This is a genomic window from Staphylococcus sp. HMSC62B09, from assembly GCF_001839115.1.
GTDB lineage: Bacteria > Bacillota > Bacilli > Staphylococcales > Staphylococcaceae > Staphylococcus > Staphylococcus haemolyticus.
Genome location: NZ_KV840085.1, coordinates 1 through 100,626, shown reverse-complemented (window position 1 = coordinate 100,626; position 100,626 = coordinate 1). Strand labels below are relative to the sequence as shown.

The window sequence follows — 100,626 nt, the reverse complement described above, 5'->3', positions numbered from 1 at the left end:
ATTTTTGTATTCAAACATAAAAATTGGACTGATGGTTTTTAGTCATCAGTCCAATTTATTATAGACCCTAAAAAGTATAGTCATTTAACAAACAATGAATGATGATGCTAAAGAAAATTTTGAGAAGTATATTAAGAATGTATTTTAAAGTGTACTTGACCAAAATTTGACCAATTTTAATTTCTTCACAAAAATGGTCAAGTAAATTTAACTTTTCAAACATAAAAAAGAAGCTAAGGCAAGTGCCTTAACTCCTTGTATCCCTAAGTCTTTCCCCTTTTTGCTTAGCGATTAGTATTGTTTCATGTATTGATCGCGTTCCCATTCAGAAACTTGAGTTCTATAATAATCCCATTCAATTGATTTAGAGTTAATAAATTGGTTGTAAATGTGATTACCTAACGCTTTTTTAACTGTGTCATTTTCGCGCATAGCTTTTAATGCAGTGTAAAGTGTTGAAGGTAAATCTTGGATACCTACAGCTTCACGTTCTTCACGGTTCATTTCATAAATATTTTGGTTGACTGGTTCTGGGACTTTAGTTTTGTTCTTAATACCATCCAAACCAGCTTGTAGGATTGTTGCTAATGCCATGTAAGGGTTAGCAGCTGGGTCAACTGAACGTACTTCAATACGAGTTGATAAACCTCTTGAAGTAGGTACACGTACTAATGGAGAACGGTTTTTACCACTCCAAGCAATGTAACATGGCGCTTCGTAACCAGGTACTAAACGCTTATATGAATTAACTAATGGGTTACATACTGCTGTAAATCCACGTGCATTATTTAAGATGCCCGCAGTAAAGTGATAAGCATCTTCAGTTAATTGGTCTTTACCGTTTGGATCAAAGAATGCATTTTCTTTCCCTTTGAATAAAGATACGTTGAAGTGCATACCACTTCCATTTACACCAAATAATGGTTTTGGCATAAATGTCGCATGTAAATTATGTTTACGTGCAATTGTTTTAACAACTAATTTAAATGTTTGAATGTTGTCACATGCTGAAATTGCATCTGCATATTTGAAGTCAATTTCGTGTTGACCTGGTGCTACTTCATGGTGACTTGCTTCGATATCAAAGCCCATATCTTCTAATTCAAGGACGATGTCACGACGACAATTTTCACCTAAGTCAGTTGGTGCTAAGTCGAAGTAACCACCATTATCATTTAATTCTAATGTTGGTTCACCTTTTTCATCTAATTTGAATAAGAAGAATTCTGGTTCAGGCCCTAAGTTGAAATCTGTATAGCCCATATCTTCCATTTCTTTCAACACACGTTTTAGGTTGTTACGTGGATCACCAGCAAATGGTTCACCGTCAGTAGTATAAACATCACAAATTAAACGAGCTACTTTACCTTGACCGGCAGTCCATGGGAAGATAACCCAAGTATCTAAATCTGGGCATAAATACATGTCAGATTCTTCGATACGTACGAAACCTTCGATTGAAGATCCATCAAACATCATTTCATTATCTAACACTTTTTCTAATTGGCTTACTGGAACTTCAACATTTTTAATTGTGCCTAAGATATCAGTGAATTGTAATCTTAGATATCTTACGTTTTCTTCTTTTGCAAATTTACGAATGTCATCTTTACTAAATGTACGTTTAGGCATGGTAGAAATCCTCCAAAAATTTATTTAATAAACCGTGATAAATCGCCACGATTTATTGGCAAAGCTTCACCAGGTGGTTTCTGCGTTGCGTCTACAATCATTCTTTTTCTAATCTCTTGCTCATCTGATGTTAAATGCCCTTGATTATTAGTTATGATTTGTTTAATTCCTTTAAGGTTAAATCCCTTCTCAATCAAAGATTTAATTTCGAGGAGACGTTCTAAATCATTTAACGAGAATAATCGCTTATTTCCTTCTGTACGCTCGGGCATGACAAGTTCATGTGTTTCATAGTAGCGGATTTGTCTTGCAGTAAGTTCTGTTAATTTACAAACAACACTCATAGAGAACACGGCCATATTACGTCTGATTTTATCGTTAGACATTAATAACCTCACCTCTACTTTTGAACTTGATACTAATTTAGCATAGTTTAAAGCGTATTACAAAAATATGTCAGGTTTTCTTACATGTGATTTCAAAAGCTATATTTAATTGTAATTACAAGGTCTTTTATACCAGGTAATTTATATTGAATTATAAATTTTTCAAAAAATCCCTACTCAATTCAAGTAGGGATACATTTTTCTATATCAAGTTTTGTTCTTTTAAATAAGTAACTGCACGTGTAACAGCTAATTTAACATGTTCATATGTTAATCCGCCTTGTACATAAGCTTCATACGGTGGTCTAATAGGTCCATCTGCAGACAATTCAATTGAAGACCCTTGAACAAAAGTACCGGCTGCCATAATGACATCATCTTCATAACCAGGCATATAGCTTGGTTCTGGACTAAAATGAGCATTAATTGGTGAAGCATGTTGAATACTTTGGCAAAATGCTATCATTTGTTCTTTAGTATCAAATTGGACAGTTTGTATTAAATCAGTACGTTTAACATTATATTTAGGAACTGTTTTCATTTTCATTTTTTCAAGGAGTAAGCTTGTAAATAATGCACCTTTCAAACTTTGACTAACTACGTGTGGTGCTAGGAAGAATCCTTGATACATTTCTTGTAATGAATATAAAGAAGCGCCGGCCTCTTTACCGATACCAGGAGCTGTTAATCGATAACCACAACGTTCGATTAAATCTTTACGTCCGGCTATATAACCACCAATCTTAGCTAGACCACCGCCTGGGTTCTTGATTAGTGAACCTGCTATCAGATCTGCACCAACTTCAATAGGTTCACGTTCCTCGACAAATTCTCCATAACAGTTATCTACAAAAACAGTGACGTTCGGATATTGTTTTTTAATTGCATGAATAGCTGATTTAATTTCGTCAATAGTGATTGAAGGTCTTTGGTCGTATCCTTTGGAACGTTGAATTGCCACTACTTTTGTTTTGTTTGAAATGGTTTCAATTGTAGTATTTATATCTATTTGTCCATCTTTTAAAGGGACTTCTTTAAATTCGACACCGTGTTCTTTCAAGCTTTCAATGCCATTTCCATTTACCCCTATAACTTCAAGCAACGTATCATATGGACTTCCAGTAATATATAATAATTCATCTCCGTATTTAAGTGTACTTTGAAGTGCTAGAGTAATCGCATGTGTACCAGAAATGATTTGCGGGCGCACAATAGCATCTTCAGCTTTAAAAGTATGTGCATAGATTTCTTCCAAATGGTCCCGACCAAAATCATCATACCCATATCCTGTACTTCCAACTAAATCACTCTCGGTAGCTTTAACGTAATGAAAAGCATTCAGAACTTTTTCCTGATTACTATATGCAATTTCTTCTATTTCTTTAAAATATGGTACCAACGTCTTCTCTACGTCTTTAACCATTGATGTAATATCTGACATTTTCATATACTTCCTTTTATCATTTTTTATATCCAGTAATGACGTAAGTTTCATTTTCAGCATCAAAATTCATTTCTTCTATGAGTGTATGCTGCTTTAAGAAATAAAGTCTATCTGCGTTTGTACTAGGGACAATCTCTTCATAGAAACTCAGTGTTGATTTAACTTGATTTATTAAAAATGCCTTTACTTTTAATTTATCTTCTTCATCACGGCTAGAGACAAAGATGGATGTAGACGCAGGTAATGGTTTATCATCACTATCACCACATTGATCCTTCTTATTAAATATAACCGCTTGTGGTATTTGATTCATATCTAAATCATTAATCAATTGATTTACTGTATCATATTGAGAACGGTATTCTGGATGGCTTGCGTCAACAACATGTAATAATAAATCTGCACCTTTTGCTTCTTCTAAAGTTGATTTGAAGGCGGCAATCAAGGTCGTTGGTAACTTTTGAATGAAACCTACAGTATCTGAAATAATTAAATTAAATCCTTCATTTATTTGAATTTGACGTGTTTTAGGATCTAATGTTGCAAAGAGTAAATCTTTTTCAAAGGTTCCTTCGCCAGATAATACATTAAACCATGACGATTTCCCCGCATTCGTATAACCAACGAGTGCAATCTGAAAGACTTGATTTTGTTCACGTTTGCTACGATAACGTTCCCTGTGTTCCACTACAGTTTTTAATTGATGTTTAATTTCATTCATACGTGTTCGAATATGACGTCTGTCCATTTCTAACTTCGTTTCACCAGGACCACGTGTACCTATGCCACCACCTAGTCTTGATAAACTCTTACCATGTCCTTGAAGTCTTGGCAATAAATAATCTAATTGCGCTAATTCGACTTGTAATTTACCTTCGCGACTGCTAGCTCTTAAGGCAAATATTTCTAAAATCAATTGTGTTCTATCGATAATTTTAATGCCCAAATTATCATTTAATGTTTTTGATTGAGCGGTAGTTAACTCATCATTCGTTACTACGACGTCTATATCATGGAATTCAATAAAAGCTTTAAGTTCATCAATCTTACCTTTACCAACGTAATATTTATGATCGACTTGTTCTCTATTTTGAGTAACTTGTCCTTTAACATCTAGCTGACAAGTCAAAGATAGAGCTTCTAATTCTTCCATCGTTGAATCAAAATTAAATTCGTTATCATTTTGAGCATGTACACCGACTAATACAGCAGTTTCCAATTTTTTCTTTGTTTCATGAGTAATTTGCTGAGTCATGTTATACATCTCCTTCTTATATGTTTCTCAAATATTCTATCATAGTGTCTATGCAAAGACTATCCACTAAAATTATGTTACATTAAACTTATATCGAAAGGGTGATACTATGGAAAATATATATGATTTTGTTGTACAAAAGTCCAATGGTGAAGATTATAAATTAGAAGAATACAAAGGCAAAGTAATGTTAATCGTTAATACTGCTAGTGAATGTGGTTTCACGCCACAATTTGAAGGCTTACAAGCATTGTATGAAAAATACAAAGACCAAGGTTTTGTGATATTAGGTTTTCCATGTAATCAATTTGGTGGCCAAGAACCTGGTTCAGGTGCAGAAGCTAATCAAAACTGTAAAATTAATTACGGTGTGACTTTCCCTATCCATGAAAAAGTAGATGTCAAAGGTGAAAATCAACATCCTTTATTCCGCTACTTAACTGATGCAGCTAAAGGAATGTTAAGTGAAAAAATCAAATGGAACTTCACTAAATTCTTAGTTGATAGTGATGGTAACGTTGTAAGCCGTTTCTCACCTCAAAAGAAACCAGCACAAATCGAAAAAGATATTGAAAAATTATTATAGATATTGTTTTAATACAATAAAAAGCTTCATTATAGAGTGAAATAGCAACTCTATAATGAAGCTTTTTATATTACAAACATTCCTCTATTTGTCAAAAGTGCTAAAATTTGATGAGTTTATTACAAGTTACACTTTCATTAAGACCGTTGTCTACGCTCTTAAGAACTTGCAACGTTGCACTTTAATTACAACTTATTCTTCACTATTTACTGATTCTTCAGAATCTGAAATTTCAGTCTCTACAGTAAATGTGCTGATCGCATGTTTGTATATCAAATGTTGTTTACCTTGAGAAACTAAACTTACAACATATTTGTCAAAGTCTTCAATAACACCTTTCATTTGAAAGCCGTTTAAAAAGAAAACTGTAACTTCTGTTTGTTGTGATTTAAAGTTATCTAGTGCTTGATCTTGGATGTTGTGGTTTGCAATCATGTTTAGAACTCCTTTTATTTATTTGGGTTGTAATCTCATCTAACATCATTTGAAGTGGCATTGTCTCTCTATTAAACCATTGAACAGTCAATTTATTCTTGAACCATGTCAATTGTCGCTTAGCATATTGTCTAGAATGTTGTTTTAACGTTTCAACTGCTTGGTCTATTGATGACTCACCATTCACAACAGGTACCAGCTCTTTATAACCAATTGCTTGCATACTTTGAGTAGATTCATAACCCTGTTCTACTAGATTCTTCACTTCATTAAATAATCCGTGGCCCAACATAATATCTACACGTTTATTTATTCTTGAATATAATGTTTTGCGCGACATTTCAATCCCTATTAATAATGTATCATAATTTTCTGTAAATTGTTGTACTTTCTTGCGAGAACTTATAAGTTTTTTTGTATTTAAGTAATATTCAATCGCTCTAAGCACTCTTTTTCTATTATTTGGATGTATGTCTTTAGCAGATTGTGGATCAAATGTAGCTAAATAATCATGCACTTCTTGATTAGTTAATTGTTCTAATTTTTGTAATTGTAACTGTGTTTTCTGTTCAACTTCTTTTGAAACTGTCTCATCATCAAAAGGATAATCATATATTAACGATTGTATATATAACCCTGTTCCTCCTGCTATGATCGGTATCTTTCCTCTTGAAGTTATATCTTCTATTAGTGCTTGAGCTCGTAATTTGAAATCGTACACAGAAAATGAGTCATCTGGATTTAAAATATCAATCATATAATGAGGAATTCCATCCATCTCTTCATTAGTAACTTTAGCTGTACCAATGTCCATTTGTTTATAAACTTGCATGGAATCCCCACTAATGATTTCACCGTTAATTTGTTTAGCAAGTTCAATACTTAACTCTGTTTTACCTGATGCAGTTGGACCTACTATAACTACTAAAAACGGTTTATTGACGTTACTCAATAGTTATCCCTCACTTTATTTTTTTCTTTAACACTTGTTTTTGGATCCATTCAAACATATGACTCCAAATCATTTCTTTTTCATCTTCAAATAAAATTTCATGTCTTCTATTAGCATATAGTTGGACTGTTATATGATTTATTCCAGCACGTTTGAATTTCTTTCCTAATTTACGTATACCTTTCCCATAATCTCCAAATGGATCATCCTTACCAGAAATTAGAAGTATTGGTAATAGTTCATTCATTTTTTTAAGTTGATTATTATTAGCTGTACGTATCATATTCTTAACGGTTTGGTAAATTAATTGGTTTGACACTAAGAAACCAGTGTAATCATCCTTAACAAATTTTTTAATTTCATCGCGTTTAGATGATAGCCAATCACTACTTGTTTCAGGTTGGTCTATCTTTTTATTAAACGATTTATAAACAAATTGATTTACCCATTCTAGGCAACTGCGCTTCCCAAAAATTAAAGTTATTAATTTTAAAACGATGGTGGCTGGAATCCCTTTATATTTTGGATATTGACCAGTACCAGTGAGAATTAAACCTTGCGCAATATCTGGATATTTCTCTACAAATAAACGCGCAATAATTGAGCCCATTGAATGTCCCAAAACGATATATGGAATATTGTTATCTGAACCGTGAAGTGTTTGAGCTATTTCATATGCATCTTGTGCAATGATATTCATTTCATCGTAATGACCTCTTTCGTTTTCATCAATATCAATACCATGCCCTCGATGATTATGTCGAATAACATCATATCCTTGATGTGTTAAAGCTTGCACAAGTGCTTCATATCGATCCATATGCTCAGCCATACCGTGAAAAATATGGACGACACCAAATGTTGCAATCTTAGCCTTATCTACTTTTACTTCAATCATAGTGCCGTCTTCAACGGTAATTTTGAATGATTGTTGACTCACGCATATGCCTCCTTGTGAAATTATAACTTAATCCTTAAAGCTTATATTCTTTTTAATATACCTTTCATTCTTAATGTTATCAAATTGTTAGACTCATTTTAACAACTAAAGCTTTATAACATAAAATTACTTTATTTTATAAAAAATGAACTGAGATGAGCTTCATATTTAAGCTCCCTCAGTTCAGATATTAACTGCGAATTTGAAGTTTAAAATTAATTTACTAGTTAGTTAGCAGTATCATATTTGAATTTAATCAAAAATGTTAAATTTCAAAACATAAATACTAAATTTATTTTAATACTGCAAGTTGTTCATTTCCACGAGTTGCTTCTTCAATTGCAACATTAATTTCTTTAGTAAATTCGTTTTGTTGACTTTGTGTATAATTTAGTAATTTAGCAAGTTCTTCAACGACTGCATCTTTATATTGTTTAACTTCATTGATATTGAAATAAAGTTTACCAGATCTGCGAATTAAGAAATCAGTTGGTTTAAACACCATTTCATTTTGTACACTATATACTAACTCAACGTACAATTCTAATGGTAAATTTAAATCTTTGTCTTGTGCAATTTGTGCGATGTTAAATAGTTTATCTACGTTAGAACCATATTTAGAAGCTAAACGTTTGGCAACTTCGGCTTGAAGTCCAATCGCTTTACCTTCTTCAACTTTGCGTTCCACGAAACTTTCAAAGTTAGCGCTACCACCTACATCACCACCAGAAATTGGTGTATGTTTTGTTTTACATTCAGCAAATGTCAATTTATATTCTTGTTTCAAGCGCTTAGCTAATAAATCTACGATTTCAAGCGCCATATGACGATAACCTGTTAATTTACCACCAGCGATTGTTAATAAGCCTGATTTACCTTCCCAAATTTCATCTTTACGTGAAATTTCAGAAGGGTCTTTTCCATCTTCTAAAATTAAAGGTCTAACTCCTGCCCAAGTTGATTCGATATCTTCATCTTTCACATTAACATCTGGGAACATATAGTTAATCGCATCAATTAGATAATCTCTATCTTCCTGTGTTGTTAAAGGTTTTGTTTTGTCATTATCATAGAAAGTATCTGTAGTTCCAACGTATGCTTTACCTTCACGTGGAATTGCAAAGATCATTCGACCATCTTTTTCAGTGTCAAAATAAACAGCTTGTCTTAATGGAAACTTAGATTGATCAATGACTACATGGACACCTTTAGTTAAACGTAATTGTTTATTGTTACGTGTATAATCTTTTTTACGAACTTCATCTACCCAAGGGCCTGCTGCATTAATAACTTTTTTAGCGTTAATTTCATACATTTCACCAGTAAGTTGATCTTGAACTTCAATACCTCTTACTTTTGATTTAGAATCGTAAATGAAATCTGTAGATTTCGTGTGATTTAAAATCTCTGCACCATTTTCTTCAGCACGTTTCATAACTTCAATTGTTAAACGTGCATCATCAGTACGGTATTCAACGTAATAACCGCCACCTTTAAGTCCATCTTTTTTTACCAATGGCTCTTTATTTAATGTTTGTTTTTTGCTTAACATTTTCTTGCGTTCATATTTTTTTACGCCTGCTAAACGATCATAAGCAGTTAAACCTAAATTAGTTGTGAATTTACCAAACGTTCCGCCTTTGTGCATTGGTAATAACATCCATTCAGGAGTAGTTACATGAGGGCCATTTTCATAAACAATCGCACGTTCTTTACCCGTTTCAGCTACAACTTTGATTTGAGCTTGTTTTAAATATCTTAAACCACCGTGAACAAGTTTAGTAGAACGAGAACTTGTACCTTGAGCAAAATCTTGCATTTCTACTAAAGCTACTTTCATTCCTCGTTGAGACGCATCTAATGCAATACCTGCACCTGTAATACCGCCACCGATAATAACGACATCGTATTCTTCATTTTGTAAATTTTTCTTAATTACTTCTCTATTTAATGTTGATAAAGCCATAAATATACCCCTCCGATATTTTATTTATGCGAAAAAAGAGAGACCTATCCATACAGAATCAAACTGTATGTAACAGGTCTCTCAAATCTCGACTGATGTATTAACTTAATTTAATCATATCACACTTCAATAAACTAAGCCATGTTTAGAGATTAATCTTCCAATTTAAAGACCTGAGTAGCTTCAACTGCTTTTTTCCAACCTTTATATAACTTAGTTCTGTCTTCTTCAGACATCTGTGGTGTAAATTCTGTTTCTAATTGCCATCTATTTGCTATTTCATCTTTACTATCCCAGAAACCAACAGCTAAACCTGCTAAATAAGCTGCACCTAATGCTGTCGTTTCTTGTATTTCAGGGCGTTCTACAGCAGTATTTACAATATCAGCTTGGAATTGCATGATAAAGTTATTTTTAACTGCGCCACCGTCAACACGTAAATTGTTCACTTCAATCTTAGAGTCTTTAGACATAGCTTCCATAACATCACGAGTTTGATAGCATAAAGATTCTAAAGTCGCACGAATAAAGTGTTCTTTTTCAGTACCGCGACTTAAACCAAATATAGCACCTCTAGCTTCTGAATCCCAATAAGGTGTACCTAATCCTACAAATGCTGGTACGAAGTAAACATTATCTGTAGAATCAACACGTGTAGCATAATTCTCTGATTGAGGTGCAGAATTTATAATTCTTAATCCATCACGTAACCATTGAATTGCTGAACCTGAAACAAAGATAGAACCCTCAAGTGCATAATTGACTTTACCGTCTAAGCCGTATGCAATAGTAGTTAACAACCCACTTTCAGATTTAACTGGGGCTTCACCAGTATTCATTAACATAAAGCCGCCTGTACCATAAGTATTTTTAACATCTCCACGTTCGAAACAAGCTTGTCCAAATAGTGCTGCTTGTTGGTCACCAGCAATACCTGAAATCGGTACCTCTTGACCGAAGAAATGATAATCTTTAGTGTGAGCGTAAATTTCACTAGATTCTTTAACTTCCGGTAATAATTGTTTAGGTACATTTAATAAATCAAGTAGCTCATCATCCCATTTTAAATCGTAAATATTATACATTAAAGTACGACTAGCATTTGAATAATCTGTAATATGTGCTTCTCCACCAGATAACTTCCAAACTAGCCATGTATCAATTGTACCGAATAATAAATCACCATTTTCAGCTTTTTCTCTAGCTCCATCAACATTATCAAGAATCCATTTAACTTTTGTACCAGCGAAGTAAGGATCTAACAATAATCCAGTTTTATTGCGGAATGTTTCTTCATGACCTTGTTCCTTTAATTCATGACAAATTGATTGTGTTTGACGGGATTGCCAAACAATTGCATGGTATATTGGACGTCCAGTATTTTTATCCCAAATAACTGTAGTTTCACGTTGGTTGGTAATTCCAATACCCTCAATTTGGTCAGCGTTAATTTCATTTTCATTTAATACTTCAGTCATAACTGCTAATACCGAAGTCCAAATTTCATTAGCATCGTGCTCTACCCAACCTGATTTAGGGAAGTATTGCTTAAATTCTCTTTGTGCAACACCTTTAATATCGCCTTCTTTATCAAATAGAATGGCTCTTGAACTTGTTGTTCCTTGGTCAATCGACATGATGTATTTTTCCATAAATTTTCTCCCTTTCTGCTATGTGAATAAAAACATTTATTTTTTAATTTTGAATAATAAGGAAGTGTACTATATGTATAGCACTTTTCCAAAAAAATTAACCACTAATTTAAGATATTTATTAAATTAATAAATAGACTCAATATCATTTGATTTATTAGATTTGTTTAAAACTAAACCTAATACTAATGTTGCTATTACTAGTAAAATACCTACCGCACAAATTAAATCAAATTGACCTTTATAAAATACTTTATAAATAACTGCTCCAAGCATACCTCCAGCTATAGGTCCTAATACAGGTACTATCGCGTATCCCCAATTAGAACCACCTTTACCTGCAATTGGTAATATAGCATGAGCGATTCTTGGTCCTAAATCACGTGCTGGATTAATTGCATATCCAGTCGGACCACCTAAGCTTAAGCCAATAGCCACGATTAAGCCACCAACAATAAGTGGATTCATTCCATCTGCAATTTTATTTACACCGATAAATAAGATACCTAAACATAAGATTGCTGTACCAATAATCTCACTTAAAAAGTTTGCAAAATAATTTTTAATAGCAGGTGCTGTAGAGAATACGCCTAACTTTGCACCCTGATCTTCAGTTGCCTTCCAATGTGGTAAATACATTAACCAAACTAATACACCGCCAAAGATACCTCCAAGCATTTGACAGATAATATAGCCAGGTACTTGAGCCCAACTAAAACTTCCATCCATCGCTAAAGCAATTGAAACCGCTGGATTTAAATGTGCACCTGAAAACTTACCAACTGCGTATGCGCCCATTGACACGGCTAATCCCCAACCTGCTGCAATTACTATCCAATCAGAATCCTGTCCAGCACTTCGCTTTAAATTGACGTTGGCACAAACGCCACCACCGAAAAGGATAAGAATAGCAGTACCAATAAATTCTGCTAAATATACATTCATGACGAATCCTCCTATAAGACAAAAAGATTCCTACAAAAGCGCTAATAAAGGCATTGCAGAAATCTCTTCGTCTCTTAATCTAATATTAACTTGTTTAAATCATACAAAAAGTTTGTAAGCGTTGTCAATACTTTTGTTAAAAATTTGTCACATTTAAATTGTTTGAAAAATTGTTATGATCGTTTTTTTAAGATTTTAAATTACAGCAAAATTATTAACGATGATGTTTACCATAATAAACGATTGCTTGTTGTAACGTAACTTGCCCCGCTATCAAGTGCTTGAGCAATTTCACTTTCTTCATTAATTAAACCACCTGCTATAACTTTTGAAGGGGTTTCTTCATCAATAATTTTAACTACTTTATGTGCAATCCCAGGTAATACTTCAATGAAATCTGGTTCAACCTTCTTAATTAAGTTGATACTTCTACTTAATGCTTGGCTGTCTATAATAAACACCCTAAAAATCGTTAACTTATTTAACGATTTAGCCTTCTGAATTACTTTAGATTTGGTAGAAACGATCCCTTTAGGATTATAAGTTTGAATTATATACTCACAAGCAAATTCATCGACAGCCATTCCTTTAATTAAATCAATATGAATATAAGTTTCAATTTGATTCGCTTTAAGCAATGCCATAACACTTTTCAAATGACCGATATGCATATCTAATAATACGCATATCTTATAATCTGTTTTTATTAATTTCTCTAAATCTTTCATGTTGCGTATCGCTGGTAAAACATATTCCTTCATGCGGCATTTTCCTCTCTACATTACACGTTTAAATAGTTTTTCAAGTTCATAATTTGAGAAATTGATAATTATAGGTCTGCCATGAGGACAAGTGAATGGATCTTCTGCTTCACGTAACTGATCTATCAAATCCGCCATTTCATTATTTTTTAAATAATGATTTGCTTTTATTGATTTTTTGCAACTCATCATGATGGCAGCATCTTCACGCATTTTTTTAACATTTACTTTTTTATCGTTTAATACTAACTCAACCATATCTTGAATAATTTCTTCAGCTTCAGCTTTTGGGAACCAAACTGGGTAACTATTAACGATATAATCATGACCGCCAAAGTGCTCCAAATGAACACCCACTTTGTCTAATTCATCTTGATATTGATCAATAATCATTTGTTCATCTTTTGAAAAGTGGAATGTTAGGGGTATTAATAAATCTTGAACTTCATTAGTCACTTCGCCAATTTTTTCTCTAAAATATTCATATTTGATACGTTCTTGTGCAGCATGCTGATCTATCATAAACATGCCATTCTCATTTTGAGCAATGATATAAGTGCCATGCACTTGTCCTACGACTTCCATATATGGAACGCGTCGAGATGGTGTGTTACTCACTTTACCTTTAATATCATTATTATCTTGCTGACTGTATAATGTTTGATAAGATTTCGATGACGCTTCATCACTATTGTTTTGTTCAGTTACAACTTCTTCTGAATCGTTTGTAGATTCGTCATTTAATGATGATGCATCACCTTTGTCTAAATCATTCAAAATTTCTTTTTGAATTTGGAAGTAATCTTTGTCATCTGAACGTTTATTATTATGTACGAAGCTTTCCGTACTTTCATTAATTAACTCATTATTATCTAAATTTGGATTTTGTACTTCAGATTCACTCATATCATAATATTGAGAATTTGTTTTGTCTTGATTAGAGTTACGATGCCTTCTTTCAAAGTCTAATTTTTGTTGTTCAAATTGATTTAAGACTTTATTTTTTTTAGGCGTTCTATCCAAATCGTTCTGTGGAATTAAAATTCTATCCTTGAATGCATAACGTATTTTCTCAACTATTAATTGATACAATTGCTCTTCCTTTGATAATCTGACTTCTAATTTAGTTGGATGGACGTTCACATCTACTAATATAGGATCCATTTCTATGTTTAAATAACATATCGGGTAGCGTCCTATTGTCAGTAATGTATGATAACCTTCAATAATAGCTTTATTTAGTACAAAATTTTTAATATATCTTCCATTTATAAAAATTGATATATAATGTTTGTTACTTCTTGAGTGTTCTGGCTTAGCCACAAAGCCTTCAAGGTGATAATCGCTTGTATCACCTTGAATGTGCACTAAATCTTTAGCTACTTTAATACCATAAATCTCTGCCATAACCTCATTTGTTTTACCTGAACCATTCGTTTTTAATAACGTTTTTCCATCAGATATTAATGAAATTCGTATATCAGGATGACTCATTGCCATCCGATTCACAATATCTGTAATTTTACCTAACTCTGTGTATAAGCTTTTAATATATTTTAAGCGAGCTGGTGTATTGTAGAAAAGTGATGAAACAGTAATATCTGTACCTTTTTTAGCTTTAGCAGGTTTACGACTTAAAATCTCTCCGTTTTCTGCATAGATTTCATATCCATTTTCTCTATCAGTGCAAGTTTTAAGTGTGACTTTAGCAACTGAAGATATACTTGCTAATGCCTCTCCACGAAATCCTAACGTTCTGATATGAAATAAATCGTCATCGTCATCTAATTTACTCGTGGCATGTCTATGAAACACTAAATCTAAATCATCTTGTTCTATTCCAGTACCATTATCTACTACTCTAATTGAGGATATACCTGATTGTTCTACCGCAATATTAATTTCTGTCGATTTAGCATCGATTGCATTTTCTAGCAATTCTTTCACAACTGAGCTTGGACGCTCTACTACTTCGCCTGCTGCTATTTTATTAGCTAAAGAGGTTTGTAGTTCTTTAATTTTGCCCATTTTCAAACACCTCTATCTCAATTGGTTTTGTAATTCACTTAGTTTTAGTAATGCTTCAATAGGAGTCATGTTTGATATATTAAGATTTTTAATCTGTTCCTCAATTTTACTAGTCATTGTTTCTGAATCAAATAAATCGAAAGACGCTTGCTCAAATTCATTCTCATTTGCATACTTTGTTGTTTGAGACTTTTTATCATTGTTATTTGCATTTTGTGCGTCATCATCTGCAAACCCTTCCACTGAGGCTGAATCTTTAAGAACAGTAATGTTAGAATACTCTTCATTATCAGAAGCCTTTTGACTTTGTTCAAAAGCATCTAATATAACTTGTGCACGGTTAATAACTTCATCTGGCAAGTTAGCTAGTTTCGCTACTTGAATACCATAACTATCATCTACAGCACCATCTTTTACTTTATGTAAGAAGATTAATTCACCTTGATATTCATCTGCAGCCACATGAACATTTTTAAGATTTGGTAGTTCTTGATCTAAAGTCGTAAGTTCATGATAGTGTGTTGAGAATAAAGTTTTCGCATGAGATGTTTGAGCAACATACTCAATCATTGCTTGAGCTAACGCTAGCCCATCATATGTTGAAGTTCCTCTACCAATTTCATCGAAGATTATTAAACTATCTTCTGTTGCATAAGTTAATGCTTTTTGTGCTTCTAACATCTCTACCATAAATGTACTTTTTCCTGATACTAAATCATCTGCAGCACCTATACGAGTGAATATTTGATCAAATATTGGTAATTCTGCTTTATCACAAGGAACATAAGCTCCCATTTGAGCCATGATGCTTATGATTGCTACTTGTCTCATGTAAGTTGACTTACCAGACATGTTAGGGCCAGTTATTAGATATATAAAGTTATCTTTATCTAATTTACAGTCATTAGGTACATAGTCATTGTAGTCCATCACACGTTCAACAACAGGATGGCGAGAGTTCTCTAAGCTTAGCGTTTTATTATCACTAAATTCAGGTTTAACATAGTTGTATTTTTGTGCAATTTCAGCAAAACTTTGTAGGCAGTCAAGTTCAGAAATGATTTTAGCCTGTTTTTGTAGTCTTTCAGTGTACGTTTTAATGTGTTCTCTTAGGCGAACAAATAGTTGATATTCAAGATCTACCGCTTTATCTTCTGCACCTAAAATAATATCTTCTTTTTCTTTCAATTCATCTGTAATGAAGCGTTCAGCATTGGACAATGTTTGTTTACGATGATAGCCAAATTTACTAGGTTCAAATCCTTGTAAATTTGCTCGTGTAATTTCTATAAAATAACCAAACACTTTGTTAAAACTAATTTTAAGAGATTTAATACCTGTACGCTCTCTTTCTTTAGCTTGTAATTGTGCTAACCAATCTTTTCCATTTTTAGAAGCTTCTAAGTATTCATCTAATTGTTTACTAAAGCCTTGTTTAAATAGACCACCATCCTTAATGGAAATAGGCGGTTCTTCGATTAAACTATCTTCTAACACTTGTAATAAGTCTTCTAATGGTTCAAGGGAACTAAATTGATATGATGCTACGTCATTCATACTTTCAAGTAAAGATTTAATATTAGGTATCTCTGAAATTGAATGTTTAAGTTGAATTAAATCACGCGCATTGACATTGCCATAACTGACACGGCCAACAAGTCTTTCTATATCATATACTTGATTTAAATATCCTCGTAATGTGTCTCTCTCAATAAAGTGATTCATGAATGATTCTACTACACTTAGTCTTTCTTCAATTCTTTCTTTATTGATTAATGGTCTGTCTATCCATTGCTTAAGGCGACGTGCTCCCATCGGCGTTTTAGTTTCATCCATTAACCATAAAAGTGTTCCTTTTTTAGATTTTAATCTAATACTTTCGGTTAATTCTAAATTTCTTTTGGCATAGTAGTCCATCTTCATAAAATCCACTGCAGCATACGTTATTGCAGTTTCTATGTGAGACAAATCTCGTTTTTGAGTATGATAAACATAATCGAGTAATAGTTGTGTTGCTAGATACATATGATTATTAGTTAATTGATTCACTTCATAGCTTGCATCGGAAATAGATTCTCTAATTGTTATAGTTTCTGTAGTTAAATAGATTTGCTTTTTAAAATTTTCATCAATTTCTTGGTTAACAACGATTTCATTAGGATTAATAGTTACAATTTCATTAATCAATGTATCTTGATCTTCAATTTGAGTGGCTTTTAACTCTCCTGTAGAAATATCACAATAGCTAAGGGCGTAGTTACTATCTTGTTTAATGAAACTTAAAATGTAGTTATTTTGATTTTCATCCATACCACCTTGTTCCATGACTGTTCCAGGTGTTACAACTCTAACTACTTCACGTTTTACCATACCTTTAGTTTGTTTAGGATCTTCCATTTGTTCACAAATTGCTACTTTATAACCATTATTTATCAATGTTTCAATATAGCTATTAGCGGAATGATACGGAACGCCACACATAGGTATTGGATTCTCTTTTTTAGCATCTCTTTTAGTTAATGTAATTTCTAATACCCTTGACGCTTCTTTAGCATCTTCAAAAAACATTTCATAAAAATCGCCTAATCTGAAGAATAATAAGCAATCTTGATATTGCGATTTAATTTTTAAATATTGTTGCATCATCGGTGTCGTGTTAGACATATTTTCACAACCTTACTAATTTTTTCCGATTTATTACATGCTTTTAACTCATATATTTTAACATATGAAATGTTACAACGCTCGTGAGTTCATGTTATTGATGTTATTTATTTTTTAGAGTTTAGTTAAAAAATGATTCATCTTAATTTACAAATAAAAAGATTATCACAACAAAATATAGAACACATACGTTTCATAAACGACTGTACTTTATTTTGGAATGATAATCTCAAATCAACTAAATCAATCTCTTATTTCCAAATTATTATTTTTTAAATCTATCTAGTAAACCTCTTTTTTTCAACATTATAAGTAAGAAATAACTAATAGCAGCTCCGATAAAACTTGAAATAATAAATGCTATCATTAAGGGTTTGACGAAGAAATCTTGCATACCTAAAACCCACGCCATTGGTATGCATAAAAGACTTCCTATAATGCCTGTACCAATTACTTCACCAACAGCAGCCATAAAGATATGTTTTCTATACATATAGAATACACTAGCCAATAGCACGCCAATCATACTTCCAGGAAATGCAAAAAAACTACCAGTACCAAATAAATTTCTTATGATTGATGAAATTAATGCTTGGGCTAAACCGTACCATGGCCCTACAAATACTGCACATAACACATTGATGAAATGTTGAACAGGTGCTGCTTTGACAGGACCTAAGGGTATGATAATAATACTGCTTAATACAACATTAGTGGCAATTAACAGTGCAGTAAGTGTCAATTTTCTATTGTTCATAGTGCTTATCCCTTTCTTCCATTAATCCTTATGTTCATCTTCATTATGTTCATTCAAACGATCTTCCATTGTGCTTATCATTAGTTGTAATAAATCATTTGCTTCATACTGAGCAGAACGAAATTCTTCCACTATTGGTAATTCATTAATTTCATGTTCTAGCGCTTCAATTTCATTTTCTGATTGTTGATAAGCATGTTGTTTCCCATAATTTTGAAAATTAACAGATTGCTTTTGTTGTTTTTTTAAGCGATTCATTTTACTTTCAATATTATGATTTTCATGAATTTGTTTCTCTATATTTTGATAAGATTTTATAAGATCTAAATTTTGAATTTTACTCGTGAGTTGATCGGCTTGTTTTAAAATATCATCTTTACTATACATTTAATTTGTCACCAATGGTGCATCGTTAAATTCTTTGAATGTACCATTTAATGAATATTGTTTTGTTTCATCAATTTCAACATTTACTAACTTACCGATTGCCTCACGTGGACCTTTAAAGTTAACTAACTTGTTCTTTTCGGTATAACCTGCTAAAACTGTATCATCTTTTTTACTTGAACCTTCACATAGAACAGTTACAGTTTTGCCTTCATATTGATTCATGGCTTTTTCTGAATAATGTCCTACTTTTTTATTTAAACGTTGTAATCGTTCTTTTTTAACGTCTTCAGGTACATTATCTTTCATTTTTGCGGCAGGTGTACCATCCCTTTGAGAGTATAAATACGTATAAGCGTGCTCAAATTGAACTTCGTCATATAGTGATAGTGTCTCTTCAAATTGTTCTTCAGTTTCGTTTGGATATCCAACAATGATATCAGTAGTTAAAGCTACATTAGGTATTGATTTTTTTATTCTATTAACTAGATTTAAATAACTTTCTCTTGTATATTTACGTCCCATAATTTTCAATACAGCATTATTTCCTGATTGCACGGGTAGATGGATATGAGGTACAATATTGCCACCTTTAGCTATTACTTCAATCATTCTATCTGTAAAATCCCATGGGTGACTAGTAGTAAAACGTACTCTTGGAATATCAATTTTGGAAATATCTTCTAATAAATCTCCTAATCCATACTCTAAATCCTTAATATCTTTACCATATGAGTTTACATTTTGACCAAGCAAAGTTATTTCTTTATAACCATCTCTCGCTAAACCGCGAACTTCTTCAATAATATCTTCTGGTCTACGACTGCGTTCTTTACCTCTAGTAAAGGGTACAATGCAATATGTACAGAATTTATCACAGCCATACATAATATTAACCCATGCTTTTGTACTACCTTCACGTACTTTAGGAAGGTTTTCAATAATGTCGCCTTCTTTAGACCAAACTTCGACAACCATTGCTTTAGATAAGTATGCTTCTTCTAAAATTTCAGGTAATTTGTGAATATTATGAGTTCCAAAAATCATATCCACATTTTGGTATGATTTAAGTATTTTATTTACTACTGACTCTTCTTGTGACATACATCCACATACACCAATTAATGCTTCTGGTCTATTCTTTTTTAAATGTTTTAAGTTACCAATTTCACTAAACACTTTATTTTCAGCGTTTTCACGAATCGCACATGTATTTATTAAAATAACGTCCGCTTCGTTGATATCTTCTGTGGCAGTATATCCTAAGGCTTGTAATATTCCTGCCATTACCTCAGTATCATGTGCATTCATTTGGCAGCCATATGTTTTTATTAAGAATGTGCGACCTTTGCCCATCCCTTCAAACTTGTCTTCTATATGAAAGTCACGATTATAATTTATATCTTGTTTTCCACGTTTACGTGCTTCTTTTAAACTAGGTGGTTGATAAATTTTTTCGAAATATTTACTATAATCTTTTTCAACTTTTCTATCGCGTTCATCAAGGATATTTATCGTACCAGCTTTTCTTTGTTCTTCGTTCACTTTAAAAAATTCCTTTCTATATGCCCTTATATCATTAGTTCATTATATTAAAATTAATAATAAAGTGCAAAAAGAGTTGAAATAGTTAATAAATTTGTCATTTAAAAAGTGGAATGGGGTGGGATAGAAATAATATTTTTACAATATTTATTTGGATGTAATCTTAGCAAAGCAAGATTGACTAGCATTAAAAAAGCTTGTTATAGGTGTTTTTAGATCAGTCAACTACTGCCATTATAAAAAATATAGCCTAAGACACAGATTTATGTCTTAGGCTTATTTCATTTAACCTTTACTTACTCGTTATCATATTTTCCTGTTAACGTTTCAATTGTGATGCCAGCTGGTACATGGTAGAACTTAACTTGACTTATAATACTCGGACATTCTAATTCAACCATTCGTTCATGCAATTTTTGGATTAAAATTAAGCACTCGCTCATATCACCTTGAACTGTGGTCTCAAGCGGGCCAACTCTAAAATGCAATCCAGAATCATCAATAATTTTTATTGCCTCATCTACATAAGGTATAACGTCTTCATTGTTTGGCGTTTTCGGAACGATTTGAATACTCATTAATGTGTCTTGCATCAACAATCACCTCATTCAATATTATTACCTTAATTTTACCACGCCTTTATTTAACTTTCCTTAATTAATTGCCGAGTTAATTGCTTGGCCAAAATCATACATTTTATCATCCCAATTTGATTCATCCATTCTACTTTTACGATTAAACTTATTATTTTTAAATAAAGACTTTCTTAAACTAGATGTTAATTCTATTTGTACCCCAACTTCATTTTTGGTGCAATTAACTATATTATCATCTTGAACACCAGACATGTGACTCGGTGCTTCTTTAACTTCTACACCTATTTGATTTAATTCATTAGCAATACGCTCTTTTAATTGAATATCTTTACCACCGATATAAGCAACGTCTTCTTCACCAAGACATCCATGAATTGTCACAGCACGTTCACTAGATTTTACAAAGTTCATTGCGATATCATTATCATAGTTTATAGATGTCACATGCAATTCATTGTTTCCTTTTGTTCGAATACCGTTAAATGCGAAATAATTAAATTGCCCTTCATTAGCAATGACCCTAGCAATTTCAGAAGTGGCTGGTTCAATTCCACCACCATGTATTGCCAAAATCGTTACGTCACTATCTCTATCTTCAGTAATTATCTCCCAATCCTCATTCTCAATTGTCTCATTTTGTAATTCTTTCATAGAATGATATTTATCCATTGTAAAAACCTCTCTTAAGTATAATGTTATTATTATTCTTTCCCATTTTATAAATTCTAATAAGTATTTAAATGATTTTTAACAATGATTACTTAAACTAAAATATTTTAATATTTTCTATACATCATTAAGCTATGGTGTTATTATTTTCCATAAAAAAATCTAAAGTTATAAAAAAACTCACTTCAAAACTTAAGGCGTTTTAAAGTGAGCTCATACAATTTCTATACAAATTGAGCAGTTAAGTTATTAAAATCTTCTTCTGTTATATGAATATCGCGTTTAGATAATGCACTTTCATTTAATTCTTCAATTTGAGACTCATATGATGGTGTTTCAGTATCTTGATATACAATACCTTTAACTAGTGATTCATGATCTAGAACAGTCTTCATTGCTAATTGTTTATCTGAAGTATCATAGCCTTCGATATCTTCTAAACTAGTTAAATGTTCTTTAAACCAATCATATGTATTTACTTTGTTGTATGTTACACATGGTGAAAAGACATTTACAAAAGAAAAACCATCATGGTTAATCGCATCCTCAATTAGTTTAGTTAATGCTTTAATATCACTAGAAAAGCCTTGTGCTACAAATGTAGCGCCTGATGATAAAGCTAATTCGAGTGGTGCAACATTCTTCTCGATATTACCTTTAGGGGTAGATTTAGTAACAAAACCTACTGCAGATGAAGGCGACGTTTGACCTTTAGTTAAGCCATAAATTTGATTATCCATAACAATATAAGTCATATTCATATTTCGTCTTAATGCGTGTATGGTATGACCCATACCAATAGCGTATCCATCGCCATCACCACCAGAAGCAATAACTGTTAAATCCTTGTTAGCCATTTTAACACCTTGCGCTAATGGTAAAGCACGTCCATGTATGCCATGTACACCGTATGAATTAATGTAACCAGATAGTCGTCCTGAACAACCTATACCAGTAATAATTGCTACTTCCTCTGGCTCTAACCCTACATTAGCTGCCGCCTTTTGAATAGCTGCTTGAACTGAGAAATCACCACAACCGGGGCACCAATTTGGCTTCACATTATTTCGAAAATCTTTAAATGTAGCCAATTATACCAACTCCTTACTTTCGCTTACTACTTTTTGTCCTTTAGATTCAATTTCATGAGGTAAGAAAGGTGTTCCATCATACTTAGTTTGATTTATTAATTTATTTTGAATAGTTGTATTCATTTTAAGGATATTTGAAAGTTGACCTTGATAATTATGTTCAACAACAATAACTCTAGATGCTTTATCGATAGCTGCTTGAATGACATCTTTCGGCATAGGATGTAGTTGTCGAATCTGCATTGTATTTACTTTTATACCTTGAGCATTTAGTCTTTCTGCGCCTTCTTGAATTGCACCTTTACTAGATATGAATCCTATAAATAGAATATCCGCTTCTTCATGATGCTCATCTAACTCAACAGGCTTTTCAATTAGTATATTTGATGTTTTACGCATTCTTTTTTCCATTTGTTGACGTCTATTTTCAGCCACTTCACTCGGTTTACCTTCTTCATTATGTTCAACGCCAGTTACATGGTGTATGCCACCTTTAACGCCTGGAATTGGTCTAGGTGATATTCCATTTCCTGTTAATGCATATCTTCTAAAGTATTGTTTATCGCCTTCTTCACGTTCAATATCAGATTGTAATAACTCGCCACGATGTATTTGAATTTTATTATAATCTAAGCGTTCGACTGTTTGTTTACCTAACGATAATTGTAAGTCACTCAATATAATTACTGGGCATTGATATTCTTCGGCTAAATTAAAAGCCTCAACAGTTAAATAGAATGCATCTTCAGCATCTGTAGGAGCAACTACTATTTTAGGTATATCTCCATGCGTACCATAAATCATTTGCATTAAATCTGATTGTTCTTGCTTGGTTGGTAAACCTGTAGATGGTCCACCACGTTGAGTATTAATAATGACTAAAGGTGTTTCAGTCATACCTGATAGGCCTATGGCTTCCATCATAAGTGATAAACCTGGACCAGCACTAGCAGTAAATGCTCTGACACCTGCATAATTAGCACCAATTGCCATATTGGCTGCAGCAATTTCATCTTCAGTTTGTACTACGGTACCGCCTACTTTTGGGACGTTTGCAATCATATATTCCATAATTTCAGATGCCGGTGTAATTGGATAAGCAGCCATGAAACGAGAACCAGCTGAAATCGCACCTAATCCAATAGCATCATTACCAATCATATATAAGTGTGGATTCTCTTCAGTCGTTTGTAGTTTGAAGTCTCCTTGTAAATCATTTAATTGTTCTTTCATCAATGTATAACCTTGATTTAGAGCTTCAATGTTCATTTCTACAACTTTTTCACCTTTTTTAGTAAACATATTAGTTATAAGGGTTTCAAATGTTGCAGTATCTAAATCCATGATTGCACATGTTGCTCCTATAGCAACCATGTTTTTCATTAATGCAGTACCTAATTCTTTAGCTGTGCTAGTAAAAGGTAATTCAATAAGTTGAGCACGACATTGTTCAGGTTTTGTCGGTTTAACTTTTGCATCAGCAATAATAATGCTATCTTCACGCATTTCATGATGATTCAATTCAATCGTTTCTTGATCAAAAGCCACTAGAATGTCTAAATCATCACTGATTGCATGTACAGGTGCAGTAGATACTCTAATTTTGTTATTAGTATGTCCACCTTTTATACGACTTGAGAAATGTCTATATCCATATAAATAATAACCTTTACGGTTCATTGCTGTGGCAAAGATTTCTCCAGTCGATTCGATACCTTCACCTTGTTGTCCGCCCACTTTCCATGATATTTGTGATTTCATATCATATGCCTCCTGTGGAATTAATTCATAATAAATCATAACAAAAATAACCACCGTCTTACTATGACAACAGTGGCAATTATTTAAATTCATACTAATGGACTATATTCATTCATCTATAAATTTCTTTTAAATTATTTATTAAATGGATGATCATCATTAATTAAAATTCTTTCAATTTGCTTTGTTTTTCCATCTTTATCTAAATCTATAATAACACCAGATAGAACACTTCTTCCATCATCCGGCACAACATGACGCTGTGGTAAGCTTGTGATAAATCTCTCTATTACTTCATCACGATTAATACCTAATATACCATCGTAATATCCTGTCATACCAACATCAGTAATATACCCTGTGCCATTCGGTAGTACACGTTCATCTGAAGTCTGAATGTGTGTATGCGTACCAACTACCGCACTTACTCTACCATCTAAATACCATCCCATTGCATTTTTTTCTGATGTCGTTTCTGCATGAAAATCAACAAATATAAAATTAGTCTCTTTTTTAGCCTCTTCAATAAGTTGATCAGCTTTTTTAAAAGGGTCGTCGATATCTTGCATAAATGAACGGCCTTGCAAATTAATAATTGCTAATTTAATATCATTAATTTGAATAAATCTCATGCCTACACCAGGTGCTTCACTTGGAAAATTAGCGGGTCTTACCATTCTGTTTGCATCATCAATAAAGTCATAAATTTCACGTTGGCCGTATGTATGATTACCCATCGTCATGAAATCTACGCCATCTCTTAATAATTGTTTATATAACTTTTCAGTTAGACCCTTACCGTGCGCTGCATTTTCAGCATTAACGATACTTACAGTAGGTCTATATGATTTTTTTATTTTAGGTAAATATTCAGCAATCGCATTTCTTCCAACTTTACCTACGATATCTCCAATAAATAATATCCTCATTGAATGTTCATCCTCTCATAAAAATAGTTTAATTCATATAGGTCTATAATAAAAGAGGATATTCATACTCTTTTTAAATTTGATATCTATTTTCTTTAGCATGTATACAACATATGTTAAGATAGGTTTATCAAAAGTAATAGGAGTTGTAAAATTTACATGTCAATTAATATTGATCCAGAGAAGTTTGCAGAATTAGTGGTAAAATCTAATCCATCTAAATCTGAAGATGCAGAAGATATCGCTAAAGAAAGTCTTGAATTATACATCAACGCTTATCGTTTAGCTGAAAGATATTCAAATATTGCTACTAATTGCTATGATACAGCAGAAATAATTTCTGAATTAAGAAAAACAGATTTACAACTTAAATAATTTATAAGACTATCAATTAAGGATAAGCATGAACATCAAATAGTTTAAGTTTACAATGAAAATTTATATTAAATGATTGAACTTTGAGTATGTCCTCAATCAGTTTGTACTTTTTGGTTCTAGTCATTTATTTGGAGTGAGACTATGAATTCGTAATGAATTCAATCTCACTCTTTTTTAATGACAACATTTCACCTACTTTATTAAATTCAATTAATAATTGAATTTTAACTGAAAAGAAAAAACAGACCCAAAATTTGGATCTGTTAAAAACTATTTCGCATACTCTACTGCTCTTGTCTCTCTTACAACTGTCACTTTGATGTGACCAGGATATTGTAATTCATCTTCTATTTGCGTTTTAATGTCTTTAGCCAGTCTGTATGACTTCAAGTCATCTATTTCATCAGGGGAAACAATAACTCTAATTTCTCGACCTGCTTGAATAGCGAATGCTTTTTCTACACCATCATAACCTTCAGAAAGTGTTTCTAAGCGTTCTAATCTACGTATATAGTTTTCAAGCGTTTCTTTACGAGCACCTGGTCTAGCCGCAGATAATGCGTCAGCAGCTGCTACCAGAATTGAAATAATAGAAGTTGGTTCAACATCACCATGATGAGAGTGAATAGCATTAATTACAGTTTCATTTTCTGCATATTTTTTAGCTAATTCAACACCTATTTCTACGTGGCTACCTTCAACCTCATGATCTATCGCTTTACCAACATCGTGAAGTAATCCAGCACGTTTGGCCAAGCTAACATCTTCTCCTAGTTCAGCAGCTAGCATTCCAGATAAATGCGCCACTTCAATAGAATGTTTCAAGACGTTTTGACCATAACTAGTTCTATAATTTAGACGACCTAAGACTTTAACTAAGTCTGGGTGCATATTATGAACATTGATTTCGAATGTTGCTTGTTCACCAGCATCTCTAATAATGTCATCTACTTCTTTTCTAGCTTTATCTACCATTTCTTCAATTCTGCCTGGATGGATGCGTCCATCTGAGACTAAATTAACTAATGCTGTACGCGCGATTTCACGTCTAATTGGATCAAAACCAGATAAAATAACCGCTTCTGGTGTATCATCAATGATTAAATCAATACCTGTTAATGTTTCTAAAGTTCTAATATTTCTACCTTCTCTACCAATGATACGACCTTTCATCTCATCATTTGGTAAATTAACTACTGAAACTGTTGATTCAGTTGTATGGTCAGCAGCTAATCTTTGAACGGTAGTAGCTAATAATTCATTTGCTTTTTTATCAACTTTTTCTTTAGCTTCTTTCTCTTTTTCTTTAACAAGTACTGCAATATCTTGTGACAGTTCTTCTTCAACCCTTTGAAGTTGTTCATTTACAGCTTCTTTTTGAGTGAGACCGGAGATGCGTTCTAGTTCTTGTTCATGCTTCATTATTAATGTCTGAACACTACTCTCTTTTGCATCTACTTGTTGTTGTCTTTCTTCAAGTTTAGATTCTTTTTGTTCTAAAATCTCATCTTTTTTATCGAGAAGATCAGATTTTCGATCTAAATTTTCCTCTTTTTGAAGAAGTCGGGCTTCTTGTCTTTGAAGCTCACCACGTCTTTCACGTAGTTCTGATTCAGTTTGTTCTCTTATGATTTGGTTTTCTTCTTTTGCCTCTAATAATTTTTCCTTTTTGATATTATCAGCTTCTTTTTGACCTTGCTTGATAATATCATCAGCAGTTTGTCTAGCTTGTAATTGCTTTTGATGCAATAAATTTCGGGCTACAAAATACCCCACAACAACCCCTAGAATAATCCCCAGCAAAATGAGTAGGAGGTTTAATAAATTCACATAAACACCTCCTTTTTCTAGGTATTTGCTTTGTATATCAAAATCTCTTTATGATTTTTATAAATGTATAATAATTATACATATTAATTGTACGTTTATTAACTTGTTAGTGTCAAGATATGAAATTGCACTGTATTTCGAATTTACATATATTACTTACTATATGTAAGTTTATATAAAAACAAAAATCCTACTACAATGTTAAGTGATAAAAAATGCCTCCTAGTATTTCATTTATTCAATGCTTAATACTAGGGTATCTTATCAAATGTAGCAGGCTTATTTCATATAATAAAAGTGAATTTTAGTGAACTGACGTATTTTACTAAAACTTTATTGCTATATAGTTAGCGAAATATTCACTTCAATAATTAAAATTGTAAATATTATTCTTCATCGAATAAGGTTTGCGGTGCATCTTCTTTTTCATCAACATCTCCATCGAAAATACCAAGTTTTTCTCGTAACTTACGATCGATTTCTTCTTTAACTTGAGGATTTTCTTTAAGGTATATTTTTACATTTTCTTTACCTTGACCCATTCGATCACCATTATATGAGTACCATGCACCTGATTTATCTACGATGTCATTTTCAACACCAAGATCAATCAATTCACCTTCTTTAGAGATACCTTGACCATACATAATATCTACTTCAGCGACTCTAAAAGGTGGTGCAACTTTGTTTTTGACAACTTTAATTTTAGTTCTGTTACCAACAATTTCTTGGCCTTGTTTTAACTGCTCAGCACGACGAACTTCTAAACGAACAGAACTATAGAATTTTAATGCACGTCCACCAGGTGTAGTTTCTGGGTTACCAAACATTACACCAACTTTTTCACGAATTTGATTAATGAAAATGGCTGTTGTATTTGATTTTGAAATTGCACCAGATAATTTACGTAACGCCTGTGACATTAAACGAGCTTGAAGTCCTACATGCGTATCGCCCATTTCACCTTCAATTTCTGCTTTAGGTGTTAATGCGGCAACAGAGTCAACTACTACAATATCAACCGCACCACTTCGAACGAAAGCTTCAGCAATCTCTAAACCTTGTTCACCATGGTCTGGTTGTGATAGATATAAATTATCAATATCTACACCTAATGCTTCTGCATATACCGGATCAAGTGCGTGTTCGGCATCGATAAATGCAGCAACGCCACCGTTCTTTTGTACCTCCGCAATAGCATGTAAAGCTACTGTTGTTTTACCAGAACTTTCTGGTCCATAAATCTCTATAATTCTACCTTTAGGATATCCACCTACACCTAGTGCGTTATCTAATGTAACTGAACCACTTGAAACACTTGAAACACGGCGTCCTTTATTATCGCCTAGTTTCATAACGGCACCTTTACCGAATGATTTTTCCATATTTTTTATAACTGTATCTAAAGCTTTTTGACGATCATTATCCAAAGCGAAACCTCCTATTAATGAGTTAATCATCGTATTAATATCTTAATTAATACTATACATTCAATTGAATCTAATTACAAGCATTTTGCGAATATTTGTTCGCTTTTAACAATACGAGACAAGACAAAATCGAACAAACGTACTAAAAAATACTCTAGTTTTCAAAAATAATAACTATTTAAACCAATTTATTAACTTTATCATGGCATAATTTTGACTTCTGCTTTTTAAAATATTTCGTTTTAGAGGCATTTTAAATGTCTCATATTTAAACACACTGTCATCATAGTATCCAAGATAAACTTGTTCTTGATCGTGTAATAACGCTATACCCCAATCAGTTTTATATAAATCTTTTACATATTGAGATACATATTTTAATTTATCTTGAATATCATCAAAATCAGAAACAAAGACTGATGAATCAGGTAGTTGTCCTTTCAATAAATGATTTAAATCTTGGTTTTTCAAACGTGTATATAGTGCACCATTTGTCACGCCATCATATATGCTGAAACTTTTATTTATAATATTCATTAATGCCTGTTCAATAACGATATCATCCGAACCGTAATAATAGTCACCTATTCTTGCAAGAATCTTCTCTTTAGTAGGTGCAATTAACTTTTTGCATTCATTTTCAGTATTTGCATTAGCAGTTAATCTAATATAAACTTCATGCGTACCAGCTAATGGAGCAATGGTTGGATTATCTTGACTATCAATTAAATCCATTAACTCTGTTTCAACTTTAGATTCTCCAATTCCAGCGAATCTTAATTGTTCTGAGTGTATAACTCTATCTTCATCCATTAAATAAGGTAATAACTCATTCTTTGCCATTGGTTGCATTTCACTTGGTGGGCCAGGTAATAAAATGACTTTCTTATCTTCATATTCCACAAACATACCAGGTGCCATCCCATAATTGTTTTGTAATACTTTTGCACCTTCAATAACCAAAGCTTGTTGCTTATTATTGGGTGTCATTTCTTGTCCTTGTTCTTTAAAATAATTCTCAATATATTCTAATGCATTTGTATCTGTCACAAGATTTTTACCAAGCACTTTCGCAACAGTATGCTTTGTTAAGTCATCTTTTGTAGGTCCTAATCCCCCAGTAAATACAAGTGTATCAAAACGTTTTAACCCCTCTTTGATAACATACTCTAATCTTTGAGGATTATCGCCAATCACAGTATGTTCGACAACACTTTTACCAATACTATTAAATAATCTTGATAAATATTGTCCATTCGTATTAGCAATTTGTCCTAATAATAACTCAGATCCAACAGCTATTATTGAAATATTCATGTCCATTTATCCCCCTAACGATAATTCTTGCACAACATCTATCATTATAATGCAAAGTATGACATTTATTCTAAAAATTGAACTAAAAAACCAAGAATAAATAGGAATAGAATTATCTTTCTATCACTATCATTCTTGGTTATATTTCACTAATTTAATGTTTGAAAACATCTCTACCTTTATAAAAGTATTCAATACCAGATAAAATCGTGAATAAAACACCTATATAAAGTAATACTTGTCCAATTTGGATGCCTATCCATGTTGCTAATAAATCACCTAATAAAATCCAAATAATCGCAACCATAGTCACAGCAGTTTTAATTTTACCTAATTGACCAGCAGCACTAACAAACCCTTGTTCAATCTGTAATAGACGTAATCCTGTAACAGCAAATTCACGTGCAATTATAATGATTGCTACTACTGAATTTGTAAGTCCTAATTGAACCATAACAATTAATGCACTGGAAACTAGCAATTTGTCAGCTAGTGGATCTAAGAATTTACCCATATTAGTTACAAGTTGCCATTTTCTAGCTAAGTACCCATCTAGGAAATCACTTAAAGAAGCTACAATGAAAATGATAGCAGCAATAAGTTGTTCAATACGGATTTCAAATCCACCTAAAATAGATACATTGCCAAATCCAAAGTTTACTAGAGCAAATAATATGAAAACCGGAATTAATATTACTCTGAAAACCGTAATTTGATTTGGAATATTCATGTTAAAGCCTCATTTCTAAATTTATCTCTCATTTTATAATAGTAACACAGCTAAGACCCATAAGATAAAAGTTATTACAATAATGCCACCAATAATTATCATTAATTGTAAAGGTTCTTTACTCTTATTACGATATGTAGGCGCGTCATCATTATGATATCTATATAAAAGCTCATTCAATTGATGTTGACTATCTGGTATTTCCTCTTGATGCGCTTGAATCAGTTGTTGTGAATCAATATTTACCACACTCGCATAACGTCGAATAAAACCCTCTGCGTAATCAACTTTAGCTAATTTATCAAACTGATTTTGTTCGATTAATTTCAACGTATCACGTTTAATTTGAGTGCGCTCTTCTAATTCTGCTAACGTCATTCCTAGCCTTTCACGTCTACCTTTTAATGTTTCACCAATTGTCTTCACTTCTAAAAGCCTCCACAACCACTATTCAAAAAATCCAAATCCTCCGCCAAACATGTCTTCTCCAAAGTCTAGCGTGTTTTTACTTTTAACTGTTTGTTGTTTCATTTGATCATATTCAATTTCTTGATTTTCATTTTCTCTTAATTCAATAATATAATCAAAATCATCCATGCTATAATTACCCGATTCCACAAATAAATCTGGATGTTCAACCACTTTGATTGATGGTAAGGTCATTACTTCACGCACTAATTCTTGATGCTTAGGGTTTGATTCTCTAGCAGTGACAGCGCCATCAATAATATAAACATGGTTAGAATCATATTCTCCTTTTATAAGAGAGCTTCGTACAGTTTGCTTAATCAATGTAGAACTAATAAATAGCCATCGCTTGTGCGCACATACACTTCCTGCTACGATTGATTCTGTTTTTCCGACACGCGGCATACCTCTGATACCAATTAATTTATGACCTTCCTCTTTAAATAGTTCAGCCAAAAAATCTACCAATAAACCTAAATCTTCACGTTCAAAACGAAAAGTTTTTTTATCATCGGCGTCTTGTTCAATATAACGTCCATGTCTAACAGCCAATCTATCACGCAATTCAGGTACTCTTAATTTAGTAATTTCTATCTCACTAAGCTCATTGATTATATGTTCAAAGCGATTAACTTTCTCAAGACTGTCCGTTTTAATTAATAAACCCCGTCGACCTTGATCAACCCCGTTAATCGTAATGATACTTATACCTAACATACCAAGTAAACTCGAAATATCACCCAGTAAACCTGCTCGGTTAACTGTGATTTCATATTCAAGATACCATTCTTTCTTTTCGGCTACTGTCATCAATATCCGCCCCTTGTTTTAAATGGTAACCTACCATCGGAATATTAAAATTAGTAATCATATTATAGCATTTAGAACTTAGTTCAAAAATCTTTTTTTACTGTGTAAGGGAAATTTACTATAGCTAATAGAATAGTGACGATAAATGCTATCACATCCTCAATTGTCACATCCTCAATTGTCACAACTTAAATATACCAAGCACCGTTTACTTTTTGAACAGTTCCAGTAATACTTTTCGCTAGAGGATTCCATAAATAAGCACACGTATGCGCAATTTCACAAGGATTAATCATTCTTTGCTGAGGCAATTCTGCTAATATAGCTTTCAATTCATCTGAATTAAAAACTTGTGACATATTTCCACTTACAAAACCAGGCGTGATAGCATTAACAGTGACATTAGTCATCGCTAATTCTTGACTTAGCGCTTTGACGAAACCGATTTGTGCACTTTTCATTGCCGAGTAAATTGTTTCCATACTCGCACCTGTTTCACCCCAAATGGATGAAATAACAATAATTCGACCAAACTCACTTTGACGTATTAAGTCTATAAAATAACGACAACATCTAATTAACTGCTTAACATGAATGTTATAACTAAAATCAATATCATTATCTGACATATCTTGCAATAAGCCATACAAAGCTGTACCACTACTGTATATCAAACAATCTAAATGTTTGATGTGAGCAAACGTAGTTTCCAAATCAATATTTTGCGTCAAATCAGCTTGTATAAATTCGACTGCTTCGCCTTTGTACTTATCTTGTAATGCTTTTAAATCTGATTGAAAATATTGAATAATTACTTCATTACCTTCTTCTAATAAACGCTCTACAATTGCTGTTCCAATAGTGCCTGACCCACCAAGTACTAACGCTCTCATTAAGCTTTAGGCTCCAATCGACTATCAACCATATTATTGATATTTAAATATTTAGATGATGTTTCGTTAATACTATCTAATGTTATATTATCTATAATATCTAACATATCGAATACACTGACGCCCTCAAAGTATAATTTAGAATATTGATTTGCAATATATTCAGGAGAATTTAAACTTGAAATAAATTCCCCAATAAATTGTTTTTTCAACAATTCAAATGCTTCTTGATCATCAAGATTACCACAATACTTGTTTAGCTCTCTTAACAACACTTCTTTTAACTTATCTGGATATTGCGTTGCACTCGTGATAATTGAAAAACAATATGTAGGTTCGAGTACAAATTGATATCCAAATGATTCGTCTATTAAAACTTCATTTAATAAAGTCTGATAAAATTCAGTTTCTTCACCAAATATTAATTCGAAAAATAGTGTCATTTCTAAATCATATTGTACGTATTCATGTGGTGACGCTTCAGTTGGTTCATTTTTAAAACCTAACATTAATCTAGGAGATTGTAATTTCATTTCTTCTGAAACAAAAGGTGTTATAACATTTGTTGGTTCATCAACAGTTGCTCGTTCAATGCTAGACTGATTCGTTTTATCCCTTTTATTTTCATGAGTTTCAACTATGTCACGTATGTTTTCAGGATTGACATCTCCAACGACAAATAACACCATATTTGATGGATGATAAAATGTTTCATAACATAAATATAAATCATCTTTAGTAATGTTATAAATGCTTTCAACGCTTCCTGCTATATCAACTTTAATAGGGTGATTTTGATACATAGCACGTAAAGTATTAAACATAATTTTATAACCAGGTTGCTCCTGATACATCTTTATTTCTTCAGCAATAATACCTTTTTCTTTATCTACCGTTTCCTTAGAAAAGAAAGGCGTTTCAACCATTTCTAATAATCTTAAAATATTCCTTTCAACATTATCTGTTGCACTGAACAGATAGCTAGTGCGATCAAAACTAGTAAATGCGTTTACTTGAGCATTATCATTGGCAAATGCAGTGAATAAATCTTCAGTATCATCTTTCTCAAATAACTTATGCTCTAAAAAGTGAGCGACACCATCTGGCACGGTCACAAAATCATTTTGATTATGAGGTTTGAAAGTATTATCAAGAGAGCCAAATTGAGTAGTATACGTTACAAACGTCTTTTGGAATCCTTTTTTTGGGATAACAAATAAACGTAAACCATTAGTTAATTCATGTTCAAAAACACGTTCATCAATCAATTCATAGTATGTTTCCCTCATTAAGAATGATCCCCCTTTGTAAGTACATATATCGTATCTAGTTCTGCTTTATTAGCCATTGATATCACATCATCCTTTGTTACTTTTTGAATGTGATCTATGTAGTTTTCGTCTGTTTGTTTATAATCTAACAGTAGTTGATTTTGCATGACCTCAATGATACTTTTAGGTCGATCGGTTATTTCGTGCCTATGAGAAATGATAATTTTTTTAGCAAGTTCTAATTTATCTATATCAAATTCACCGCGTTTAAACTTATCAAACTCCTCTAAAATTGTATCTTTAGCAAGTTCATATTTATCTGCTGAAACACCGCTTAATACAAAAAGATAACCGTTTTTACCATCTAATTGAGAGTGTATTGAATATGCTAGACTTTGTTTTTCACGCACTTCATTAAATAATACAGATGATGGATCGCCACCGAACATCGTGTTTAATACAACCAATGCATAATAATCATTTGCCCCGAATCGTGTTGGAAAACGATAACCCATATTTAATTTAGCTTGATCAACTTCATCTTCTTCAACTATATATTGTGTTTCTGAACTTGAATCTTTTAAATTAAGTTGATTAGTTTTCGCTATTGTAAATGGATTAATCGTAAATTTAGATTGAATTAATTGTTTAACTTCTTGTTTATTTACGTTACCTACTACATAAATGGAACATAGGTCATTACTAATCATGTTTTGATATGTATTATATAAATTTTCAGGTGTGATTGTACTAATTTTTTCAATCTGACCTGTCGCTAAATGACGATAAGGTTCATCTTTAAACATATATTTTAATAAATTCAAGAAAGAATATTGTGCTTTATTATCAATTACAGCTTCAATTTTCTTTGATAATAATGATTTTTCTTGATTTACAAACGTTGTGTTAAAGGCATTATTCTCTATAAGTGGATTCATTATCACTTCATATAGTACATTTAATCCTTTTTCAAATAAGGGGGGTGAATCTTTTAAATAGCGTTCGTTAACTATTTCTAACGAGATAGTGATAACGTGTTTATCTTTAAATTTTGAGACAAAACTATGTATGTATGCACCATATAGTTCAGATAGATGTTTACTAAATGCTTTATCCGTGGACCATTTTTTTGTAGCACGTATTAACAACTTGCTTAACAATGATCGTGCTGTAATAGTTTCATATTCTAAAGGTGCCATAAATTTAAAGGTAATCAAAGTTGTCTTAAATTTATCTGTAGGTAACACATCAATATGTATTTGATGCTCATTATTAGTTTGTTGTTCTAACATTCATCCACACTCCTTAATATTGTTTCTATATTTTTGTACGCGTCAATTTAAATTTAACTAGACTGCTTTTCACATAATTTAATGAGTATAAAATAGGTTTACCCATTTCGTCATAATGTACAACCTTTAATAGCATTAAACCTTCATGTGGAGATGCGTTTAGAATATCAGAAATATGTGGTTCATAACTAATGGCTTCAACCTCTGTTTCAGCTGAAGCGACTTTATGTCCCGTATTAGTCTCTATTGCATTTAACATAGAACCATCGCTCACTTGATAGTCTGCACATGTTAGATAATCTTCTGCGATTTTATCTAAACAATAAATTACTGGTTGGTGGTTGGCAGTACGCAGTCGTTCAATGATTGTAATAGGTTGTTTATCATTGATACCTAACATTTGTGCATCCAGTACGGAGGCAGGTTGTTGCTCTAAACTTAAATATTCCGTGCCTGAGTGGTAGCCAGCTTCTTTAATCATATCGTTGATGCTAAATAATTTATTCAATGGATAGAAGAAGGGGTGCAATGTTTTTACGCTTGGTCCTTCTTCAAAGTTATCTGTCAAGACTTGTTCAGTTATGAGTTCACCAATCGCTTCATAGACATCATCAGTTTTTACATTTAATTCTCTAGCAATAGATAAATTGCTAGGTAGTTTATCACCAGGTTTTAAAGATTGTTCTTTAATCTGCTTAAGAATATATTCTTTCACTTTAAAAGCTGAGTTTAACTCTGTCATCATTTACACCTCTTCATCATCTAAATTTACTAATACTTGTCTAGGTTTACTACCCTTTTGTGGTCCGATAACTTGGTTACGTTCCAAATCGTCCATTAATCTAGAAGCACGATTATAGCCAATCCTAAATTGTCGTTGCAATAGTGAAGTACTAGCTTTCTGTTGTTCAATTACAAATATATATGCATCTTCATATAAAGCGTCTTCACTCTTCATTTCTGATTTATCTACTGGCGCATCTGGTTCCATTTCTTTCACATAATTTGCTTTTTGTTGTTCAACAACATAGTTAACTACATCTTGCACTTCTTGATCACTTAAGAAAGCACCTTGTACACGCGTTTGAGCTGATTCACCATTTCCTACATATAACATATCACCTTTACCAAGTAATTTTTCAGCTCCACCAGAGCCTATAATTGTTCTAGAGTCAGTTTGAGAACTTACTGCGAACGCAATACGTGATGGTATATTATTTTTGATTATACCAGTGATTACATCTACAGATGGTCTTTGAGTAGCAACAATTAAATGAATGCCTGCTGCTCTAGCCATTTGAGTGATACGTTGAATTGCGTTCTCTACTTCTTTGCCTGCAACCATCATTAAATCAGCTAACTCATCTACAATGACTACTATATAAGGTAATTCTGCTTGTTTTTCATCAAGTTCTTCATTCTGACGGCGTATAAATTTATTATACCCTTCAATATTACGTGTAGATGAATGCTGGAATAAATCATATCGTCGTTCCATTTCAGCAACTACCTTCTCTAATGCTTGAGAAGCTTTGTGTGGATTTGTAACTACCGGTATTAATAAATGTGGCACCCCATTATAAACATTTAATTCCACCATTTTAGGATCAATTAACATAAGTTTAACTTCATGAGGTTTTGCATTTAAAAGAATACTAGTAATAATGCCATTGATACATACTGACTTACCACTACCAGTTGATCCTGCAACTAATAGGTGGGGCATTTCATTTAATTGAATTGTCATTGGTTCACCAGAAATATCTCTACCAAGTCCAACTTCCAGCTTATTACTCGCTGGGAATTTAGATTCAAGAACTTCTTTAAGCGTAACTAAAGAAATCTTATCATTTGGTACCTCTATACCAACAGCTGATCGACCTGGAATTGGTGCTTCAATTCGTACATCTTTCGCTGCCAAAGCGAGTGCAATATCATTATGCAAATTAACAATTTTACTAACCTTAACTCCTTGGGCTGGTTGGATTTCATATTGTGTAACAGCTGGACCAATTTTAATTTGCTTAACTTTTGCATTTACACCAAAATTTTTCATTGTTGATTCGAGTATCTGGCCTTTACGTTGAACTTCAGACTTAGATGTAGATTGTTGCTTAGCTGGCTGATTAAGTAATGATAATGGAGGAATGTGATATGCCATATTTGACTCTTCACCAGCTTCGGAAATTGTTCCTTTCATTTGATGATTATCATTTGAATTCGACTCTGGTAAATTTTCATCCTCTAGATTTGTTTCATCGTTACTACTATTCTCTTTATCAATATCTTCACTATTTAAACCAAAACGTCTTTTCTTACGTTTATTAGTAGTTGTTTGTTTACTTTCTTGCGATTCACTATGTCCATATATAGGAATATCTTCTGGTTCAGTACTAACTTCAGGGAAATCACTAACATCTTTGATTTGTTCTGACTTAAGTTGTTCTTGTTCTAATTTGTGTTGTCGTAGACGTTCACGCTCTTCTTCTTTTTCACGTTGACGTTCTTCTTTTTTAAGTTTGTTTTGTTCTCTTTTTACTTTGAAATTAGATGATGCACTTTGACTTGAGTTTCTCATTTTATCAATTGATGCTTTAACAACATCTCTATGTCTAAGTTTAAGCAATAAAATAATACTAGAACTTAATAAAATTAATGTAAGAATGATGACACCGGCAATTGAAATGAGTGGAATAAATATTTTAAGTAAATAAAATCCTATTAATCCCCCACCAAAATTCGGAAAATGACTATGTTCATAAGCCTTATAGACATAGGATAAAACAGGTTCTCTTTCAGATACTGCACCTTTTTGAAAATGATAAATAATTTGTGTTGTAATTAATAAGACAAATTGTAATGATATTAACCCAAAAGTCCGTCTTGTTTTAGGAAATTTCTTCTGCATTGCAATATAGACTGTAATCAAACTTAGTAATATATATGTTAAATAGCGACTCATTCCAAACAAATAATTGAAAAAGCTATCAATCATTCGACCAACAATTCCTAATTGGAACATTCCCAGAACCGACAAAATGACTATAATGATTGCAACGATATAGCGAATTGAGCTATCTTTTTTCTGTTGCTTTTTCTTAGTCGATTTACGAGCTGTTGCACCCTTTTTACGAGTTGTTGTTTTTTTCTTAGTTTGTGGCAAAATAGTACACCTTCTTTATTTCTCACTTAGTATTTCTTTTTATACAAATATTTATAGTATTCCGATATGTATTAATAGTATTTTTAAAAGTATGAAAGAGGTTGGAACAATACCAACCACATTTAGACTTATCGTCATAAACTAAAGTGAATAATTTAAGTAATGAGTTTACATAACCTTTTAAATTATTACACAACTGTGATGTTGTCCCGACCTCTTTTGGATTGTATATATCTTAAATTTCTGAAATAACTGGAATAATCATTGGACGACGTTTTGTACTTTCAAATAGTAATTTACTGATTTGATTTCGCATATTCTGTTTGATGTCAGACCACTCAATACGTTTCTCTTGAAGACCTGCTTCAACAATTTCACGAACCTTATCTTCTGCTTCCTTCATTAGTTCTTCACTTTCACGGACGTATACAAAGCCACGTGATTGAATTTCAGGACCAGCAGCAATTCGTCTATTTTTCGGATCCAATGTAACAACTGCAATAAAAATACCATCTTCTGCAAGTAAATGACGATCTCTCAATACGATATTACCGACATCTCCTACACCAATACCATCGATAAGAATATTGCCAGAATTAACTTTCTCGTTTAATACCATATCTTTACCGTCGTAATGAATAACGTCTCCCTTTTCGACTAAGAAAATTTTCTCCGGCGCCACACCAGATTCGTTAGCCAACTTAGCATGCGCAATTTGCATTTTAAATTCACCTTGAACAGGGATAAAGTATTCAGGTTTCATAATATTAATCATCATTTTTAATTCTTCCATGCAACCATGACTAGATGCATGAATCTTTTTATTGTTAGGAATAATATATGCACCTGCGCGCACTAATTCATTCAGTGTATCAGCAATGATAACTTCCATATTAGCTGATGCTGTAATTGCTAAATATACTGAATCGCCTTCTTCAATATTCATTATTTTGTGTTTCTGTTGGGCCATTTGGCTCAATGCTTCGATAGGTTCGCCTTCCATACCAGTGGCAATAATTACGACTTCATTTTTAGGATAATTTCCAACTTCGTTAATAGGGATTAACAAGTCTTTAGGAATGTCAAAATATCCCATTTTACGTGCAATATTAAACGAACTTTCAAGTGAACGACCTAAAAATGAAACTTTACGATTTAATTTGCTTGCAGTGTTCAATACTTGTTGAATTCTAATAAAGTTTGAAGCATAGCATGACACAATTAAGCGTCCTTGTACTTTCGCAAAAGCATCATAAATGTGCGATTCTATAACATTCTCAGGTGTATTATATCCAGGTTTCTCAGCTTCTGTTGAGTCACTGATTAATGCGAAGACACCATCTTCAGCTATTTCAGCCATACGTTTGATATCTGGTGTGTAATGTCCTTGTAAACTTTGATCAAATTTAAATTCACCTGTATAAACGATTGAACCGTATGAAGTATGAATGCAAATTCCTAAACTATCAGGAATGCTGTGTGTAGTGTTAAAGAACGTAATATTAACATTTTTAAATCTCATTACTGAATCATGATTTACAGTATAATAACGTACTTTCTTTTTAACATTACGTGACTTCATATTTTCTTTAACAAGTGCTAACGTTAATTTAGAGCCATATACTGGTGCATCAATTTGTTCTAAAATGTAGCTAACTGCACCAATAGCGTGTTCATGACCATGGCTTAGAAAGATACCTTTTAGTTTTTCTTTATTTTCAATGACATATTGAATATCAGGAATTACAATATCTACACCTAACATTTCATCTTCTGGGAACATTAACCCCGCATCTAACATAAACATTTCATCGTCTACTTCAACGATATACATATTTTTTGCGATTTCGCCGACACCACCAAGTGGAATGATGCGAATATCGTCATTCTTTTTTTTCACTAAACTCAAAATGTTACCTCCTATTATAAAATCCCCGTCCATATAAACTCATAATTTATTATAGTTTAATTTATGTTGGATGTACACTATTAAAGTATTTCTTGAGGCATTATAGTAACAATCGAATTTAGTATTAGATATTATATAATTCTTAATTTTAATGATTCCTATAAACTAATAAAAGACTAGGAAGATAATCTCCTAGTCTTAAAATATTATTTATTTTCATCTAATGCTTTATGAGAAGCATTTACGCGACCTTGTTTGTCAATTTCAGTTATTTTCACTTCAATTGAATCGCCTATACTTAATACATCCTCTACTTTATTAATACGTTCTTTTGAAATTTGAGAGATGTGTAATAAAGCATCTTTACCGGCAAACAATTCTACAAAAGCACCATATTTTTCAATACGTTTAACTTTTGCATTGTAAACTTGGCCTACTTCCGCTTCACGTGTGATATCTTCAATAATTTCACGAGCACGGTTAATCATGTCTTGATCAATTGCACCTATGAAGATTGTACCATCTTGTTCAATATCTAATTTAACACCAGTTTCATCTATGATTTCATTAATTTTCTTACCACCTGGTCCAATTACGTCTCTAATTTTATCAGGTTTAATATGCATTATTTCCACTTTAGGAGCATAAGCACTTAATTCTTTACGTGGTTGATCAATTGTTTGTAACATGTGATCCATTATCGCTAATCGACCTTGTCGTGCTTGTTCTAGAGCTTCTTCAATGACTTCACGTGTTAAACCATCAATTTTAATGTCCATTTGTATCGCAGTGATACCTTCTTTTGTACCTGCAACTTTAAAATCCATATCCCCTAAAGCATCTTCCATACCTTGGATATCCGTAAGAATCGTATAACTATCTTCACGTGTAACTAGCCCCATTGCTATACCTGCAACAGGCGCTTTAATTGGCACACCAGCATCCATTAAAGCTAAAGTTGAACCACAAATTGATGCTTGTGAAGATGAACCGTTAGATTCTAATACTTCACTTACAATACGTACAGTGTAAGGGAATTCAGTTGTATCTGGAATAATGTATTTTAATGCTCTCTCGCCTAATGCACCATGTCCAATCTCACGACGACCAGGTGCTCTAACTGGTCCTGTCTCTCCAACAGAGAAATTAGGGAAGTTGTAATGATGCATGAATCGTTTTTCTTGTTCAGGACCTAGTCCATCAATAAGTTGATAATCACCTAATGCTCCTAATGTTAGTACAGATAAAGCTTGTGTTTGTCCACGTGTAAATAAACCTGAACCATGTGCTCGTGGTAATAAACCAACTTCAGATTCTAGTGGTCTAATTTCATCTGGTTTACGTCCATCAGGTCTAATTTTTTCATCAGCGATAAGACGACGTACTTCTTCTTTAACTAAGTCATTTAAAATTGCATAAACTTCATCAATTAACAATTCATTTTCAGGATCTGCTTCGTCAACAAATTCAGTTGCAATTTCAGCTTTTAACGAATCCAAGTTTTCGTCACGCTGTTGTTTATCAAATGTTAAAACTGTTTCTTTTAAGCCTTTTTCTTCAGTAAGTGTTTTAACTCTTGAAACCAGTGTTTCATCACGTTCTACAGGTACAAATTCTTTTTTAACAGGTTGAATGTGAGCTACCACTTCTTCTTGGAATGCTACTAAACGTTTGATTTCATCATGTCCGAAGAAAATAGCTTCTAACATTTCTTTCTCAGTTATTTCACTTGCACCAGCTTCTACCATGTTTACAGCGTCTTTATGACCGGCAACTTCTAAATCTAGACGTGAAACTTCTTTTTCCTCAACGGTAGGGTTAATTACATATTTACCATCAACATAACCTACATTAACACCAGCAATTGGTCCTTGGAAAGGAATATCTGAAACACTTAATGCCATTGAAGAACCTATCATTGCAGCCATTTCAGGGGAACAATCTGGATCAGCGCTTAGTACTGTGTTCATAATTTGAACGTCATGTCGATATCCTTTAGGGAAAAGTGGTCGAATTGGTCTATCAATTAAACGTGCAGTTAATGTTGCTTCATCTCCTGGACGACCTTCACGTTTTTTAAATCCTCCTGGAATTTTACCAGCAGCATACATTTTTTCTTCATAATTAACTGTTAATGGGAAAAAGTCACCATCACGCGGTTCTTTAGATGCTACAGCCGTAGATAATACAACCGTATCTCCATAACGCACTAAAACTGCACCATTAGCTTGTTTTGCTAATTGTCCTGTCTCAATCGTTAACGATCTTCCAGCCCACTCAGTTTTAAACACTTTCTTTTCTTGAGACATTATGAATCTCCTCTCTGAAATCTATTAACTACATCATATCATTTATTTTTCAAATTTTATATTAGTGATTTATATTAAACGATAAAAAAAGGAAAGTACCAAACTAAATGGTGCTTTCCTCTTAATATATAAAAATTAACGACGGATACCTAATGATTTAATTAATTCACGGTAACGTTGAATATCTTTACTACGTAAGTAGTTTAACAAATGACGACGACGACCTACCATTTTTAATAATCCTCGACGTGAATGGTGGTCTTTTTTGTGTTCACGTAAGTGTTCGTTTAACGCAGCGATTTCTGCAGTTAAAACAGCGATTTGTACTTCTGGTGAACCAGTGTCAGTTTCGTGCACGCGATATTCTTTGATAATTTCATTTTTACGTTCTTGAGTGATTGCCATAATTAAATTCCTCCTAAAATTTGTATACACCTTAATCTGAGCTAGGCGTCGGAGTCTCAACCAGCCAAGATAAAGGAATAATATTTAAAGTTGAATTCGATTTTCTAGAACTCAACTTTAAATATTATACGATACATCATCACCGAAATCAACTGAAAGTAAGTATTTCGCTTTTTCTTTATCATTATTCATTTGTTCAACTAATGGATCAATACCATCAAATTTAACTTCTGGTCTTAAATAATGATGCCAATAAACAATGACGCGTTCACCATATATGTTGTCATTAAAATCAAAGATATTAACTTCAATCACTACTTCAGCTTTAGAAGGATCGTGAAAAGTAGGTTTAACACCAACATTAGCTACACCACGATAGATTTTATTTTCAGCACCTATCGCCATACTAACAGCATAAACCCCTTTTTTAGGTAAAACATAATCATCACTTGGTTGAACATTTGCCGTAGGAAAGCCAATTGTACGTCCACGTTTCTCTCCTTGAACTACAGTGCCTTTAATTCGATAGAGATAACCTAACTGCTCATTGGCCTTTTTTAAATTTCCTTCTTTCAAAGCTTCCCTAATTGCAGTAGTAGAGATTTTTTCAGTATCCATTTCTTGTTTACCAACTATTGTAGTGCTAAATTCATCCATTTCATTTAATACGGACATGTTACCTTTTCCGAATTTACCGTAAGTAAAGTCAAAACCAGCAATCACTTCTTTAACGCGATTATTAATAATATAGTCTTGAACAAACTCTTCTGCTGTTACACTCGCAAATCGTGAAGAAAAATTAATAACAATACAATAATCCACGTCGTGTTGTTCAATCATTTCAAGTTTATCTGAAAGTGGTGTTAAATAATCTGTGCGTTTACGTTCAGGATTTAACACAACAGAAGGATGAGGATCGAATGTTGTTACTGCCTTTTTTAGATTTTGCGCTGCAGCACGTTCATCCAATGCTTCAAACACTTTATGATGACCACGATGCATGCCATCAAAAAAGCCAAATGCCATCGCAACGTCTTCTTTTATCAACTGATTTTCTTGAATTGGATGGGTTACTTCTATCACTTTCATAACTTTAGACTCCTTTAATTAAATACTTTTTTAGGTTTTATTTCATGATTTTTATCCGGATGTTGAATATAAATTGCCATTACTTCCTCCGTCTCAGAATCAATAAAGACGAGTTGTTGTTCAATCGTTTGATTAAATTGTTTTTTATTAAACTTTTGTCCATTTAATATTCTAGTTTTTATATTTTCATCAGATACATAAATTTTCGGCAAACTTTTCAAACCATATTTTAAAGGAAATAAGTTTGATTGTAATGTGTCTTGCTCATGTAATTGTGAGATTTGATCTAATGTTATACTATCTTTAATGTCAAACCCACCTGAATTTATTCGTGTCAATAGCGACATGTGAGCTGGATACCCTAATTGTTTACCAATATCCGTTGCTAATGTGCGAATATATGTACCTTTACCACATTTAACTTCAATATTAAAATGACATTTCCCGTCTTCGAATTGAAGTTCAGATGTGCGTGCTATCGAATCTATATTTACTTTACGAACTGGTCGTTCAACAGTTTCACCTTTTCGTGCATACTCATATAACTTTTTACCATTTACTTTAACAGATGAATACATAGGTGGAACTTGTTCTATAATTCCTTCAAATTGTTTTAAAACAGCGTCTACTTTATTAATATTTATTGCATTTTCTTGTACATCTATTTTATCAATAACTTCTCCTGTTTGATCTTCCGTAGTCGTACTTTCCCCTAGAGTTATGGTAGCGTTATAAGATTTTCCCATATCCATCACATAATCACTTACACGAGTGGCAGTACCAATACATACTGGCAATACCCCAGAAACTTCAGGATCTAATGTCCCAGTATGACCTATTTTCTTAGTTTTTAAGATTTTTCTTAGCTTAAAGACGACATCATGACTCGTCAATCCACGCTCTTTATATACAGGTAAAATACCATTATACATTTTTTCACATCCTTCAGTTTTAAGTACACTTATGTATCATAACTTATCTGACTTAACTTGTGTTATTTAATATAAAAGTAATAACACTAATTCGTATATCATATAGCTAAATTGGTAAATTTTTAATTACTTTAATTTAAAAAAGAGTAGAACTGAAATTATACTAATTTCAATGTCCTACCCCTTAACTATTTAGTAAATTTGCTGTAATTAAGATAATAAATAATTATCTATCTTGCTTATGCAAATCTTGAATCATTTTCTCGATTTTATTACCATACTCAATTGATTCATCATATTCAAAGAATAATTCTGGAACGATACGCAATCTCATTCTTGAACCTAATTCAGATTTAATAAATCCTTTCGCTTTGTCTAAAGCTTTAAACGTATCATTAACTTCTTTCTCGCTACCTAAGACTGTAAGGTAAACTTTTGCTTGAGATAAGTCATTTGTTAAGTCAACGTCAGTAATTGTGATAAACCCTACTCTAGGATCTTTAACTTTATTATTAACGATATCCATTATTTCTTTCTTCATTTGTTCGCCTACGCGTTCTGCTCTCATGTTACTCATTTATGTCACCTCAATATTTGATGTTACTCTTCTTTGTTATTTTATTCACTATTTAAGTTAGATTTAAACGCATTATCTTAAAGAAACAATATATTGTAATGTTCATCATTTAAAAAGGTGGACGGTTTCTCCACGTCCACCTAAACATATATTGTTAAGTCTTATCTTTCGATTTCAACCATTTCAAATGCTTCGATAATGTCGCCTTCTTTAATATCATTGAATTTTTCAATTGTAATACCACATTCATAACCTTGAGCAACTTCTTTGGCATCGTCTTTGAAACGTTTCAATGTATCTAATTCACCTTCGAATAGAACAATTCCGTCTCTAATAATACGAACACCTGCCTTACGAGTAATCTTACCTTCAGTAACATAACTACCAGCAATTGTGCCAACTTTAGACACTTTGAATGTTTGACGTACTTCAGCTTGTCCGATAACTTGTTCTTCGAATTCAGGATCAAGTAAACCTTTCATAGCTGATTCAATTTCTTCAATAACATTATAAATAACGCGATGAAGTCTCATATCAACGTTTTCAGCTTCTGCAGCACGTTTAGCACCTGCGTCTGGACGCACATTGAAACCAATAATAATACCATTTGACGCATTAGCTAATGTAACATCTGATTCATTAATAGCACCAACAGCAGTGTGAATAATACGTACATTAACGCCTTCTACATCAATTTTCATAAGAGAAGCTGCAAGTGCTTCAACAGAACCTTGAACGTCACCTTTGATAATCACGTTAAGATCTTTCATTTCACCTTGCTTCATTTGTTCAAATAAGTTGTCTAATGAGACATTTTTACTTTCTTGACGTTGTTGGATAACGCTTGCTTCATGACGCGCTTCACCAATGCGACGTGCTTGTTTTTCGTCTTTAAAGATAACAAAGCGATCACCTGCTAATGGCACATCATTGATACCTGTAATTTCTACAGGTGTAGAAGGACCTGCTGATTTAATTCTTTGACCTAAATCATTAACCATCGCTCTAATTCGTCCATATGTGTTACCTACAACTATTGAGTCACCGACATTTAATGTTCCGTTTTGAACTAATAGTGAAGCAGCTGGACCACGTGATTTATCTAACTCCGCTTCAATCACAGTACCTACAGCTTGTTTATCAGGATTAGCTTTTAATTCTTGGACTTCAGCTACTAAGCCAATCATTTCTAATAAATCATCAATACCTTCACCACTTAATGCTGAAAGTGGAACGAAAATTGTTTCACCGCCCCAGTCTTCAGGGATCAAACCGTACTCTGTTAATTCTTGCATAACACGGTCTGGGTTTGCAGTAGGTTTATCAATTTTATTTACAGCTACTATCGTAGGAACGTTAGCCTCTTTAGCATGGTTAATTGCCTCAATTGTTTGTGGCATAACACCATCATCAGCTGCAACAACTAAAATTGTGATGTCCGTTACTTGAGCACCACGTGCACGCATTGTAGTAAATGCTGCGTGTCCAGGTGTATCAAGGAATGTAATTTTTTTACCAGCATTTTCAATTTGATAAGCACCAATATGTTGCGTGATACCGCCTGCTTCTCCAGCTGTAACTTTAGTATGACGAATTGAATCAAGTAATGTTGTTTTACCATGGTCAACATGTCCCATAATTGTAACTACGGCTGGTCGTTCAATTGCATATGGATCAACTTCTTCTTCATCAAAGTAAATTGATAAATCTTCTTCATTTACAACGACTTCTTTTTCAATTTCAACACCATAATCATCCGCAATCAATTCTAGTGTTTCTTCATCAAGTGCTTGGTTAATATTAGCAACGATGCCTAATAAGAATAATTTTTTAATAATTTCTGATGATTCAATATTTAATTTATCCGCTAACTCGCCAACTGTAATGCCTTCTTCATATGTGATTTTAGATGGCATTTCTTTTGGTTCTGCTGCTGGTTTATTATTTTTGTTACCTTTATTGTTTTTATTACTTTTATTGTTCTTATTATTTTTGTTACCTTTGTTGTTTTTGGCATTATTTTTGTTGTTACTATTGCCTTTTTGATTCGCGTTACCTTTGTTGTTCTGTTTGTTATTATTTTTAGTATTGTTTTCTTGTTTTTGGTGATTATTTTGAGTGTTTTGTTTTGTATTCTTGTTACTTTCTTGTGGTCTAAACTTTTTATCAAGCGTTTTAATTTGATCGTCCTCTAACGCTTGCATATGGTTTGATACTTCTACATTCATATTTTTTAACTCATCTATAATCTCTTTACTTTTAACATTTAATTCTTTCGCATATTCGTAAATTCTTTTTTTACTCATATAATCACTCCTTACAATATTCATCTATCATCGACGTAAGCTTAGTCGCAAACCCAGAGTCTATTACTCCAATGTTCACACGTTCCGACTTGCCTAAAGATTGTCCTAATTCTGCTCTTGTACTAAAGATTCTAAATGGAACATGATATGTTTCACATTTATTTTTTATATTCTTTAAAGTGTTTTCTGAGGCATCAGATGCCATGATAACAAGCTTTATATTATTTTTCTTGATTTCAGTAAGCAATACAGACTCGCCAGACTTTACTTTACGGGCTCTCATTGCTAAACCTAAAAAGTTTAAAATTTGTTCTTTGCTCATTTAGGAATCTCTTCTCTATAAATCAAACGTATAATTTCTTTATAAACAGGGTCTAGCTTCTCAGAATCTGCATTAAAATATCTTTCAAGTACGCCTTTTTCTTGGGCTGCTTCTACACTTTCAACATCTTTTGAAACATAAGCGCCTCTACCTTGTTGTTTGCCAGTACCATCAGCAAAAATGTCGCCTTCTTTGTTAATAACAACGCGAATCATATCTTTTTTGGGACGCATTTCATTTGTAATAATACATTTACGCATTGGAATCTTTTTCTTCTTCACTTAATTACTCACCCCAATTATCTGCTTATACGTCTTTTTCTTCACTGTCTGCTTCTTCGATATTTTCAGAAGGTTCATCGATATCTGCCGCTAATTCTGCAGTAGTTAAATTTGATTCCTCTAGATTAACATCTTCAATTTCGATATCTTCATCATCTGATTCTGATAAAACGATGTCTTCAGCTAATTCTTCAGATTCAATCACAGGATAAATTCCCGCTTCACGAGCATCAGTTTCTGATTTAATATCAATTTTCCATCCAGTCAATTTTGCAGCTAATCGTGCATTTTGACCTCTCTTACCAATAGCTAGTGACAATTGATAGTCAGGAACTACAACAACAGTAGATTGATTGTCTTCGTCAACGATAACTTCCAATACTTGTGATGGACTTAAAGCATTACGTACAAATACTTTAGGATCTTCATTCCATTGAACAATGTCGATTTTTTCTCCACCAAGTTCTTCAACTACAGCTTCAACTCGAGCACCTTTTGCACCAACACATGCGCCTACCGCATCGATGTCTGGATTATCAGAATAAACACTAATCTTAGAACGATCACCAGCTTCACGTGCTACTGATTTCACAATAACAGTTCCATCATAAATTTCAGGAACTTCTTGCTCAAATAAACGTTTTAACAAGCCTGGATGACTTCTAGAAACGTAAATTTGTGGTCCCTTAGTTGTCTGTTCCACTTTATTAACATAGACTTTAATACGTTCGTTAGGAATATATTTTTCGTTAGGACTTCTTTCAGCTTCAGATAAGACCGCTTCAATTCTACCTAAGTTAACATAAACGTAACGATGGTCAACTCTATCGATAACACCTGTTAAAATATCATCTTCTTTATCAATAAATTCAGTATACAGAATTTCTCTTTCAGCATCTCTTAGTCTTTGCATTACTGCTTGTTTAGCAGCTTGTGCACCAACACGACCAAAATCTTTTGGTGTAACATCTTCTTCGTAAATATCACCAACTTCATATGCTGGATTTTTAACTAATGCTGTACTTAAATCTACTTCGTCTCTGTCATCAAATACTTCTTCTACAACTTCTTTACGTGCTATAACTTTAAAAGTACCTTCATCCATATTTAATTCTACACGTACGTTTCTAGCACTATCATAGTTCTTTTTATATGCAGTTATTAAAGCTGCTTCAATTGCATCAATTAATACTTCTCTAGGGATTTTCTTTTCTTTTTCTAAATATTCAGTTGCTAATAAAAGTTCATTACTTGCCACAATTATTCCTCCTCATCACGTTAAATCATTACAGCGTGACGTGCTTTTGCAATTTTATTTCTTGGTATTTCAATTTGTTTTGTTTTAGCTTTTTCTTTAACTTCCATCGTGATTGTGTCTTCATCAACAGCTTTTAAAATTCCAAGCCACTCTTTATCGCCTTCAATTGGCACATATAATGATACAAATACTGGTTTATCAATTGCATTGTGATAATCTTTTTCTTTTTTAATTGGACGTTCCGCACCTGGTGATGCTACGTCTAAGTAGTACATATCTGGAATTGGATCATTCTCATCCATTGCCTCGCTGATTTTTTCAGATGCAAGTGTGCAATCATTTAAATCGACACCGCCCTCTTTATCAATAGAGATTCTTAAGAAATGATCTTTCCCCTCTTTAGTGTATTCAACTTCAACTAATTCAAAATTCAATTCGTCTAAAATAGGAGTTATGATTGTTTCTACTTCTTCAGTGATTTTACTCATACAGGCCTCCTTTTTCGGCAAATAGAAAAGAGCGGGTATATGCCCACTCTTTCTGCCTGAGTCTAATTTTTTACGCACATTAAGTATATCACACTTTAATTCCTTAAACAAATGTCTATCTCTTGCATCACAGAGACTAATAAAATACTTTTGAGCTTGGAATATAAAATTACATATCAAAAATAGACAATTGTGCCTTATCTGGAAGATTAGGTAAAGAACCTAAATCATCAAGATACTCAATTATTTTTTGAGATAATCCAGCCTTTTTATTTAAATCTTCTTTAGATAGGAATGGTCCATCTTCTCGCGCTTCAACAATACGTTTAGCAACATTCTCTCCAAGTCCAGGTACAGAAATAAATGGAGGAATTAAGGTATCTCCTTCAATAATAAAGTCAAATGCCTGACTTTTCTCTAGACTAATTGGTTGCATACGGAATCCGCGATGAGCCATTTCATTCATAATTTCTAAGACAGTAAGAACGTCTTTTTCTTTTTTACCGAGGTCCATGTATCTTGAATACATATCTTTGACTGTATTCTTTATGCTTTCTTTGTCTTTAATCATAGTAATCAAATCAAAGTCTGATGCACGAATTGTGAAATAAGATGCATAATAATAAAGCGGATGATGTACTTTGAAATATGCAATTCTCACTGCCATTAATACATATGCAGCCGCGTGGGCTTTAGGGAACATGTACTTAATTTTCAGACAAGAATCTAAATACCAATCTGGTACATCATTCTCTTTCATAGCATCTATCATTTCTTCAGTTAAACCTTTACCTTTACGCACTGACTCCATTGTTTTGAAGGCCATTGAGGGTTCTAATCCTGCATACATTAAATAAACCATGATATCATCACGACAACCTATAACGCTTGATAAATCACAAATACCTGAACGAATTAATTCTTGTGCATTACCTAACCAAACATCAGTACCATGAGATAATCCTGATATTTGTACAAGTTCTGAAAAAGTTGTTGGTTTCGTATCTTCTAACATTTGTCGAACAAATCCTGTACCAAATTCAGGTACACCGAACGTTCCAGTCTTACAAAGTATCTCCTCTTCAGTTACACCTAATGACTCAGGACTACTAAAGATTTGCATTGTCTCTTTATCATCTACTGGAATGGTCTTAGGATCTATACCAGATAAATCTTGTAACATACGAATCATTGTAGGATCATCATGTCCTAATATATCAAGTTTTAAAACATTATCATGGATGGAGTGGAAGTCGAAATGCGTTGTCATCCAAGAAGCGCTTTGATCATCTGCAGGAAATTGTATCGGGGTGAAATCATAAATATCCATGTAATCAGGAACTACTATAATCCCACCTGGATGTTGTCCTGTTGTACGTTTTACACCTGTACATCCTTTAACCAGACGATCGATTTCCGCACCACGTTTATGAATACCTTGGTCATTTAAGTAGCCTTTGACATATCCAAACGCCGTTTTTTCGGCAACTGTACCTATTGTTCCTGCACGGAACACCTTGTCTTCCCCGAAAAGCACTTTAGTATAGTTATGAGCGTTTGGTTGGTACTCACCACTAAAGTTCAAGTCAATATCAGGAACTTTATCTCCTTTAAATCCTAAGAATGTTTCAAATGGTATGTCTTGCCCTTCTTTAATAAGTTCAGCACCACAAGTGCTACATTGTTTATCAGGTAAGTCAAACCCAGAACCTACAGACCCATCATCAAAGAATTCACTCGTTTTACAGTTAGGACAAATGTAATGAGGTGGCAAGGGATTAACTTCAGTTATTTCAGTCATTGTTGCCACAAAACTAGATCCAACCGAACCACGCGAACCTACTAAATATCCATCATCTAGAGATTTTTTAACAAGACGTTGTGAAATTAAATAGATAACCGAGAATCCATTTCCGATGATACTTGCTAGTTCTTTTTCAAGACGATCGATTACGATTTGTGGTAAATCTTCACCGTATAATTTTTTGGCATTTGTGTAGCTTAGTTCACGAATTTCTTCATTTGCTCCATCCATACGTGGCGTAAACAATTGATCTTTAATTGGAATAACTTTTTCAATTCGGTCTGCTAATTCATTTGTGTTTTTAACAACTATTTCATGTGCCTTTTCTTCACCTAAAAAGTGAAACTCATCTAACATCTCATCTGTCGTTCTAAAATGCGCTTCTGGTAGAGTTGAGCGATTCAAAGGATTACCAGGTTGAGATGCGATTAAGATTTTACGAGCAATCGCGTCATGTTCATACAAATAATGCGCATTTCCTGTCGCTATTACTGGAATACCTGTACTTTCTCCTGCTTTTAATATACGTTCATAAATTTCATAAAGTGTTTCAGTATCTCTTATGAGTTCTCTATCAATAAGATCTTGATACAGTTTAGGTGGTTGTACTTCAATAAAATCATAATATTTAGCGATTTTTTCAACTTCCGATTGGTCTCTCTGCATTACAGCAGTGAATAATTCACCTTCATCACAAGCTGTTCCAACTAGTATGCCTTCACGATATTCATTTAATAATGAACGTGGAATTCTAGGAGTTCGATAATAATATTTAACTAATGAGGCACTTACAATTTTAAATAAGTTCTTTAAGCCTTCTTGTGTTTGAACAATTAATGTCACATGTGTCGGACGTGCACGTTTATATGCATCCTCATTAGACAGTTTTTGATTAATGTCTTTATGATTTGTAACTCCTAACTCTTTCATTTGCTGAACCATCTTAATGAAGATATACGCTGTAGCCTCAGTATCATAAATGGCTCTATGGTGTTGAGTTAATTCTACACCATACTTTTTCGCTAAAAAGTTTAATCCGTGTTTACCATATTCAGTATTAATCGTACGTGATAGTTCTAAAGTATCTATGACACCATTCGTTGATGGCCCAAAGCCAAGCCTTTCATATCCAGTGTCAATAAACCCCATATCAAATGATGCATTATGTGCTACAAATATAGCATCTCCTACCCATTCTTTAAATTCAGTCAATACTTCCTCAATCTCAGGTGCATCAGTCAACATATCATCAGTAATGTGAGTTAAATTAATGATTGTTTCTGATAATTTTTCGTGTGGATTACTGAATCGTTCAAATTTATCAATAATTTCCCCGTCTTTAACTTTAACGGCGGCCAATTCTATAATTTGATCGTATTGGTTTGAAAGTCCAGTTGTTTCAACGTCAAATACAACATAAGTTGCTTCTTTAAGATCTCGATCTGTTGGTTTGTAAGCAATAGGTACTCCGTCATCTACGAGCATACCTTCCATACCATAAATCATTTTAATACCATTTTTTTCAGCGGCACCATGAGCATCAGGAAAGGCTTGAACGACATTATGATCTGTAACTGCTATCGCTTTATGTCCCCATTTTGCAGCTTGATTAATATATGCACTTATATTAGGAATACCATCCATTTGACTCATTGATGTATGTAAATGAAACTCTACACGCTTTTCTTCTGCTTTATCTTGCTTAGGTGTCTTTTTGATTTCTTCTATATCAGTCATCATCATTACTAAATCTCTTACAAACGTGTCTTCTTCAATACGTCCTTGAGCGCGTACCCATTTACCTACACTTAGTGCCTTAAAGTGATCTAAATCATCTTTATTTTTTCTTGTAAACATCTTAAGTACAAGAGAATCTGTGTAGTCTGTGACTTTTAACTCAACAATATGACGACCACTCTTTAATTCTTTTAGGTTAATATCAAATATAACCCCTTCAATCGCTACTTTGAACTCTTCTTCAACGATTGATTCAATTGGTTTTATATTATCAATTTGTATCGGTTTACCAATTTGACACTTATCAACATTACTTTCATTGTTATCTTGTTGTTTCGCTTTTTCTGCTTTGATTTTTTCAATTTTTTCAGTAGCTTCACGAGCACTTTTTTCATCTTCTTCTTGAATATGTGCTTCTAATGAAGCTAAATCATCATAAGAACTTGAGTCGTCCGTTTCAAAAACAACTTTATCAATATCAAAACCACATTTACGAAAAGCCTTTACTAAGCTACCATTACATACTTTGTCAAAGTGATTTCTTTCGATGTCATTAGAGGTCATTACTTTCAACACATTACCAGACATAATTAAACGCTTCTGTTTAAGTTGACCTTTTACTTTAGGTGAAAGTGCAGTATGTTCTATACAATGACCAAAATATTTGATAGCATGCTCATCTTGATTACTTGTATCTTGAATTGTAAAATGCCAATCAACTTTGGCAATTTCTTTAAATTCTTCAGTAATCGCATTAGTGAATATTAAATAATCTTCATGTGATAGAAAATATGGCAATGTAATTTGAAATTCCCACGTTCTATTTTTATTTGACACATCTACTCGCGTTAATTCACCTTTTTCAATGATTTTTTGATCTAGTTGATTGGAAACTTTAATCTGGTCAGCGAGTACTTTGAATTTTTCTTGATTCGTCATTGCCATGACAGATAACCACCCTTATATCTAACTAATTTCTCAATTATATGTATACGTAACGTGTTATGATCTAACTGCAAACTTGATATCCATTATACTACTTTGCCATGTGCTTTTCATATGTTTCGTTTTAAAATTTTTAGTAAAAAAAGAGGTTTAGACAAATATGAAATTGTCTTAACCTCATTTAGCATTATGCATTGAATATCCTTGTTGAACAAATGAAATCAAGTACATTCATCAAATTCAACTTAGTCTAAGCAAATTATAAATTACTATAAAGTGTAGCGATATAAGTGTTTAAATCGTTAATATGAACATCTTCGCTTTCACCAGTTTGACGTACTTTAACTTCAACGATACCCTCACTAGCATTTTTACCAACTACAATTCTTATTGGAAGACCGATTAAATCTGCATCATTAAATTTAACGCCAGCTCGATCTTTACGATCATCATAAAGTACATCATATTGTTGTTGTAATTCTTTATACAATTGATCACCTAATTCTAGTTGTTCATCCTTTTTAGGATTAATAGTAATTAGATGTAAATCAAATGGTGTAACTGATTTAGGCCAAATAATACCATTTGCATCATTATTTTGTTCAACAATGGCACTTAGCGTTCTTGAAACGCCTATTCCATAGCACCCCATGATTAATGGCTTAGCTTTACCTTGGTTATCTAAGAATGTTGCGTTCATTGCTTCTGAGTATTTAGTTCCTAACTTAAATACTTGACCTACTTCAATGCCTTCAGCAAATTTCGCTTCGCCAGAGCCATCGCTTAATGGTTCTCCTTCTAAGATAAAACGGAAATCTCCAAACTCATCAACCTTGAAATCTCGGTCTAAATTAGCGTTAATATAGTGGAATCCATTCTCATTAGCACCAACGACTAAATTATTTAAATCTTTGACATAATTATCTGCAAAAATTCTAATATCTTTATCATGAACTGGTCCCAGTGAACCAGGATTAGCACCTAATAAATTAACAATCTCATCTTGAGTGGCCATTTCAACGTTATCTGTTTCAAAGAATGCTTTTACTTTGACATCATTTAATTCATGATGACCACGTATTAAGAACATAATGAATTCTCCATCAATTTTAAATATCATTGATTTAACAATTTCATCAACCGGACGGTTTAAAAAATCAGCTAATTCTTGAGCAGTTTTAACATTAGGTGTTTCAATCTTCTCTAGTTCTGCTACTTCTGAATGCTTTTCATTTGGATGATAAACGACTTCCGCTTTTTCAATATTAGCTGCATAATCACTTTGCTTACTATAAACGATAGTATCTTCACCAATTTCACTTAAGGCCATGAATTCGTGTGTGTGGTTACCGCCAATTGCACCTGAGTCTGCAACCACTGGTCGAGCATTGATGCCAACACGTTTGAATATACGATCGTAAGCATTGTACATATCTTGATATGTTTCATCTAACGATGCTTCATCAGCATGGAATGAATACGCATCTTTCATAATAAACTCTCTACCTCTTAACAAACCAAAGCGTGGACGTTTCTCATCTCGAAATTTAGATTGTATTTGGAATAACGTTAAAGGTAATTGTTTATATGATTTAAGTTCATCTCTAACGATAGAAGTCACTACTTCCTCATGTGTAGGACCTAAAGCAAATTCACGTCCATTACGATCTTTTAAGCGCATTAACTCTGGACCGTATGCCCCCCAACGACCTGATTCTTCCCAAAGTTCTGCTTGTTGAAGTGCAGGCATTAAAATTTCAACGGCATCAATGCTTTCCATTTCTTCACGTATGATTTTAGAAATATTATTTAACACACGAGAGGCTAATGGTAAATAGCTATAAATACCACTTGTACTTTGTTTGATTAATCCTGCTTTTAATAATAATTGGTGACTCAATGCTTCTGCTTCAGCAGGGACATCTCTCCTAGTTGGTATGAAAACTTTCGATTGTTTCATCACTTAATCCTCCTTATTCTACAAGAAATAACGTTGTATATCGTTCCAAGTTACTAGAACCATTATAATTAAGACAAAAATAGCACCAGCAGCTATTATAATTGTCTCTGCTTTTTTATTAACTGGTCTTCTGAAAATTGCTTCATAGATAACAAATAAAATTCGACCACCATCAAGTGCTGGAATTGGTAATAGGTTCATTATACCTAAGTTAACACTTAATAGTGCAGTGTAGTATGTTAATGCAATGATACCCTGTTTAACTACAGAGTCAACATTATGATAAATACCCACTGGACCATTTAACATATCAAATGAGAATTGACCTGTGAATATACTTGCAATCATTGTTCCTACAGCTTTAAAGATTAATGTACTGGCACTAACAAACTGATCAAACCCTAGCGCAATTGGTTTTATTAAAGTATGTTCTTTCTGAGGTTGGAAACCTAAAATGTACGTCGTCTCAGAATTTAATTTAGTTTGCTTAATAACTTGCTTTTTAGGAGTTATATCCACTGTCTTTGTTTGATTATCTCTTTCAAATTTTATCATTGTTTTATTATCTTTAATTTTATTTGCTGCAGACTGAATGTCATCAAAACTCTTAGTTTTATATTGACCTACTTGAACGATTTTATCTCCAGATTTTAATCCTGCTTGTTGAGCTGGATAGTTATCAGCTAATTGTCCCACTGAGGTAGTAGGTGTTCCTTGGAAATAAGCTAATGCGATAAATAATATTAAGGCTAATATAAAGTTAAATAATGGTCCTGCAAATAACGTTAAAAATTTGGGTAAAGGTTTCTTATGTGCAAATTGTCGATGTCGTGGAGCGATTTGAATTAAACTACCATTCTCAACAAAATATGCTTTTTCAGCAATATTAAAATGATGTCGCTCATTATCATATGAAGTAATACCTTCAATGTACAAATCATCCTTGAAGTCACATTGTTTAACTTCAATTGCTTCTATCTTTTGAAATTTATGCTGATCATCTAAAATTATATGCGTAATCTCATCTTTATCATTAAGTTTTACTTTAACATTCATACCTGGTTCAACTGGTGGTTCTTCTAAACCGTCTCCAGCCATTCTTACATAACCACCTACAGGTAATAAACGGATGGTATACAAAGTTTCGTTCTTACGGAAACTAAATATTTTTGGTCCCATACCTATCGCGAATTCAGGACACATTATTCCAGCACGCTTCGCAAAGAACATGTGACCATATTCATGTACCGTAACAAGTACACCGAACACGATCATAAATGAGACAATAGTGATTAAATAGCTCACATGATACACCTCAATTAAATTAAATTTCTACTTTTTTCATTAGAACGATGTAGATTATCTATGATTTGGTTAAATTATTCAAGAATTTTACTTTTAATAAAAGGAGTTAAGAATTACATCATCTACTATGTCTAGTCAAATGTGCACTCAATAACTCCTCAATTATAGCACTATACATTTTTCATATATAAATAAAACATTAAAATCGCACTACATTTGTATTAATAAAATGTTGAGTAATGGTAAAACAAACATGAAACTATCAAATCGGTCTAATATACCACCGTGACCCGGTAAAATTCTACCAGAATCTTTAACACCAAAATGACGTTTAAATCCTGATTCAACTAAATCACCAAGTTGACCAAAGATACTCAAGATGATTGTTACTAATAATAGTAACCAAATATTTAAGTTGAAATCAACAAAGAACAACATAACAATTGGCACAATTAAACTACAAATTAATCCGCCAATAAAACCTTCAATAGTTTTGTTCGGACTAATTACTGGCCATAATTTATGTTTACCCATTAGTCGACCGAAAATATAAGCACCTGTATCTGTTAACCACACCACTAAGAATGCATAAAGTATGTAATGTAATCCATCTGAACGTGTTGCATAGAAATACATAAATCCAATACCGACATATGCAACTGACATAAGACAGAAAGCAGCATCCATAAAACTAAATCTGTTTTTTGACAGTACAGTGTAACTTAGTAAAATAAAACTCATTGCGATTAAACTTTTTAACTGAATGTCACTAACCCAGTCACCTGCTGATTGAGGTAACATAATAATAATTAATGCTAAAGCACTAAAAATACCAGGGACTGAAATTAATTTAATCATATTCATATTTAAAAGTTCTTTTAATGCAATTAAAGCTAGTAAGAACGCAAACAACATTAAGGTTGTACCACCCATTAATAGAATGGGTAGAAAAATTAACAATGCTATAATTGCGGTTAAAGTTCTAACTTTCATACGCTACTCCTTACTTAACCCTCCAAAGCGTCTTTGGCGAGATTGATATATTTTTAAGCAATTTTTAAATTCTTCACCGTCAAAGTCTGGCCACAATTTCTCATTGAATATAAATTCACTATAAGAAGACTGCCAAATAAGGAAATTACTAATACGTTGTTCACCAGAAGTGCGAATTAATAACTCAGGATCTGGGTATGAATGCGTCATTAAATGATTGTTAATCATTGATTCATCAATATCTTTACTGTCTTGACCATTGCGTTGAAGTTCATCATAAATTGATTTCATACTTTGAACAATTTCAGCTCGTCCACCATAATTGATGGCAAATATTAATTTCAGACCTGTATTATTTTTTGTTTTTTCTTTTGCATGTTGTATTGCTTCAATCGTCGATTTAGGAACTGCATCTAAAAATCCAATCGTTTCTATTTGAACATTTTTTTCAATGAGTTCGGGTAAAAATGTTTTTAAAAAATTAACAGGCAAATTCATGATATAATTAACTTCATTTTCAGGTCTAGACCAATTTTCAGTTGAAAAAGCGTATAGTGTTAAGTATTTAATACCCAAATCACTTGCTTCTCGCGTTACAGTTTTGATGGTTTGCATACCTTCGTAATGTCCTTTAATTCTAGGCATTTTACGCTTTTTGGCCCAACGTCCATTTCCGTCCATGATTATCGCTACATGTTCAGGTAAATTATGTAAATCTAAATCATCGTTATGACTGATTTTAGTCTTATTTCTTTTTATTAGCTTTTTAAACATGGTCTTTCCTCCGAGCCTGATCATCTCTATTATATTAGTTATTTAAGAAATCATCTATCATTTTATCATACTCGATAATGGCATTGAATAAGCAAATGAAAAAACTGTACCAAAGTCTGAATTGGCACAGTTTAGACTAAAATAATTTATAGTAATGTAGAAAGTATATTTATAATAATACTTAAACATTATTAAATGAATTAATTTATTGTCGAACTAATTAAACAGACATAATGTCTTTTTCTTTGTCCTCTACTAATTGATCAATTTCTTTAATAGAATTATCTGTAGCTTTTTGAACATCTTCTGTTTGACTTCTTAAATCATCTTCAGTAATGTCCCCATTTTTTTCATCTTTTTTCAATTGATCATTAATATCACGACGGATGTTTCGGATAGATACTTTCGCATCTTCACCAATTTTCTTAACGTTTTTCACTAATTCTTTACGACGTTCTTCTGTTAAAGCTGGGACAGTGATACGAATAACTTCACCATCACTTGTAGGATTTACACCTAAATTTGCTGCATAAATTGCTTTTTCAATATCAGCTACTGAAGATTTATCATAAGGAGAAATAACTAATAAACGTGCTTCAGGCACATTGATGCTCGCTAATTGTTGAACTGGTGTTGGTGCACCATAATAGTCAACAGTTACGCCACTTAATAAATTTGAATTGGCTCTTCCAGCACTGATATTTGCTAATTCTCTTGATAAATTATCGATAGATTTGCTCATTCTAACTTTAGTGTCTTGAATTATGTCACTCATATTGTTTACACCTCTAATTATTTAGTTATTAACGTACCTATTTTTTCACCCATAACTGCACGTTTAATATTGCCTTCTTCCATGATTGAAAATACATTTAAAGGAATATTATTATCCATACAGAATGATGATGCAGTTGAGTCCATTACTTGTAACCCTTCTTGTAACATTTGAATGTGCGTCAAGTGTTCATATTTAACTGCATTCTTATCTACTTTAGGGTCTGCTGAATATACTCCATCAACATTATTTTTACCCATTAAAATAACATCGGCTTCGACTTCTGCTGCACGTAACGCTGCAGTTGTATCTGTAGAGAAGTATGGATTACCGATTCCTGCTGCAAAAATAACAACACGTTTCTTCTCTAAATGTCTAATAGCTCTTCGACGGATGTATGGTTCAGCAACTTGTTTCATTTCAATTGATGTCAACACACGTGTGTCACATTCTAATTGTTCTAAGCTATCTTGGAGTGCAAGAGCATTCATAACTGTAGCAAGCATACCCATGTAGTCCGCTGTACCACGGTCCATACCTAAATCACTACCTGTTTTACCTCTCCAAATATTGCCACCACCAACGATAACTGCAATTTCGCAATCCATCTTAGCAACTTCAGCTACTTGCTGTGCCACGCTTTTAATAATGATTGGATTAATACCAAAACCTTTGTCTCCTGCGAGTGCTTCACCACTAAGTTTTAATACTACACGTTTATATTTAGAAGTTTGCGCCATTGTTTTTTCCTCTCTATTGTAAAAATATGTAATATATACAAGTAAAGAAGACACTGACGCGCCTTCTAACATAAAGTATCACTTTATAATAGAAAACCTCAAAGGTGTCTTCTTTCTTGTAAATCTTGTCGACAGATTATTTCATTTGACCTTTAACTTCATCTGCGAAGTTTTCTTCACGTTTTTCCATACCTTCGCCTACTTCATAGCGAACGAAGTCAACAAGTTTACCACCTTTAGATTTTAAGAAAGCTTCAACTGTTTGATCTGGATCTTTAACGAAGTTTTGATCAACTGCACAAATTTCTTGAAGATATTTACGTAAACGACCTTCAACCATTTTTTCAACGATGTTTTCAGGTTTACCTTCATTTAATGCTTGTTGTTTTAATACTTCTCTTTCGTGATTGATTTCTTCTTCTTTAACTTGTTCTGAAGAAACATATTTTGGATTGATAGCTGCGATGTGCATAGCAACATCTTTAGCAGCTTCTTCATCAGTAGAACCTTCAACTACAGTTAACACACCGATACGTCCACCCATGTGTAAGTATGCACCAAATGCATCGTTATCAGATTTTGTTCTCATTTCGAAACGACGGATACTTAATTTTTCACCGATTGTTGAGATTGCTTCTTTCATTCTTTCATCAACTGTTTTACCACTTGATAATTTAGTTTCTAATAAAGCATCTACTGTTTCAGCTTTGCTATCAAGAACTTGATTAGCAATTTCTTTAACTAATTCTTGGAAGCCTTCATTACGAGCTACAAAGTCAGTTTCAGAGTTGATTTCAACGATAGCAGCTTCATTTCCTTTAACTTCAACATGTACTAAACCTTCAGCTGCGATACGGTCTGCTTTTTTAGCTGCTTTAGCGATACCTTTTTCACGTAAGTAATCAATCGCTTTATCGATGTCACCATCAGTTTCTGTTAGCGCTTTTTTACAATCCATCATACCAGCGCCAGTTCTTTCACGTAATTCTTTAACAAGTTTTGCTGAAATTGCCATTAATTATTCCTCCAATATTTCTAATTGTAATAATAGATGATACCTAAATATTACCATTAAAGTCACTATAATTTCCAATACTCTAGTAAACTTTAATTATTATTTTTTATTATTTGAAAAAAGGGCGATAAGCATTACATCTTATCACCCATTTAAACTATATCTTAGTTTGATTCAACAGTAGTATTTTCTTCAGTTGATTCTGCTTCTTGAGATTCTTCTTTTTCATCTAAATTGATGTTTTGCTCTGCAGCTACTTCATCGTTAGAAACACCTTGTTGACCTTCTAAGACAGCGTCAGCCATTTTACCAGTTAATAATTTAACGGCACGAATAGCATCGTCGTTCGCTGGGATAACGTAATCAATTTCATCTGGATCACAGTTAGTGTCAACAATACCAACGATTGGAATATTTAATTTACGTGCTTCAGCAATCGCGTTACGCTCTTTACGAGGGTCAACTACGAATAATGCTTGAGGCATAGATTTCATATCACGAATACCGCCTAAGAATTTGATTAAACGGTCGTATTCTTTTTTAAGTTCAACAACTTCTTTTTTAGGTAAAACGTCAAATAAACCGTCTTCTTCCATTTTTTCAATTTCAGAAATACGTTTAATACGTTTAGAAATTGTTTTGTAGTTAGTTAAAATTCCGCCTAACCATCTTTGGTTAACGTAGAATTGTCCAGCACGTTCTGCTTCAGCTTTAACTGACTCTTGTGCTTGTTTTTTTGTACCTACGAATAAGACTCTACCGCCATCTTCAGATACTTGTTTGATGAAGTTATAAGCTTCTTCAACTTTTTTCACTGTTTTTTGTAGGTCAATGATATAGATACCATTTCTCTCAGTGAAGATATATTTTTTCATTTTTGGGTTCCAACGGCGTGTTTGGTGACCGAAGTGAACACCGGCTTCTAGTAATTGTTTCATTGAAATTACTGCCATTTTAAATTCCTCCTAGTGGTTATTTACCTCCATAATAAACTCATATAAAGACAATTAATTTAATTGCACCCTTTAAATGTACGTTTATCATGTGTGTATTGGCTTTTATAGCCGAAAACAATAATATCATATTTCTATATAATGCGCAATGTTAATTTCATTAAAGAAATAATGCAATACACATTTTTCATAATAAAAACTGTTACAAATAATATTACATACTTGCAACAGTTGAATGTTGGTTATTGCATTATCGATTTAAATCAAAATTATTTATTTCGTTCTAATTCATCAAGGAATTTTTCTTTTTTAACTTTTATAAAGGTACCCTTCATCCCTAAGGATCGTGATTCGATTACACCAGCACTTTCAAGTTTACGTAACGCGTTCACGATTACTGAGCGAGTGATACCTACTCTATCTGCTACTTTTGAAGCTATCAATAGGCCTTCATTACCACCTAATTCTTCAAAAATATGCTCAATTGCTTCTTTTTCAGAATAAGATAATGAATTAATTGCCATAGTGATTGCCGCTTTATCACGCGCCTCTTTCTCTACTTCATTATGTTTCTCACGAAGTATTTCCATTCCAATAACAGTTGCAGCATATTCGCCTAATACTAAATCATTTTCGTTAAAGTCATCTTTAACACGACCAAGTACTAATGTTCCTAATCTTTCGCCACCACCAAGTATTGGAAATACAGTTGTACGACTGCTACTAAATACTTCTTTATCTTCAGGTGGGAATACAGTTAATTCATTATCAATATCAATATTAGATTCAGTTTGTTTAACGTCCATTAATAGTTTTGTATATTCACTAGGAATGTGTTTACCTTCTAACATTTCGTTAATTCTTTGACTTTTTAAAAGTTCATTTAAACTTGAACCTAGAATCTTACCTCTACGTGAAACAATAAATACGTTCGTTACTGTAACGCTACTAATTGTTTGAGCAACGTCTTTAAAGTCGACTGCAATACCTTTATGTTTTTGTAATAGTGTATTTAATTCTCTAGTTTTAGATAATAAGCTCATAAAATTTCTCCTTTATTTATATTATAAAATAAATGCACTTAAATCTTTATTTGTTGAAATAGATTTCAACTTATCATCAACATATTGTGGTGTTATATCAACTACAGCATTTGGCATGCTAGGGGCTTCGAAAGATAAATCCTCAAGCATTTTCTCTAAGATTGTGTGTAAACGACGTGCACCAATATTATCAGTGTCTTGGTTAACTTGATATGCCATTTCAGCTAATCTTGTAATCGCTTCCTTAGTAAAGTTCACAGTGACCTCTTCTGTTTGAAGCAATGCCTCATATTGTTTGATGAGTGATAGCTTAGGTTCAGTCAATATTCTGTAAAAATCGTCAACAGTTAAACTTTCTAATTCTACTCTAATTGGGAAGCGTCCTTGTAATTCAGGTATTAAATCACTTGGTTTCGATACGTGAAACGCGCCAGCACCGATAAATAGCATATGTTCAGTATTTACAGTACCATACTTAGTTTGAATCATGCTACCTTCTAAAATTGGTAAGATATCTCGTTGTACACCTTGTCTTGAAACATCTTGACCACTATTAGCGTTATTCGTTGCTACTTTATCAATCTCATCGATGAAGATAATACCCATTTGTTCTGCTAACTCAAGCGCTTCTTGATTTGCAGTTTCTTGATCAATTAATTCATCGGCAAAATCATCGGCCAAAATCTTACGAGCTGTTTTAACTGGCACCTCACGTTCAACCTTACGTTTAGGCATGAGTTGATTCATCATGTCTTGCATTTGTTGGTTTTGATTTGTACCGAGCATGCCTAGCGCACCTGGATCTTGTTCTACCTTAATTCTAACTTTCTCTTCTTCAAGTTTACCATCTAATAATTGTTTTTTGATTTCTGAACGTTTAGTTTTAATTTCTTCTGTAGGTGTTTCCTCTTCATCATCATCATTATTACCAAAGTTTGGAATTGCACCACCAAGTAATGACTCTAAAGGATTACTATTATTTGACGCTTTTTTCTTCATACTAGGTACAAGTAATTTAACTAACTTTTCATTAGCTTTATTAACTGCTTCGTCTTTAACCAAATCTTTCTTTTGATCTTTAACAAGTCTTACAGCTACATCGACTAGATCACGAACCATACTCTCAACATCGCGTCCAACGTATCCTACTTCAGTAAACTTAGTAGCTTCCACCTTAATAAATGGCGCTCCTACAACTTTAGCCATACGTCTTGCTATTTCAGTTTTACCAACACCAGTTGGACCGATCATCAAAATATTCTTAGGTGCGATTTCTTGTTTGGTTTCTTCATCAAGCAAACTTCTTCTATAGCGATTTCTTAGAGCAATGGCAACTTTTCGTTTAGCATCATCTTGCCCAACTATATATTCATCTAATTTAGATACGATATCTTTAGGTGTTAATTTTATACCGTTTGCATCCATATATTTTACCTCCAACCTAATTAACATCCATTTATATTCATTTCCATATTTTTAAAAGTTAAAGTGTTTCCACTATAATATTATCATTTGTGAACACACAAATGTCAGATGCAACCTTTAAACTTTCGTAAGCCATTTTTTTAGCAGATAATTGGCTTGCATGACGCTTCAATGCTCTTCCAGCACTTAAAGCATAGTTGCCTCCTGAGCCAATCGCAATTAAATCATCATCAGGTGCAATGACTTCTCCAGTTCCGCTAACCACTAATATTGCATCTTTATCCATTACAATTAACATAGCTTCCAATTGACGTAATTGTTTATCACCACGCCACTCTTGAGCTAGTTCAACAGCTGCACGTTCTAAATTACCACTAAATTGTTGTAATTTTGTTTCAAACTTCTCAAACAAAGTGAAGGCATCAGCTACACTACCAGCAAATCCAGCTAACACTTTACCTTCATATAATCTGCGGACCTTGCGCGCTGTTTGCTTCATAATAACTTGCTCACCTAGTGTAACTTGTCCATCACCAGCCATCGCTGCTTCACCGTTATGTCTAACGGCATAAATAGTTGTTGCATGTAATGATGTTTTACTCATTTATTTACTCTCCTTTTTCGCTCGAGGATGTGCATTTAAATACACTTTACGTAATTGTTGGTTAGAAACATGTGTATATCTTCCAGTTGTCGAAAGATTAACATGTCCTAACAAAGATTGTACCGTTCTTAAATCTGCACCTTGATTAAGTAAATGTGTTGCAAACGTATGTCTTAATTTGTGGGGGTGAATTTCCGTAATCCCTGCTGTACGTTTAACAACATCATTTAAAACATACCTAACACCTCTCTCTGTTATAGGGGCGCCATTCATGTTAACTAATAAAAATGAATGTTTGGTATGTTGTATAGGCTTAAATTCGCTTAAGTATTGTTCAATGCTTTGACGACAAAATTCTCCAAACGGAACAAACCGTTCCTTATTTCCCTTTCCTAGTACTTTCACACCAGGTAAAGACATATCAATATCTTTAAGTTGGATATTTACTAACTCAGAAACACGTATACCCGTTGCATATAATAATTCTAGAATAACGCGATCCCGTAATCCTTTTTTTGTATCTTTTGCTACAGTTTCGAATAATGCTTCCATCTCTTCTTCATAAAAAAACTGTGGCAAGTAGTTCTCCTTCTTAGGATGAACGAGTTGTACAAAAGGATTTATAATTGTCTCATCTTGTGTCATCCAAAACTCATAGAAAGTTCTTAAAGTTGAAATCTTCCTTGATACAGTAGTACGTTTCAAATTCTGTGAATATAAATAGCTTAAATAATTTCTAGCATCTTTATATTCAAATGTTCTTAGATTTAGTAATTCTTGTTCTAAAAAATGATTAAATTGTACTAAATCATCATGATATGATTTTAATGTATGGGCGGAGAAATTTCTCTCAACTTTGAGCATATTTAAGAATGTAACTTGGATTTCTTCCACTTAAAAATCCCCTCCATCATATGCATTGTAGCATATAACATGAAAGGGACTAAAATAATTAGCTATAGAATTCAAAATCTTTTGAGAATTACTTAAAAGATTGAAATAACTTGAACGTGCGACTAAAACAATGAATTCGAAATAAATTCTATTCTAGTTCAATCACTATAATTATAGTGTTTTCTTATAATTCTCTAAATATTCGAGCGCTCTGTTAGCTTGTGCTTCGTAACGCTCTTTTTTATCTTTAATCCGTTTTTCAAGTGAAGGTAATAAACCAAAGTTAGCGTTCATAGGTTGGAAGTTCTTTTCATTTTTAGCATGGGAGATGTAATAAGCCATACTTCCTATCATTGTCTCTCTAGGGAAAATAACTTCACCTTTATCAAGTAATTTGTGAGCTAGGTTAATCCCAGCAACAAGTCCACTTGCTGCGCTTTCAACATATCCTTCAACACCAGTCATTTGACCTGCGAATTGAATTCTATCTTCTTTAATCAACTCATATTTCTCATTTAATACATCTGGAGAATTTATAAATGTATTTCTATGCATCACACCATACCGTACGATATCAACATTTTCTAAACCAGGGATAAGTTGAATTACTTCTTTTTGTGCGCCCCATTTTAAATGAGTTTGGAAACCTACAATATTATATAGCGTTCCAGCTGCATCATCTTGTCGTAATTGAACGACAGCGAATGGACGTTTACCTGTTTTTGGATCTTCAAGACCAACAGGTTTCATAGGACCAAATAATAGTGTTTTGCGTCCACGTTCAGCCATTACTTCAAAAGGCATGCATCCTTCGAAATATTTTTCTTTTTCAAATTCATTTGTTGGTGCAACTTCTGCTTCAAGTACTGCATCATAAAAGCGATTAAATTCTTCTTCTGTCATAGGACAATTAAGATAGGCTGCTTCACCTTTATCATAACGTGATTTTAGATACACTTTATCCATATCAATCGATTCTTTTTCAATGATTGGAGCAGCTGCATCATAAAAATAAAGTTGATCCTTACCTGTAATATCTACGATTTCTTTAGCTAAATTTTCTGTAGTTAATGGACCAGTAGCAATAATTGTATATCCTTCAGGGATACTATTAATTTCTTCATTAATAACAGTAACATTAGGATGATTTCTTAAAGTTTCAGTAATATAACCAGAAAAATCATGTCGATCAACTGCTAATGCACCACCAGCAGGAACTCTTGCTTTGTCAGCAGCAGAGATAATTAATGAGTCTAATCTTCTCATTTCTTCTTTTAATACACCCACACCATTAGTTAATGCATTGCCTCGTAGTGAGTTAGAACATACTAATTCTGCAAATTTATCAGTATGGTGTGCTGGCGTTTGCTTAACTGGGCGCATTTCAATCAAATTCACTTTGATACCTCGTTGAGCTAATTGATAAGCGGCTTCTGAACCAGCTAGTCCAGCGCCAACTATATTTACAGTTTGACTCATGGTTTTCCTCCTTAATTTATTATCTATTTTTGAACTTCTTCTTTATAGTCACAGTTTGAGCAAATAACTTGTGAACTGCGTCCTTTCTTATGTTCCATTAAATAATGATTACATTTAGGACAATCACGACCAACAGGTTTGTCCCAAGAAATAAAGTCACATTCAGGATAGTTTGAACAACCATAGAAAAGTCTATTTTTCTTAGATTTTCTTTCAACGACATCTCCATCTTTGCATTTAGGGCAAGTTACGCCAATAGTTTTCACGATTGCTTTCGTATTTCTACAGTCTGGGAAATTTGAGCACGCCATAAACTTACCATATCGTCCCATTTTAATAACCATAGGAGAGCCACAAACTTCACAATCTTCGCCAGCAGGTTCATCTTTAATTTCAACTTTTTCCATTTCTTCCTCAGCACGTTCAACGTCTAATTTGAAACTTCCGTAAAAGTTATCAATTACTTTTCTCCAGCCGATATCTCCTTCAGCAATTTTATCCAATAGCGTTTCCATATTAACAGTAAACTCTACATCAATTATTTCAGGGAAATAGTCTTTTACTTGTTCATATACAATTTCACCTAATTCAGTAGGTACAAATCGTTTACTTTCAAGTTTTACATAATTACGTTTTTGTATTGTGTCAATCGTAGGTGCATAGGTAGAAGGTCTACCAATTTTTAATTCCTCTAACGTTTTAACCAAACGTGCTTCTGTATAACGTGGAGGTGGCTGAGTGAAGTGTTGCGCTGGTTCAATTTGAGTTGCAGTCACTTCATTACCTTTACTCAAGTTAGGTAATTTATTTTCTTTTTCATTATCTTTATCATCTTTGGCTTCTACATAAAGCGTCATGAAACCTTTGAATTTGATTGTTTGACCATTAGCTCGGAATTTAATGTTGTTTTGGGTAACATCTAAAGCAACAGTGTCTAAAATTGCTGGTGCCATTTGACTTGCTACAAATCTTTCCCATATTAATTTATACAAACGATGCTGATCTCTAGTTAAGTATGCTTTCATTTCATCAGGTGTACGTAAAGTACTTGTTGGTCGAATTGCTTCATGGGCATCTTGGTCACCCTGTTTACCCTTAGCAGTTCTATTTGAAAGATAATCTTTACCATACTTATCTTCAATATATTGTTTCGCTTCGTCTTTAGCGGTTTGTGATATACGTGTAGAGTCAGTTCTCATGTATGTGATTAATCCAACTGTACCTTGTCGTTTTAGATCAATACCTTCATATAATTGTTGCGCGAGCATCATAGTTTTACGCGCTTTGAAATTTAATTTACGAGCTGCCTCTTGTTGTAATGTTGAAGTGGTAAATGGATTAGCAGGATTTCTAGTTTTTTCTTTTTTATTAACATTTGTAATTTCAAATTTGTCTCCATCTAATTCAGCTGTAACTTTTTCAACATCTTTTTTTGTTTTTAATTTAAATGGTTTATTTTTATAATGAAGAAACTTAGCAGTAAATTTAGATTTCTTATATCTAAACTCACCTTCTATAGACCAATACTCTTCAGGCTTAAAGTTACGAATCTCATTCTCTCTATCTATTACTAATCTTAAAGCTACAGATTGAACTCGCCCTGCAGACAGCCCCTTTTTCACTTTCTTCCATAATACTGGTGAAATATTATATCCAACTAATCTATCTAATATACGGCGTGCTTGTTGTGCATCGACTAAATCCATTTCAATGCCACGTGGATGTTTAAAACTTTCTTTTACCGCATCTTTTGTAATTTCATTAAATACTACTCTGTTTTCTTTTGAATCATCAAGTTCTAAAATTTTTGATAAATGCCAAGCAATCGCTTCACCTTCACGGTCAGGGTCACTCGCAAGAAAGACATTTTTTGCTTTCTTAGCATATTTCTTTAAGTCTTTAACAACTGGACCTTTACCGCGTATCGTAATATATTTCGGTTCATAATTATCTTCTACATCGACACCCATTTGACTTCTTGGTAAATCTCTAACATGTCCCATAGAAGCTATAACTTTATATTTTTTACCTAAATATTTTTCAATGGTTTTCGCTTTTGCAGGCGACTCAACTATGACTAAATTATCTGCCAAAGTGAATTCCCCCTTGCTATTTCAATTACTAAAGATAAATGATAAACGGTCAATTTTGTTTTTGTCAATGTTTAAATTCTATTAACGTGCATTTTAAACACTTTTTAATATTATTTTTAGCTATCAATTAGAATTAAATATAGATTTTTAATACTCTAGAATGAATCATTAATGATATCTATTTATAATCACATAGGATATCATCAGCAGAGGTTACAATCATCGCACCTTCTTGAGCTCGTTTCAAATTACCTTTTGTTAGTGGATTAAATATTGAACCTGGTAATACATATATATTTCTATTTTGCTCTAATGCACAATCAATTGTAATTTGACTACCGCTTCTAACACTTGCTTCAGTTATTAAAACCCCTTTTGAAAGACCGCTTATCAAACGATTGCGTTGCGGAAAGTGATATCGCCTAACACTAGTAAGTGGCGGATATTCACTAATAACTAAACCTTTTTCTTCAATTATGTTGCGTAATTTTTGCGTTTCTCTAGGGTAATGTATCATATGACCAAAACCTAAAACAGCTATTGTAGGTAATTGATACTCTATAGCAAAATGATGTGCTATGCTATCAGCACCTTTTGCTAAACCAGAAATAATAGTTAGTGGAATTTGTTTAAATTTAGGAAATAAGTATTGCATGGCTTTAGCTGAGTATTCTGTTGCATTTCTTGAGCCCACCACACCTAATGTATTGGAGAATGTTAATAAAAGGGGGTCACCTTGGTAAAATAGGACAAACGGATAATCATAAATTTCTTTTAACAGTCGAGGATAATTAGTGTTAAACGGTGTTGTAAAACTTACTTTGTGATTCTGCAAAAATGACAAAATATCTTTTTCATTTAAATTATTAAATTTATCAATAAAATCGTCATTATGAAACATTCTGTCCCAATTTCTTATTGTATCTATTTGATCAGTATAAGAGAATTTAAAAAAGTCAGGATTTAATTTTAATAAATGATGAATATGTTGGGTCGTATAACCTAGCCAAATTAATTTCAAAAGTAATATGTTGTTGTTAGTCATGAAGTCGTCTCCTTTAAAAACATTATAAGACAACTATGTCGTATATCACATTTCAATTAAAAGACATTTGATGGATAAAATTTAATAACTTTTAATGAGTAATTTTAATATTGAATTATGTAAACTGTCTTCATGCTCATTTTATACATAAATCTGAAACCTAAAATCCTCAGATTACTTTAAATTTTGTTAACTTAGCACTAAATAAATCGATTCACTTACTTTTGATATAATTTATAAAGCAATTTATTTACTGACTTAATAAAATTACCAACATATTCTTCTATAAACGCATTGAATCCTTTTTTAAATTGTTGGACACCATAATCTTCTGCATTCTCACCAAAGTCGCCAGTTATGCCGTAGAAATTATAACGCTCTAAGCCTTTCTCTTTTGCGTAGCGTATCATATCCCATTGCAGACAATAGGCACCCATAAATTCATTGTATTTAGGATTAGAACCACTTGATAAATAGCACATTTCGTGATTGTTATAAATAAACAATGCAGCAGCTAAATCAAGTAATGTACCATCCGTAATGATTACTTGTTCAGTTTTTGCTATTTTATTATAAAAGCTCTCTAGTTGTTGATTGAATTGGTGATATTTTATTTTTGCCTTTTTTGAATTAGCATTCACTTTAAATGATTGTTTAATTTCAGTCACTTTCTCTTCTAATTCTATCGCTCGTTGCTTTAATAAATTTATATACTTATTTAAATCAATAAAAGCTAGCTTCATACATGCTTTACCACCATAAATATCAAGCATTTGTTTGAAATAAGGTTCTTCTTGAAAATGAAAACCATATTTTTCTTCAGCCATGTGAAACAGTCGATAAAATCTATTCGTTTCTTTAATTGATAAAGTTTTTATTTGCACACCCATTTCAATTGTCTTCATAATGTTACGTCTAGTTTGATATGACATATCTTTTAATAATTGTTGTTCACTTTTATCTTTTAAATCTAATATAGAATGCCATCTTATTTGACTCATAGCTGAATAGCCAGTTGTAAAACCTTGATGTTGGTATCCTAACTTATTCATCACCTTGAATCACTGTTTATTGTTAAAGTGTTCTATAATCTCACCATCAGCACTTCTTATATTCTCCAAGACATAAGGGTCAACTAGTATAAAAACATCTCTTCGCATATTTACATAATGCGTAAATTTTTTAAAGAAAAATTCAACTAACTCTAAATTAGTAAAATCCATCACCGGTCCTCGATGGGTATATAAGTATTTAAACACCTTAAATATACGAGCATCAGTTAATATACAGGCAGCAACTACGTTACCGTTTTCTTTGACACCGACAATATGAACCCCTAAATTTCGAGCTTTCCTATATTTATATAACTCTACAATCTGAGTATAATGCGAAAAATTATTTTCTCATAAAAAATTCAAATTCATTTAATTCTAAAGTTGTAAAATTCAAATCATTAATACTCTTTTTCCTCAAATTCATTTATGCCTCTTTATTAGATCTTATAAAAATCATATCGTAGTTATAATTATGTATCACTCGATGTGCTACTACTTTTTTTATAACCACCTAAATTCCAATTTTGATCTAAACTTTGAAACTACATGAGTTTACCATCATAATTACCATCCAACACTATTGCTGTATGTTCAAATCCACCATCATACCTTCCACTAAAAACTACAACATCTCCAGGTTTAGCTTCTAAAGTAGAAGTGTTTTTATATTCAATTTTCACATTTCCATATTGTTTTTTAGAACTTGTTTCATTTGTCACAACTATATTTTTATTAAAATCATCCTGTGAAGTTATTACTACTTTATCGTTAGATTTTATCTCACTTGCATATGCACTATAATTTTGATTAATAAAAAATAAAGAACCTACTACAAAAGACACTACACCGATAGTTATTTTCCGAATAGAAAAATTTGATGATATGATATTTTATTCATGATGCTCCTCCTTTTATCAATACACCGCTATTATATATCATTTATAATAAATTAAATTTTTTATAAATTATTTATGTAACTAGTCTTATATATATATTAACTTCGACTTTGACTTTAATAATTATTAATTACTTATAATAAATTAAACAAAAGACCTGATTTCCAATATTAGAAATCAGGTCTTAGACAATAAAATCAATTCAAATTTTAATGATGATTATTTAATTGTTAATAATTCTTCATAAATACCAGCTTCTTTAGCTGCTTCGATTAATGTAGTACCGATTTCTGAAGGTGTATCCGCAGTTTTAACACCACATTCATTTAATGTTTTAATTTTTTCATCTGCAGTACCTTTACCACCAGAAATAATCGCACCAGCGTGACCCATACGTTTACCTGGAGGTGCTGTTTGACCACCAATGAAACCAATAACTGGTTTGTTCATATTCGCTTTAATCCATTCAGCTGCTTCTTCTTCAGCAGTACCACCAATTTCACCAATCATTACAACAGCTTTAGTATCTTCATCTTCATTAAACGCTTTAAGTACATCGATAAAGTTAGTACCGTTGACAGGGTCGCCTCCAATACCTACAGCTGTAGTTTGACCAATGCCTTCTTCAGTTAATTGATGAACCGCTTCGTAAGTTAACGTACCAGAACGTGATACAACACCTACATGACCTTTTTTATGAATATATCCTGGCATGATACCAATTTTACATTCATCAGCAGTAATAACACCTGGGCAGTTTGGTCCAACTAAGCGTGTTTTTCTTCCTTCTAAGTAACGCTTAACTTTAACCATGTCAACAACAGGAATATGTTCAGTAATACAAATAACCATATCTAAATCTGCATCTGCTGCTTCCAAAATAGAATCTGCTGCAAATGGCGCTGGAACATAAACTACAGATACGTTAGCACCTGTTTCTTCTTTAGCTTCTGCAACAGTATTATATACAGGTACGCCTTCAACAACTTGTCCACCTTTACCTGGTGTTACCCCTGCAACAATTTGTGTACCATAATCAAGCATTTGTTTTGTATGGAAAAGGGCAGTAGACCCTGTAATACCTTGTACCATTACTTTAGTATTTTTATCTATAAATACACTCATCTTAGTGTTCCCATCCTTTCCTTACGCTTCTTTAACAAGCTTAACAATTTTTTGAGCGCCTTCAGCCATTGTAGCTGCTGGTTCAATTGCTAAACCTGATTCGTTTAAGATTTCTTTACCGCGTTCTACATTTGTACCTTCTAAACGAACTACTAATGGTAAAGTTAATTCAACTTCTTTAACTGCTGCTACGATACCTTCAGCAATAACATCACATTTCATGATTCCACCGAAGATGTTTACAGAGATACCTTTAACATTGTCATCACCTAAGATGATTTTGAATGCTTCAGTAACTTTTTCTTTTGTAGCGCCGCCCCCTACGTCTAGGAAGTTAGCTGGATTTCCACCAAAATGATTAATAGTATCCATTGTAGCCATCGCTAAACCAGCACCATTAACCATACAACCAATATCTCCATCTAATGCAATGTAAGATAAGTCATATTTAGATGCTTCAATCTCTTTAGGATCTTCTTCTTCTAAATCACGTAATTCTTGGATATCTTTATGTCTGAATAATGCATTGTCATCGAAGTTGATTTTAGCATCTAAAGCTAAAACTTCACCTTCACCAGTAGTAACTAATGGGTTAATTTCAACGATAGAACAATCTTTTTCGATAAATACATTGTATAAAGAAATTAAGAATTTCGCTGCTTTATTAATAGATTCTTTTGGAATGTTAATGTTGAAAGCAATACGACGCGCTTGATAAGGTGATAAACCTACAACTGGGTCGATTGTTTCTTTAAAGATTTTTTCTGGTGTTTTAGCAGCTACTTCTTCAATTTCAGTACCGCCTTCTTCTGAAGCCATTAAAGTAATACGATCAGTTGCACGGTCAATTACAAAACCTACATAATATTCTTTTTGAATATCGCAACCTTGTTCAATATACAAACGTTTAACTTCTTTACCTTCAGGTCCAGTTTGATGTGTAACTAATTGTTTACCTAATAATTCATTGGCATATGTTTCAACCTCAGATAATGATTTAGCAATCTTAACTCCACCTGCTTTACCTCTACCCCCAGCGTGGATTTGTGCTTTAACCACATAAACCTCTGTGTCTAATTCTTTAGCCTTTTCCACTGCTTCTTCAGCAGTAAATGCAACTCGTCCTTCTGGAACGGCTACGCCCATAGAACGAAATATTTCTTTACCTTGATACTCGTGGATATTCATCTTCCATCCTCCTACTTCTTAGGTTAAGTTCAGTTATAATTATAGAAAATGAAAGCGCTATTGTAAACTGAAAGTGTTCCACTTTTTGCAATTAATTAAAAATTCAAATAATTACATCATAGATTTGATTGGTTCAAAGCTTTTACGATGATACGGTGTAATACCGAGTTTATTTAGGCTTTCTAAATGTGCTTTAGTTCCGTAACCCACATTTTTCTCAAATTCATATCCTGGATATTCATCTGCAATCTCTTTCATTAAATCATCTCTGTATTCTTTTGCCATTATACTTGCTGCAGCAATAGACACACTCTTTGCGTCGCCTTTAATAATAGATGTTTGAGGAATTGTTGTATCTAAAGACATTGCATCTATTAATAAATGATCTGGACGATTTACTAATTGACTCAAAGCTCGATTCATTGCTACTTTAGTTGCGTTATATATATTCAGTTCATCGATCTCTTCTGGTCTAGCTAAACCATAGGCATACTCCAACACCCCGTCTTTAAGCTTTTTATTAAGTATTTGTCTTTTTCTCGCTGTTACTTTTTTAGAATCATCAAGTCCTAAATAGCGATGCCCTTCATTTAAAATCACTGCACATGCAACAACAGGACCTGCTAGCGGACCACGTCCAACCTCGTCAATACCACAGATTAATGCTTGAGGATTGTTATTCAGCAACTCATTTTCAAATTGATTCATTGTATTGTAATGGTCTAAAATTTCTTGTTCTTTTAAAAGTTGTTTACGACGTCTTGTAATAGCTTGTTGTACCCCTTTACGAGCGTCTTGATTTAATTCATGTTGTTCTAAAACTTCAATTGAGTTAATTTCAGATAATATGTGCTTTGCTTCATTAATTGTTTGTGTCATTATCTAATTCACTCTTCATTTCTGAATATAAGTCAAAACAGTATGTTCCAATTTTGGCATTTCTAACGTCATTAATTATCAGTTCAATAACCGCTTCGTAATCTACTTCATTGCCTCTTTGTAAAAGTCCACGTCGACGTCCAATTGCATCAAACCATTCTAATATTTCAGCATCTGCAGGTAAATCAATCTTATAATGTTGCTTAAAACCTTCTAAATCATGGTTAATTAAAAACTGTAAACCATAGATAGCAACTTCATCTAAATGTACAATACTGTCTTTTATTGCGCCTGTTAAACTTAATTTTTTACCAACAATTTCATCTTCAAATTTAGGCCATAAAATTCCAGGTGTATCTAATAATTGTAAAGATTGCCCAACTTTAATCCACTGTTGTTGTTTGGTTACACCTGGTTTATTACCAGTTTGTGCAATATTTTTTCGTGCTAATTTATTAATCAATGTTGATTTACCAACGTTAGGTATGCCAACAATCATTGCTCTAATTGCTCTAGGTTTAAGTCCTTTAGCTTTCTCACGTTCAAATTTTTCTTTTGTTGCTGCTATGGCTGCAGTTTCTACACCTTTTAAATTTTTGCCATGCTTAGCATCTACTGACACAGGATAATATCCTTTATCTATAAAGAAGCGTTCCCATTTTTGCATTTCATTTAAATTGGACATATCTTTTTTATTAAGAATAACTACGCGCGGTTTTTGTTTAATTACTTCATCAATCATTGGGTTACGAGAACTATATGGAATACGTGCATCAACTAATTCAAATACAACATCTACTTTTTTTAATTGTTCTGTTACCTCTCGTTTAGCTTTTGCCATATGTCCTGGATACCATTGAATTGCCATTAATTGTCACCTTACTTTCGATATATTTTAATTCAACTTGTTGATTATAATTGAATTTTTATTTGAGAGCCACTTTTTTTCTAAGTTCATCATTTATTTTATCATTCATTAATTAAAACGATAAAGTACAATAAGTTTATAATGTCAGAAAAGCATAATTACTTTTAATCGCACAATCTATCCCCTACAATTTAATTATACTGTTACAATTATAATCCTATCGCTTAGAGGTAAATTATGAAGAAAATATTAATATATATAGGTATATTCTTAACTCTGTCTTTCATAGGACATAGCTATATAATTTTTCGCTTTATTCACGACGGCGTTTTATTTACAGGACCCAACGATGGTATCGAACAGATGATACCTATTCAAATGTTTCTATTTGATAAATGGAGCGTTGGCAATCTTTTTTATGCTACTGATTTTGGTCTAGGTGGAGATTTTTTTACGGATTTAAGCTATTATTTCTCAACAAACATACTATTTATTATTAATGTACTATGTATCATTCTATTAAAAACAATTATTCATATAAATACTCAGGGATTACTATTTTGGATGGTAAATGCGCTAGTTATTTCCATTATTAAAGCTGCATTAGCGATGTATTGTACCTATCTCTATAGTAAATTTATTTCACGTAATACTTGGATTAGTATTATTATGGCATTTCTATTTGTTATGTCGCCGCTTTATTATCGCTTTACTGTTTATTGGCCATTCTTTAGTGATGTATTTATTTGGATGCCATTGTTACTATTTTCTATAGAACGCACACTTCAAAAACAAAAGTTTGGTCTATTTATTGTCACAATTACACTAATAATGATAAATAATTTCTACTTTGCATATTATCTTTGTCTTATAGGTGCAAGTTACATACTTCTTCGTATAATTTTTAGACACTCTAAAGATATTATTCCACGTGGCAAAGCTTTACTATTATTTGCTATCAGTGCCATTTTAGGATTAGGTAATAGTTTATTTATGTTCTTCCACGGTGTTCAAAGTTTTTTAAATAATCGTCGTGTCCCTTTTTCAGGAACAGTAAATACCTTCGAAAAGCTAGATATTAACACAAATATCTTCTTTGATAATTATTTAATCGTATTGTTATTTCTAACTATTCAAGCATTATTATTTATTAAACTTTATAAACACTTTTATTATCGCTTATTCGCAATTTTAACTTTCGCATTTATTCTATTAAGCTTTGTACCATTTATCGATCAATTGTTTAATGGATTTTCTGCACCACAAAAACGTTGGCATTTTATATTGTCTTTTAATTCAGCCATATTAATTGGTCTATTTCTAAAATATTTTAGAACACTAAAAATCAAATCATATTTAATTAGTAATATTATTGCTGAAATTATCATTTTCGCTAGTGCTATTACCTATCATAAATTTGTAGCTTGGCTTGTACTTGTACCAATCGTTTCTTTAATAGGGTTACTTATTTTAATTTTAAAAGATAGACGTTATCGCATTAATCTAAGCTATATATTCGGCATTTCTATAATCTTACTCAATTTAATGGTTTCTTTCGTCTTTATTAAAAATCAAATTTATTTTAAAGATCATCAAGAACGAGCTAATACATTTTATATTAACTCAAGTTTATATAGTTCAGACTTACAACGTTCATTAGTTAATACAATGGAGAATAGTAAGCGAGAAGATGAACGTATCGATTGGCGAGTGAATGAGCAAGATAACACACCTATGTACCAACACTTTAAAGGACTAAGTTTATATTCAAGTATCTTCCATCATAATATTCTCGATTACTATTATGATGCACTAAAAATTAATCTTGCCGAGGAGTCACTAAGTCGCTATCAATCAATAAATGGTCGACAAAATATAGCAAGTCTTTTCTCAGTACGTTATATGATGCTAAAAGATTATCAGGGAAATTTACCCGCCTATTTTAAAAAGGTTAAAACAAGTGGACAATATTCTATCTATGAAAATACACTTAATTTGCCGAGTGTTAAAGTTACGAAAAATGTTTATAATAGTAAATCTTTAAAAACATCTATAGATCGTGAGCATGCGATGTTAAATGGTGTGATCATGGATAATGCAGGAAAATCTTTCAAACAACCAGCATCTAATTTACTATCAAAAGTTGATATGCAACAACAAAATATTAAGCAAATTGGAAAAAATCGCTATAAGGTTATTGGTGGCAAAGGTGGTACTATAAAATTACATCTTCCAAAACAAATACGTGATAAATATGATGATTTTTATTTAACGATGAAGATTAAGAGAGGTAATCCAGATAGTAATTACACAGTCGCTATCAATAATTACGCTAATCATCGATTGTTTAATAATTCTACCTATCGAACAGGTGTAGACACTCAACTTTATCGCACTCATCCAGATAAAAATGGTGATATCACTATTACCCTTTCGCCTGATGGTGAATTTTATGTCGATTTACAACAATTAAATGGCGAAAATTATGATACGCTTAAAAAGGTGCATGATAATGCTAATTTTGATACAAGTTATCATGATATTAAAAATGGTATACAAGTCCAACTCAGTCACCATGAGAGTGGTATAGCCTCAATAAACATTCCTTATCGAAAAGGAATGCGTGCATATGTTGATGGACAACCTGCAAAAATCCAAAAAGTAAATTATATGATGACCGGTGTTCCAGTCGAAAAAAATGCAAAACAAATTGTCATTAAATATCAACCTCCTTACTGGAATACTATGATATTCATTTCATTAATGAGTATGATTCTTAGTGCTGTTTTTGTAAAAATTATTAATTCAAAAAAACGAAAGATGAGGAAGTAATTTGATTAAAAAAATATGGTCAAAACCCTTTTGGACGTTTGGTCTCATTTTCATCATAGCTAATATCGTAACACTAACCATTTATTATCCATTTATCCGAGATTACATAAAAGATGGCGTGGTATTTAGTGGCTCTGGTGATGGTTTTAGACAAATGATGCCGTTCCAATTATATTTATATGAACACTTCACACAATTAAAAGGATTTTACGATCATTCATTTGGACTAGGCGGTGATTATGTTAAAGGGTTAGCCTATTATTATTCCCTTACACCAATTATGTGGGTCAATTTTATTATTGTATGGATTGGTGAACATTTATTCCATTGGCAACCGCAAAACATTCGCTTTTGGCCAACGAATCAATTAATTGTTGCTTATGTACGAACAATAATTACTTTTATTTGTGCATTTTATTATTTTAGATATTTAAAGTTAAGTTCTACACCTCTGTTGATAGCAACAATTTTATATGGGGCATCAACAGTAGTGTTATATTACAATTTTACTTGGTCATTTTATGGAGATTTGTTAATTATATTGCCATTATCATTATGGGGAATGGAACGTTTCTTTCAACGTAGAAAGATAGGTTTGTTCATCTTTGCAGTGGCAATCACACTATTTTCAAATTTTTACTTTACTTATTATCAAGCCATTGTGTTAGGTATTTATTTTATATTACGTGTCGTATTCCAGTATCGCTATGACATCGTATCTCGTTGGCAAAAATGTTATTTACTAATTATAGGGGCTATGTTTGCGCTCCTATCAAGCATATTAGGTTTTTACACTGGTGTATCATCTTTCCTAAATAATGATCGCCAACAAAATTCTGATTTCAACCTCTCTCTATTTACTGATCTAACTAAAAATAATTATTATATATTTTCAAATGGCTTTTATGTAACAATATCACTTATTGCATTGGTAGCATTATTAACGCCAAAGTTATATAAACACTATTACTATAAAATTTTTGCTATTATAACGTGGTTCTTACTTATTGGTTCATTATCACAGTACTTTGACAGTGCTTTTAATGGATTCTCATTACCACAACGACGGTGGGTTTATTTCTTAGTGTTATCTACAAGTGGACTGATTGCTTTATATATTTATCACTTATCAGAGTTGACTATGAAACAGTTTCTATTTGCAGCTGTGCCCGTATTTATTGGTGGTTTGTGTAGATATATCATAGCTGACAACTTTGTAGATTGGATGGTAATTGCTTTAATTATCATCGTTGTGCTAGGAATATTTATCTATCACAAATCTTTACTGAAACAACCAATTATTATGTTATCGTTGATTGTGCTATTTTTCGGTCAACAAATTATAATGACACATGATTCAAGACAAAGAACGATAGACCCATATTCAACGACAATCAATACATTGAGCGATCCTTCATACTATAATGATACTATTGCTAAAAAAATTGATTCTATCAAAGAACATCATGATGATCCATTTCATCGTATTGATTATATGTCGGCATATGCATTAAATTCTCCTTTTCTTTATCACTACAATGGTATTTCGTTATACTCAAGCATTTTTGATGGAGGAATTTTGAAATATTATGATAAATTAATGCAAATTAATATGCCTGTTGATAAAAATAGTACGTATCGCTTTTTAGGAAATCGTGCAAACTTAACTGCTTTATGGAATGTTCAAGATCGACTACGTCATCCTGAAGATCAAAATATGACTTACGGTTTTGAAAAGAAAGATATGATATTGAATGGTAAAAATACGCTTATCCATTCTAAAAACATGATTGACTATCCATCAGCTCATGTAACTAATCATATATATAATAGTGATGATTTAAAGTCACCTTTAGATCGTGAACAAGCTATGTTAAAAGGGATCGTATTAAACGACAATTCAGAAAAAGCAAATACTTCATTTAAAGCTAATAAAAACCTTTTAAACAAGTCAAAAATGTCTACAAAAAATGCGACTTGGAAAAATCAAAATCATCTTAAAGTACACAAAGATAATGGTGGGGTTACATTAAAATTACCTGAATCTGTCGCTAATCAGTATAAAGATATGTACGTAGAAATGGATGTTGAACTACTTTCGCCTGACAAAGCGCATTCAGTAGGTGTTAATGAATATTCGCAAAATCGAAATGAACTGAGCTACAAATATCGTCGCTTAGTTACACCAGTTACAATGCGTGTTAAAGCGTCTGATAAGCTAAATATTCATCTATCTAAAGGGAATTATCGTTTATCTGTAAAAGGTATTTATGGTGAGGACTACAGCACACTTAAAAAAGCTTCAAAAGAATTAACACCTGTGAAAGTTAAAGACATGAGAAATGGTTATGTCGTCAAGAAACCAAAGAACGCAACAGGCTATGTCATTTTACCAACAGTATATGCAAATGGTATGCATGCGAAAGTCGATGGGAAAGAAATACCTGTTCACCAAGCTAATGGTATCATGACAGCAATATCAGTTAATAAAGGAGATAAAGTGATTAAACTCACATACACCCCTCCTCAATTCTATCTACTTGCTATTATGAGTTTCATTGGTGTTATCGGTAGTATATTATTTAGTTTATGGGTTAAGAAAAAACGATAAATTAAGATAGTTAATAAATTAAACTTTAATTGTTTTAAATGTGAATAAAAATAATAAAGCTTCCAATCTCAACTTGAAAGAAGAAGATTGGAAGCTTTATTTGTAAGACAAACGTTGTATCTAATCTCTGTCTTATTATTATACTCAGTTTGCTGATTAACGAATTTCTTGGATTCTAGCAGCTTTACCACGTAAACTACGTAAATAGTATAATTTAGCACGACGTACTTTACCACGACGTTTAAGTTCGATTTTTTCGATTTTTGGAGTGTGTAATGGGAATGTACGTTCCACGCCTACACCTGAAGAAATTTTACGAACTGTGAAAGTTTCAGAAATTCCTCCACCACGACGTTTGATTACAACACCTTCGAATACTTGGATACGTTCACGTGAACCTTCTACGATACGTACGTGTACACGTAAAGTATCACCAGTACGGAATGTTGGTAAGTCTGTACGTAATTGTGATTTTGTAACTGCTTCGATTAACTTATGATTACTCATTGATATACTCTCCTTCAACCTATGTTCTTGCCTAGACATTCATATAGCAGCGGATCATAGTGATAATTAGTGTCTTTTCACACTTGATATATATTAGCATAATACTAATTGTTTTTCAATTGCTTTTTATAGCTTTCTATAAATTTTTCATCGTCTTCTGTTAAAGGATATCGATCAAGTAAGTCCGGTCGCTTATGATAAGTACGGATTAATTTTTGTTCATGTCGCCATTGTTCAATATTTGCATGATTACCTGATAATAATACATCTGGAACGGTCATATTTTCAAATTCTCTTGGACGCGTATATTGAGGGAATTCTAATAGACCATCTGAGAACGAATCATCTTGATGTGATTGTTGATTTCCTAATACACCTGGTATTAATCGCACAATCGCATCTGTCATCGTCATCGCTGGCAATTCTCCTCCAGTTAATACATAATCCCCAATTGAAATTTCATCCGTCACTAGGTGCGTTCTTATACGTTCATCATAACCTTCATAATGTCCACAAATAAATACGATATGCTCAGCTTCGCTTAATTCTTGTGCAATTTCTTGTGAAAAAGGTCTACCTTGAGGACACATTAAAATGACACGCGTTTGATCAGTTCGTTGTAAATCTTTCATAGCATTGAAGACTGGTTCAGGTTTTAGGACCATACCCTGTCCACCACCAAATGGGTAATCATCCACTTGATTATGTTTATTAATGGCATAATCTCTAAAATTCACAGTATTCACACTAATGATTTCTTTATCCTGTGCCCTTTTTAAAATGGAGTGATTGAGTACGCCATCAAACATCTCAGGAAATAAAGTTAAATAATCAATTTTCATTAATCTAACAACCCTTCCATAGGTGTTATACGAATCGTTTTATTTTCAATATCAATTTCTTTAACTACATCAGCTATATAAGGAATGAGATATTCCTTTTCTCCTTTAACAACCCAAACATCATTTGCACCTGTTTCAAAAATATTGATAACTCTGCCGATAGGTTGATTGTCATTATCAAATACAGTACTTCCAATGATGTCAGAGTAGTAATATTCATTTTCAGCTAATTCAATATCTTCATGATCGCGTTCTTGGTACAAATAGTCACCTTTATATTGTTCGACGTCATTAATGTTATTTATTCCCTCAAATTTCAACATATGAAATCCTTTATGAACACGGTAAGATAAGACCGTCAATTGTTCTTCATGATTTTGATGATTTACCGTCAATACTTCACCTGGTTGGAAACGGGTATCCGTAAAATCGGAATTAGATTTCACTTTAACTTCACCTTTAATTCCATGTGTATTTACGATTTGACCAACTTCAACTTGCATATTTGCACCTCATTTAATCCATTAATGTCATTTTGTTTATCATATCATGATTTTTCAGTATTTAAAAAGGCGCCATCAGTTGGCGCCTCTATTACTTTACTTATAAAGTTTAAGCTAATTATTTAGCGTGTTTTTGTTCATCAAAAGTTTTTAAAATACCTTGTTTAGATAAGATATTATGAACTGTATCAGTTGGTTTAGCACCGTCTTTTAACCATTTTAATGCTAATTCTTCATCAATTTTAACTTCTGGAGCATTAACACTAGCTGGGTTGTAAGTACCGATTTGTTCGATAATACGACCATCACGTGGTGAACGTGCGTCTGCTACTACGATACGATAGAATGGATTTCTTTTTGAACCTAAACGAGTTAAACGAATTTTAACTGCCATATATAAAACTCTCCTTTATATCTTTTACTTTTTATTTTCTACAAGAAATAATATTAACAGTAACTTGATATTTTGTAAAGACTTTTTTCTTTACCAAATCTAGGTTTTTTTAAAACCGTAGATTTGGTTATGGACTAGCTTTAGCTAGGCCGAACCTTTTGCTAAATGTTTGGTAGTACATTTATTTTTTCAATAAACATCAAAATATCGAACACTATTTGAGAAGCGTTCGATATTTTCACTTAATTAAAATGGTAAGTTCATACCTTTTAACATATTTTCCATTTGACTACGTTTGCCTTTTTTACCTTTACGGCCAGCACCACTGAATTGCTTCATCATTTTCTTCATATCATTAAATTGTTTCATCAAGCGATTCACTTCTTGTAGTGAACGCCCAGAACCTTTGGCGATACGTTTTTTTCTTGAAACATTTAGTACTGCTGGGTTTTCTCTTTCACTTGGTGTCATAGACTGGATAATTGCTTTAATATGGTCAATTTGCTTTTCATCCATATTTAACTTATCCATGCCTTTCATCTTATTCATTCCTGGAATCATTTTCATGATGTCATCAAGTGGGCCAAGATTTTTAACTTGATCCAATTGTTCAAGGAAATCGTCCAATGTGAACGTAGAATTACGCATTTTTTGTTCTAAATCTTTAGCTTTTTCTTGGTCAACATCTTGTTGTGCCTTTTCAATAAGACTTAAAACATCTCCCATACCAAGTATACGAGAAGCCATTCGCTCTGGGTGGAACAGTTCAAGTCCATCCATCTTCTCACTCATACCAACAAATTTAATTGGTTTTTGAGTTACTGAACGAATAGATAAAGCAGCACCACCACGAGTGTCTCCATCTAATTTAGTCAACGTAACACCCGTAACGTCTAATTGGTCATCAAATGATTGAGCAACGTTAACAGCGTCTTGCCCAGTCATAGCATCTACAACTAACATGATTTCATTAGGTTTAGAAATTTCTTTAACTTCTTGAAGTTCATTCATTAACGCTTCATCAATATGCAAACGACCTGCTGTATCAATGATTACAAAATCTAAATGTTCTTCTTTGGCATGTTTTAATGCATTTTCAACGATTTGTTGCGGTTTAACTTGGTCCCCTTCACTATAAACAGGAACGTCAAGTTGTTTACCTACCGTTTGTAATTGGTTAATTGCCGCTGGACGATAAATATCCGCTGCAACTAACATTGGCTTTTTATTATATTTTTTACGCATTAATAATGCTAGTTTACCGGCTGTTGTTGTTTTACCTGCACCTTGTAAACCAACCATCATAACAACAGTAGGTGGCTTGTTTGCCATTTTAATCGTTGAGTTTTCGCCACCCATTAATTGAGTTAATTCATCTTGTACAATTTTAATGACTTGTTGACCAGGTGTTAATGATTGCATTACATCTGATCCTAAGGCACGATCTGACACTGTCTTAACAAATTCTTTAACTACTTTAAAGTTTACATCGGCTTCTAATAATGCTAATCGTACTTCACGCATCATTGCTTTAATATCCGCTTCAGTAACTTTACCTTTACCACGCATTCTCTGTATCGTAGCTTGCAAACGATCAGATAATCCTTCAAATGCCATATCAATTGCCCTCCTTTATCTCTATTTATTCTAATTCTTCTAATTGATTAATGTATTGTTCTAACTTCTTAGAATCATTTAATGTTTGTTTCATATCGTCATAAATTTTACGACGTTGTTCAAATTTTTCATACAAATTCAATTTAGCTTCATAATCTTCTACTAAATCGCCAGTTCTTCTTATATTATCATAAACTGCTTGTCTACTCACATCAAATGTCTCTGCAATTTCACTTAGTGAATAGTCTCTCAAATAAAACAGTTCCATATAATTTCTTTGTTTTTCAGTTAATAATGTTTGATAAAAATCAAACAAATAATTCATTCGCAAAGTTTTAACTAAATCATTTTTCCCCATTTGGATTATCCTCATTATTAAAATCTAATTCAGCAACTTCATCTGGAATATCTTCATTTTGTTCAATCATATCTGCAAATAAGCCATATACATAACTTTCTGGGTTAAATGGTTGTAAGTCATCAAGTTTCTCACCTAATCCTACATATTTCACAGGTATATGAAGTTCATTTCTAATCGCAAGTACAATACCACCTTTAGCAGTACCATCTAATTTAGTTAATACTATACCTGATACGTTTGTAACTTCTTTAAATGAACGTGCTTGAGATAATGCGTTTTGACCTGTTGTTGCATCTAAGCATAATAAAGCTTCATGTGGTGCATCTGGTACAGCTCGGCTAATGACACGTTTCATTTTATCCAATTCTTGCATTAAATTAGATTTGTTTTGTAAACGTCCTGCAGTATCACAAATTAATATATCGACACCTTTATTTTTAGCGGCATTAATTGCATCATATACAACTGCAGCAGGATCTGAACCTTCACTTTGACGAATTACTTCAACACCTACACGGTCTCCCCAAACTTGTAGTTGATCAATTGCACCAGCTCTAAATGTATCTCCAGCAGCAAGCATTACTTTTTTGCCTTCCATTTTATATCTGTGTGCTAATTTACCGATTGTAGTTGTTTTACCAACACCATTTACGCCAACCATTAAAATGACATTCAAACGGCCGTCTTCGAGATTCATTGCTTCTGATTGGTCATCTTCTTGATGATAAATTTCAACAATCTTTTCAACAATAACTTCACGTAAATCTTCAGTTTCTTGTATATTTCGACGTTGAGCTTCAGTACGTAATTCTTCTGTTAATTGCATCACTGTGTTGAAACCAACATCTGCAGTGATTAACATTTCTTCAAGTGCTTCGAAGAAATCTTCATCTACTGTTCTATAACGCGCGATCAAATTATTAAGTTGTTCTTGGAAGTTCTGACGTGATTTTTCAAGTCCCGCTTTAAATTTAGCACCCATTTTTTGTGCTTCAATTTCTTCAAAGTCTTCAATTGAAATTAATCCATCGTCATCAAAGTCCGCTTCACTTAATTTACGTGGTTTTTTCTTCGGTTCTATCTGTACTTCATCATTGTCATCATGAGTTGCGCTACTTTGATAACCTTCTTCTTCTGATAATTCTTGTTCTATATCTTCAGTAGATTTCGTTGAAAATTTGTCTTTTAATCGTTTAAAGAAACTCATGCTTGTTCCTCCTTCATAACCTCATCAATTGTATTTAAGTTGACACTTACTAATTTTGAAACACCTGACTCTTGCATCGTCACACCATATAAACGGTCTGAATATTCCATAGTTCCTTTTCGATGTGTAATAACAATAAATTGAGTTTGAATAGATAATTCTTTTAAAAATTGAGCGTATCGAATTACATTCGCTTCATCGAGTGCAGCCTCTACTTCATCTAGTATAACAAATGGAGCAGATCTTACTTTCAAGATAGCAAATAGTAGTGCAATAGCACTTAATGCACGCTCACCACCACTTAATAAAGATAAGTGTTGCAATTTCTTACCAGGTGGTTGAACAATAATATCGACACCAGCTGATAAATAATCATCATCTGTTAACTCTAATTTAGCATGTCCACCTCCAAATAACGACTGAAATACTGTCGTAAAATGAGATTGCACTTGTAAAAACGTTTCTTTAAAACGACCTTTCACTTCTTGGTCCATCTCACTTATAATTTGTTCAAGTGTTTGTTTCGCTTCACGCAAGTCTGTACGTTGTTCATCTAAGAAAGTATAACGCTCATTTAATTCTTCAAATTGCTCAATAGCATTTATATTTACTGGCCCTAGTTCTTCAATTGACATTTTAGTTAGTTTGACTTTCTTTCTCAACGCATCAATTGGCGTTTCTGAAGAGAATTCACTTCTAGCCCGCTCAACGGTTAGTTGATATTCATCATTCAAATGATCAATTGCATGGTTAATCAATACATCTAATTTCGATTGTTGTGCTTTTATATCTTGATAAAAACTTTCAATTGACAATAAATCTTGATGACATTCTTGCAATGTAGCTTCATGTGACTCAACATGTTCATTGACATCAATACGTTCTTTTTTCAATTGTTTTAACTGATCAGTGATGGATTGTCGGTCATTTTCTTTAGATTTTATCTGTTGTTGTAATTTTTCAAATGCTTGTTCCCCCATCATTTCGTCAGAATTGAAGAGTTTAATTTTATCGTCAACATTTGTTAATTGTTTGTTAATCGTCTCTATCTGTTTATCTGTACGTTCTAATGACGCTTTTTGAGCATTTATTCGTTCTTTAATTACAGCTAAGTCAGAACGTCTTTGGTTTAATTGTTGTTGCACTTGAGTGGTATTCTCTTTACCTTCTTTAGATAATTGAGTATAACGTTCAATATCTGTTTCAAGTTGTTTTAACTTACCTTGAATAATAGTTAAACGCTCTTGTTTTTCAGTTAAAGTAATGCGACTATTTTCACTTTGGTAGCCATCATTTTTCTCGAACTCAAATTCCTCATGTTCATCTTTAATGTGCGCTTCTTGTGTTTTAAGTCGATCTAATTCTAACGCTTCGTTATGAGATTGTTCTTTTACTTCATTATATTTCTGACTCATTTTAAAATAAGTTTCGCTGAGATGTTCAACTTCATTTTTTTGTTTTTGTAGCTGTTTCTCGAAATCTTGTGTTTGTGATTCATAATCTTTTAATTGATTACGCATAGTTGTCAGTTCATCTTTTTGTGAAAGAATACTCTTCGTCTTGCGCGCACCACCACCGGTCATAGAACCACCAGGATTAACAATATCTCCTTCTAAAGTTACAATGCGTGTTTTATATTGGATAGCTCTTGCCAGTTCATTAGCATGTTTCAAATTGTCTACGATAATAGTAGTACCTATTAAATTTTCAACTACAGCTTGATATTGTGAATTAACTTTAATCGCATCTGAAGCTACATTGATAAATCCATTTGTATTTTCAGCGATGTGTCTAATATTATTAGATAATTGTCTCGATCTTATAACATTTAATGGTAAGAATGTGGCTCTACCAAGACCCTTTTGTTTTAAAAATTGTATTGCCTGGCGTCCATCTTTTTCACTATCAACTATGATATGTTGTAATGAAGCACCTAATGCGGTCTCAATCGCTTGAGTCAATTCAGATGGCACATTTATCACTTCTGCAACAGCACCATGAATACCTTGTAGGTAATTATTTTTAGCTTTTAACACATGTTTAACACCATTAAAGAAATAAGTATAATCCTCTTCTTGAGTTTCTAAACTCTCTATTCTAGCTCTCATTTTATCAGTGTATCGATAAGCCTGATAAAGTTTATCTTCATATTCAGTTTGAGTTTGTTTAGCTTTTGATAACTGCTGTTCTAGTTGACTTATTTGAGTCTCAATATCGCTCAATTGTTTAACAGTAGCTTGATGGTTGCGTTCTGTATTAGAAATTTCACTTTGCAACGCTTTAAGTTGATTGAACGCTTCAACCAAGCGAGAATCTAAGCGTGATTTTTTCGCTTCATTCTCTTTAATCGTATGCTCTAAAAAGCGAATATCATTATTTACATCTGATTGTTCAGACATTAATTCATAGTATTCATTTTTGATTGATTCCAATTTTTCGTCATGTTGTTCATCAGAAACATACAGTTTTGATTCTAATTGATGAATACTATTATTCAACTCTTTTTGTTTTTCTTGTAAGGCAGTAATTTGTTGAGTAATATCAGCTTTTTCATTATGAGCATTTTTTAATTCTTGATGTAAATTATCTAACTCTTCTTCAAAACGAGCATTCGTTTCTGATTGATTTCGTTTTCTTTCTTCTAAAACATTCAATCGACCTGTGAACTTTTCATATTCTTCAGTAGCTTTGATTAAATCATAGTTTAATTGTTCAATGTCATTATCAATTTGTTGACGTTGAGACTTTTGCTTTTGAATATATTTATTAATCTGAGCTTGTTTTGCTTCTTTATCTGCTTGTTGGCTTTTTAAATCATTTAATTTTTGATCCAGTTGACGATTATCCTCTGAATATTGGTCGATATCATGTACAGTAACAATAACATCACTTTGTTTCATCTCTTCAGACAATTTTAAATACTCTTTTGCAATTGATGCTTCAGCTTTTAATGGTTCAACGCGTCCTTCTAAATCATATAAAATATCTTCTACGCGTGTAAGATTATCTTCAGTGTGGTCTAACTTTTGTAATGATTCAGCTTTTCGCTTCTTATATTTTAATACACCAGCTGATTCTTCAAGTATTTGTCGTCTATCAATAGGTTTAGCATTTAAAATTTCATCTACTCTACCTTGAGATATAATACTAAATGCTTCTTTTCCTAAACCAGAATCCAGGAATAATTCAGTGATATCTCTTAAACGCGCTTTATCATTATTAAGGTAGTATTCGCTCTCACCACTACGATATAAACGACGTGTCACAACGATATCATCTGAATCAACTTGTAACTTTCTAGCTTTATTGTCAAGTTTCAATTGTACTTCTGCATAATTCTGAGCGTTTCGATGTTCTGCTCCTGAAAAAATAATATCTTCCATTTTAGAGCCACGTAATGATTTGGCGGACTGTTCACCTAATACCCATTTAATGGCATCAGTGATATTACTTTTTCCGCTACCATTAGGCCCAACAATTGCAGTTACACCCTTGTCAAATTGAACATCTGTGTGATCTGCAAATGATTTAAAACCTATGGCATCAATTGATTTTAAATACACCATACTATTCTCCTTGTTAATCATTCCACTCATTCTAGTTGAGAGGAGGACAATATTTTACCGTTTAATGGTTTTCTTTAATATATGTTAAAGATTATTATTGCTTTTTAATTTTGAATAAGCGCTCTCTGCCGCTTTTTGTTCTGATTCTTTTTTAGTTTTACCTTGACCTGTTGCTACTGCTTCATTCTCTAAAATGACTTCCGACGTAAACAATCGATGATGCGCTGGACCTTCTTCTTTAATTAAACGATAAATCACATCTCCACGATTTTGACTATGAACATACTCTTGAAATTGTGTTTTAAAATCAACAACACCAACCAATTCATCATCCTCAACAAATGGAAAAATCACTTTCTCAGCAAATTGCCAAACTATATCTAATCCTTGATCAAGATATAAAGCCCCGACAAAAGCTTCAAAGGCATCGGACACTAATGAAGGGCGTGTTCTCCCACCCGTTTTTTCTTCACCTTTACCTAATAAGATAAGTTGATTTAACTCGATTTTGTTAGCAAATATTACAAGTGAGGGCTCACATACAATTGTTGCACGCATTTTTGTTAAATTACCTTCTGGTAAATCCGGATGTTTATCAAAAAGGTAGCGTGATACCGTCAATTCTAATACCGCATCGCCTAGAAATTCGAGTCGCTCATTATGTGCCAAACGATCCATATTAAAGTCATTGATAAAACTTGAATGAGAAAAAGCTTGTTGATACAAGTCAATATTTGAATATGTAAATCCCAACTCATTCATTTTCTTCGCAAACTGTTGTTGAAAGTCATTAACCATTTCTATTTTTTTTGGATTAGTCACATTAGAACCTCCCATATGTTTATACTTTGTTTGATTCTTAAGAAAAAAATCTGAGCCATCTTGTAGACGACTCAGATGTAAGTTTTTATTTTTCAAGACTATTGATGTATTTAACTGCATCACCAACAGTATTGATTTTTTCAGCTTCTTCATCAGGAATTTCAGTACCAAATTCATCTTCTAATTCCATCACTAATTCAGCGATATCAAGTGAGTCAGCGCCTAAATCATCTTTGAAAGATGCGTCTTCAGTTACTTTATCTGCATCTACACCTAAACGGTCAACGATGATATCTTTTACTTTATCGAAGTTTTCCACGTCGATTCACCTCCTTTAAAAGTGTCTATCCATAGACTACTATATTTTCCCATTTTAATGGGTAAAATACAAGCATTTCTTAAACACTGATAATAAAATTCAAGTACTTCAATTACATGTACATGCCACCATTGACATGGATTGTTTGGCCAGTAATATATTTCGCTCTATCAGATGCTAAAAATGCTACTGTATTCGCTATATCTGTATCTTCACCAAATCGAGATAAAGGTATTTGTTCTAACATTTGTGATTTTAAATCATCACTCAGTGCGTCTGTCATATCCGAAACAATGAAACCAGGTGCTACCGCATTGACAGTAATACCACGTGATGCAAGTTCACGTGCGCTTGATTTCGTTAAACCTTCTATGCCTGCTTTAGTAGCAACATAGTTAGCTTGTCCTGGATTACCCATGGCACCTACAATACTTGATAAGTTAATGATTGCACCACCACGTTGACGAAGCATTTGAGGTGTAGCCTTTTGAATGCAATTAAATGTACCTTTAAGATTAGTATTGATAACATCATCCCATTCATGTTCTTTCATGCGCATTAATAAGTTATCCCGAGTGATACCAGCGTTATTTACAAGTACATCTAACGAACCAAATTGACTAACGACTTCTTTAATCATAACTTTAACTTCGTCGCCTTCAGCTACATTTGCTTGAATCGCAAAACTTTCAACACCTTTAGCTTTAATTTCAGAAACAACTGCTTCAGCTTTTTCTTTATTACCTGCATAGTTTACGGCTACATTGAAACCATCTTCAGCCAATTGTAATGCGATACTACGACCAATACCTCTTGAAGCACCAGTCACTAATGCATTTTTATTCGTCATGATTATTCCATCCTTTCACATCTTCTAATGTTTGAATTGATGTCAATTTAACATCGCGATTTATTTTCTTAATTAAACCAGATAAGACCTTACCAGGACCAATTTCTATAAAATGATTTACACCTTGCGCAATTAACCATTCTACTGAATCGATAAATTCAACGGGTGCATATAATTGTTTAATCATATTGGACTTAATTGTTGCTGCATCAGTTTCACCCTGTGCATTAACATTTTGAACTATCGGTAACGATGCATCATGCCACTCAAATTGATTAATGAATGACTCAAAGTCTTTTTCAATCACTTGCATCATTGAAGAATGGAAAGGTCCAGAAACCGCTAAAGGTAAGACACGTTTAGCACCTAACGATTTTCCTTCTTCAACAAATTTATCAATAAGTGATTTGTGACCTGAAACTACAATTTGACCCGGACAATTAATGTTTGCTGGTTCGACCAATTCATCATTTGTAGATAATTCTTTGCATATTCGGTCTACTTCTTCATAACTCAAACCTAATACTGCAGCCATACTACCAACACCATTTGGAAAAGCTTGAGCCATTAATTGACCACGTTTGCGAACAATCTTAACTGCATCTTCAAATTTTAATACTCCTGCAGCAACTAAACTAGAATATTCACCTAAGCTGTGTCCCATAGTATAATCAGCATTAATATTATCTAATGCACTATATAACGCTATACTATGCGTCAATAAAGCTGGTTGTGTATGTTCAGTTTCACCTAGTTTGTTCTCATTATCTGTAAACATCGTTTCCAATAAATCAAAGTCCATTGCTTCTTGAGCTGTATTTAGAATATTTGTCGCTTTCGTATCCTTATTAAACAAATCACTTGCCATGCCAACTTTTTGTGCACCTTGACCTGGGAAAATAATTGCTACCTTACTCATCCTTACCACCTACCGTCTCTCTCATAATCTCGACAATCTTTTCATCGCCAGCAATTTTAGCTTGTCGAATCGCAGAATAAAACGCACGAGCATTAGATCCACCATGCGCTTTAACAACCGTTCCGTCAAGACCTAATAATACTGATCCACCGTATTCTGCATAATCCATCTTCTTAGTAAATGTATCTAAGTCTTTTTTTAATACTAAAGCTGCTAGTTTGTTTTTTAAACTTCCTAAAAATGTTTCTTTCAACATTTTACCTATTGATTTTGCAGTACCTTCGATATTTTTAAGTACCATGTTACCCGTATATCCATCAGTTACTACTACATCAGTATTACCTTCCATTAACGTTTTAGCTTCAATATTACCATCAAAGTTAAAGCTTTGATCGCCTTTAAGTAGTTGGTAAGATTTCTTAGTCAATGTATTACCTTTAGCTGGTTCTGTACCGATATTTAATAATGATACTTTAGGATTTTGAATGCCACGTATTTTTTTAGCATAAATATTACCAAGTTGTGCATATTGCAATAAATGTTCAGGTTTCGCATCTGCATTGGCACCCACATCTAAAAATACAAATCCTTTTCCATCAATTGTTGGTAAAGTGACTACAAGTGCTGGTCTTGCCACACCTTTAATACGACCAACAATGAATAAACCTGCTGACATAAGCGCACCGGTATTACCTGCAGACACACATCCATCCGCTTCACCATTTTTCACTGCTTCTGCCATTCTTACCATTGAACTGTCTTTCTTACGTTTAATAGCTCTTACAGGTTCGTCTTCCATTTCTATTTTCTCAGAACAATGTCTAAATTCTATACGTTCATGATTGAGTGTGTATTGATTTTTATCACCAAATAAAATAATCTCTAAATCTTTAAAATCATTAACTGCTTTCTCAACAGCTTCTAAGACGATACCGGGTGCGTCATCTCCACCCATCATATCAATAGCAATTTTAACCATGTCATTCATCCTCGCTTATATAAAACATTTTAAACGTTCCTTTAAACACTATTGTGTCTCTTACGTATGAGTTTACTTCTATAACAAAATGGTGCGAAGTTTTATTTACAACGTGTGCTTCTGCCCTTACTGTATCATTAAGTTTAACTTTCTCAATGAATGCTACATTACTTTCCTGTGTTAACACTGTTGATTTATGTATTAAGGCTACACAAAGCGAATTTGCCTGAGCAAATAACACATGACCTCGTGCTATCTGAGTCTTCGTAAAAACGGATTCTTCAGTAATTTCAATGAGGGATTGAGCGGATATATTTGGTTCAACTTGAATTAAATCTCCAACCACTTCATTTGCCTCTAGAGCACGAATTTGTTCATAATTTTGCTCAGCTACTAATTTAATACGCTTTCGTAGTTCTGGAATACTTAGGTTTGTTCTATCTAACCGTATGGTTTGAATACTAACTTCAAACTGTTCACATAATTCACTATCCGTAATAAAGGGATTTAATTCAATTGCTTTTTGAATCGCCTGACGACGTTCTGCTTTTTTCAATTTCAATTAAATCCCTCCTTAAAAGTGAAATTAGTACCAAGTCTTAAACATTCCTCACATATCATAACACTTTCCGTTTGATAAGCTCAACAAATATCATAGTGCTATATTTTATTTTTTGACAATAGTGACTTTTAAGTATCAATCAAAACTCATATGTAGCAAGTTCTGATTAATGAATTCACGTAAGTGCTGATATGTTTCTGTAAAAAATTCACCTGATTGTATCAACTCTGCCGCCTCGTCTCGAGCTACTTCAAGCATTCGATAATCTTCAACAATGTTCGCTACCATAAATTCAGGCAAACCACTTTGTTTAACTCCAAAGAAGTCACCAGGACCACGCATTTCTAAATCACGCTCACTCAATTCAAAACCGTCCGTTGTTTGCGTCATAATAGTCATGCGTTCTATGCCATTTTCTGTCTTGGGAGATGCGATAAGGACACAGTAACTTTGGTGTTCACTACGTCCTACACGACCTCTTAATTGATGCAACGTTGATAAACCAAAGCGGTCTGCATCATATATCATCATAAATGTCGCGTTTGGTACATTGACGCCAACTTCAACTACAGTTGTTGAAACTAGTATATCTATATCATGTTGACTGAATCGCATCATAACCTCATCTTTTTCTTCAGCTGACATTTTACCATGTAATAACCCTACTTTTTCCTCTCCATAATGTAGTTTAAGTGATTCATACAACTCGACTACATTTTGCACATCTTCAAGATGCTCTGAACTCTCAATCAACGGACATATTACATAGGCTTGACGTCCTTTCTTAAGTTCAGACGTCATTTGTGATAGCACTTGCTCATATTGTTCATGCTTTGACCAATTTGTAATAATTGGCTTGCGCCCTTTAGGTAGTTGCTTAATGGATGACACATCCATTTCACCAAATACAGATATAGCAAGTGTTCTAGGAATTGGTGTTGCTGTCATAAAGAGTACATTCGTCATCGCACCCTTTTCTCTTAAAAGTTGACGTTGATTGACTCCGAAACGATGTTGTTCATCTGTTATGACAAGTCCTACATTTTGAAATGTTACATCATCTTGAATAAGCGCATGTGTACCTATTAAACAATCAATAGTACCATTTTCTAATTGCTCTAATAGAACTTTTCTTTTTTTACCTTTAACAGAACCTGTCAGCAATGCTACATTCATGTACTCACCGAACAGTTTAATTAAACTATTTGCATGTTGTTCAGCTAAAATTTCCGTAGGGACCATTAATGCTGATTGATAGCCCGCTGTTTTCAACGCATACATACATATTGCTGCAACAACTGTTTTACCTGATCCTACATCACCTTGTAGTAATCGGTGCATACGTATCGGCGCTTTTAAATCTCTAAAGATTTCATTCACACTCTTTTTTTGTGCATCAGTTAATTCAAAAGGTAAAGTTTCTATAAAATCTTTCACTTTTTGAATATCGTAATTTATCTCAATAGCTTCGTCAGATGACTTTTCTAAACGATTTAACCACTGCATTCTTAATTCAAACATAAATAACTCAGTAAAGGCATATGTTCTTCTAGCACGTAATAAGTCCTGTCGATCCTTGGGACGATGTAAGGCATATAGTGTATCCTCTAAAGATTCTAATTTATATTTCTGTTTAAGTTCTTCTGTAAGCCATTCATGGATTGTAACATCATCTAAAGTTTGATAAATCATATCCCGCATTTGTTTTTGTTTAATGCCCTCTTTAATACGATAAACAGGTTCTAACTTAATTTCATTTGTATCTTGTGATTTTTCATTAAAAAACATCCTGTTTCCATTTATTTCTTGTTTTGCACGATTCCATTTTCCTTTAACAGTTACCGTCCCATGAAGTTCAATTTTCTTTTTCAAGTATGGTTGATTAAAGAAGATACACTTGACCGCGATGTTATCTACCATCAAGTGTACTGTTAACTTTGATTTATTTCTGCCGAAAAATGCGACAGTTGGCATCGAATAAACTTCTCCGACAATTGTGACTGTAGATTGATCTTCAGCCATATTTAAATCTACAACTGTATTATCTTCGTAACGAGTCGGTAGATAGAGTACTAAGTCTTCAACCGTGTTAATATTCAGTTCTTGCAATAAAGCAATTCTTTTTGGTCCTAGTCCTTTGATACTTTGAAGCGGATACGGACTTTCTATTAAATTGACTTTAGTCATAACTTCTCACCTAGTATTTGTAATATTAATCTTTATTTTATCATGATTAGGCTGATTAATTGATTGTTACGCCTTTTGCACTATAAAAAAGGTACGAAACAATATTCATTACGAATTCATTGTTTCGCACCCTAATTCACTATATGATTAATGTTTATCTTTCACATGCCCATCCATCTTTATCACGGTCTAACTTAGATTGATAAGCAGGATGTACTTTTTTAACTCCATTGGGATATTTCTTTCTCATCAAAGTACAATTTTTATAATATTCTTTAGATTGCTTTTTTGTTGTTTTTGAAGGTGAGGTCTTTGGTGTTGTTGGCTTCACAGTAGAGTTGGCAGTAGATGTCTGACCTGTCTTGGTTTTAGAGTTCGATGTTGTCGTACTCCAAATATTTAACTTTTCAGCTTGAGCTTTCGATTGACTCACCTTCAACATCTGTTCGAACGTATTATTAGGTGGATAAATGTATGTTACTCGTGCTAATCCTTGTCTTACAACGGCTTCATTAACCATTCTACCATCAGCATAAACATACGCTAAATAACGACCATATTTATCTGTGCGTTGCCCTCTATCAAACTGCACTTGAATAGTACGAGCATTCGCTAACATATTTGTCGTGAAACGACTAGCTTCTGGACCATATTTTTGAACAGGTTTACGTGGATCTTTAGTTTCAGGTGTATCGATAAGCAACAATCTAAAAGTCGATTTCTTCCCTTTGTAAAGTAGTTGAACAGTATCTCCGTCAATACCCTTCACAAATTTAACTTTCTCTTTCGTTAATACATTACTTTGCGCATTAACAATGTGCTGTGGCATTACTACTAATAATGAGGTAAACGCTATTAAAATCGACAAACTTGCAATGGCAACCTTCTTTTTAAAAAGGAGTAACATAAGACTAATAACAAGACAAATAAATACTAAATATAAATTCCCCATAAGTATTCTCCTAATATTTAATATACATATATTTTATACTAAACATCATAAAAAATACTATTAAAATTTTAATATTTTTATCACTTAAATCACTTATAAGAAAATGAAAGTTTAGCTCCATATAAAAAAGGCTCTACGTCAAATCGGACTGATGAGTCCAAA

Annotated in this window: 83 protein-coding genes and 3 pseudogenes; 4 read left to right on the top strand and 82 right to left on the bottom strand. The window is 32.9% G+C overall.

Annotated features, from left to right (window positions below):
• Positions 1 to 291 precede the first annotated feature (291 nt).
• From glnA to hflX, 4 genes are all read right to left on the bottom strand, one after another.
• Positions 292 to 1,632, bottom strand: coding sequence for a type I glutamate--ammonia ligase (glnA, locus tag HMPREF3265_RS01030; RefSeq protein WP_070439935.1), 1,341 nt, complete (start codon positions 1,630 to 1,632; stop codon positions 292 to 294).
• A gap of 20 nt (positions 1,633 to 1,652) precedes the next feature.
• Positions 1,653 to 2,018, bottom strand: a complete 366-nt coding sequence (locus HMPREF3265_RS01025) for a MerR family transcriptional regulator (RefSeq protein WP_011275891.1) — start codon at positions 2,016 to 2,018, stop codon at positions 1,653 to 1,655.
• Between the two features lie 202 nt (positions 2,019 to 2,220).
• Positions 2,221 to 3,459 carry a methionine gamma-lyase family protein gene (locus HMPREF3265_RS01020; protein ID WP_070860859.1) on the bottom strand — a complete coding sequence of 413 codons (1,239 nt, stop codon included), beginning with the start codon at positions 3,457 to 3,459 and terminating at the stop codon, positions 2,221 to 2,223.
• 19 nt (positions 3,460 to 3,478) lie between these two features.
• Positions 3,479 to 4,717: a GTPase HflX gene (hflX, locus tag HMPREF3265_RS01015; RefSeq protein WP_070860858.1), complete on the bottom strand. Its 1,239-nt coding sequence runs from the start codon at positions 4,715 to 4,717 to the stop codon at positions 3,479 to 3,481.
• Positions 4,718 to 4,826: 109 nt separating this feature from the next.
• Here hflX and HMPREF3265_RS01010 point away from each other — a divergent pair, with 109 nt between their 5' ends.
• Positions 4,827 to 5,303, top strand: coding sequence for a glutathione peroxidase (locus HMPREF3265_RS01010; RefSeq protein ID WP_037551583.1), 477 nt, complete (start codon positions 4,827 to 4,829; stop codon positions 5,301 to 5,303).
• Between the two features lie 192 nt (positions 5,304 to 5,495).
• Here HMPREF3265_RS01010 and hfq read toward each other — a convergent pair whose 3' ends face one another.
• The 17 genes from hfq to HMPREF3265_RS00925 form a co-directional block, all read right to left on the bottom strand.
• Positions 5,496 to 5,738, bottom strand: coding sequence for an RNA chaperone Hfq (gene hfq / locus HMPREF3265_RS01005; protein ID WP_070439942.1), 243 nt, complete (start codon positions 5,736 to 5,738; stop codon positions 5,496 to 5,498).
• A complete protein-coding gene (gene miaA / locus HMPREF3265_RS01000) occupies positions 5,698 to 6,690 on the bottom strand; it encodes a tRNA (adenosine(37)-N6)-dimethylallyltransferase MiaA (RefSeq protein ID WP_070581171.1) in 993 nt (330 codons plus the stop codon). The genes hfq and miaA overlap by 41 nt, the downstream gene beginning before the upstream one ends.
• Positions 6,691 to 6,700: 10 nt before the next feature.
• Positions 6,701 to 7,630: an alpha/beta fold hydrolase gene (locus tag HMPREF3265_RS00995; protein ID WP_070860857.1), complete on the bottom strand. Its 930-nt coding sequence runs from the start codon at positions 7,628 to 7,630 to the stop codon at positions 6,701 to 6,703.
• A gap of 292 nt (positions 7,631 to 7,922) precedes the next feature.
• Positions 7,923 to 9,596 carry a glycerol-3-phosphate dehydrogenase/oxidase gene (locus HMPREF3265_RS00990; protein ID WP_070860856.1) on the bottom strand — a complete coding sequence of 558 codons (1,674 nt, stop codon included), beginning with the start codon at positions 9,594 to 9,596 and terminating at the stop codon, positions 7,923 to 7,925.
• A 152-nt stretch (positions 9,597 to 9,748) separates the two neighbouring features.
• Positions 9,749 to 11,248 carry a glycerol kinase GlpK gene (gene glpK / locus HMPREF3265_RS00985; RefSeq protein ID WP_070439950.1) on the bottom strand — a complete coding sequence of 500 codons (1,500 nt, stop codon included), beginning with the start codon at positions 11,246 to 11,248 and terminating at the stop codon, positions 9,749 to 9,751.
• A 126-nt stretch (positions 11,249 to 11,374) separates the two neighbouring features.
• The gene (locus HMPREF3265_RS00980; protein ID WP_011275900.1) at positions 11,375 to 12,193 is read right to left on the bottom strand and encodes an MIP/aquaporin family protein; all 819 of its coding nucleotides are present in this window, start codon (positions 12,191 to 12,193) and stop codon (positions 11,375 to 11,377) included.
• Positions 12,194 to 12,420: 227 nt separating this feature from the next.
• Entirely contained in the window at positions 12,421 to 12,954 is a 534-nt protein-coding gene (locus HMPREF3265_RS00975) for a glycerol-3-phosphate responsive antiterminator (protein ID WP_037551589.1), read from the bottom strand.
• 15 nt (positions 12,955 to 12,969) lie between these two features.
• The gene (gene mutL, locus HMPREF3265_RS00970) at positions 12,970 to 14,982 is read right to left on the bottom strand and encodes a DNA mismatch repair endonuclease MutL (RefSeq protein ID WP_070860855.1); all 2,013 of its coding nucleotides are present in this window, start codon (positions 14,980 to 14,982) and stop codon (positions 12,970 to 12,972) included.
• A 12-nt stretch (positions 14,983 to 14,994) separates the two neighbouring features.
• Positions 14,995 to 17,646 carry a DNA mismatch repair protein MutS gene (gene mutS / locus HMPREF3265_RS00965; RefSeq protein WP_070860854.1) on the bottom strand — a complete coding sequence of 884 codons (2,652 nt, stop codon included), beginning with the start codon at positions 17,644 to 17,646 and terminating at the stop codon, positions 14,995 to 14,997.
• Between the two features lie 265 nt (positions 17,647 to 17,911).
• On the bottom strand, positions 17,912 to 18,403 hold the full coding sequence (thiW, locus tag HMPREF3265_RS00960) for an energy coupling factor transporter S component ThiW (protein ID WP_011275904.1): 492 nt from the start codon (positions 18,401 to 18,403) through the stop codon (positions 17,912 to 17,914).
• Positions 18,404 to 18,424: 21 nt separating this feature from the next.
• Entirely contained in the window at positions 18,425 to 18,790 is a 366-nt protein-coding gene (locus HMPREF3265_RS00955; protein ID WP_070442360.1) for a YlbF/YmcA family competence regulator, read from the bottom strand.
• Positions 18,791 to 20,335 carry a tRNA (N6-isopentenyl adenosine(37)-C2)-methylthiotransferase MiaB gene (gene miaB, locus HMPREF3265_RS00950; RefSeq protein WP_070860853.1) on the bottom strand — a complete coding sequence of 515 codons (1,545 nt, stop codon included), beginning with the start codon at positions 20,333 to 20,335 and terminating at the stop codon, positions 18,791 to 18,793.
• Positions 20,336 to 20,631: 296 nt separating this feature from the next.
• Entirely contained in the window at positions 20,632 to 20,928 is a 297-nt protein-coding gene (locus HMPREF3265_RS00945; RefSeq protein WP_011275907.1) for a thiamine-binding protein, read from the bottom strand.
• A gap of 60 nt (positions 20,929 to 20,988) precedes the next feature.
• Complete coding sequence (locus HMPREF3265_RS00940) at positions 20,989 to 21,600, bottom strand: poly-gamma-glutamate hydrolase family protein (RefSeq protein ID WP_070860852.1); 612 nt, start codon at positions 21,598 to 21,600, stop codon at positions 20,989 to 20,991.
• A gap of 224 nt (positions 21,601 to 21,824) precedes the next feature.
• Positions 21,825 to 22,691 carry a 2-oxoacid:ferredoxin oxidoreductase subunit beta gene (locus HMPREF3265_RS00935; protein ID WP_037537287.1) on the bottom strand — a complete coding sequence of 289 codons (867 nt, stop codon included), beginning with the start codon at positions 22,689 to 22,691 and terminating at the stop codon, positions 21,825 to 21,827.
• Positions 22,692 to 24,452 carry a 2-oxoacid:acceptor oxidoreductase subunit alpha gene (locus HMPREF3265_RS00930; protein ID WP_070442351.1) on the bottom strand — a complete coding sequence of 587 codons (1,761 nt, stop codon included), beginning with the start codon at positions 24,450 to 24,452 and terminating at the stop codon, positions 22,692 to 22,694.
• A gap of 134 nt (positions 24,453 to 24,586) precedes the next feature.
• Positions 24,587 to 25,381 (bottom strand): TIGR00282 family metallophosphoesterase, encoded by a 795-nt coding sequence (locus HMPREF3265_RS00925; RefSeq protein ID WP_070442348.1) that lies wholly within the window; start codon positions 25,379 to 25,381, stop codon positions 24,587 to 24,589.
• A 159-nt stretch (positions 25,382 to 25,540) separates the two neighbouring features.
• Between HMPREF3265_RS00925 and HMPREF3265_RS00920 the strand changes: the two genes are divergently transcribed.
• Complete coding sequence (locus HMPREF3265_RS00920; RefSeq protein WP_037537291.1) at positions 25,541 to 25,756, top strand: hypothetical protein; 216 nt, start codon at positions 25,541 to 25,543, stop codon at positions 25,754 to 25,756.
• A 273-nt stretch (positions 25,757 to 26,029) separates the two neighbouring features.
• Here HMPREF3265_RS00920 and rny read toward each other — a convergent pair whose 3' ends face one another.
• The 45 genes and pseudogenes from rny to ylqF form a co-directional block, all read right to left on the bottom strand.
• A complete protein-coding gene (gene rny, locus HMPREF3265_RS00915) occupies positions 26,030 to 27,589 on the bottom strand; it encodes a ribonuclease Y (RefSeq protein WP_070860851.1) in 1,560 nt (519 codons plus the stop codon).
• A gap of 386 nt (positions 27,590 to 27,975) precedes the next feature.
• Positions 27,976 to 29,019, bottom strand: a complete 1,044-nt coding sequence (gene recA, locus HMPREF3265_RS00910; protein ID WP_070442342.1) for a recombinase RecA — start codon at positions 29,017 to 29,019, stop codon at positions 27,976 to 27,978.
• 174 nt (positions 29,020 to 29,193) lie between these two features.
• Positions 29,194 to 30,336 carry a CinA family nicotinamide mononucleotide deamidase-related protein gene (locus HMPREF3265_RS00905; RefSeq protein WP_070860860.1) on the bottom strand — a complete coding sequence of 381 codons (1,143 nt, stop codon included), beginning with the start codon at positions 30,334 to 30,336 and terminating at the stop codon, positions 29,194 to 29,196.
• Between the two features lie 154 nt (positions 30,337 to 30,490).
• Positions 30,491 to 31,066, bottom strand: coding sequence for a CDP-diacylglycerol--glycerol-3-phosphate 3-phosphatidyltransferase (pgsA, locus tag HMPREF3265_RS00900; RefSeq protein WP_037551603.1), 576 nt, complete (start codon positions 31,064 to 31,066; stop codon positions 30,491 to 30,493).
• A 33-nt stretch (positions 31,067 to 31,099) separates the two neighbouring features.
• Entirely contained in the window at positions 31,100 to 31,492 is a 393-nt protein-coding gene (locus HMPREF3265_RS00895; protein WP_070860850.1) for a helix-turn-helix domain-containing protein, read from the bottom strand.
• Between the two features lie 21 nt (positions 31,493 to 31,513).
• The gene (locus tag HMPREF3265_RS00890; protein ID WP_070860849.1) at positions 31,514 to 32,344 is read right to left on the bottom strand and encodes a YmfK family protein; all 831 of its coding nucleotides are present in this window, start codon (positions 32,342 to 32,344) and stop codon (positions 31,514 to 31,516) included.
• A 188-nt stretch (positions 32,345 to 32,532) separates the two neighbouring features.
• The gene (gene ymfI, locus HMPREF3265_RS00885) at positions 32,533 to 33,237 is read right to left on the bottom strand and encodes an elongation factor P 5-aminopentanone reductase (protein WP_070860848.1); all 705 of its coding nucleotides are present in this window, start codon (positions 33,235 to 33,237) and stop codon (positions 32,533 to 32,535) included.
• On the bottom strand, positions 33,237 to 34,526 hold the full coding sequence (yfmH, locus tag HMPREF3265_RS00880; protein WP_070860847.1) for an EF-P 5-aminopentanol modification-associated protein YfmH: 1,290 nt from the start codon (positions 34,524 to 34,526) through the stop codon (positions 33,237 to 33,239). Before yfmH ends, ymfI begins: the two co-directional genes overlap by 1 nt.
• A complete protein-coding gene (yfmF, locus tag HMPREF3265_RS00875; RefSeq protein WP_070485028.1) occupies positions 34,526 to 35,800 on the bottom strand; it encodes an EF-P 5-aminopentanol modification-associated protein YfmF in 1,275 nt (424 codons plus the stop codon). The genes yfmH and yfmF overlap by 1 nt, the downstream gene beginning before the upstream one ends.
• Before the next feature lie 25 nt (positions 35,801 to 35,825).
• The gene (locus HMPREF3265_RS00870; RefSeq protein WP_070442363.1) at positions 35,826 to 36,542 is read right to left on the bottom strand and encodes a GntR family transcriptional regulator; all 717 of its coding nucleotides are present in this window, start codon (positions 36,540 to 36,542) and stop codon (positions 35,826 to 35,828) included.
• 3 nt (positions 36,543 to 36,545) lie between these two features.
• Positions 36,546 to 38,963 (bottom strand): DNA translocase FtsK, encoded by a 2,418-nt coding sequence (locus HMPREF3265_RS00865; RefSeq protein ID WP_070442336.1) that lies wholly within the window; start codon positions 38,961 to 38,963, stop codon positions 36,546 to 36,548.
• A gap of 235 nt (positions 38,964 to 39,198) precedes the next feature.
• The gene (rnjB, locus tag HMPREF3265_RS00860) at positions 39,199 to 40,872 is read right to left on the bottom strand and encodes a ribonuclease J2 (protein WP_070860846.1); all 1,674 of its coding nucleotides are present in this window, start codon (positions 40,870 to 40,872) and stop codon (positions 39,199 to 39,201) included.
• Positions 40,873 to 41,078: 206 nt separating this feature from the next.
• Positions 41,079 to 43,181, bottom strand: coding sequence for a polyribonucleotide nucleotidyltransferase (gene pnp, locus HMPREF3265_RS00855; RefSeq protein WP_070442333.1), 2,103 nt, complete (start codon positions 43,179 to 43,181; stop codon positions 41,079 to 41,081).
• A 135-nt stretch (positions 43,182 to 43,316) separates the two neighbouring features.
• A complete protein-coding gene (rpsO, locus tag HMPREF3265_RS00850; protein WP_053018906.1) occupies positions 43,317 to 43,586 on the bottom strand; it encodes a 30S ribosomal protein S15 in 270 nt (89 codons plus the stop codon).
• 117 nt (positions 43,587 to 43,703) lie between these two features.
• Entirely contained in the window at positions 43,704 to 44,675 is a 972-nt protein-coding gene (ribF, locus tag HMPREF3265_RS00845) for a riboflavin biosynthesis protein RibF (protein WP_037537305.1), read from the bottom strand.
• A 14-nt stretch (positions 44,676 to 44,689) separates the two neighbouring features.
• Positions 44,690 to 45,607 (bottom strand): tRNA pseudouridine(55) synthase TruB, encoded by a 918-nt coding sequence (truB, locus tag HMPREF3265_RS00840; RefSeq protein ID WP_070442332.1) that lies wholly within the window; start codon positions 45,605 to 45,607, stop codon positions 44,690 to 44,692.
• Positions 45,608 to 45,833: 226 nt separating this feature from the next.
• A complete protein-coding gene (gene rbfA, locus HMPREF3265_RS00835; protein WP_037551622.1) occupies positions 45,834 to 46,184 on the bottom strand; it encodes a 30S ribosome-binding factor RbfA in 351 nt (116 codons plus the stop codon).
• Positions 46,185 to 46,345: 161 nt separating this feature from the next.
• Entirely contained in the window at positions 46,346 to 48,490 is a 2,145-nt protein-coding gene (infB, locus tag HMPREF3265_RS00830) for a translation initiation factor IF-2 (protein ID WP_070860845.1), read from the bottom strand.
• A 4-nt stretch (positions 48,491 to 48,494) separates the two neighbouring features.
• Positions 48,495 to 48,812 carry a YlxQ family RNA-binding protein gene (locus HMPREF3265_RS00825; RefSeq protein ID WP_037537314.1) on the bottom strand — a complete coding sequence of 106 codons (318 nt, stop codon included), beginning with the start codon at positions 48,810 to 48,812 and terminating at the stop codon, positions 48,495 to 48,497.
• The gene (rnpM, locus tag HMPREF3265_RS00820) at positions 48,809 to 49,093 is read right to left on the bottom strand and encodes an RNase P modulator RnpM (RefSeq protein WP_070442330.1); all 285 of its coding nucleotides are present in this window, start codon (positions 49,091 to 49,093) and stop codon (positions 48,809 to 48,811) included. The genes HMPREF3265_RS00825 and rnpM overlap by 4 nt, the downstream gene beginning before the upstream one ends.
• 25 nt (positions 49,094 to 49,118) lie before the next feature.
• A complete protein-coding gene (gene nusA, locus HMPREF3265_RS00815) occupies positions 49,119 to 50,351 on the bottom strand; it encodes a transcription termination factor NusA (RefSeq protein WP_070442329.1) in 1,233 nt (410 codons plus the stop codon).
• Positions 50,352 to 50,371: 20 nt separating this feature from the next.
• Positions 50,372 to 50,839 carry a ribosome maturation factor RimP gene (gene rimP / locus HMPREF3265_RS00810; RefSeq protein WP_070442328.1) on the bottom strand — a complete coding sequence of 156 codons (468 nt, stop codon included), beginning with the start codon at positions 50,837 to 50,839 and terminating at the stop codon, positions 50,372 to 50,374.
• A 169-nt stretch (positions 50,840 to 51,008) separates the two neighbouring features.
• On the bottom strand, positions 51,009 to 55,325 hold the full coding sequence (locus HMPREF3265_RS00805; RefSeq protein ID WP_070860844.1) for a PolC-type DNA polymerase III: 4,317 nt from the start codon (positions 55,323 to 55,325) through the stop codon (positions 51,009 to 51,011).
• Between the two features lie 259 nt (positions 55,326 to 55,584).
• Positions 55,585 to 57,285, bottom strand: a complete 1,701-nt coding sequence (locus tag HMPREF3265_RS00800; RefSeq protein ID WP_070860843.1) for a proline--tRNA ligase — start codon at positions 57,283 to 57,285, stop codon at positions 55,585 to 55,587.
• A gap of 18 nt (positions 57,286 to 57,303) precedes the next feature.
• On the bottom strand, positions 57,304 to 58,590 hold the full coding sequence (rseP, locus tag HMPREF3265_RS00795) for an RIP metalloprotease RseP (protein WP_070442319.1): 1,287 nt from the start codon (positions 58,588 to 58,590) through the stop codon (positions 57,304 to 57,306).
• A 210-nt stretch (positions 58,591 to 58,800) separates the two neighbouring features.
• Positions 58,801 to 59,583: a phosphatidate cytidylyltransferase gene (locus HMPREF3265_RS00790; protein ID WP_070442317.1), complete on the bottom strand. Its 783-nt coding sequence runs from the start codon at positions 59,581 to 59,583 to the stop codon at positions 58,801 to 58,803.
• A 3-nt stretch (positions 59,584 to 59,586) separates the two neighbouring features.
• Positions 59,587 to 60,357, bottom strand: a complete 771-nt coding sequence (locus HMPREF3265_RS00785; protein WP_037551640.1) for an isoprenyl transferase — start codon at positions 60,355 to 60,357, stop codon at positions 59,587 to 59,589.
• Between the two features lie 220 nt (positions 60,358 to 60,577).
• Positions 60,578 to 61,132 (bottom strand): ribosome recycling factor, encoded by a 555-nt coding sequence (gene frr / locus HMPREF3265_RS00780; RefSeq protein ID WP_070442314.1) that lies wholly within the window; start codon positions 61,130 to 61,132, stop codon positions 60,578 to 60,580.
• Between the two features lie 17 nt (positions 61,133 to 61,149).
• Complete coding sequence (gene pyrH, locus HMPREF3265_RS00775; protein WP_011275942.1) at positions 61,150 to 61,872, bottom strand: UMP kinase; 723 nt, start codon at positions 61,870 to 61,872, stop codon at positions 61,150 to 61,152.
• Positions 61,873 to 62,008: 136 nt separating this feature from the next.
• Positions 62,009 to 62,887: a translation elongation factor Ts gene (gene tsf, locus HMPREF3265_RS00770; RefSeq protein WP_070442311.1), complete on the bottom strand. Its 879-nt coding sequence runs from the start codon at positions 62,885 to 62,887 to the stop codon at positions 62,009 to 62,011.
• A 164-nt stretch (positions 62,888 to 63,051) separates the two neighbouring features.
• Positions 63,052 to 63,840, bottom strand: a complete 789-nt coding sequence (gene rpsB / locus HMPREF3265_RS00765) for a 30S ribosomal protein S2 (protein WP_011275944.1) — start codon at positions 63,838 to 63,840, stop codon at positions 63,052 to 63,054.
• 269 nt (positions 63,841 to 64,109) lie between these two features.
• Positions 64,110 to 64,883, bottom strand: coding sequence for a GTP-sensing pleiotropic transcriptional regulator CodY (gene codY, locus HMPREF3265_RS00760; protein ID WP_070485026.1), 774 nt, complete (start codon positions 64,881 to 64,883; stop codon positions 64,110 to 64,112).
• A 21-nt stretch (positions 64,884 to 64,904) separates the two neighbouring features.
• Positions 64,905 to 66,308 carry an ATP-dependent protease ATPase subunit HslU gene (hslU, locus tag HMPREF3265_RS00755; RefSeq protein WP_070485025.1) on the bottom strand — a complete coding sequence of 468 codons (1,404 nt, stop codon included), beginning with the start codon at positions 66,306 to 66,308 and terminating at the stop codon, positions 64,905 to 64,907.
• Positions 66,309 to 66,366: 58 nt separating this feature from the next.
• A complete protein-coding gene (gene hslV / locus HMPREF3265_RS00750; protein WP_070442306.1) occupies positions 66,367 to 66,912 on the bottom strand; it encodes an ATP-dependent protease subunit HslV in 546 nt (181 codons plus the stop codon).
• Positions 66,913 to 67,776 carry a tyrosine recombinase XerC gene (xerC, locus tag HMPREF3265_RS00745; RefSeq protein ID WP_276311345.1) on the bottom strand — a complete coding sequence of 288 codons (864 nt, stop codon included), beginning with the start codon at positions 67,774 to 67,776 and terminating at the stop codon, positions 66,913 to 66,915. It lies immediately after the preceding gene.
• A gap of 201 nt (positions 67,777 to 67,977) precedes the next feature.
• Positions 67,978 to 69,285, bottom strand: coding sequence for an FADH(2)-oxidizing methylenetetrahydrofolate--tRNA-(uracil(54)-C(5))-methyltransferase TrmFO (trmFO, locus tag HMPREF3265_RS00740; RefSeq protein WP_037537326.1), 1,308 nt, complete (start codon positions 69,283 to 69,285; stop codon positions 67,978 to 67,980).
• Positions 69,286 to 69,308: 23 nt separating this feature from the next.
• A complete protein-coding gene (gene topA / locus HMPREF3265_RS00735; RefSeq protein ID WP_070860842.1) occupies positions 69,309 to 71,378 on the bottom strand; it encodes a type I DNA topoisomerase in 2,070 nt (689 codons plus the stop codon).
• 178 nt (positions 71,379 to 71,556) lie between these two features.
• Positions 71,557 to 72,423, bottom strand: a complete 867-nt coding sequence (dprA, locus tag HMPREF3265_RS00730) for a DNA-processing protein DprA (protein ID WP_070860841.1) — start codon at positions 72,421 to 72,423, stop codon at positions 71,557 to 71,559.
• A gap of 218 nt (positions 72,424 to 72,641) precedes the next feature.
• A pseudogene (locus HMPREF3265_RS00725) lies at positions 72,642 to 73,872 on the bottom strand (aminoacyltransferase).
• Between the two features lie 30 nt (positions 73,873 to 73,902).
• Positions 73,903 to 74,146 (bottom strand): annotated as a pseudogene (locus HMPREF3265_RS12770) (cell wall hydrolase); the annotation flags it as partial.
• A gap of 141 nt (positions 74,147 to 74,287) precedes the next feature.
• Positions 74,288 to 74,344: pseudogene (locus HMPREF3265_RS12765) on the bottom strand (hypothetical protein); the annotation flags it as partial.
• A 249-nt stretch (positions 74,345 to 74,593) separates the two neighbouring features.
• Entirely contained in the window at positions 74,594 to 75,499 is a 906-nt protein-coding gene (gene sucD, locus HMPREF3265_RS00715; protein WP_037551652.1) for a succinate--CoA ligase subunit alpha, read from the bottom strand.
• A gap of 21 nt (positions 75,500 to 75,520) precedes the next feature.
• Positions 75,521 to 76,687, bottom strand: a complete 1,167-nt coding sequence (gene sucC, locus HMPREF3265_RS00710) for an ADP-forming succinate--CoA ligase subunit beta (RefSeq protein WP_070860839.1) — start codon at positions 76,685 to 76,687, stop codon at positions 75,521 to 75,523.
• Between the two features lie 111 nt (positions 76,688 to 76,798).
• On the bottom strand, positions 76,799 to 77,566 hold the full coding sequence (locus HMPREF3265_RS00705; protein ID WP_070442293.1) for a ribonuclease HII: 768 nt from the start codon (positions 77,564 to 77,566) through the stop codon (positions 76,799 to 76,801).
• A complete protein-coding gene (ylqF, locus tag HMPREF3265_RS00700; protein ID WP_070442290.1) occupies positions 77,550 to 78,434 on the bottom strand; it encodes a ribosome biogenesis GTPase YlqF in 885 nt (294 codons plus the stop codon). The genes HMPREF3265_RS00705 and ylqF overlap by 17 nt, the downstream gene beginning before the upstream one ends.
• Positions 78,435 to 78,671: 237 nt before the next feature.
• Between ylqF and HMPREF3265_RS00695 the strand changes: the two genes are divergently transcribed.
• Positions 78,672 to 81,266: a YfhO family protein gene (locus HMPREF3265_RS00695; protein ID WP_070485024.1), complete on the top strand. Its 2,595-nt coding sequence runs from the start codon at positions 78,672 to 78,674 to the stop codon at positions 81,264 to 81,266.
• Position 81,267: 1 nt separating this feature from the next.
• Positions 81,268 to 83,877: a YfhO family protein gene (locus HMPREF3265_RS00690; RefSeq protein ID WP_070442282.1), complete on the top strand. Its 2,610-nt coding sequence runs from the start codon at positions 81,268 to 81,270 to the stop codon at positions 83,875 to 83,877.
• A gap of 156 nt (positions 83,878 to 84,033) precedes the next feature.
• Here HMPREF3265_RS00690 and rplS read toward each other — a convergent pair whose 3' ends face one another.
• The 16 genes from rplS to HMPREF3265_RS00610 form a co-directional block, all read right to left on the bottom strand.
• A complete protein-coding gene (rplS, locus tag HMPREF3265_RS00685; protein ID WP_011275959.1) occupies positions 84,034 to 84,384 on the bottom strand; it encodes a 50S ribosomal protein L19 in 351 nt (116 codons plus the stop codon).
• A 104-nt stretch (positions 84,385 to 84,488) separates the two neighbouring features.
• Entirely contained in the window at positions 84,489 to 85,226 is a 738-nt protein-coding gene (gene trmD / locus HMPREF3265_RS00680; protein WP_011275960.1) for a tRNA (guanosine(37)-N1)-methyltransferase TrmD, read from the bottom strand.
• Entirely contained in the window at positions 85,226 to 85,729 is a 504-nt protein-coding gene (gene rimM / locus HMPREF3265_RS00675; protein ID WP_011275961.1) for a ribosome maturation factor RimM, read from the bottom strand. The genes trmD and rimM overlap by 1 nt, the downstream gene beginning before the upstream one ends.
• 118 nt (positions 85,730 to 85,847) lie before the next feature.
• Positions 85,848 to 86,123 (bottom strand): 30S ribosomal protein S16, encoded by a 276-nt coding sequence (gene rpsP / locus HMPREF3265_RS00670; RefSeq protein WP_011275962.1) that lies wholly within the window; start codon positions 86,121 to 86,123, stop codon positions 85,848 to 85,850.
• A 246-nt stretch (positions 86,124 to 86,369) separates the two neighbouring features.
• Positions 86,370 to 87,740 carry a signal recognition particle protein gene (gene ffh, locus HMPREF3265_RS00665; RefSeq protein ID WP_011275963.1) on the bottom strand — a complete coding sequence of 457 codons (1,371 nt, stop codon included), beginning with the start codon at positions 87,738 to 87,740 and terminating at the stop codon, positions 86,370 to 86,372.
• A gap of 25 nt (positions 87,741 to 87,765) precedes the next feature.
• Positions 87,766 to 88,098 carry a putative DNA-binding protein gene (locus HMPREF3265_RS00660; RefSeq protein WP_011275964.1) on the bottom strand — a complete coding sequence of 111 codons (333 nt, stop codon included), beginning with the start codon at positions 88,096 to 88,098 and terminating at the stop codon, positions 87,766 to 87,768.
• Positions 88,085 to 89,308, bottom strand: a complete 1,224-nt coding sequence (ftsY, locus tag HMPREF3265_RS00655; RefSeq protein WP_070442279.1) for a signal recognition particle-docking protein FtsY — start codon at positions 89,306 to 89,308, stop codon at positions 88,085 to 88,087. The genes HMPREF3265_RS00660 and ftsY overlap by 14 nt, the downstream gene beginning before the upstream one ends.
• Positions 89,305 to 92,874 (bottom strand): chromosome segregation protein SMC, encoded by a 3,570-nt coding sequence (gene smc, locus HMPREF3265_RS00650; protein WP_070442276.1) that lies wholly within the window; start codon positions 92,872 to 92,874, stop codon positions 89,305 to 89,307. Before smc ends, ftsY begins: the two co-directional genes overlap by 4 nt.
• A gap of 84 nt (positions 92,875 to 92,958) precedes the next feature.
• Positions 92,959 to 93,711 (bottom strand): ribonuclease III, encoded by a 753-nt coding sequence (gene rnc / locus HMPREF3265_RS00645; RefSeq protein WP_370739552.1) that lies wholly within the window; start codon positions 93,709 to 93,711, stop codon positions 92,959 to 92,961.
• A 70-nt stretch (positions 93,712 to 93,781) separates the two neighbouring features.
• Positions 93,782 to 94,015, bottom strand: coding sequence for an acyl carrier protein (locus tag HMPREF3265_RS00640; protein WP_001830184.1), 234 nt, complete (start codon positions 94,013 to 94,015; stop codon positions 93,782 to 93,784).
• A 112-nt stretch (positions 94,016 to 94,127) separates the two neighbouring features.
• Positions 94,128 to 94,865 (bottom strand): 3-oxoacyl-[acyl-carrier-protein] reductase, encoded by a 738-nt coding sequence (fabG, locus tag HMPREF3265_RS00635; protein ID WP_070442271.1) that lies wholly within the window; start codon positions 94,863 to 94,865, stop codon positions 94,128 to 94,130.
• Complete coding sequence (gene fabD, locus HMPREF3265_RS00630; protein ID WP_070442268.1) at positions 94,855 to 95,784, bottom strand: ACP S-malonyltransferase; 930 nt, start codon at positions 95,782 to 95,784, stop codon at positions 94,855 to 94,857. The genes fabG and fabD overlap by 11 nt, the downstream gene beginning before the upstream one ends.
• The gene (gene plsX, locus HMPREF3265_RS00625) at positions 95,777 to 96,763 is read right to left on the bottom strand and encodes a phosphate acyltransferase PlsX (RefSeq protein ID WP_070442266.1); all 987 of its coding nucleotides are present in this window, start codon (positions 96,761 to 96,763) and stop codon (positions 95,777 to 95,779) included. The genes fabD and plsX overlap by 8 nt, the downstream gene beginning before the upstream one ends.
• A gap of 1 nt (position 96,764) precedes the next feature.
• Positions 96,765 to 97,325, bottom strand: coding sequence for a transcription factor FapR (fapR, locus tag HMPREF3265_RS00620; RefSeq protein ID WP_070442263.1), 561 nt, complete (start codon positions 97,323 to 97,325; stop codon positions 96,765 to 96,767).
• A 135-nt stretch (positions 97,326 to 97,460) separates the two neighbouring features.
• Positions 97,461 to 99,512: an ATP-dependent DNA helicase RecG gene (recG, locus tag HMPREF3265_RS00615; RefSeq protein ID WP_070442260.1), complete on the bottom strand. Its 2,052-nt coding sequence runs from the start codon at positions 99,510 to 99,512 to the stop codon at positions 97,461 to 97,463.
• Positions 99,513 to 99,666: 154 nt separating this feature from the next.
• Positions 99,667 to 100,464: a thermonuclease family protein gene (locus HMPREF3265_RS00610; RefSeq protein ID WP_070442258.1), complete on the bottom strand. Its 798-nt coding sequence runs from the start codon at positions 100,462 to 100,464 to the stop codon at positions 99,667 to 99,669.
• Between the last annotated feature and the right edge of the window lie 162 nt (positions 100,465 to 100,626).

What these genes read in the sequence shown, in the direction of transcription:
- glnA (WP_070439935.1), bottom strand. Translation starts at nt 1,632, where the DNA reads ATGCCTAAACGTACATTTAGTAAAGATGACATTCGTAAATTTGCAAAA.
- HMPREF3265_RS01025 (WP_011275891.1), bottom strand. Translation starts at nt 2,018, where the DNA reads ATGTCTAACGATAAAATCAGACGTAATATGGCCGTGTTCTCTATGAGT.
- HMPREF3265_RS01020 (WP_070860859.1), bottom strand. Translation starts at nt 3,459, where the DNA reads ATGTCAGATATTACATCAATGGTTAAAGACGTAGAGAAGACGTTGGTA.
- hflX (WP_070860858.1), bottom strand. Translation starts at nt 4,717, where the DNA reads ATGACTCAGCAAATTACTCATGAAACAAAGAAAAAATTGGAAACTGCT.
- HMPREF3265_RS01010 (WP_037551583.1), top strand. Translation starts at nt 4,827, where the DNA reads ATGGAAAATATATATGATTTTGTTGTACAAAAGTCCAATGGTGAAGAT.
- hfq (WP_070439942.1), bottom strand. Translation starts at nt 5,738, where the DNA reads ATGATTGCAAACCACAACATCCAAGATCAAGCACTAGATAACTTTAAA.
- HMPREF3265_RS00990 (WP_070860856.1), bottom strand. Translation starts at nt 9,596, where the DNA reads ATGGCTTTATCAACATTAAATAGAGAAGTAATTAAGAAAAATTTACAA.
- glpK (WP_070439950.1), bottom strand. Translation starts at nt 11,248, where the DNA reads ATGGAAAAATACATCATGTCGATTGACCAAGGAACAACAAGTTCAAGA.
- HMPREF3265_RS00980 (WP_011275900.1), bottom strand. Translation starts at nt 12,193, where the DNA reads ATGAATGTATATTTAGCAGAATTTATTGGTACTGCTATTCTTATCCTT.
- HMPREF3265_RS00975 (WP_037551589.1), bottom strand. Translation starts at nt 12,954, where the DNA reads ATGAAGGAATATGTTTTACCAGCGATACGCAACATGAAAGATTTAGAG.
- mutL (WP_070860855.1), bottom strand. Translation starts at nt 14,982, where the DNA reads ATGGGCAAAATTAAAGAACTACAAACCTCTTTAGCTAATAAAATAGCA.
- mutS (WP_070860854.1), bottom strand. Translation starts at nt 17,646, where the DNA reads ATGTCTAACACGACACCGATGATGCAACAATATTTAAAAATTAAATCG.
- thiW (WP_011275904.1), bottom strand. Translation starts at nt 18,403, where the DNA reads ATGAACAATAGAAAATTGACACTTACTGCACTGTTAATTGCCACTAAT.
- HMPREF3265_RS00955 (WP_070442360.1), bottom strand. Translation starts at nt 18,790, where the DNA reads ATGTATAGTAAAGATGATATTTTAAAACAAGCCGATCAACTCACGAGT.
- HMPREF3265_RS00945 (WP_011275907.1), bottom strand. Translation starts at nt 20,928, where the DNA reads ATGCAAGACACATTAATGAGTATTCAAATCGTTCCGAAAACGCCAAAC.
- HMPREF3265_RS00940 (WP_070860852.1), bottom strand. Translation starts at nt 21,600, where the DNA reads ATGGATAAATATCATTCTATGAAAGAATTACAAAATGAGACAATTGAG.
- HMPREF3265_RS00930 (WP_070442351.1), bottom strand. Translation starts at nt 24,452, where the DNA reads ATGAAATCACAAATATCATGGAAAGTGGGCGGACAACAAGGTGAAGGT.
- HMPREF3265_RS00925 (WP_070442348.1), bottom strand. Translation starts at nt 25,381, where the DNA reads ATGAGGATATTATTTATTGGAGATATCGTAGGTAAAGTTGGAAGAAAT.
- HMPREF3265_RS00920 (WP_037537291.1), top strand. Translation starts at nt 25,541, where the DNA reads ATGTCAATTAATATTGATCCAGAGAAGTTTGCAGAATTAGTGGTAAAA.
- HMPREF3265_RS00905 (WP_070860860.1), bottom strand. Translation starts at nt 30,336, where the DNA reads ATGAATATTTCAATAATAGCTGTTGGATCTGAGTTATTATTAGGACAA.
- pgsA (WP_037551603.1), bottom strand. Translation starts at nt 31,066, where the DNA reads ATGAATATTCCAAATCAAATTACGGTTTTCAGAGTAATATTAATTCCG.
- HMPREF3265_RS00890 (WP_070860849.1), bottom strand. Translation starts at nt 32,344, where the DNA reads ATGACAGTAGCCGAAAAGAAAGAATGGTATCTTGAATATGAAATCACA.
- ymfI (WP_070860848.1), bottom strand. Translation starts at nt 33,237, where the DNA reads ATGAGAGCGTTAGTACTTGGTGGGTCAGGCACTATTGGAACAGCAATT.
- yfmH (WP_070860847.1), bottom strand. Translation starts at nt 34,526, where the DNA reads ATGAGGGAAACATACTATGAATTGATTGATGAACGTGTTTTTGAACAT.
- yfmF (WP_070485028.1), bottom strand. Translation starts at nt 35,800, where the DNA reads ATGTTAGAACAACAAACTAATAATGAGCATCAAATACATATTGATGTG.
- HMPREF3265_RS00870 (WP_070442363.1), bottom strand. Translation starts at nt 36,542, where the DNA reads ATGACAGAGTTAAACTCAGCTTTTAAAGTGAAAGAATATATTCTTAAG.
- pnp (WP_070442333.1), bottom strand. Translation starts at nt 43,181, where the DNA reads ATGTCTCAAGAAAAGAAAGTGTTTAAAACTGAGTGGGCTGGAAGATCG.
- rpsO (WP_053018906.1), bottom strand. Translation starts at nt 43,586, where the DNA reads ATGGCAATCACTCAAGAACGTAAAAATGAAATTATCAAAGAATATCGC.
- ribF (WP_037537305.1), bottom strand. Translation starts at nt 44,675, where the DNA reads ATGAAAGTGATAGAAGTAACCCATCCAATTCAAGAAAATCAGTTGATA.
- truB (WP_070442332.1), bottom strand. Translation starts at nt 45,607, where the DNA reads ATGTATAATGGTATTTTACCTGTATATAAAGAGCGTGGATTGACGAGT.
- rbfA (WP_037551622.1), bottom strand. Translation starts at nt 46,184, where the DNA reads ATGAGTAACATGAGAGCAGAACGCGTAGGCGAACAAATGAAGAAAGAA.
- infB (WP_070860845.1), bottom strand. Translation starts at nt 48,490, where the DNA reads ATGAGTAAAAAAAGAATTTACGAATATGCGAAAGAATTAAATGTTAAA.
- HMPREF3265_RS00825 (WP_037537314.1), bottom strand. Translation starts at nt 48,812, where the DNA reads ATGAGCAAAGAACAAATTTTAAACTTTTTAGGTTTAGCAATGAGAGCC.
- rimP (WP_070442328.1), bottom strand. Translation starts at nt 50,839, where the DNA reads ATGAGTAAAATCACTGAAGAAGTAGAAACAATCATAACTCCTATTTTA.
- HMPREF3265_RS00805 (WP_070860844.1), bottom strand. Translation starts at nt 55,325, where the DNA reads ATGGCAATGACGAATCAAGAAAAATTCAAAGTACTCGCTGACCAGATT.
- HMPREF3265_RS00800 (WP_070860843.1), bottom strand. Translation starts at nt 57,285, where the DNA reads ATGAAACAATCGAAAGTTTTCATACCAACTAGGAGAGATGTCCCTGCT.
- HMPREF3265_RS00790 (WP_070442317.1), bottom strand. Translation starts at nt 59,583, where the DNA reads ATGAAAGTTAGAACTTTAACCGCAATTATAGCATTGTTAATTTTTCTA.
- HMPREF3265_RS00785 (WP_037551640.1), bottom strand. Translation starts at nt 60,357, where the DNA reads ATGTTTAAAAAGCTAATAAAAAGAAATAAGACTAAAATCAGTCATAAC.
- frr (WP_070442314.1), bottom strand. Translation starts at nt 61,132, where the DNA reads ATGAGTGACATAATTCAAGACACTAAAGTTAGAATGAGCAAATCTATC.
- pyrH (WP_011275942.1), bottom strand. Translation starts at nt 61,872, where the DNA reads ATGGCGCAAACTTCTAAATATAAACGTGTAGTATTAAAACTTAGTGGT.
- tsf (WP_070442311.1), bottom strand. Translation starts at nt 62,887, where the DNA reads ATGGCAATTTCAGCAAAACTTGTTAAAGAATTACGTGAAAGAACTGGC.
- rpsB (WP_011275944.1), bottom strand. Translation starts at nt 63,840, where the DNA reads ATGGCAGTAATTTCAATGAAACAATTACTAGAAGCCGGTGTTCACTTC.
- codY (WP_070485026.1), bottom strand. Translation starts at nt 64,883, where the DNA reads ATGAGCTTATTATCTAAAACTAGAGAATTAAATACACTATTACAAAAA.
- hslU (WP_070485025.1), bottom strand. Translation starts at nt 66,308, where the DNA reads ATGGATGCAAACGGTATAAAATTAACACCTAAAGATATCGTATCTAAA.
- hslV (WP_070442306.1), bottom strand. Translation starts at nt 66,912, where the DNA reads ATGAGTAAAACATCATTACATGCAACAACTATTTATGCCGTTAGACAT.
- xerC (WP_276311345.1), bottom strand. Translation starts at nt 67,776, where the DNA reads ATGCTCAAAGTTGAGAGAAATTTCTCCGCCCATACATTAAAATCATAT.
- trmFO (WP_037537326.1), bottom strand. Translation starts at nt 69,285, where the DNA reads ATGAGTCAAACTGTAAATATAGTTGGCGCTGGACTAGCTGGTTCAGAA.
- dprA (WP_070860841.1), bottom strand. Translation starts at nt 72,423, where the DNA reads ATGACTAACAACAACATATTACTTTTGAAATTAATTTGGCTAGGTTAT.
- sucD (WP_037551652.1), bottom strand. Translation starts at nt 75,499, where the DNA reads ATGAGTGTATTTATAGATAAAAATACTAAAGTAATGGTACAAGGTATT.
- sucC (WP_070860839.1), bottom strand. Translation starts at nt 76,687, where the DNA reads ATGAATATCCACGAGTATCAAGGTAAAGAAATATTTCGTTCTATGGGC.
- HMPREF3265_RS00705 (WP_070442293.1), bottom strand. Translation starts at nt 77,566, where the DNA reads ATGACACAAACAATTAATGAAGCAAAGCACATATTATCTGAAATTAAC.
- ylqF (WP_070442290.1), bottom strand. Translation starts at nt 78,434, where the DNA reads ATGGCAATTCAATGGTATCCAGGACATATGGCAAAAGCTAAACGAGAG.
- HMPREF3265_RS00695 (WP_070485024.1), top strand. Translation starts at nt 78,672, where the DNA reads ATGAAGAAAATATTAATATATATAGGTATATTCTTAACTCTGTCTTTC.
- rplS (WP_011275959.1), bottom strand. Translation starts at nt 84,384, where the DNA reads ATGAGTAATCATAAGTTAATCGAAGCAGTTACAAAATCACAATTACGT.
- trmD (WP_011275960.1), bottom strand. Translation starts at nt 85,226, where the DNA reads ATGAAAATTGATTATTTAACTTTATTTCCTGAGATGTTTGATGGCGTA.
- rimM (WP_011275961.1), bottom strand. Translation starts at nt 85,729, where the DNA reads ATGCAAGTTGAAGTTGGTCAAATCGTAAATACACATGGAATTAAAGGT.
- rpsP (WP_011275962.1), bottom strand. Translation starts at nt 86,123, where the DNA reads ATGGCAGTTAAAATTCGTTTAACTCGTTTAGGTTCAAAAAGAAATCCA.
- ffh (WP_011275963.1), bottom strand. Translation starts at nt 87,740, where the DNA reads ATGGCATTTGAAGGATTATCTGATCGTTTGCAAGCTACGATACAGAGA.
- HMPREF3265_RS00660 (WP_011275964.1), bottom strand. Translation starts at nt 88,098, where the DNA reads ATGGGGAAAAATGATTTAGTTAAAACTTTGCGAATGAATTATTTGTTT.
- ftsY (WP_070442279.1), bottom strand. Translation starts at nt 89,308, where the DNA reads ATGAGTTTCTTTAAACGATTAAAAGACAAATTTTCAACGAAATCTACT.
- smc (WP_070442276.1), bottom strand. Translation starts at nt 92,874, where the DNA reads ATGGTGTATTTAAAATCAATTGATGCCATAGGTTTTAAATCATTTGCA.
- rnc (WP_370739552.1), bottom strand. Translation starts at nt 93,711, where the DNA reads ATGGGAGGTTCTAATGTGACTAATCCAAAAAAAATAGAAATGGTTAAT.
- fabG (WP_070442271.1), bottom strand. Translation starts at nt 94,865, where the DNA reads ATGACGAATAAAAATGCATTAGTGACTGGTGCTTCAAGAGGTATTGGT.
- fabD (WP_070442268.1), bottom strand. Translation starts at nt 95,784, where the DNA reads ATGAGTAAGGTAGCAATTATTTTCCCAGGTCAAGGTGCACAAAAAGTT.
- plsX (WP_070442266.1), bottom strand. Translation starts at nt 96,763, where the DNA reads ATGGTTAAAATTGCTATTGATATGATGGGTGGAGATGACGCACCCGGT.
- recG (WP_070442260.1), bottom strand. Translation starts at nt 99,512, where the DNA reads ATGACTAAAGTCAATTTAATAGAAAGTCCGTATCCGCTTCAAAGTATC.
- HMPREF3265_RS00610 (WP_070442258.1), bottom strand. Translation starts at nt 100,464, where the DNA reads ATGGGGAATTTATATTTAGTATTTATTTGTCTTGTTATTAGTCTTATG.